This is a genomic window from Achromobacter sp. SIMBA_011 (assembly GCF_046535435.1).
GTDB lineage: Bacteria > Pseudomonadota > Gammaproteobacteria > Burkholderiales > Burkholderiaceae_B > Achromobacter > Achromobacter dolens.
This window is the reverse complement of record NZ_JAWRWN010000006.1, coordinates 56,466-169,152: the sequence shown is the minus strand read 5'-3', so window position 1 is coordinate 169,152 and position 112,687 is coordinate 56,466. Positions and strand designations below refer to the sequence as shown.

General features: G+C 69.3%; 98 protein-coding genes (2 of these 98 only partly in view). 50 read left to right on the top strand and 48 right to left on the bottom strand.

Annotated features, from left to right (window positions below; genetic code table 11):
• From SB816_RS20695 to SB816_RS20680, 4 genes are all read left to right on the top strand, one after another.
• Positions 1-42, top strand: partial view of a hypothetical protein gene (locus tag SB816_RS20695; protein ID WP_006394087.1) — the end only. Its footprint begins 183 nt before the window's first position; only the last 42 of its 225 coding nucleotides appear in the window; its start codon lies beyond the left edge, outside the window; it ends in the stop codon at positions 40-42.
• A 293-nt stretch (positions 43-335) separates the two neighbouring features.
• Positions 336-548, top strand: a complete 213-nt coding sequence (locus SB816_RS20690) for a hypothetical protein (protein ID WP_006218759.1) — start codon at positions 336-338, stop codon at positions 546-548.
• A 148-nt stretch (positions 549-696) separates the two neighbouring features.
• A complete protein-coding gene (locus SB816_RS20685) occupies positions 697-1,803 on the top strand; it encodes an AGE family epimerase/isomerase (protein ID WP_410547454.1) in 1,107 nt (368 codons plus the stop codon).
• A gap of 102 nt (positions 1,804-1,905) precedes the next feature.
• Entirely contained in the window at positions 1,906-2,121 is a 216-nt protein-coding gene (locus SB816_RS20680; RefSeq protein ID WP_006388022.1) for a hypothetical protein, read from the top strand.
• A 95-nt stretch (positions 2,122-2,216) separates the two neighbouring features.
• Here SB816_RS20680 and SB816_RS20675 read toward each other — a convergent pair whose 3' ends face one another.
• Positions 2,217-3,149 (bottom strand): LysR substrate-binding domain-containing protein, encoded by a 933-nt coding sequence (locus SB816_RS20675; protein WP_054503838.1) that lies wholly within the window; start codon positions 3,147-3,149, stop codon positions 2,217-2,219.
• Between the two features lie 148 nt (positions 3,150-3,297).
• Between SB816_RS20675 and SB816_RS20670 the strand changes: the two genes are divergently transcribed.
• From SB816_RS20670 to SB816_RS20635, 8 genes are all read left to right on the top strand, one after another.
• A complete protein-coding gene (locus tag SB816_RS20670) occupies positions 3,298-4,287 on the top strand; it encodes a Bug family tripartite tricarboxylate transporter substrate binding protein (RefSeq protein ID WP_049074970.1) in 990 nt (329 codons plus the stop codon).
• Positions 4,288-4,289: 2 nt separating this feature from the next.
• Positions 4,290-5,168, top strand: a complete 879-nt coding sequence (locus tag SB816_RS20665) for an N-formylglutamate amidohydrolase (protein ID WP_410547453.1) — start codon at positions 4,290-4,292, stop codon at positions 5,166-5,168.
• Positions 5,169-5,312: 144 nt separating this feature from the next.
• The gene (locus SB816_RS20660) at positions 5,313-5,633 is read left to right on the top strand and encodes a hypothetical protein (protein ID WP_054503836.1); all 321 of its coding nucleotides are present in this window, start codon (positions 5,313-5,315) and stop codon (positions 5,631-5,633) included.
• Positions 5,634-5,742: 109 nt separating this feature from the next.
• A complete protein-coding gene (locus SB816_RS20655; RefSeq protein WP_175167683.1) occupies positions 5,743-6,774 on the top strand; it encodes an ABC transporter substrate-binding protein in 1,032 nt (343 codons plus the stop codon).
• Positions 6,761-7,780, top strand: a complete 1,020-nt coding sequence (locus SB816_RS20650) for an ABC transporter permease (RefSeq protein ID WP_410547452.1) — start codon at positions 6,761-6,763, stop codon at positions 7,778-7,780. Before SB816_RS20655 ends, SB816_RS20650 begins: the two co-directional genes overlap by 14 nt.
• Entirely contained in the window at positions 7,774-8,571 is a 798-nt protein-coding gene (locus tag SB816_RS20645) for an ABC transporter ATP-binding protein (RefSeq protein WP_054503833.1), read from the top strand. The genes SB816_RS20650 and SB816_RS20645 overlap by 7 nt, the downstream gene beginning before the upstream one ends.
• Complete coding sequence (locus tag SB816_RS20640; protein WP_302477717.1) at positions 8,565-9,995, top strand: c-type cytochrome; 1,431 nt, start codon at positions 8,565-8,567, stop codon at positions 9,993-9,995. Before SB816_RS20645 ends, SB816_RS20640 begins: the two co-directional genes overlap by 7 nt.
• A 69-nt stretch (positions 9,996-10,064) precedes the next feature.
• Positions 10,065-10,595: an OsmC family protein gene (locus SB816_RS20635; RefSeq protein WP_064528671.1), complete on the top strand. Its 531-nt coding sequence runs from the start codon at positions 10,065-10,067 to the stop codon at positions 10,593-10,595.
• Between the two features lie 72 nt (positions 10,596-10,667).
• Here the strand turns inward: SB816_RS20635 and SB816_RS20630 are convergent, their stop codons facing one another.
• Positions 10,668-11,510, bottom strand: a complete 843-nt coding sequence (locus SB816_RS20630; RefSeq protein ID WP_064528673.1) for a LysR family transcriptional regulator — start codon at positions 11,508-11,510, stop codon at positions 10,668-10,670.
• A gap of 108 nt (positions 11,511-11,618) precedes the next feature.
• Here SB816_RS20630 and SB816_RS20625 point away from each other — a divergent pair, with 108 nt between their 5' ends.
• A complete protein-coding gene (locus tag SB816_RS20625; RefSeq protein WP_063569750.1) occupies positions 11,619-12,605 on the top strand; it encodes a bile acid:sodium symporter family protein in 987 nt (328 codons plus the stop codon).
• A gap of 4 nt (positions 12,606-12,609) precedes the next feature.
• Here the strand turns inward: SB816_RS20625 and SB816_RS20620 are convergent, their stop codons facing one another.
• The gene (locus SB816_RS20620; protein WP_410547451.1) at positions 12,610-12,996 is read right to left on the bottom strand and encodes a Rieske (2Fe-2S) protein; all 387 of its coding nucleotides are present in this window, start codon (positions 12,994-12,996) and stop codon (positions 12,610-12,612) included.
• A 51-nt stretch (positions 12,997-13,047) separates the two neighbouring features.
• Positions 13,048-14,850, bottom strand: a complete 1,803-nt coding sequence (locus SB816_RS20615; RefSeq protein ID WP_410547450.1) for an ABCB family ABC transporter ATP-binding protein/permease — start codon at positions 14,848-14,850, stop codon at positions 13,048-13,050.
• Between the two features lie 292 nt (positions 14,851-15,142).
• Here SB816_RS20615 and SB816_RS20610 point away from each other — a divergent pair, with 292 nt between their 5' ends.
• Positions 15,143-15,970, top strand: coding sequence for an aldo/keto reductase (locus SB816_RS20610; RefSeq protein ID WP_049074951.1), 828 nt, complete (start codon positions 15,143-15,145; stop codon positions 15,968-15,970).
• A gap of 72 nt (positions 15,971-16,042) precedes the next feature.
• On the opposite strand, the gene SB816_RS20605 is transcribed toward SB816_RS20610, so the two are convergent.
• Both SB816_RS20605 and SB816_RS20600 read right to left on the bottom strand, forming a co-directional pair.
• The gene (locus SB816_RS20605) at positions 16,043-16,240 is read right to left on the bottom strand and encodes a hypothetical protein (protein WP_054503827.1); all 198 of its coding nucleotides are present in this window, start codon (positions 16,238-16,240) and stop codon (positions 16,043-16,045) included.
• Positions 16,237-17,412 (bottom strand): PepSY-associated TM helix domain-containing protein, encoded by a 1,176-nt coding sequence (locus SB816_RS20600; RefSeq protein ID WP_054503826.1) that lies wholly within the window; start codon positions 17,410-17,412, stop codon positions 16,237-16,239. Before SB816_RS20600 ends, SB816_RS20605 begins: the two co-directional genes overlap by 4 nt.
• 188 nt (positions 17,413-17,600) lie before the next feature.
• Between SB816_RS20600 and SB816_RS20595 the strand changes: the two genes are divergently transcribed.
• Positions 17,601-18,320: a metallophosphoesterase gene (locus SB816_RS20595; RefSeq protein WP_054503825.1), complete on the top strand. Its 720-nt coding sequence runs from the start codon at positions 17,601-17,603 to the stop codon at positions 18,318-18,320.
• A 31-nt stretch (positions 18,321-18,351) separates the two neighbouring features.
• On the opposite strand, the gene SB816_RS20590 is transcribed toward SB816_RS20595, so the two are convergent.
• From SB816_RS20590 to SB816_RS20565, 6 genes are all read right to left on the bottom strand, one after another.
• Positions 18,352-20,838, bottom strand: a complete 2,487-nt coding sequence (locus SB816_RS20590) for a TonB-dependent siderophore receptor (RefSeq protein ID WP_410547449.1) — start codon at positions 20,836-20,838, stop codon at positions 18,352-18,354.
• Between the two features lie 143 nt (positions 20,839-20,981).
• Positions 20,982-21,980: a FecR domain-containing protein gene (locus SB816_RS20585; protein ID WP_410547448.1), complete on the bottom strand. Its 999-nt coding sequence runs from the start codon at positions 21,978-21,980 to the stop codon at positions 20,982-20,984.
• Entirely contained in the window at positions 21,967-22,482 is a 516-nt protein-coding gene (locus SB816_RS20580; RefSeq protein WP_410547447.1) for a sigma-70 family RNA polymerase sigma factor, read from the bottom strand. Before SB816_RS20580 ends, SB816_RS20585 begins: the two co-directional genes overlap by 14 nt.
• A gap of 119 nt (positions 22,483-22,601) precedes the next feature.
• The gene (locus SB816_RS20575) at positions 22,602-25,289 is read right to left on the bottom strand and encodes a penicillin-binding protein 1A (RefSeq protein WP_410547446.1); all 2,688 of its coding nucleotides are present in this window, start codon (positions 25,287-25,289) and stop codon (positions 22,602-22,604) included.
• Positions 25,290-25,503: 214 nt separating this feature from the next.
• Complete coding sequence (locus SB816_RS20570) at positions 25,504-26,310, bottom strand: AraC family transcriptional regulator (RefSeq protein WP_054503822.1); 807 nt, start codon at positions 26,308-26,310, stop codon at positions 25,504-25,506.
• Between the two features lie 50 nt (positions 26,311-26,360).
• Positions 26,361-26,621 (bottom strand): hypothetical protein, encoded by a 261-nt coding sequence (locus SB816_RS20565; RefSeq protein WP_269873348.1) that lies wholly within the window; start codon positions 26,619-26,621, stop codon positions 26,361-26,363.
• On the opposite strand from SB816_RS20565, the gene SB816_RS20560 reads away from it, so the two are divergent.
• Positions 26,611-27,732 (top strand): MFS transporter, encoded by a 1,122-nt coding sequence (locus tag SB816_RS20560; RefSeq protein ID WP_269873347.1) that lies wholly within the window; start codon positions 26,611-26,613, stop codon positions 27,730-27,732. The genes SB816_RS20565 and SB816_RS20560 overlap by 11 nt on opposite strands.
• A gap of 60 nt (positions 27,733-27,792) precedes the next feature.
• On the opposite strand, the gene pgaD is transcribed toward SB816_RS20560, so the two are convergent.
• The 4 genes from pgaD to pgaA are packed head-to-tail and all read right to left on the bottom strand — an operon-like array spanning position 27,793 to position 34,088.
• Positions 27,793-28,239 (bottom strand): poly-beta-1,6-N-acetyl-D-glucosamine biosynthesis protein PgaD, encoded by a 447-nt coding sequence (gene pgaD / locus SB816_RS20555; RefSeq protein WP_024068435.1) that lies wholly within the window; start codon positions 28,237-28,239, stop codon positions 27,793-27,795.
• Positions 28,236-29,573: a poly-beta-1,6-N-acetyl-D-glucosamine synthase gene (gene pgaC, locus SB816_RS20550; RefSeq protein ID WP_054503820.1), complete on the bottom strand. Its 1,338-nt coding sequence runs from the start codon at positions 29,571-29,573 to the stop codon at positions 28,236-28,238. Before pgaC ends, pgaD begins: the two co-directional genes overlap by 4 nt.
• Positions 29,570-31,603 carry a poly-beta-1,6-N-acetyl-D-glucosamine N-deacetylase PgaB gene (gene pgaB / locus SB816_RS20545; RefSeq protein ID WP_410547445.1) on the bottom strand — a complete coding sequence of 678 codons (2,034 nt, stop codon included), beginning with the start codon at positions 31,601-31,603 and terminating at the stop codon, positions 29,570-29,572. The genes pgaC and pgaB overlap by 4 nt, the downstream gene beginning before the upstream one ends.
• Positions 31,604-31,610: 7 nt before the next feature.
• Positions 31,611-34,088: a poly-beta-1,6 N-acetyl-D-glucosamine export porin PgaA gene (gene pgaA, locus SB816_RS20540; protein ID WP_410547444.1), complete on the bottom strand. Its 2,478-nt coding sequence runs from the start codon at positions 34,086-34,088 to the stop codon at positions 31,611-31,613.
• A gap of 585 nt (positions 34,089-34,673) precedes the next feature.
• Here pgaA and SB816_RS20535 point away from each other — a divergent pair.
• Positions 34,674-35,939: a GGDEF domain-containing protein gene (locus tag SB816_RS20535; protein ID WP_175142959.1), complete on the top strand. Its 1,266-nt coding sequence runs from the start codon at positions 34,674-34,676 to the stop codon at positions 35,937-35,939.
• Here SB816_RS20535 and SB816_RS20530 read toward each other — a convergent pair.
• The gene (locus tag SB816_RS20530; RefSeq protein ID WP_374700857.1) at positions 35,929-37,836 is read right to left on the bottom strand and encodes an alpha/beta hydrolase family protein; all 1,908 of its coding nucleotides are present in this window, start codon (positions 37,834-37,836) and stop codon (positions 35,929-35,931) included. The genes SB816_RS20535 and SB816_RS20530 overlap by 11 nt on opposite strands.
• 163 nt (positions 37,837-37,999) lie before the next feature.
• Between SB816_RS20530 and SB816_RS20525 the strand changes: the two genes are divergently transcribed.
• On the top strand, positions 38,000-38,455 hold the full coding sequence (locus SB816_RS20525) for a BPTD_2524 family lipoprotein (RefSeq protein ID WP_054503816.1): 456 nt from the start codon (positions 38,000-38,002) through the stop codon (positions 38,453-38,455).
• Between the two features lie 62 nt (positions 38,456-38,517).
• On the opposite strand, the gene SB816_RS20520 is transcribed toward SB816_RS20525, so the two are convergent.
• From SB816_RS20520 to SB816_RS20505, 4 genes are all read right to left on the bottom strand, one after another.
• On the bottom strand, positions 38,518-42,417 hold the full coding sequence (locus SB816_RS20520) for a S6 family peptidase (protein WP_410547443.1): 3,900 nt from the start codon (positions 42,415-42,417) through the stop codon (positions 38,518-38,520).
• Between the two features lie 122 nt (positions 42,418-42,539).
• Positions 42,540-47,603: a S6 family peptidase gene (locus tag SB816_RS20515; RefSeq protein WP_410547442.1), complete on the bottom strand. Its 5,064-nt coding sequence runs from the start codon at positions 47,601-47,603 to the stop codon at positions 42,540-42,542.
• A 463-nt stretch (positions 47,604-48,066) separates the two neighbouring features.
• Complete coding sequence (locus SB816_RS20510) at positions 48,067-51,948, bottom strand: S6 family peptidase (RefSeq protein ID WP_410547441.1); 3,882 nt, start codon at positions 51,946-51,948, stop codon at positions 48,067-48,069.
• Positions 51,949-52,056: 108 nt separating this feature from the next.
• Positions 52,057-52,482 carry a PaaI family thioesterase gene (locus tag SB816_RS20505; RefSeq protein ID WP_054503814.1) on the bottom strand — a complete coding sequence of 142 codons (426 nt, stop codon included), beginning with the start codon at positions 52,480-52,482 and terminating at the stop codon, positions 52,057-52,059.
• A gap of 167 nt (positions 52,483-52,649) precedes the next feature.
• On the opposite strand from SB816_RS20505, the gene dinB reads away from it, so the two are divergent.
• Positions 52,650-53,732 carry a DNA polymerase IV gene (gene dinB / locus SB816_RS20500; protein WP_054503813.1) on the top strand — a complete coding sequence of 361 codons (1,083 nt, stop codon included), beginning with the start codon at positions 52,650-52,652 and terminating at the stop codon, positions 53,730-53,732.
• A 24-nt stretch (positions 53,733-53,756) separates the two neighbouring features.
• Here the strand turns inward: dinB and SB816_RS20495 are convergent, their stop codons facing one another.
• Together SB816_RS20495 and SB816_RS20490 are read right to left on the bottom strand one after the other, a co-directional pair.
• Positions 53,757-54,896 (bottom strand): hypothetical protein, encoded by a 1,140-nt coding sequence (locus SB816_RS20495; protein ID WP_410547440.1) that lies wholly within the window; start codon positions 54,894-54,896, stop codon positions 53,757-53,759.
• A gap of 2 nt (positions 54,897-54,898) precedes the next feature.
• Entirely contained in the window at positions 54,899-55,360 is a 462-nt protein-coding gene (locus SB816_RS20490; protein ID WP_054503811.1) for a GatB/YqeY domain-containing protein, read from the bottom strand.
• 168 nt (positions 55,361-55,528) lie between these two features.
• Here SB816_RS20490 and hmpA point away from each other — a divergent pair, with 168 nt between their 5' ends.
• The 7 genes from hmpA (at position 55,529) to SB816_RS20455 (ending at position 62,713) form a co-directional block, all read left to right on the top strand.
• On the top strand, positions 55,529-56,746 hold the full coding sequence (gene hmpA / locus SB816_RS20485; RefSeq protein WP_336235487.1) for an NO-inducible flavohemoprotein: 1,218 nt from the start codon (positions 55,529-55,531) through the stop codon (positions 56,744-56,746).
• Between the two features lie 19 nt (positions 56,747-56,765).
• On the top strand, positions 56,766-57,203 hold the full coding sequence (locus tag SB816_RS20480; protein ID WP_054503809.1) for an Rrf2 family transcriptional regulator: 438 nt from the start codon (positions 56,766-56,768) through the stop codon (positions 57,201-57,203).
• A gap of 173 nt (positions 57,204-57,376) precedes the next feature.
• Entirely contained in the window at positions 57,377-58,624 is a 1,248-nt protein-coding gene (locus SB816_RS20475) for a D-amino acid dehydrogenase (RefSeq protein WP_054503808.1), read from the top strand.
• A 201-nt stretch (positions 58,625-58,825) separates the two neighbouring features.
• A complete protein-coding gene (locus tag SB816_RS20470) occupies positions 58,826-59,740 on the top strand; it encodes a DMT family transporter (protein WP_054416136.1) in 915 nt (304 codons plus the stop codon).
• Positions 59,741-59,820: 80 nt separating this feature from the next.
• Complete coding sequence (locus tag SB816_RS20465) at positions 59,821-60,780, top strand: proline dehydrogenase family protein (RefSeq protein ID WP_064526359.1); 960 nt, start codon at positions 59,821-59,823, stop codon at positions 60,778-60,780.
• 63 nt (positions 60,781-60,843) lie between these two features.
• A complete protein-coding gene (locus SB816_RS20460; RefSeq protein WP_336235488.1) occupies positions 60,844-61,653 on the top strand; it encodes an AraC family transcriptional regulator in 810 nt (269 codons plus the stop codon).
• A gap of 121 nt (positions 61,654-61,774) precedes the next feature.
• Entirely contained in the window at positions 61,775-62,713 is a 939-nt protein-coding gene (locus SB816_RS20455) for an alpha/beta fold hydrolase (RefSeq protein ID WP_054503805.1), read from the top strand.
• On the opposite strand, the gene SB816_RS20450 is transcribed toward SB816_RS20455, so the two are convergent.
• Positions 62,622-63,284, bottom strand: a complete 663-nt coding sequence (locus SB816_RS20450; RefSeq protein ID WP_144655179.1) for a flavodoxin family protein — start codon at positions 63,282-63,284, stop codon at positions 62,622-62,624. The genes SB816_RS20455 and SB816_RS20450 overlap by 92 nt on opposite strands.
• Positions 63,285-63,409: 125 nt before the next feature.
• Here SB816_RS20450 and SB816_RS20445 point away from each other — a divergent pair, with 125 nt between their 5' ends.
• Positions 63,410-64,294 (top strand): LysR substrate-binding domain-containing protein, encoded by an 885-nt coding sequence (locus SB816_RS20445; protein WP_144655178.1) that lies wholly within the window; start codon positions 63,410-63,412, stop codon positions 64,292-64,294.
• A gap of 37 nt (positions 64,295-64,331) precedes the next feature.
• Here SB816_RS20445 and SB816_RS20440 read toward each other — a convergent pair whose 3' ends face one another.
• The gene (locus SB816_RS20440; protein ID WP_054503802.1) at positions 64,332-65,666 is read right to left on the bottom strand and encodes an MFS transporter; all 1,335 of its coding nucleotides are present in this window, start codon (positions 65,664-65,666) and stop codon (positions 64,332-64,334) included.
• Positions 65,667-65,763: 97 nt separating this feature from the next.
• On the opposite strand from SB816_RS20440, the gene SB816_RS20435 reads away from it, so the two are divergent.
• From SB816_RS20435 to SB816_RS20420, 4 genes are all read left to right on the top strand, one after another.
• Positions 65,764-66,714 carry a LysR substrate-binding domain-containing protein gene (locus SB816_RS20435; RefSeq protein ID WP_240806421.1) on the top strand — a complete coding sequence of 317 codons (951 nt, stop codon included), beginning with the start codon at positions 65,764-65,766 and terminating at the stop codon, positions 66,712-66,714.
• A 1-nt stretch (position 66,715) separates the two neighbouring features.
• Complete coding sequence (locus SB816_RS20430; RefSeq protein ID WP_144655177.1) at positions 66,716-67,603, top strand: LysR family transcriptional regulator; 888 nt, start codon at positions 66,716-66,718, stop codon at positions 67,601-67,603.
• A 101-nt stretch (positions 67,604-67,704) separates the two neighbouring features.
• Positions 67,705-68,334 (top strand): glutathione S-transferase family protein, encoded by a 630-nt coding sequence (locus SB816_RS20425; RefSeq protein WP_020927112.1) that lies wholly within the window; start codon positions 67,705-67,707, stop codon positions 68,332-68,334.
• A 30-nt stretch (positions 68,335-68,364) separates the two neighbouring features.
• A complete protein-coding gene (locus SB816_RS20420) occupies positions 68,365-69,408 on the top strand; it encodes a pyridoxamine 5'-phosphate oxidase family protein (RefSeq protein ID WP_410547439.1) in 1,044 nt (347 codons plus the stop codon).
• Positions 69,409-69,476: 68 nt separating this feature from the next.
• Here SB816_RS20420 and SB816_RS20415 read toward each other — a convergent pair whose 3' ends face one another.
• Both SB816_RS20415 and SB816_RS20410 read right to left on the bottom strand, forming a co-directional pair.
• A complete protein-coding gene (locus SB816_RS20415; RefSeq protein WP_054503970.1) occupies positions 69,477-69,935 on the bottom strand; it encodes a winged helix-turn-helix transcriptional regulator in 459 nt (152 codons plus the stop codon).
• A gap of 75 nt (positions 69,936-70,010) precedes the next feature.
• Positions 70,011-70,256 carry a hypothetical protein gene (locus SB816_RS20410; RefSeq protein ID WP_410547549.1) on the bottom strand — a complete coding sequence of 82 codons (246 nt, stop codon included), beginning with the start codon at positions 70,254-70,256 and terminating at the stop codon, positions 70,011-70,013.
• A gap of 16 nt (positions 70,257-70,272) precedes the next feature.
• On the opposite strand from SB816_RS20410, the gene SB816_RS20405 reads away from it, so the two are divergent.
• On the top strand, positions 70,273-71,469 hold the full coding sequence (locus SB816_RS20405; RefSeq protein ID WP_144655264.1) for an MFS transporter: 1,197 nt from the start codon (positions 70,273-70,275) through the stop codon (positions 71,467-71,469).
• 21 nt (positions 71,470-71,490) lie between these two features.
• On the opposite strand, the gene SB816_RS20400 is transcribed toward SB816_RS20405, so the two are convergent.
• From SB816_RS20400 to SB816_RS20375, 6 genes are all read right to left on the bottom strand, one after another.
• Positions 71,491-72,231 (bottom strand): ABC transporter ATP-binding protein, encoded by a 741-nt coding sequence (locus tag SB816_RS20400; RefSeq protein WP_054416132.1) that lies wholly within the window; start codon positions 72,229-72,231, stop codon positions 71,491-71,493.
• On the bottom strand, positions 72,219-73,037 hold the full coding sequence (locus tag SB816_RS20395; RefSeq protein WP_240806404.1) for an ABC transporter permease: 819 nt from the start codon (positions 73,035-73,037) through the stop codon (positions 72,219-72,221). Before SB816_RS20395 ends, SB816_RS20400 begins: the two co-directional genes overlap by 13 nt.
• Positions 73,034-74,047: an ABC transporter substrate-binding protein gene (locus SB816_RS20390; protein WP_410547438.1), complete on the bottom strand. Its 1,014-nt coding sequence runs from the start codon at positions 74,045-74,047 to the stop codon at positions 73,034-73,036. The genes SB816_RS20395 and SB816_RS20390 overlap by 4 nt, the downstream gene beginning before the upstream one ends.
• A gap of 116 nt (positions 74,048-74,163) precedes the next feature.
• A complete protein-coding gene (locus SB816_RS20385) occupies positions 74,164-74,676 on the bottom strand; it encodes a hypothetical protein (protein ID WP_395757596.1) in 513 nt (170 codons plus the stop codon).
• On the bottom strand, positions 74,673-76,442 hold the full coding sequence (locus tag SB816_RS20380) for an acyl-CoA dehydrogenase (protein WP_410547437.1): 1,770 nt from the start codon (positions 76,440-76,442) through the stop codon (positions 74,673-74,675). Before SB816_RS20380 ends, SB816_RS20385 begins: the two co-directional genes overlap by 4 nt.
• A 28-nt stretch (positions 76,443-76,470) precedes the next feature.
• Positions 76,471-78,108, bottom strand: coding sequence for an acyl-CoA synthetase (locus SB816_RS20375; RefSeq protein WP_410547436.1), 1,638 nt, complete (start codon positions 78,106-78,108; stop codon positions 76,471-76,473).
• Positions 78,109-78,303: 195 nt separating this feature from the next.
• Here SB816_RS20375 and SB816_RS20370 point away from each other — a divergent pair, with 195 nt between their 5' ends.
• On the top strand, positions 78,304-79,014 hold the full coding sequence (locus SB816_RS20370; protein WP_410547435.1) for a Crp/Fnr family transcriptional regulator: 711 nt from the start codon (positions 78,304-78,306) through the stop codon (positions 79,012-79,014).
• Positions 79,015-79,054: 40 nt separating this feature from the next.
• On the opposite strand, the gene SB816_RS20365 is transcribed toward SB816_RS20370, so the two are convergent.
• Both SB816_RS20365 and SB816_RS20360 read right to left on the bottom strand, forming a co-directional pair.
• Positions 79,055-79,756, bottom strand: coding sequence for an aspartate/glutamate racemase family protein (locus SB816_RS20365; RefSeq protein ID WP_144655171.1), 702 nt, complete (start codon positions 79,754-79,756; stop codon positions 79,055-79,057).
• A gap of 21 nt (positions 79,757-79,777) precedes the next feature.
• On the bottom strand, positions 79,778-80,233 hold the full coding sequence (locus SB816_RS20360) for a MarR family winged helix-turn-helix transcriptional regulator (RefSeq protein WP_054503794.1): 456 nt from the start codon (positions 80,231-80,233) through the stop codon (positions 79,778-79,780).
• Positions 80,234-80,490: 257 nt separating this feature from the next.
• Between SB816_RS20360 and aceE the strand changes: the two genes are divergently transcribed.
• Positions 80,491-83,148 (top strand): pyruvate dehydrogenase (acetyl-transferring), homodimeric type, encoded by a 2,658-nt coding sequence (gene aceE / locus SB816_RS20355; protein WP_410547434.1) that lies wholly within the window; start codon positions 80,491-80,493, stop codon positions 83,146-83,148.
• Positions 83,149-83,156: 8 nt separating this feature from the next.
• On the opposite strand, the gene SB816_RS20350 is transcribed toward aceE, so the two are convergent.
• Entirely contained in the window at positions 83,157-83,780 is a 624-nt protein-coding gene (locus SB816_RS20350) for a LysE family translocator (protein ID WP_049074834.1), read from the bottom strand.
• 261 nt (positions 83,781-84,041) lie between these two features.
• Here SB816_RS20350 and gorA point away from each other — a divergent pair, with 261 nt between their 5' ends.
• Positions 84,042-85,400, top strand: a complete 1,359-nt coding sequence (gorA, locus tag SB816_RS20345; protein WP_116792059.1) for a glutathione-disulfide reductase — start codon at positions 84,042-84,044, stop codon at positions 85,398-85,400.
• Between the two features lie 63 nt (positions 85,401-85,463).
• Here gorA and SB816_RS20340 read toward each other — a convergent pair whose 3' ends face one another.
• On the bottom strand, positions 85,464-86,294 hold the full coding sequence (locus tag SB816_RS20340) for a DUF72 domain-containing protein (RefSeq protein ID WP_410547433.1): 831 nt from the start codon (positions 86,292-86,294) through the stop codon (positions 85,464-85,466).
• A gap of 306 nt (positions 86,295-86,600) precedes the next feature.
• Here SB816_RS20340 and SB816_RS20335 point away from each other — a divergent pair, with 306 nt between their 5' ends.
• Positions 86,601-87,233 carry a LysE family translocator gene (locus SB816_RS20335; RefSeq protein ID WP_054503790.1) on the top strand — a complete coding sequence of 211 codons (633 nt, stop codon included), beginning with the start codon at positions 86,601-86,603 and terminating at the stop codon, positions 87,231-87,233.
• A 105-nt stretch (positions 87,234-87,338) separates the two neighbouring features.
• On the opposite strand, the gene SB816_RS20330 is transcribed toward SB816_RS20335, so the two are convergent.
• Positions 87,339-88,880, bottom strand: coding sequence for a PLP-dependent aminotransferase family protein (locus SB816_RS20330; RefSeq protein WP_196767542.1), 1,542 nt, complete (start codon positions 88,878-88,880; stop codon positions 87,339-87,341).
• 122 nt (positions 88,881-89,002) lie between these two features.
• Here SB816_RS20330 and SB816_RS20325 point away from each other — a divergent pair, with 122 nt between their 5' ends.
• Both SB816_RS20325 and SB816_RS20320 read left to right on the top strand, forming a co-directional pair.
• Positions 89,003-89,737: a GNAT family N-acetyltransferase gene (locus SB816_RS20325; protein WP_049074824.1), complete on the top strand. Its 735-nt coding sequence runs from the start codon at positions 89,003-89,005 to the stop codon at positions 89,735-89,737.
• Entirely contained in the window at positions 89,728-90,615 is an 888-nt protein-coding gene (locus tag SB816_RS20320) for a DMT family transporter (protein ID WP_054503788.1), read from the top strand. The genes SB816_RS20325 and SB816_RS20320 overlap by 10 nt, the downstream gene beginning before the upstream one ends.
• A 113-nt stretch (positions 90,616-90,728) precedes the next feature.
• Here SB816_RS20320 and SB816_RS20315 read toward each other — a convergent pair whose 3' ends face one another.
• The 4 genes from SB816_RS20315 to SB816_RS20300 form a co-directional block, all read right to left on the bottom strand.
• Entirely contained in the window at positions 90,729-91,616 is an 888-nt protein-coding gene (locus SB816_RS20315) for a DMT family transporter (protein WP_064526372.1), read from the bottom strand.
• Between the two features lie 62 nt (positions 91,617-91,678).
• Positions 91,679-92,014, bottom strand: a complete 336-nt coding sequence (locus tag SB816_RS20310; protein WP_049074821.1) for a thioredoxin family protein — start codon at positions 92,012-92,014, stop codon at positions 91,679-91,681.
• A gap of 17 nt (positions 92,015-92,031) precedes the next feature.
• Positions 92,032-93,303, bottom strand: a complete 1,272-nt coding sequence (locus SB816_RS20305; RefSeq protein ID WP_175142972.1) for a Zn-dependent hydrolase — start codon at positions 93,301-93,303, stop codon at positions 92,032-92,034.
• A 94-nt stretch (positions 93,304-93,397) separates the two neighbouring features.
• Entirely contained in the window at positions 93,398-94,189 is a 792-nt protein-coding gene (locus SB816_RS20300; RefSeq protein WP_144655166.1) for an enoyl-CoA hydratase/isomerase family protein, read from the bottom strand.
• Positions 94,190-94,324: 135 nt separating this feature from the next.
• On the opposite strand from SB816_RS20300, the gene SB816_RS20295 reads away from it, so the two are divergent.
• Entirely contained in the window at positions 94,325-95,236 is a 912-nt protein-coding gene (locus tag SB816_RS20295) for an SDR family oxidoreductase (protein WP_410547432.1), read from the top strand.
• Here SB816_RS20295 and SB816_RS20290 read toward each other — a convergent pair.
• Positions 95,200-95,925 (bottom strand): TetR/AcrR family transcriptional regulator, encoded by a 726-nt coding sequence (locus SB816_RS20290; RefSeq protein WP_175167703.1) that lies wholly within the window; start codon positions 95,923-95,925, stop codon positions 95,200-95,202. The two genes, SB816_RS20295 and SB816_RS20290, sit on opposite strands and share 37 nt — an antisense overlap.
• 132 nt (positions 95,926-96,057) lie before the next feature.
• Between SB816_RS20290 and SB816_RS20285 the strand changes: the two genes are divergently transcribed.
• The 10 genes from SB816_RS20285 (at position 96,058) to SB816_RS20240 (ending at position 107,172) form a co-directional block, all read left to right on the top strand.
• Complete coding sequence (locus SB816_RS20285) at positions 96,058-97,680, top strand: acyl-CoA synthetase (protein WP_410547431.1); 1,623 nt, start codon at positions 96,058-96,060, stop codon at positions 97,678-97,680.
• Positions 97,681-97,853: 173 nt separating this feature from the next.
• Complete coding sequence (locus SB816_RS20280; RefSeq protein WP_116792111.1) at positions 97,854-99,710, top strand: phosphoenolpyruvate carboxykinase (GTP); 1,857 nt, start codon at positions 97,854-97,856, stop codon at positions 99,708-99,710.
• 84 nt (positions 99,711-99,794) lie between these two features.
• Positions 99,795-100,424, top strand: coding sequence for a class I SAM-dependent DNA methyltransferase (locus SB816_RS20275; protein WP_410547430.1), 630 nt, complete (start codon positions 99,795-99,797; stop codon positions 100,422-100,424).
• 648 nt (positions 100,425-101,072) lie between these two features.
• Positions 101,073-101,861 carry an SDR family oxidoreductase gene (locus SB816_RS20270; protein ID WP_269874560.1) on the top strand — a complete coding sequence of 263 codons (789 nt, stop codon included), beginning with the start codon at positions 101,073-101,075 and terminating at the stop codon, positions 101,859-101,861.
• 68 nt (positions 101,862-101,929) lie between these two features.
• A complete protein-coding gene (locus SB816_RS20265; protein WP_410547429.1) occupies positions 101,930-103,171 on the top strand; it encodes a styrene monooxygenase/indole monooxygenase family protein in 1,242 nt (413 codons plus the stop codon).
• A complete protein-coding gene (locus SB816_RS20260) occupies positions 103,171-103,674 on the top strand; it encodes a flavin reductase family protein (RefSeq protein ID WP_054503997.1) in 504 nt (167 codons plus the stop codon). The genes SB816_RS20265 and SB816_RS20260 overlap by 1 nt, the downstream gene beginning before the upstream one ends.
• Entirely contained in the window at positions 103,674-105,302 is a 1,629-nt protein-coding gene (locus tag SB816_RS20255) for a phytoene desaturase family protein (RefSeq protein ID WP_410547545.1), read from the top strand. Before SB816_RS20260 ends, SB816_RS20255 begins: the two co-directional genes overlap by 1 nt.
• On the top strand, positions 105,299-106,192 hold the full coding sequence (locus tag SB816_RS20250) for a transporter (RefSeq protein WP_410547428.1): 894 nt from the start codon (positions 105,299-105,301) through the stop codon (positions 106,190-106,192). Before SB816_RS20255 ends, SB816_RS20250 begins: the two co-directional genes overlap by 4 nt.
• A 170-nt stretch (positions 106,193-106,362) precedes the next feature.
• Positions 106,363-106,737: a glutaredoxin family protein gene (locus SB816_RS20245; RefSeq protein ID WP_049074789.1), complete on the top strand. Its 375-nt coding sequence runs from the start codon at positions 106,363-106,365 to the stop codon at positions 106,735-106,737.
• Positions 106,738-106,749: 12 nt separating this feature from the next.
• Entirely contained in the window at positions 106,750-107,172 is a 423-nt protein-coding gene (locus tag SB816_RS20240; protein WP_054503999.1) for a hypothetical protein, read from the top strand.
• Positions 107,173-107,325: 153 nt separating this feature from the next.
• Here SB816_RS20240 and SB816_RS20235 read toward each other — a convergent pair whose 3' ends face one another.
• The 5 genes from SB816_RS20235 to SB816_RS20215 all read right to left on the bottom strand — a co-directional run bounded on the left by SB816_RS20235 (position 107,326) and on the right by SB816_RS20215 (position 112,495).
• Entirely contained in the window at positions 107,326-108,393 is a 1,068-nt protein-coding gene (locus tag SB816_RS20235) for an AraC family transcriptional regulator (protein ID WP_175168079.1), read from the bottom strand.
• A 300-nt stretch (positions 108,394-108,693) separates the two neighbouring features.
• Positions 108,694-109,683: a tripartite tricarboxylate transporter substrate binding protein gene (locus SB816_RS20230; RefSeq protein ID WP_054504001.1), complete on the bottom strand. Its 990-nt coding sequence runs from the start codon at positions 109,681-109,683 to the stop codon at positions 108,694-108,696.
• 77 nt (positions 109,684-109,760) lie between these two features.
• Entirely contained in the window at positions 109,761-110,804 is a 1,044-nt protein-coding gene (locus tag SB816_RS20225; protein WP_410547427.1) for a hydroxyacid dehydrogenase, read from the bottom strand.
• Entirely contained in the window at positions 110,801-111,469 is a 669-nt protein-coding gene (locus tag SB816_RS20220) for an RraA family protein (RefSeq protein WP_054416106.1), read from the bottom strand. The genes SB816_RS20225 and SB816_RS20220 overlap by 4 nt, the downstream gene beginning before the upstream one ends.
• A gap of 126 nt (positions 111,470-111,595) precedes the next feature.
• A complete protein-coding gene (locus SB816_RS20215; RefSeq protein WP_049074773.1) occupies positions 111,596-112,495 on the bottom strand; it encodes a LysR family transcriptional regulator in 900 nt (299 codons plus the stop codon).
• A gap of 172 nt (positions 112,496-112,667) precedes the next feature.
• Here SB816_RS20215 and SB816_RS20210 point away from each other — a divergent pair, with 172 nt between their 5' ends.
• Positions 112,668-112,687 carry the 5' end (the start) of an alpha-hydroxy acid oxidase gene (locus SB816_RS20210; RefSeq protein ID WP_410547426.1) on the top strand. 1,138 nt of this gene lie beyond the right edge of the window, so 20 of the gene's 1,158 nt are visible here — the first part of the coding sequence; its start codon is at positions 112,668-112,670; its stop codon lies off the right edge, out of view.

Sequence of the window (112,687 nt, the reverse complement as noted above, 5' to 3'; positions counted from 1 at the left end):
GCGCTGCGCATGGAAGAGCCCGGCGCCATCCATCTGCGTTAATCCCGATTTCCACTGCATGTTTGTGACGGCGTTGGCGCGTCACGAATTGGTGCATTTATTGCGAATGTCTGCGCGTTCCAATCGAGCGCGCGGCCGGGCTCATCCAGATGGGCTACGGGAATCTCCTGAGACGGTTTGTTCGATTTGGCAGCGTCCGGACGTATCGCCGCCAGCATGTCGCCGGTAAGATGAACTTGCGTGACGAATTCAGGTCTATTCATTTGCGCGGGAATTCTGCACCCGCTACGTCACGCGTGGTTCACGCGTTTAGGTAACCGACTGGGAGGTAGCACATGCAGCATCGTGACCAGGAAGTACTGATCGACGTTTCCACAGCGGCCATGGATACCGGCGGATATGGCGTATTGCTGACGGTAACGGCTGAGGGCGGCACCGAAGTGGATGCCGCGTTTTCCCACTTGGGTAACTGCGCTTCGTTGGACGAAGCACGCGATCGCGCGGAAATATTCGCGCAGAACTGGGTCGAGGAAAACATCTTCCGATAGGCGCTCCGCGCTTGAAGGAAGCTGAACGGCTGTACCGGTCTGTGTGCGCATGACGCTCAGAATGGCGTTCCAGAGATGGCGGCGGAAATTTCGGTTATCGTCGCTGCTTCAAAACAAATGGCTCTCATCGGGCCTGCGTCATTCCAAGATGACTGCCGCACAGACCAATTCCGCGCTGGCGGAGCACATCAACGCTTTTCACGAGCATTTCGACTCGGTCATCCTGCCCATGTGGATGGGGCGGGGCTTCAATGACGCCTTGGGTCTTCCCTTCGAATCCCTGGATGCCGCCACCGGCGAGCCGCTGCCCGCCGAGCGCTATCGCGCCATGGCCTGCGCGCGTCAGTTGTATGTGTATGCAGGCGCGCCGGGCGCCGCCGCGGGCGCGCATGCCGACCGCTTGTTCGCCTCGATGTGCCGCGTGTTCCGCGATGAGGAGCATGGCGGCTGGCGCTACAGCGTGGATGCGGACGGCCGGCCGCTCGACCCGACGCAGGACCTGTATACCCATGCCTTCATTGTGTTCGCCTGCGCCGCGTATTTCCGCCGTTCGCGCAACGCGCAGGCGCGCAAGCTGCTGCTGGCCACGGCCGAGACCATCGAATCGCGCTTCAGGATGAGCGACGGGCGCTATCAAGCCGCGCTGAGCCATGATTGGGGCGAGGCGTTGCGCGGGCCTGCACAGAATCCCATGATGCACCTGACCGAGGCCTACCTGGCCGCGGCCCAGGTAGCTGAGCCGGCGCTGTTCGCGGCCCGCCTGCGCGGCCTGGCGCAGGTCATGAGCCAGGTGTTCCTGAGCGCGCCGACGCAGTGCATTGCCGAACTGCCGCAGGGCACGCCTGGCAATCGCATCGAGCCGGGCCACCAGTTCGAGTGGCTGTCGCTGGTGCGCGAGTCGGCCGAGGTGTTCGACGCCCTCGATCTGCTGGAGTCGCTGCCGCGCGGCGTGCACTGGGCCCGTGGCCACGGCGTGGACGCGGGGGGCGTGCTGGCCGCACTGGACGAGCGGGGCGCGGTGCTGGACGACACCCGCCGGATCTGGGCGCAGACCGAGTACCTGCGCGTGCTGGCGGTGCTGGGCGACCTGCCGGCGTTGAACCAGGCGCTGGCCGGCTTTCGCGCCCGTTTCCTGCACCCCGGCGGCTGGTACGAATGCCTGGACCGTGAGGGCGCGGTGGCGCGGGCGGATATGCCGTCGACCTCGCCCTACCACCTCGCAACCTGCCTGGCGGCCTTGCCAGCCGTTGTTTAATTGCGCCGTTAACAATTTTTGTCTAACCGGGAATAGGTTTTTATAGAAAAAAATTGGTGAAATCCCTTACAATTTGGTAACCAAGTTATTGGGGAAGCATCAATGAGCGTTATGTGCTTGGCTTGCCAACGCATCAACCCCGGGTTGGCGGGTGTCGCACCGCATTCGCACCTGGGGCATCAGGGATTCACCAACCCGACTCAGAAGGGCCGTGAGGAAAGCCGCGAGGACCATTTTCGCTGCTTGAACTGCGGCGCGAAGTGGCTGCGCGAGACGGACAAGTGGGGCGTGGACCTGGGATTCAAACTGGCGCCCTGACGCGCCGCAACACGCCGGCCGAGAGGCCGCGAATCGCCTGTCATGATCGGGCCCCTGTCGGGGCTCGTTTTGTTTTGTAACGTATCGTCGTAATCTCAGGCCGGCGGCTCGACTGTGGCTTCGGGATCCTGTCCGGCGGTATCGAGAAGCCACTCGCGGAAACAGGCCAGGGCGTAGTGGTCGCGCCGTTGCGGCGGGGCGCACAGGTGATAGCCGCGCGCGATGGCGATGCGCAGATCGGGGAAGGGGGCGGCCACGCGGCCGGCCTGCAGGTCGTCCTGCACCAGGCAGCGTTGCAGCACGGCGATGCCCATGTCGGCCATGACGGCGCGCACCAGGATGCTGACCTGGTCGAAACCGCTGGCAAGCTTGAGCGGGGCGCGGCGCACGCCAGCGGCCTCGAACCAGCGGTCCCAGTTGTCCTGGCCGTTGGCGTGGTACAGCAACGGCTCGCCGAGCAGGCCCGCGGGGCTGTCCCACAGGCCCGCGGCACGACGGGCGGCCAACCGGGCGGGGCTGCAGATGGCGATCATTTCGCGGCCGATCACGTAGTCGGCCTGCCAGCCAGGCCATTGGCCGGCCACGCCCGAGAGGATGCTGGCGTCGGGCGTGGCGCCCGAGAAATCCTCGTTGCGGCGGTAGGCCGCGAAATCCAACTGGATTTCGGGATGACGCCGATGGAAGTCGGGCAGGCGCGGCACCAGCCAGGCGCTGGCCAGGGTCGGCACGCTGGACAGCGTCAGCCGCAGGCGGCGGTCGTCGGCGCGCAGTTCGGCGCTGAGCGCCTCGATGGCCTGCAGCGGCGCCAGGCCGCCTTCGTAGAGCTTGCGGCCGGTTTCGGTCAGGGTCAGCCCATGAGCGTTGCGGCGCATCAGCGGCTGGCCGAAATGTGCTTCGAGCCGCGCGATGGCGCGGCTGACGGCGCCCTGGGTCACGCACAGGGTCTCGGCCGCCTGCGTGAAGCTGCCCAGCCGCGCCGCCGTCATGAAGGCGTGCAGTTCGGACATGGACGGCGAATGCAGGCGCATGGCGCGACGGGTTCCAGCAGGGCGCGAGCGCGGCCCTAGCATGAGCGTTGGTAATGAAGGCGTGCAATATAGTCGTTTGAAAGCGGATCGTAAAGTTCGGACACTGGCGGCCTCGCAGCAAGCCCTGCACCTTTTCCGGAGTCGCTCCATGTCCCGCCGCTTTTTCGGCTGTTCCGCGCGCATCGCGCTTGCCGGCGTCTGCGCCGCGCTGTCTTTCGCTGGTCCGGCGCACGCCGCCGACTATCCTTCCCGCCCCATCAAGCTGGTGGTGCCGTTCGCCGCGGGCGGTTCGACCGACATCGTGGCGCGCCTGGTGGCCGAGTACGCCGGCCGCGACCTGAAGCAGACCATCGTGGTCGAGAACAAGGCTGGCGCGGGCGGTTCGCTCGGCATGGAGCAGGTGGCGCGTTCGACCGCCGACGGCTACACCATCGGCATGGCGACGATGAGCACGCACGGTTCCAATCCGGCGGTCTACCGCAAGATGAACTACGACCCGCTCAAGGACTTCGAGCCGGTGGCCAACGTGCTGGCCGTGCCCAGCATCTTCGCGATCAATCCGCAGGTCCCCGCCAAGAACATGGCCGAGTTCGTCGCCCTGGCCAAGGGACAGGCGGACAAGTACAGCTTCGCCTCGCCGGGCGTGGGATCGCTGGGGCACGTGAACATCGAGAACTTCATGATGCTGGCCGGCATCAAGCTGCTGCACGTGCCGTATCGCGGCGCGGGCCCGGCGCTCAATGACGTGATGGGCGGGCAGGTGGACGCCATCACCGACAACCTGTCCTCGACCTTGCCGCAGGTGCTGGGCGGCAAGCTGCGGCCGCTGGCGGTGTTGGGCGCCGAACGCTCGCCGCTGCTGCCGGACGTGCCGACCTATATTGAACTGGGCTATCCCGACATGGGCACGGGCGGCTGGTTCGGCCTGGTGGCGCCGGCCGGCACGCCGCCGGCGGTGGTCGAGCGCCTGAACCAGGCCGTGCGCGCGGCGATGCAGGATCCGGAGTTCCGCAAGAAGGCCGAGGACGTCGGTGGTACGCTGATGCCGACCACGCCGCAGGAATTCAAGGTCCAGATCGAACAGGCCCTGGCGCGCTACGCCAAAGTCGCCAAGGCCGCCAACATCCAGGCTGACTGACGATGACGAACGCCGACTTCCAAGCCGTTTCCGTGCATGCCCCGACCGCGCCGGCGCTGCCGCTGGTGTGTGATTCGCCGCACAGCGGCGAGCGATATCCCGCCGATTTCGGTGCCGCGGCCAGCCTGGCGCAACTGCGCCAGGGCGAGGACACGCACGTGGACGCCTTGTGGTCGGCGGCGCCGGCATTGGGCGCCACGCTGGTGGCGGCGCACTTTCCGCGCGTCTACATCGATCCCAACCGCACGCTGCGCGATCTGGATCCGGAGCTGCTGGCCGAGCCCTGGCCCGAGCCGCTCGACCCCGGCGAGAAGACCCGCCTGGGCAAGGGCCTGATCTGGCGCCGCATGGACAAGGCCACGCCGATCTACGACCGCAAGCTGTCGCTGGCCGAAGTGCGCCACCGCATCCAGGCGTACTACGAGCCGTATCACGCGGCGCTGGCGCAGGCCATCGAAACCGCGCAACGCGATTTCGGCGCGGTCTGGCACCTGAACCTGCACTCGATGCCGAACGACGCCTACGAACGCCTGGGCCGGGAGAGCGCGCATCCGCTGGCGGACTTCGTGCTGGGCGATCGCGACGGCACCACCTGCGAACCGGAATTCATCGCGCTGATCGAGACGGCGCTGCGCGACCGCGGCTACACGGTGGCGCGCAACGATCCCTACAAGGGCGTGCAGTTGATTGCGCAGATCGGCCAGCCGGCGTTGAACCGCCACAGCCTGCAGATCGAGATCCGGCGTCCGCTGTACATGGACGAGGTTACGCGCGAACGCAATGAGGGCTTCGAGCCGCTGCGCGCGGACCTGTCGCAGGTACTGGCGCAAGTGGCGGAATATGTGCGCTCGCGCATGGTCGCCATATCGTCGACAAAATAGACTCGGTTGAATATTGTGTGGCCGCTCGGCCGCGATTGAGATCAATCAATCGCGGCCGCGCCTCCGCTTAAGTTTCCCGACGCCGGGCCGTTGTCGCTAACAACGAGCTGCGCCGCCGATTGGCGCGGCCTAAAGGAAACCGGTATGGCCGAGAAGATCATCAATGGTTTTTCCGTCGTGGCGTATGCGACACAACCCGAGGGGCGCATCCCGGCGCGCGCCTTCCTGGAAACGCGACGGTTGCCGGCCAAGGGCGATGCCGCGGCCAAGCCTGCGCCGCAAGCGGATCAGGACGAGGACGGCGAGACGCAGGATGACGCGGATGAGCCGGAAAGCCTGGCCTTCGAGATCTTCGTGACGCGCCGTTTTCGCGGGGCGGTCGAAGCGATGTCGGCGGCGCGCAACGCGCTGGATCGCGTCAAGTCCGTGGATGAGCACGGCGTGCCGGATCACCTGCCGGACTGACGCAGCCCATATTGTTATCCCCACTTTGTATTTGTCGAACGCCTGAGCACGGGCCGATGATGCCGCATGGCAAGCATCGCCATTCACAGTCTGCTCAAAAGGAAGGTTGATGAATACGAACGTCCAAGCGCGCGCCAATCCGGCGCGCGGTATTTCGCGCCGCTCGTTGCTGCGCGCGGCGACCGTGGCCGGCCTGGCCGCGCCGCTCGGCATGCTGGGATCGCGGGTGCTGGCGGCCAATGGCGCGCCGCGCACCTATAAGATCGCGTGGAGCCAGACCGCGGTGTGCCAGTCGCCAGTCTCGGTGGCGCTGGAGCGCGGCTTCTTCGACAAGTACAACCTCAAGGTCGAACGCATCAATTTCAGCGGCTCGACCGATCAATTGCTCGAAGCCATCGCCACCGGCCACGCCGACGGCGGCATCGGCATGGCGCTGCGCTGGCTCAAGCCGCTGGAGCAGGGCTTCGACGTCAAGCTGGCGGTGGGCACGCATGGCGGCTGCATGCGCCTGCTGACGGCGGCGGATTCGCCGGTCAAGCGCGTGCAGGACCTGAAGGGCCGCCGCGTCGCGGTGTCGGATCAGGCCAGCCCGGTGAAGAACTTTTTCGCGATCCGCGTGGCGCAACTGGGCATCGATCCGGAATCGGTGGACTGGCGCCAGTATCCGCAGGACCTGTTCGGCGAGGTGCTGAGAAAGGGGGAAGTCGATGCGATCGCGGGCGATGATCCGCTGATCTACACGCTGCGCGAGGACAACAAGCTGCGCGAGATCGCCACCAACATCGAGGGCGACTACGAGAATCGCACCTGCTGCGTGCTGGGCTTGCGCGGCGACCTGGTGCGCAATGATCCCGAGTCGGCGGCGGCCATCACGCGCGCCGTGATCGACGCGCAACGCTGGACCGCGTCCAACCCCGACGAGACCGCGCGCATCTTCGCGCCGTACGTGCCGGGCAAGGTGCCGGCCGAGCGCGTGGCGGCGATTCTGCGCAGCCACAGCCATGGCCATGCGTCGACCGGCGCAGCGCTGCGCGACGAGATCGTGGGTTATGCCAAGGACCTGAAGACGATCAAGGTGCTCAGCGCCAACCTCGACATCAACAAGTACGCGCAAGCGGTGGTGCCCAATGTCCTCGGCTGACGCGCTGGCGGTGGCCGCGTTGCGCGGCGCGCCGGCCGCCGTGCATCCCTGGCGCCTGTGGAAGACTGGCGTGGTCGCGGCGGCGCTGTGGGCCGCGGTGGGCGCGGTGACGTTGCGCTGGCCCAACGTCGAGGTGGGTTTCGTTTCGTGGGGGTATACGCGGGAATTCGGCATCGCGGCGCTGGTGCTGGCGGCATTGCTGCTGCTGGTGGCGGTGGCCGGCGCTGGCCGGCGCCGGCCGGCGCGTGCGCTGCATCGCGGCGGGCCGTGGCTGGTGCTGCTGGCGCTGGCGGTTGGGGCGTGGGAGATCGCGACGGCCAAGCTGGCGTTGCTGCCCAGCCCGTTCTTCGCGCCGCCGCAGTCGCTGATCGAGGTCTACGCGACCGACTACAAGCGGCTGGCGGACAGCCTGGGCAATTCGCTGTGGCTGCTGCTCAATGGCTTCGGCCTGGGCGCGGCGGCGGGCTTCCTGACGGGCGTGGCGATCGGCTGGTCGCGCGGCCTGGGATACTGGGTGCATCCGGTGCTGCGGTTCCTGGGGCCGGTGCCGTCGACGGCGCTGCTGCCGATGGCGTTCTTCTTCTTTCCGTCGGGTTGGTCGGCGGCGGTGTTTCTGATCGCCCTGGCGACGTGGTTTCCGGTCACGGTGTTGACGTGGTCGGGCGTGGCCGGCGTGAACCGCGCCTATTACGACGTGGCGCGCACCATGGGCGCGAGCGAGTGGTTTCTGGTGCTGCGGGTGGCGATTCCAGCGGCGTTGCCGCAGGTGTTCGTCGGACTGTTCATGGGGCTGGGCGCGTCTTTCTCGGTGCTCGTGGCGGCCGAGATGATGGGCGTCAAGTCCGGCTTGGGCTGGTACCTGTCGTGGGCGCAGGGGTGGGCCTCGTACGCCAACATGTACGGCGCGCTGATCGTGATGGCGCTGGTGTTCTCGGGACTGATCACGCTGCTGTTCGCGGGGCGCGACCGCCTGCTGGCCTGGCAGAAGGGAGTGGTGAAATGGTAGTGGCGGCACTGGAAGGCACGGCGGCATCCGCGGCGCGCGGCGCGGCGCTGGCGGTGCGCGGCGTAAACCATCGCTTCGAGCTGGACGGCGCGGCGTTGCCGGTGCTGGACGACATTGACCTGGAGGTGCGGCCCGGCGAATTCGTCGCGCTGCTGGGCCCCAGCGGCTGCGGCAAGTCGACCCTGCTGCGGCTGGTGGCGGGGCTGGAGCCGCCGGCGCAGGGGGATCTGCTGGCCGATGACGAGCCGATAGACGGGCCATCGCCATCGCGCATCGTGGTGTTCCAGGATCCGACGCTGTATCCATGGCGCACGGTCTGGCACAACGTGGCGCTCGGCCTGCAGGCGCGGGGTCTGTTGAAGACGCAGCGCGCCCGCGTCGACGACGCGTTGCAGCGCGTGGGCCTGGCGGCCTTCGGCCAGGCCTATCCGCACCAACTGTCGGGCGGCATGGCGCAGCGCGCGGCATTGGCGCGCGCGCTGGTGAACGATCCGCGCATCCTGATCCTGGACGAGCCGCTGGGCAAGCTCGATTCGCTGACGCGGATCGCGATGCAGTCCGAGCTGGTGGAACTGTGGCAGCGCAGCGGTTTCACCGCCTTGCTGGTAACGCACGACGTGGAAGAGGCGCTGTTCATGGCATCGCGCATCATCGTGCTGAGCGAGCGGCCGGCGCGCATCAAGGACGAGATCGTCAATGACCTGCCGTATCCGCGCCATCGCGGCGATCCGCGCCTAGCCGAGCTGCGGCGCCGCGCGCTGGCGTTGTTGGGACTGGATGCGACGTGGTGAGCAACGCGGGGTTGGCGCTGGCTGTCGCGGTGGCGCCGGCCAGCATGCTGGCGTGCCTGGCCGCCGCCCGCCGACGCGCCGACGGTCAGGCGATCACGGCCGGCCTGCCGTTGCCCGTGCTGGCGGCGCTGGCCCTGGCGGCCGCGATTGGCGTGGTGGCGCTGGGCTGGCAGCGAACGCAGGGGGCGCCCGGGCTGTTGGGGTCTCGGCTCGGACACCTGGCGTTGGCCGCGGCGGCGTTGTTGTTGCTGGCGGGGCTGGCCGCCGCCTGGCTGCATAGCCGCGCGCCGGAACGCGCGGCGCGGGCCGAGTGGCGCCGGGCCGGCGCCACGCTGCTGGGCACGATGGCGCTGCTGGCGGCGTTGCTGGCCGTGGCGATTGCCTGGCAGTCGGATGAAGCGCTGGCGATCGCGCATTGGCCGTTCGCGTGGCGCTACGACGCCGACCTGCCGGTCAGCGGCCACACCTGGCGCCGCCTGTGGCTGGCGCTGGGATTGACGCTGGTGGCGCTGGCGCTGCTGACCGCGGCTTTGTTCGCGCGGCGCGGCAGGCTGGTATTGCTGACGGCCGCCGCGGGATTGTTGGCCAGCGCCAGTTGGCCCGCGCCGCGGCTCTTGTTGACGGAGGCGACGCACACGTCCTATCAGCGTTCGCCGCTGGTGTTTTCGGATGACAACCTGCTGCGGGGCGCGCGCCTGTACCAGGCGCATTGCGCGGCTTGCCATGGGGTCCGGGCGGATGGGCGCGGCGTGCTCGCGGCCGCACTGCCCGCCTGGCCCAGCGTGCTGGGCGCGGCGCTGTTCGACAATCGGCTGGAGGGCGAGTTGCATGCGCGCCTGGCGCGCGAGGGCGCGGCGCACGGCGGCGCGGTGGCGCCAGGGAAGGCGCTGTCGCCGGACCAGGTCTGGCTGGTGCTGGACTATCTTCGCGTGCAGGCCTATGGCGTCAGCGGCGGCGCGGGGATGCCGGCGATTCCGGCGCCGGTGGTGGCGTTGGCCTGCCGCGATGGGCGCGCCGTCACGTTGTCGGAGCTGCGCGGCCTGCCGGTGCGGGTGGCGGCCTTCCGCCCCGGCGCGCCGCCAGAGCCCCTGGATCCGCGCCTGCTCACCGTCGCATTGACGCGCGGCGGCACACCGGCGGCGGACGCCGATTGCGTGGCGGCGAGTGAGGCGGCGTGGGAGGCCTATGCGCTGGCCGCGGGCGTGGCGCCGGCCGACCTGGCGGGCGCGCAGTTCATGGTGGACCGGCGCGGCTGGCTGCGGGCGCGACGGCTGCCGGGCGCGGCGCCGGCCTGGACCAGCGCGGACAACGTCTGCGGTCCGGGCGGGCGCATGGAGAACACCTCGGCCCAGGGACTGGGCGCGCTGTTGCAGGCGATGGATCGTTCCCCCATCGATATTCCGGATACGCGGCGCAGGCATTGACGCGCCATCGCGCGGCGTGGCGGCCGGGCATCTTTTCCTTTCACCCTTTACTACCGCGAGGCAGGCAAGATGAGTACGTTGAACGAATACCTGGGCCAGAAGCGCGAGGCGGTGCTGGCGCGCAATGCGCGTGATCCGGGCACGGTGACGCCGGTGAAGCTGCGCGCGCATGTCAGCGCCGAAGGGCGCAGCGGCGTGCGCCGCATACGCATCCGCGACCATCAGGTGGTGAGCGACAGCCCGGCGGATTTCGCCGGCTACGACCTGGGACCGAGTTCGCCGGAGCTGCTGCTGGGATCGCTGGGCAGTTGCCTGACGCACATCTTCCTGATCAAGGCGGCCGAGCTGGAGTTGCCGCTGGACTCGCTGGAAGTCGAGATCGAAGGCGACCTGGATCCGCGCGGCGGCAAGCCGGGCTATGAGAAGGTGCCGTTCTACCCGCACAACATCCGCTACACGGCGCACATCGTGTCGCCGGCCGATCCGCAGGCGGTGCGGGCGGTGCATGAGGCGGTGGAGCAGTGGTGCCCGATCCTCAACCTGCTCAAGCAACCGCAGCCGCTGCAAGGCAGCGTGCGGCACACCCGGCCGGGGGCTTGAGCGGCGGCCATTCGCGCTGCGCGTGGCGCGCCGGCCGGGCCGGGGCGCCAGGCCAGGCCGATGGAGAAGGGTTCAGGTCAGCGAGCTGCGCATCAGGATCTCGGTCAAGGCCCGGGTGGGCTTGTTGGGCGTGGGCGCCGAGATGACGATGAATTCGACCTGCGGCAGCGCCGGCAGGGCCAGCGCGCCGGCCGGCGCGGCCAGCCCGGCGGTGGAAAGGTGCGAAGGCTGGACGGTGATGCCCAGGCCGGCGCGGGCGGCCGCCTGGCAGCCGGCATAGCTGGTGCTGGTACAGACGATCTGCCAGCCGCGGCCGGCGCGCGCCAGCGCATCCAGCGCCAGGGTGCGGGTGACGCTCGGCTCGCGCAGCAGGATCAGCGGCAGCGGCGCGTCCGACGCCAGGCGCAGCCCTTCCTTGGCGCGCCACAGCAGGGCCTCCTTGTGCAGGGTCTGGCCGCGGCGGTCGCCGCGGCGGCGCTTGCCGATCATCACGTCCAGGCCGTTGTCGTCCAGCAGTCGGTAGAGGTCGCTGGTGACGCCGATGGTGATGTCCAGCTCCACTTCGGGATGCGCCTGTCGGAACGCGGCCAGCACGTCGGGCAGCGGCCCCATCGCCAGGTCGTCGGAGGTGCCGAGCCGTACGCGGCCGCGCAGCCGCGGGGCGTCGAACAGCCGTTCGGCGCGCTCGTGCGCGTCGAGGATGATCTCGGCATGCACCAAGAGGCTGCGGCCGTCGCTGGTCAGGGCCAGCGAGTGGGTGTCGCGCAGGAACAGGCGGCGGTTCAGGGCCAGCTCCAGTTGGCGGATGTGTTCGCTGACGGTGGGCTGGGTCAGGCCGAGGCGGCGCGCCGCCTCGCTGAAGCTGGGCGCGCCCGCGGCGGCGGCGAAGGTCTTGAGCCAGAGCGGATTGAGCATGGCGGCCTGCTTATAGGAAAGTCCGATAGCAGCTAAAGTAACCAGCGGCCTTCACGATAGCAAGCGGCGCGCCTATAGTTTCCGCAACCTTCCCGGAAACCTCCCGCCATGCGCCGCTTCCTGCCTGACCAGTTCACCCTCATCCTGATCGCCACCGTGGCGTTCGCCAGCTTTTTCCCCGCCGTGGGCAAGGGCGCGTCGTTCATGATGGTGGCCAGCAACGTGGCGATTTCGCTGCTGTTCTTCCTGCACGGCGCGCGCCTGTCGACGGACGCGATCGTGGCCGGGGTCAAGGACGTGCGGCTGCATGCGCTGATCCTGGGCTGCACCTTCATCCTGTTCCCGGCGCTGGGGCTGGCGCTGCGGGCCGTGTTTCCCGGGCTGCTGACGCCGTCGCTGTGGCTGGGCGTGATCTTCGTGTGCACGCTGTCCTCCACGGTGCAGTCGTCGATCGCCTTCACGTCGATGGCGCGCGGCAACGTGCCGGGCGCCATTTGCGCGGCCACTGCATCCAACCTGCTGGGCACGGTGCTGACGCCGCTGCTGGTGGCGGTGCTGCTGCATCGCCAGGGCGGCGGCCACGGCCTGGCCGATGCGGGGCGCATCCTGCTGCAGTTGCTGCTGCCGTTCGCGGTGGGCAGCCTGCTGCGGCCGTGGATCGGCGCCTGGGCGCAGCGCAACAGCCGCGTCCTGTCGAAGGTGGATCGCAGTTCGATCCTGCTGGCGGTCTATACCGCGTTCAGCGAAGCGGTGGCGCAGGGCATCTGGCACGCGTTCCCGGCGATAGACCTGGCGACCATGGTGCTGGTCAATGCGTTGCTGCTGGGGGCGGTGCTGCTGATCACGACGTGGGGCAGCCGCAAGCTGGGACTGTCCAAGGAGAACGAGATCACGTTGGTGTTCTGCGGCTCAAAGAAGTCGCTGGCGTCCGGCATTCCGCTGGCCACCGTGCTGTTCGGCACCTCGCAGATGGGCATTGTGGTGCTGCCGCTGATGATCTTCCACCAGATGCAGTTGATGGTCTGCGCGGTGCTGGCGCGCCGCTATGCCGATCGCGCCGAACCGGCGCAGGCGGCCGAACCGGCCCGCGCCTGACGTATCAGGCGTCGCTGGCAAGCGGCTGGATCTTGCCGCTGGGCTGCCAGTAGACGGCGCCGTCGCGCTCCTGAACCGTCAGCACCGTGAGGCGCCCGTTCTTGCAGGGGCCGCCCACGCACAGGCCGGTGTCGGGCTGGTAGGTGGCGCCGTGGCGCGCGCACATGATCAGGTCGCCGGCGCGCGTGAAAAAACTGCCTTCCCAGTCGAGTTCCACGCCCACGTGCGCGCAGCGGTTCAGATAGCCATGGACCCGGTCCTGGTAGCGCACGAAGAACGCCGTGGTCTTCCCGGCGCTGTCGGAGACCGGCAGTTTGACGCCCAGCCCGCCATTGACCAGGTCGGTGGCGGCGCAGACGCGGACTTCGGGAGCGATACGGGAATCCTGCATGGAAGGCCTTGGAATCAAAGGGTGCGATCTTGGGTCAGGGGGCGGGGCTTGTCAATCGGCCGGCGCGGCGGTGTTTTCCTGCTGCCGCGCCCACATCGCGGCATACAGGCCGCCCGCGGCCAGCAAGTACGTGTGGCGGCCGCGTTCGGCGATGCGGCCATCCTCCAGCACGATGATCTCGTCGGCATCGGCCACGGTGGACAGGCGGTGGGCGATGATGAGCGTGCTGCGGCCGCGGCTGACTTCGCGCAGGTTGGCCTGGATCTCCCGTTCGGTGCGGGTGTCGAGCGCGCTGGTGGCTTCGTCGAACAGGAAGATGGCCGGGTCCTTGAGCAGGGTGCGGGCGATGGCCACGCGCTGCTTTTCGCCGCCGGACAGCTTGAGGCCGCGCTCGCCCACCATGGTCTGGTAGCCGTCGGGCATGGCCATGATCAGGTCGTGGATGTGCGCCAGCCGGGCGGCGTGCTCGATCTCGGCGTCAGTGGCGCGGGGACGGCCGTAGCCGATGTTGTAGCGGATGGTGTCGTTGAACAGCACGGTGTCCTGCGGCACCACGCCGATGGCGGCGCGCAGGCTGGACTGGGTGACGTCGCGGATGTCCTGGCCGTCGACCAGGATGGCGCCGGCGTCGGCGTCGTAGAAGCGGAACAGCAGCCGCGCGATGGTGGACTTGCCCGCGCCCGAGGTGCCCACCACGGCCAGGGTCTTGCCGGCCGGCAGGGTGAAGCTCACGCCCTTGAGGATGGGCCGGCGTTCGTCATAGCCAAAGCGCACGTCGCGGAATTCGACCGCGCCGCCTTCCACGCGCAGCGGCTGCGCGTCCGGGCGGTCCGCCACTTCGCGGTCCTGTCCCAGCAGCTCGAACATGCGTTCCATGTCGATCATGGCCTGCTTGATTTCGCGGTAGATGAAGCCGAAGAAACTGAGCGGCGAGTACAACTGCAGCAGGTAGGTGTTGACCAGCACGAAGTCGCCCAGGGTGTAGCGGCCCGCGGCGATGCCGTTGGCGGCCATCCACATCACCAGCGTGAGCCCGGCGGAGATGATGATGGCCTGGCCGACGTTGAGGATCGACAGGCTCACCTGGCTGCGCACCGCGGCGCGCTCGTAGCGGGTGAGCGAGGCGTCGTAGCGGCGCGCTTCGTGTTCCTCGTTGCCGAAGTACTTGACCGTCTCGTAGTTCAGCAGGCTCTCGATGGCCTTGGTGTTGGCCTCGGAGTCGGTTTCGTTCATGAGCCGGCGGAACTTGGCGCGCCATTCGGTGACGGCCAGCGTGTAGGCCATGTACAGGATCACCGTCGCGCCGGTGGCCAGCGCCAGCCAGGCGTCGAACATGCGCCACAGCACGATGCAGACCAGGCCGATCTCGAAGAAGGTCGGCAGGATGTTGAACAGCAGGAACGACAGCAGCGTCTGGATGCCCTTGGTGCCGCGCTCGATGGCGCGGGTCAGGCCGCCGGTCTGGCGTGTCAGGTGGAAACGCAGCGCCAGGCCGTGCAGGTGACGGAAGATGCGCAGGCCGACCGAACGGATGGCGTGCTGGCCGACGCGGGCGAAGAGGGCGTCGCGCAGTTCCGAGAACAGCAGGGACAGGACCCGCGCGCCGCCATAGGCCAGGATCAGGCCCAGCGGCACCGTCACCGCGCCCGGCGCGCCCTGGCCCAGTGCGTCGATGGCGTGCTTGTAGAGCACGGGCACGTACACGGTGGCCGCCTTGGCGGCGAACAGGCAAAGCAGGGCGGCCACCACGCGCGCCTTGAGGCCTGCCTGGCCGGGCGGCCACAGGTACGGAAAGAGGGTGCGCAGGGTGGCGAAGCCACCGCGGCCGGGCGTGCGGGAATCAGGTGCGGTCATGGGGGCGAGAGCTGCTCAGGGCGGGGGCGGGCCAGGGTTCCAGTGGGGGTGACAGGCCCCGAAAAGGCCCATTATCGGGCACCAGCGCTATGATCTAGTTGAAAACCCCTGGGATGGACGTATCACTCCCGGGGGTTTTCCATCCGGTTTTCGCATTGTTTTTCCATACGGGCGCAGCAGGGCGGGCCCGTTATCAACGGTAGGCCAGGGGTACGCCCGGCAACATCCCTGGCTGCGCGACCTGGCGCGATTTCGCCGTGCGAGCGTCGCGTCGCAAGCTTCGGAGGGTGTTATGGCGAAGGTACCCACAGTGAAACTGAACGACGGCGGCAAGATTCCGCAATTGGGCCTGGGTGTGTGGCAGGTGCCCGATGACCAGGCCGCGGCCAGCGTCAAGGAAGCGCTGGCGGCCGGCTACCGTTCGGTGGACACCGCCGCGATCTACGGCAACGAATCCGGCGTGGGCGCCGGGCTGCGCGCGGCGGGCGTGGCGCGCAAGGATCTGTTCATCACCACCAAGCTGTGGAACGACAGGCACGGGTTCGATGCCGCCCACCAGGCGATGGATGAAAGCCTGGAAAAGCTCGGCCTGGCCTATGTGGACCTATATCTGATCCACTGGCCGGTGGCGGGCAGCGACAAGTTCGTGGACGCCTGGCGCGCCATGATCGAGATGAAGGAAGACGGCCGCGCCCGTTCGATCGGCGTGTCCAATTTCACCCAGGCCAACCTGGAACGGCTGATCGATGCCACCGGCGTCACGCCGGCGGTCAACCAGATCGAACTGCATCCGGGCTTCGCGCAGCGCGAGTTGCGGGCCTTTCACGACAGGCATGGCATCGCCACCGAGTCCTGGAGTCCGCTGGCGCAAGGCAAGATCACACAGGACAAGACCATCCTGGAGCTGGCGCGCAAGCATGGCAAGTCGCCGGCCCAGGTGACGCTGCGCTGGCATCTGCAGCACGGCCTGATCGTGATCCCGAAGTCGGTGACGCCGGCGCGCATTCGCGAGAACATCGACGTGTTCGATTTCGAGTTGTCGGGCGCGGAGATGGCGGCGATCGACGCCATCAAGGAAGGGCCCCGCCTGGGACCCGATCCGGAGAAGTTCGGCAAGTAGGACGGACGCGGGCGGCGGGCGCCGCCGGCGTGCCTGGGGCTTGCGCGAGGCGGATTCCCGTATCGACCGGCCCTACGCCTCGGGTTGCCTGGGCGGGAAGAACCAGTAGCGCACGATGACCACCAGCAGGATGGTCAGCGCCGTCCACGAGGCCCAGTGCCAGGCGCCGGTGCCCAGCAGCGCCGCCAGCAGGCCGAAGATGCTGAGCACGCCCAGGAGGATCGGCACGCCCCAGACGAACAGGAAGCCGCGCGGGGATTTCTTGTTCATGCGGGACTCCGTTGCGGGGTGGCGGCGGCCTGGTGCTTGCGCACCAGTTCCGCGATGCGGGCTTCGGTGGCGCGGCGCCGCGCCAGCCACAGGTAGAGGCCGCTGACCAGCACCACGATGGTGATCAGATCGAGCACGGCCCAGATGATCTTCAGGGGCAGGCCGCCGTAGTCGCCGAAGTGCAGCGGACGCGACAATTCCAGCGCGGTCAGGTACCACGGCATTTTCGCGATGGTGGTCAGCTCGCCGCTGCGGCCGTCGATCAGCACGGGCGTGTTCATCTTGGAGGTCAGGGGCGTGGCGCCGCGCATCCAGGTGATGTAGTGGTGCGGACTGCCGAAGGCGTTGCCGGGGAAGGCGATGAACGACACTTCGTTGCCGGGCAGGGCCTTGCGCGCGGTGTCCGCCGCGCTCTGGGCCGACGACAGTTCGGCGGGCACGCCCTGGCCCTTGTAGGGTTCGAGGATGCGCACCAGTTCGGTGGATTGCCACAGGCGGAACAGCGGCGTGGACAGTTCGTTGATGACGCCGGTCAGGCCCACCACGAAGGCCCACACCAGCGTCACGATGCCGAGCAGGTTGTGCAGGTCGAGCCATTTGAGGCGGGTGGAGCGGCCGGCGCGCACGGTGCCGAATTCCAGCTTCTTCATGAAGGGGCCGTACAGCACCACGCCGGAAACGATGGCGATACAGAACAGCAGACCCATGAAGCCCAGGAACAGCTCGCCCGGCAGGCTGGCGAACAGGTCGACGTGCAGGGCCAGCATGATGCCCATGAAAGAGAACTTGTCTTCGGTGTAGAGCGGGCCATCGAGCAGCACGTCGCCGGTGCGGCCGTCCATGCGCACCGCGTGGCCGGAGACCTGGCCGTCGCCAGGCTTCTTGGCCATGCCAACGTAGACCTGGGGCTCGTCGGGATCGAAGAACAGGTAGTCGACCACTTCGCCCGGATACATGGACTTGGCGCGCTCGACCAGGGTGTCCAGATTGGCCGGCGGGGTGGAGGCGGGCACGTCCGACAAGGGCTTGGCATCGTCGAGCCAGTGCTCGATTTCGTGGTGGAACACCAGCGGCAGGCCGGTCAGGCAGATGATGAGCAGGAAGATCGTACAGACCAGACTGGTCCACTTGTGGACCAGGTACCAGGTTTTGATGGTGGAGGCGGCGGTCATGGCGACGGCGGGGCGGCTGGCGCGGCCCCCTTCAGGATGGATTTTGGGAAAGACGGAACATTATCACGAATAATAGCTATTCTCGTAACGCAATTTTGCGAATGCGCGTGTGAAAGCCAGGTGTAATCGGGGACGTATAAAAGCGGGTTAAAAAGAAACATGGGCCCGATTGGGCGGGCTGGATCATCATGCAGCAACGTTTTCTGAAAGTGCCGCGCAACGAGCTGGGCCGTGATTTCGCGGTGGGCGACGTGCATGGTTGTTTTACCCGCCTGCAGGACAGCCTGGGGCGGATGGGGTTCGACGCCAGCCGCGACCGGCTGTTTTCAGTTGGCGACCTGGTCGACCGGGGGCCGGAGAGCGAGGCCGCGCTGGAGTGGCTGGCGCAACCCTGGTTCTACGCGGTGCAGGGCAACCACGAGGACTATGCCGTGCGCCACGTGCGCACCGGGCAGGTGGACGTGGTGAACTGGCGCGGCTACGGCGGTGGCTGGTTCCTGGACCTGCCTGCCGATCGTCAGCAGGTCTATGCGGAAGCCTTCGGGCAGTTGCCCATCGCGATCGAGGTGGACACCTCGGCCGGTCCGGTGGGGCTGCTGCACGCGGACTGTCCGGTGCTGTTCTGGCCACGCCTGGAATCGGCGCTGCAGGACCGCTACAAGCGCACCAGCGCGGCCTGCCAGTGGTCGCGCGAGCGGCTGCGGCAACTGGACCGCACCGGGGTGCGCGGCGTGCGCGCCGTGGTGGCGGGCCACACGCCCGTGGCCGCGCCGCTGGCGCTGGGCAACGTCTATCACATCGATACCGAGGGCTGGAAGGACGGCTACTTCACCTTCCTCGACCTGGCAACGCTGCAGGCCTGGCCGCGCGCGGTGGTGACCGAGCCGGATACGGAAGCGGTCCGCTGACGCGGGCCGCGCGCCCTCGATCCGGCCGCGCCTACCAGCGGTAGGTCGCGGTCGCCAGCACCGTGCGCTGATCGCCATAGCGGCAGGCGCCAGCGCTGCAATTGCTGAGATAGGTCTTGTTGCCCAGGTTGCGCACGTTCAGCGCCAGGTTCCAGCCCTGTACCTGGTAGCCGATCATCGCGTCGAACAGCGTGTAGCCCGGCAGCTTCTGGGCGGCCGACTCCTGGTAGCCCCAGTTCGGTCCGGTGTAGCGCGCGCCCAGGCCGATCTTGATGCCGGATGCGAAGCGGTAGTCGGTCCACAGCGCGATCTGGTTGCGCGACACCGCCTGCATCTGCTTGCCGACTTCGCTGGGCGTGCTGCTGGCCGTGACCTCGGCCTTGGGCGTGTACGTGTAGGCGGCCACCACGTTCATCTGCGGCAGCGGCCGGAACGCGGCTTCCAGCTCCAGGCCACGCACCTGCACCTCGCCGGTCTGCTTGGGCAGGAACTCGGGCGTATAGGTGATGTAGTTGTGGCGCCGCAGGTCGAACACCGCCGCGCTGTAGCGGCTGCGCCCGCCGGGCGGCTCGTAACGGATGCCGAGTTCGTACTGGCGCCCGGTTTCCGGCCGCATCGGGCTGTTGGTCACCGGGTCGATGGTGGCGGTGGGCGAGAACGATTCGGCGTAGCTGAAGTACGGCGCGATGCCGCTCGGATGCAGGTAGACCAGGCCGGCGCGCTTGCTGAAATAGTGCTCGGAGATCTTGGTGCGGGAGCCGTCGATGTTGCTGTCCACGTCCGCGCTGGCCTTGTCGTAGCGGCCGCCGAGCGTGGCCACCCAGTTGCCCCATTTGATCTGGTCCTGCAGGTAGAAGCCGGTCTGGGCCAGCCGGGTGGTGGCGTCGAACCAGGGCGCGGCGGTCTCGACCGGGCTGCCGTAGGACGGCGAATAGCCGTCGATGGGCGCGACCACGCCGTCGTTGTAGGTGCGCTGGTAATTGCGCGAACGCTGGTAGTCCAGTCCGAACAGGAAGGTGTGGGTCCAGTCGCCCAGGGCGACCTTGGCCTGCGCCTGGTTGTCGATGGTGAAGAGCCGCGCGTTTTCCTGGCTGCCGAACGGGAACCGTTCCAGCAGGCGGAAGTTGGCGGGGTCGTCCGGGTTGGCGGGGTTGACCGTGGCGAAGCCGCCGCGCACGTAGACCTGGCGGTAATCGACGCTGGTGTAGCCGTAGCGCGTGTTCTGGCGCACGGTCCAGGTGTCGTTCAGGCGGTGTTCCAGCAGATAGCCGACCATCCACTGCTCCTGGTTGAAGCGGTCGAAGCCCGGTTCGCCCACATAGGTATTGCGCGAGAATTTCCCGTTCGGATTGGGTAGCTGCGTGCCGATCTCGGGAAAGCTGCCGTAGGAACTGCCGTCGCGCACCCGCAGATAGTGCGACAGCAGGGTCAGGGTGGTGTCGCTCGACGGCTTGAGGGTCAGCGCCGGCGCGATGAAGAACCGGTCGTTGGGCAGGCCGCTGGCGGGCAGCTCGGCGTCGCGCGCCAGGCCCGTGATGCGGTAGAGCACCTTGCCGTTGTCATCCAGCGGGCCCGAGAAGTCGCCGGCCACCTGGCGCCGCGAATGGTCGCCGACCTGCGCTTCCAGTTCGTGCAGGGGTTCGTCGGTGGGGCGCTTGCTGACGACGTTGATCATGCCGCCCGCGCCGTTCTGGCCGTACAGCACCGAGGTCGGGCCGCGCAGCACCTCGATGCGCTCGGCGCCGTAGACCTCGGTCTGCCAGACCGCCCAGCTGTTGTTGTTGCGCAGCTGCAGGCCGTCCAGGTAGTAGCCCGGCGTCTGCGCGTCGAAGCCGCGGATGATGGTCCAGTCAAAGCGCGTGTCGGCGCCCCAGGGCAGGGTGTTGATGCCCGGGGTGTAGGCCAGGCTTTCCTTCAGGCGCGAGGCGCCGGTTTCGCGGATGAAATCGGCGGTGACGACGGAGATCGACTGCGGCGTTTCGAGAATGCTGCTGTCGGTCTTGGTGCCGGTGGCGCTGCGGCTGGCCACATAGCCGTCCACCGGGCTCCAGGCCGTTTCGGGGCGGCCGGTGACGGTGACGGCCGGCAGCGTGGCGGGGCTGTCGGCGGTGGGCGCCGGACGCAGCGCATAGGCGCCGTTGGCGCCGCGCACGACGCGCAGGCCCTGGCCCTGCAGCAGGGTGGCGAAGCCGTCCTGCACGGAATAGGCGCCGTTCAGGCCGGGGCTGGTCTTGCCGCGGGTCAGGGCGCCGTCGGCCGACAGCTCGACCTCCGCCTCGCTGGCGTAGCGGGTCAGGGTCTGGTCCAGCGGACCGGATGGGATCTGGTAGGTGCGCACCGGTGTCTGCGCCCCGGCGGGCGCAGGCGCTACCTGGGCTGGCGCCGGCGAGGTGGCCAGGAGGGCGCCGCCCAGCGCCAGGCAGAGCGCGGCGCGGCGCGGGAGCAGGCGGGGGGCGGTGGGCCGCGCGGAGAGGGGCGCGGTGATGCGGAACGGAGAGGAAAGGTGGCGGCTCGCCATCGGGTCGATCCCAGAAAGTACGGAAGAAAGTGTTGCGACTGCTATGTCTTCCGGACGAGCGGGCGATTTCCTCAATGCCGCGCCAACAAAAATTGCAACAGGGGCCAGGGTTTGCGCGGGGCGCTTCTGGCGGTCGATGCGCCCTAGCGTGCCTCCCGGGGGCCGACGGTGACCCAATAGCGGCTGAGCGTGTGGATGTCGACTGGCACGCCCAGCGTCAGGTTGTGCAGGGCGCGGTCGGTGTCGCGCAGGGGGAAGACCCCGGTGACGCGGAGCTCGGCGACGGCCGGGTCGCAGCGCAGGAAGCCGCTGCGGTAGCGGGCCAGCCGCGCGGTGAAGTCCGCCAGCCGCATGTCCTCGGCCAGCAGCACGCCGCGCGTCCAGGCGGCGTCGGCCTCGCGCGCCGCGGCGGGCGGCTCGGCGCGCTGCGGGTCGAAGCGCGTGCGCTCGCCCTCATGCACCCGCAGGACCGCCTGGGTGGCCGCGCCGGGATAGACGTCGACCGCGCCCTGGTAGACCGCCAGGTGCGCCTGTGGGCCGGCGTCGCGCAGGGTGAAGCGGGTGCCCAGCGCCTGCACCATGCCTTGCCGGCTCTGCACGCGCAACGGCCTGCCCTGGGCATCGACAGCGGTCGACACCAGGATTTCCCCGGCCAGCAGCAGGATGCGGCGCTCGTGGCGGTCGAAGCGCACGTCGATGGCCGAGCCGCTGTCGAGCACGACGCGGGAGCCATCGGCCAGGGTGATGTCGCGGATCTCGCCGACGGCGCTGCGGTGGTCGGCGGCCAGCATGCCCCAGCGCCCGCTTTCGCGCCAGAGCAGCGTGGCCCCGGCGGTGGCGGCCGCCGCGATGCCCAGTGTCCGCAGCGCTTTGCGGCGCGCGGCATAGGCCTGCGGACGGGCGTCGAGCAGCACCGTGCGGGAAGCCGGCTCGGAGACCCCGGCCAGCTTGGCGTCCATGACCTGCAGGCGGCGCCAGGCGCGCAGGTGGTCGGGATGGGCGGCCAGCCAGGCGTCACAGGCCGCGCGGTCGGCCGCGCTAGCCTCGCCCGACCACAGCCGCGCCATCCAGGCCGAGGCGCGGCGCACGACCGCGGGATCGATCGCCGGCCCCTGGCCGGCGGCCGCGTCAGTGCACGCCATCGTAGAGGGCCTGGTAGCACGCCAGCAGCGCCGCCGCGACGTACTTCTCGACCGAGGAGACGGACACGTGCAGCCGTTCGGCGATCTCGCGGTAGCTCAGGCCGTCGAGCTTGCACAGCAGCAGCGCCATGCGGGCCTTGGGCGGCAGCTTGTGCAGGATGGTGTCGACTTCGATCAGGGCCTCGACCGCCAGGGCGCGGACTTCCTCGGACGGCGCCAGCGCCACCGGCAGCGCGGCGATGGCCTCGAGGTAGGCGGCTTCGATGCCGCGGCGGCGGTACAGGTCGATCAGCAGGCCGTTGGCGATCTGGGTCAGGTGGCGGCGGGACTGGTCCGGCTGCGGCGTGGCGCCGGAGGCCAGGATGCGGACGTAGGTGTCGTGCGCCAGATCGGCGGCGTCGAAGGCGTTGCCCAGCCGCTTGCGCAACCAGCCGCGCAGCCAGCCGTGGTGGTCACCGTAAAGCACTTCGATGGGCTGGGGGGAGGTCCCGGTCGCGGACATGATGGACTGGCGTGGCGTTGGCGCGGCGCATCCCATGATCCGGAATGCGAATTATTCCGGATCATAGTTGATCCGCGCGCGCGCCGGCAAGCCGGTCATTCCCGGGCGGATCGGGGGGGTTAGAGCGGCCGCGCGGCCAGCGGCCCGGTGCCGTTGACGGCGCTGGCGCGGGCCGGGATGTCGGCGTCGACGCGCGGCACCGGGATCGGCGGGATCGGGGTGTTGCCGCCGTCGCCGCCCGGGTTGCCCCCGGAAGCGCCACCCAAGGCGCCGCCCAGCGTGCCGCTGCCCGCGGCCGGGATCGGAATCGGTTGCGCCACCGGCGCCTGCTGTGCGGGCGTCTGCTGCACGGGCGTCTGCTGCGGCGCGCCCGCCTGGGGCTGAGTCGCCGGCGGCAGTGCCGCGCCCGGCGCGGGCAGGGGCCGCACCGAGTTGTCGACGCCGTCGGTGGAACGGTTGTTGTTGAGGAAGTCGGTCAGCGGGTCGCCGCTGGACAGGTCGAGCGAGGCCACCGCCTGGCCCGGCGGGAATTCGTTGAAATAGTATTCGCCGTTGTCCACCAGCAGGCCGTCGGGACGCGGCGCCGGCTTGGCCTCGGGCACGCCCTTGAGCGCCGGCTGCATGTAGTCGAGCCAGGTGGTCAGGGCCAGGCCGCTGCCGAATTCGTTGGTGCCCAGCGACTTGGGCTGGTCAAAGCCCATCCAGACCGTGGTGGCCAGGGTGGGGGTGAAGCCGGAGAACCAGACGTCGACCGCTTCGTTGGTGGTGCCGGTCTTGCCGCCGATGTCGTTGCGCTTGAGCACCTGGTGCGCGCGCGCCGCGGTGCCGCTGGTGGTGACGCCGCGCAGGATGTCGTCCATGACCCAGGCGGTGCGCGGGTCGATGGCGCGCGCGGCGGCGTCGCCCGCCACCACCGGCTGCGCCTGCATCAGCACATTGCCCGAGCGGTCGGTGACCTTGTCGATCAGGTAGGGCGTGACGCGGTAGCCGCCGTTGGCGAACACGCTGTAGCCGTTGACCACCTGCAGCGGCGTGGCGCCGCCGGCGCCCAGGCCCAGCGGCAGCACCGCCGGCCAGCGCGCCTTGTCGAAGCCGAAACGGGTCAGGTAGTCCTGCGCGTACTGCGGGCCGATGGCCTGCAGGATGCGGATGGTGACCATGTTCTTGGACTTGTACAGGCCCTGCCGCAGCGTCAGCATCGGCTCGTAGCGGTTGCCGTCGTTCTTGGGCTGCCAGTCCTTCGAGCCGGTCTGCGCGGCGGTCAGCATGAAGGGCTGGTCGGAGATCTGCGTGGCGGGCGTCAGGCCGCGCTCCAGGGCGGCGGCGTAGACGAACGGCTTGATGTTCGAGCCCGGCTGGCGCCAGGCCTGCGTGACGCGGTTGAAGGTGCCGCGGTTGTAGTCGAAGCCGCCGATCATGGCGCGGATGGCGCCGTCCTGCGGCACCATCGACACCAGCGCCGCCTGCAGCGCCGGCATGTTGATGATTTCCCAGCCGTTGCCGTTCTTGTGGATGTAGACCACCGAGCCGCGCTGGATGCGCTGGCTGTCGCCGGCCTTGGGGTTGAGGGCGCGCGCCACCACGGCCAGCGCCTTCTTGTCGGAAATGGTGATGATCTCGCGCGCGCTGCGCGCCACGGTCACTTCCTGCGGGCTGGCGGCCAGCACCACGGCGGTGAGCAGGTCTTCGCTGTCGGGCGTCTTGTCCTGCACGCCGTCGAGGATGTCGTCGAATGCCGCGGCATCCTTTTCGACGCCGTCGGGCAGCTCGATCTGGTCTTCCGGCCCGGGGTAGGGCGCGCGGCGGGTGTAGTCCAGCACGCCGTCGCGCACGGCGCGGTAGGCGGCTTCCTGGTCCTTGGAATCGATCGTGGTGTAGACGTCGATGCCCTTGGAGTAGGTCTGCTCCTGGAACACGCCGTACATCAACTGGCGCGCCAGTTCGGCCGGGTATTCGCCGTGGATGGCGAAGCCGCGCAGGCTGGCGCCGTCGGCGCCGCGGATCACCACGTGCTGCTTGAGGGCTTCTTCGGTCTGTTCCGGCGTCAGGTAGCCCAGCGTCTTCATGCGGCCCAGCACGTAGTGCTGGCGGATCTCGGCGCGCGGGAAGTTGGTGATGGGGTTGAAGCGCGAAGGCGCCTTGGGAATGCCGGCCAGCATCGCGGCCTCGGCCGGCGTGACCTCGGACAGCGGCTTGCCGAGGTAGGTGCGCGAGGCGGCGGCGAAGCCGTAGGCGCGGTGGCCCAGGTAGATCTGGTTCATGTAGAGCTCGAGGATCTGGTCCTTGGTGAGCTCGGATTCAATCTTGTAGGTCAGCAGCAGTTCGTAGAACTTGCGCGAATAGGTCTTTTCGGACGACAGGTAGAAGTTGCGCGCCACCTGCATGGTGATCGTGCTGCCGCCCTGGGTCTTGGATTGCTTGACGAGGTTCACGAGCACGGCGCGCACCATGCCCATCCAGTCGACGCCGCCGTGCTGGTAGAAGCGGTCGTCCTCGGCCGCCAGCACGGCCTGGCGCATCACCGCCGGGATTTCGTCGAAGCGCAGCACGTTGCGGTGTTCTTCGCCGTATTCGCCGATCAGGACCTTGTCGGCGGTGTAGATTCGCAGCGGCACCCGCGGCCGGTAGTCGGTCATGGCGTGCAGGTCCGGCAGGCTGGGCCAGGCGATCGCCAGCGCCAGGCCGACCAGCAGCGCCCCGCAGACGCCGAGGCCGGCGACGGCGACGCCGGCCTTGATCAGGAGTCGTTTCCAGGGAAAGCCCGATTTGCCGCCCGGGTTGGCGGAGGATTGCTGGGGGGTGCTCATTGCTGGCGATTCTAGGGCAGAACGCTATAGACCGGCGACGGGGCCGGAAGGTTTCGGTAACCAAACTTGCCCGCGGGGACGGTTCGCGCCACGGGCAAGGCATATGGGGACGGGTTTGAGCATACGCGCCGCGCGGGTTTCGCGCAGCGGCCGGCTGCAAGCGCGCGCTGAAATGTATTGCGCGCCGTGACAAACGGCAAGGCCGGTTGCAGTGTCATGCGACATTCGCCCGCAGATAGCGTTGCGGCGGCGCGCCCAGGGCGCGGTGGAACATGGCGCTGAAGGCGCTGGGGCTGCGATAGCCCAGGTCGGCGGCGATGCGCGCCACGGGTACGCCCAGCGACAGGCGGCAGACGGCGTCGGCCAGGCGGACCTGCTGCACCCATTGCCGATAATTCAGTCCCAATTCAGCCTGGAACAGCCGGATCAGCGTGCGCGCGCTGGCGCCGACCTCGCCGGCCCAGCCCTCGATGCCGCGTTGCAGGCCGGGCCGGTCGAGGATGGCCTCGCAGATCGTCTGCAGGCGGCGGTCGCGCGGCCAGGGGATCTGGATGGGCACCACGCGGGCGGCGGTCAGTTCGGACAGGATCAGCGCGGCCACCTGCCCGGCCCGTCCGCCCAGCGGATAGTCGATGGGCTCGGCGGTCAGCGCCAGGATCAGTTCGCGCAGCAGGCCGCTGACCTCGATCACCTGGCATTGCGGCCAATAGGCCCGCGCGGCGTCGGCATGGATGTACAGCGAGCGCATCGAGACCGCGCCGATCATGTCGACGCCATGCGGCACGCCGGCCGGCACCCACAGCGCGCGCAGCGGCGGCAGGGCCCAGAAGCCGCTTGGCGTGGTGACGCGCATCACGCCTTCGACGGCGTAGATGAGTTGGGCGCGCGGATGGGAGTGGGCGCCGGTGCGGGCGCCGGCGGCGAATTCCTTGGCCATCGCCGTCACGTCGCGGGGGCGGTCCTGGTAGTCCTGGGCGTCGATGCTGCGAGCCGGGTCGAGGCGCGCGGGCCGGGTGGGCATGGTGTCACTTCCGACAAAAGGAGGAAGCCGATTTCATGGTGGGGGAAATGCTATTTTGTCACTTTCTCGACGAAAAATGTCAGACGCTGGAAGCGCGCCGTTCCTACACTGGCCAGGCCCCGGCGTGAGGTCGGACGCATTCCCGTTTTCTTTTTTCGTTCCCTATCCATGAACTCCGCCCAGAATCCCGCCGCCGCGTTGCCGGACCGCACCGCGTCCGCCGCGCCCGCGCCGAGTCCCGCCGTTGCCGATCCTTCCACCGCGTTTGCGGTATTGGGCGCGATCAGCGTGGCGCACCTGATGAACGACATGATCCAGTCGATCCTGTTGGCCATCTATCCCATGCTCAAGGATTCGTTCAGCCTGTCCTTCGCGCAGATCGGCCTGATTACCCTGGTGTACCAGTTGGCGGCCTCGCTGCTGCAGCCGTTCATCGGCTTCTACACCGACCGCAATCCCAAGCCGTATTCGCTGCCGGTGGGCATGGGCTTCACGCTGGCGGGGCTGCTGTTGCTGTCGGTGGCGCCGTCGTTCGGCTGGCTGCTGGTGGCGGCGGTGCTGGTGGGCACGGGCTCGTCGGTGTTCCACCCCGAGTCGTCGCGGGTGGCGCGCATGGCCTCGGGCGGGCGCCACGGGCTGGCGCAGTCGCTGTTCCAGGTGGGCGGCAACGTCGGCTCGGCGCTGGGGCCGCTGCTGGCGGCGCTGTTCATCATTCCGCACGGCCAGCGCAGCGTGGCCTGGTTCTCGCTGGCGGCGCTGTTCGGCATCGTGGTGCTGACCGGCATCGGCCGCTGGTACAGCGCCAACCGCGTGCGCCTGAAGCCGCGCGCCCGGCGCGAGGGCAGCGGCCACGGCCTGACGCGCAACCAGGTGCTGGGCGCGCTGGGCGTGCTGGGCCTGCTGGTGTTCTCGAAGTACTTCTACCTGGCCAGCCTGAACAGCTATTTCACCTTCTACCTGATCGACAAGTTCGCGCTGTCGGTGCGCGAGGCGCAGTTGTACCTGTTCCTGTTCCTGGCCGCGGTGGCGGTGGGCACGGTGGTGGGCGGGCCGGTGGGCGACCGCATCGGCCGCAAGATCGTGATCTGGGTGTCGATCCTGGGCGTGGCGCCGTTCACGCTGCTGTTGCCGCATGCCAACCTGTTCTGGACCGGCGTGCTGGTGGTGATCATCGGCGTGGTGCTGGCGTCGGCCTTTTCGGCCATCGTGGTGTACGCGCAGGAACTGGTGCCGGGCAAGGTCGGCATGATCGCCGGCCTGTTCTTCGGCTTCGCCTTCGGCATGGGCGGGCTGGGCGCGGCGGCGCTGGGCAAGCTGGCCGATGCCACCAGCATCGGCTATGTGTACCAGGTGTGCGCCTATCTGCCGCTGCTGGGCATCGTGGCGGTGCTGCTGCCGGACGTGGAGCGCAAGCGCGCCTGAGGAGCGGGGGCGCGCGACGGCCCGTGACGGCCGCCCGCGCGCTCCGGGCGCTATCCGCCCTCAGGCCGCCGGCACGGCGGCCAGGCGCGGGCGGGCCGCCTCGATGGCCTGGATCTCGCCGTCGCCGCCATGATGGATGACGGCGACGCGGGCGGCGCGCAGTTGGGCGATCTGGCGCGGCGTGACGGCGAAGCTCAGCGCCAGCCGGTGATCGTCCAGCGGCGCGATGGGCTGGCGGCGGTCCTTGCCGCCGAAGCGCAGGTGGTTGTAGGCCGCCCACAGCACCAGCACCGCCGCATTCAGCAGGGCCAGCACGGCGTAGCTGCCGAGCGTCTGCAGCGTCGGCAGGAAGGTCGGCCAGAGCGGCGCCTGCGGCCCGCTGGCCGCGCCACGCAGGATGGCGACGATGCCGGCGCCGAACAGGTAGACGAAGGCGAGCCAGCCGACCGCGGTCAGCAGCAGGTCGAACAGATAGCCCGCGCGCGAGCGTTTGGTCGTGATGATCATGATGCGTCCGGTGATTTGATGCCGCGGTCGGGGCTGGTCCAGCGCGCGCGCTCGGCCTGCTTGCGCAGCATGACTTTGGGGAAACTGACCAGGGTGGTGAGCAGGCTCACCATCCAGTAGGCCAGGGGATACCAGATGACCCAGTAGAGCGCGCGCCACAGGCCCGGCTCGTAGCGGCGGTCGATCAGGATGCTGATGGCGAATTGCAGCAGGCACACCATCGCCAGCATCATGCCGGTGAAGGCGGGCGGCATCAGGCTGGCGATGTGCATGTTGTTGGGCAGGGTCACGATCTGGCTGATGAGCCACAGCAGCACCGAGATGCCGAAGGCGAAGGCCCAGGCGGTCGACAGGCAGAATTCCAGCATCAGCGGCCACAGGCGGCGGTGGCGCCAGCTCCAGATCGAGCGCAGGTTCTTCAGGAACACCTCGGCGCCGCCCTGCGCCCAGCGCAGGCGCTGCTTCCAGATCCCGCGCAGCGTCTCGGGCATCAGGATCCAGCACAGGCCGCGCGGTTCGTAGAAGATCGACCAGTGGTCGCGCTGCAGCTTCCAACTGATGTCGATGTCTTCGGTGATCATGTCCAGGCTCCAGTAACCGACCCGGTCGAGCGCGGCGCGGCGGAAGGCGGCGACCACGCCCGACACGGTGAAGACCTGGCCGTAGACGCGCTGGGTACGCTTGATCAGGCCGATGATGGAGGAGAACTCGCCCACCTGGACGCGGCCGATCAGGGTCGAGCGGGTGCGGATGCGCGGGTTGCCGGTGACGGCGCCCACGCGCGGGTTGTCGATCAGCGGCGCCACCAGGTAGGCGGCGGCGTCCGGATCGAGCACCGCGTCGCCGTCGATGCAGACCAGGTATTCGCTGCGCGCGGCCAGCGCGCCCATGCGCAGCGCCATGGCCTTGCCCTGGTTCTGCGCCAGGTGCACCACGCGCAGGCGGGGGTGCTGTTCAGCCAGACGGTCCAGCATGGCCCCGGTGCCATCGCTGGAACCATCGTTGACGGCGATGACCTCGATGTTCGGATAGCGCTGGTTGAGGGCGGCCAGCAGGGTCTCTTCGCCGTTGTCGGCTTCGTTGTAGCAGGGCACCAGGATCGACACCAGCGGATCGCCGGCCAGCGCCGGCGGCGCCGATCCGGGCCCCCACTGCCAGCGCCGTTCCCAATGCCACCAGAAGTACAGGCCGCCGGCCATCCACATGCCGGACATGAACAGCGGGTAGAAGAAGACGAAGCCCAGCAGCGCCTGGCCGGTCAGCATCATGGTGAAGCCGAACGGCGCGCCCAGCACCGCCAGCAGGATAATCAGGGCAATCAGACGGTCGATCATCGGAGGGGATACCAGGCTTCGGAGATGGCGGGCCGGATGCCTTGCAACCGGGGCTGGTCTTGCGAGAAATCGTCGGGGTAGTAGCCGAAGCTGCGGGCGCCGCGCAGTTGCAGGCGTTGCATCCAGCCGGCCAGCACCGCGGTGTCGACGGGCGTGGCCTCGGGGCGGCCGGGGCCGGTGCGCCAGTCGCGCGCCTGCAACTCGAACACGGTCCGGTCGAGCGCGCCGGGGCGCCGCGCCACGGCGTCGACCAACCGGTCGAGCCAGGCGTTTTCCTGGCCCTTGGGCACGTTCTCCATCAGCGGCATGGCCATGGGCGCGGTCCAGTCGTAGGCGGCCAGGAAGTCGTCCAGGTTCTGCGCGAACCAGGTCTCCGACTGCGGTTCCAGGATCGGCATGGCGAAGATGTTGCGGGCGGTCTTGATCTGCGGGCCGCGCACGGCGCGCACGCGGTCGGTCAGCTCGGCGGTGAAGTCGACCAGGGCGCGGCTCTTGACGCGCGTCCAGCGTTGCAGCGTGTCCGGGTCGGCGCGCAACTGGCCGATGTCGCCGGGCAGGCCGGCGGCGCGGTAGGCCGCCAGCGCGCCGGGGCTTGCGTCCTCGAAGTCGGACAGCACGGCGTCGTCGTGGAACAGGATGCCGTCGAAAATGGCGTGGCGCGCCAGGTCCTCGTACAGGTCGCCGATGCGGGCGCGCGCGGTGGCGTCGAACGGCGACAGGCGGCGGTACTGGTCCGGATCGGGCCGCGCCTCGGCCTGGCCGGGCTGCCAGCGCGTGACGCGCGGGATCGAGGCGTCCAGGTCGTAGGCCAGCACCGGCATCCAGGCGTACACCATGACGTTGGCGCGGTTGTGCAACTGCCAGGCGGCGCGGTTGAACAGGTCGGCGCGCACCGGCAGCCAGCGGTTGGGGAAGTACACCGAGCGCACCAGGCCGTCGCCGGTGGGGTCCGAATACGCCTGCAGGAACACGGTGTTGATCTGCAGGTCGAGGATGCGCTGCACCAGTTCGCCAAGATTGCGGTCGGTCTGCGCCGGATCGGGGTCGTAGACGTAGTCCAGGTCGACGTGGGCGACCCGCATGAAGGGGGTGGCTTCCATGCCGACGATGCTGTTGGCGAACGGCTTGAGCGGCGGGTCGCTGGCCAGCAGCATGCGCGGCGTGGACATCAGGCGGCCGAGGCGGCCGGGGCCGTCTTCCAGCGTCAGCGCCAACTGGTAGCCGTTGTCGGCGGCGATGCGCAGCGTGCTGCCGCCCTCGGCGCCGTAGGGCCAGACCCAGACGCGCGGCTTTTTGCCGGTGACCTGTTCGATCTTGCGGCTGATGGCGCGCACGTCGCCGCCCATGCGGGCCTCGAATTGCGCCTCGGTCTCGTAGCGGCCGGTCTTGGCGTCGTAGGCGCGGATCGCGGCGGCCGGCTCGGTGTTGCCCTGCGGGTTGGCCAGCGCGCCGTAGTGCGAGGCGTCGGTATGGGCGGCGATCTCGACCAGCCCGGACTGCGAGATGGCGCGCACTTCGTCCCAGTTCAGGAAGCGCTGGCGCGGCTCGGGGCTGCCGCCGAAGTCCACGCGCTTGTCCGCGGGAGTATCCATCCAGGTGCCCACCGGCGCCAGCAACGCCGGCCAGCGGTAGGCCTTCAGGATCGGCAGCACGCGGGTGTAGAAGCTGCGGTAGCCGTCGTCGAAGGACAGCAGCACGGCGCGCTCGGGCAGCGGCTTGCCGCCCTGGCGCGCGGCCAGGATCTGGTCGACCGAGACGGCCTGGTAGCCGTTTTCGCGCAGCCAGGCCAGTTGGTCGACCAGGCGGTCGGTGCGCACGCTCAGAAAGCCCTGGTCGGGGTCTTCGTCCTCGACGTCGTGGTAGGCCAGGGCCAGGAAATTTCCCTGGACCCAGGGTTGTTCGGCGGCCGCCACGGTCCGTTCGGACGGCGGCGTGTAGACCGGGATGTCCTTGGCGCAGGCGGTCAGCGCCAGGATGGCCAGCAGCAGCAGGGCCGCCAGCAGGAGTCGGGTGGATAGCTTGAGCAACATGGCGGTCTCAGAAGCGGTAGGCAAGGTCGAACACGATGCGCAGTTCGCGCTCGCGCTGGCCGTCGTACGGGCGGCTGATGCCGGTGACCATCGCGCCCATGTCGAGCACGTCGTTGGCGCGGTAGCGCTGGCCATAGCCGAGGGCGATGACGCCGCCGGTGCCGTGGCCCTGCTGGGTGTAGGTGCCAGCGCCGATGGTGCCGATCTGTTCCCAGGCGGTTTCGTAGCGGCGGTACAGCGTGTGCGTGACGCGCGCGCCGGGCAGCGCCATCAGGTCCGAGCGCGGGTTGTAGTAGGGCGCGTCGTCGCGGCTGTTGCGCTGGGTCGACAGGTCCAGCGTCAGGTCGGCCTTCAGGTGCGGCGCGGTGTAGACGCGCTCGCGCCCGTCCAGTCCCAGTTCCCAGCGCTGGTTGCCGTCGGAAAAACGCGACGGCGACAGCGACAGGGTCCATTCGCGCCGCTCGTTGGCGCGCCAGCGCACGAAGCCGGTCAGGCGGTTGGCGGTGATGTCGTTGGTCAAGGCCCGCAGCGGGGTCTCGCGCGACAGCAGCTCGCCCGAGCCGCCCACCTGCCAGTGGTCGTCGATGTCATAGGCGGCCGACAGGCGCAGGCCCGGTTTGACGCCGTGGCCGTAGCTGTGGGTCGAGACTTCGCCCTCGACCGTCAGGTCGCGGCCGCGCCATTGCACGCCGGTGCGCAACCAGCGGTAGTTGCCGCGTCCTTCCTCGAAGTCGCCGGTGGCGTAGCCGCCGCCGCCGAAGGCGCGCCAGTTGTAGTCGATGGGCGGCGAATACAGCACCGCGTCGATGCCGAAGTCGCCATTGCCGTTGACCGGGCTGTCCGAGGCCAGGCCGCGGTAGCCGCTGATGCGCAGCTCGGCCTTGTTGTGCACTTCCCATTCGCGCGCCAGGCGGCGGCTGGTCAGGTTCTCGGGGGCGCGCGCCAGGGTGTCGGCCGACAACGCCTCGGCCTGGCGCCATTCCTGCAGGTCCATGGCGGTGAAGCCCTGGCCGTTTTCGACCTGCAGCGCGCGCGGCGCCAGGGTTTCGGCCATCTTCAGTTCGCGTTCCGAGGCGCGCGGCAGGTCGCGGCGGCGATACAGCGAGGCCAGGTCGGCGCGCAGCGTCGAGTTGTTGGGCGCGTTCTCGACCATGCCGCGCAGGCGCTGCTCGGCGGCGACCGTGTCGTCGGCCAACTGGCGCGCGGCCGCCACGGTCTGGGCGCTTTCGAGCTTGAGGTCGTTGGGGTTGCGGGTGGCCTGGCCCTTGAAGTACAGCCAGGGCGCGTAGCCGGATTCGATGGCGTCGGTGACGGCATCGGTGCGGTCGAATTCCTCGGCTTCGGCCAGCGCGTAGTACAGGCCGGTCTCGGTGTTGAGTCGGTCTTCGGCATCGTCGTCGCGGCTGGCGCCGTCGGCGCCGACCTGGCGGTAGAGGTCGCGGGCCTTTTCCGGCTGGCGCAGGTACAGGTAGGCCGAGGCGACGTCATTCAGCGCATAGCGTGGCACCGCCACGTCCTGGGCGCGCAGGGCCTCGTATTCCCGCACCACGTCGGCCATGCGGACCCGCGCATGCAGCGCGTGCAGACGGTCGATGCGGGCGCGCAGCACGTCCTGGCGCGCCGGCTCGCCCAGGGCTTGCCAGGCGGGGATCAGCGCGTCGTAGCGGGCCAGCGCGCGGTCGGCGATGGCGAAGCGCTCGGCCTCGGTGCGGGTGGGCATGGCGGCCAGCCGGACCTGCTGGGCCAGCGCGTCACCCTCCATCCGGCGCAACTGCGCGGCGTCGAACAGGTCGGAATGCTGGCGGGCCAGATCCAGCGCCGGCTGCGCCAGGCGGGCGCGGCTGAGGGCGTCGATATATTCGCGCAGCACGTAGGGCGTGCCGGGCGCGATCGACAGCGCCTGGTCGGCCTGGTGCAGGGCCTCATACGGCTGGCGCAGCCGCGCATGGACATAGGCCAACGCCAGGCGCGCGTCGGCGTCGCGCGGCGCGCGCTTGACCCAGGCCTGGCCGGCGGCGAGCGCGGCCTCGGTCTGGTCGGCGTCGGCGAGGGTCATGATCTCGCCGGCGGCGAAGGCGGTCTGGCCGGGATGGCGGCTCAGGCCGGCGCGGTAGGCCGCCAGGGCCTCGGGCCAGCGACGCAGGTCGCGGTAGGCGCGCGCCGCCGCCAACTGGATGTCGGCGGGCACGGCGGCGGCCCGGGGCAGGGATTCGTAGGCGGCGACCGCCTCGCCGGGCCGGCCGGCCCAGCCGGCGATGACGATGTGGTCGTAGATCGCCTGGCGGCCGGCGCCCGCGCCTTGTTGGCGCAGCATGGCCAGCGCCGGCTCGTAGTCGCCGGCGCGGGCGCGCGTGATCAGGGCGTCATAGTCGGCGCCAGGGGCGGCCAGCGCCAGGGCGGGAGCCAGCAGCGCGCCGGCCGTGAAGGCGCGCACGGCCGTGGCGGCGGCGCGCTGTCGCGGGGCCGCCTGCGTGGCGGTCGCCATGTCGGGGCCCGCGTGGCCCCGGGGGGGCATTGTTCCTTTCAGCATCCGTAGTACTTCCGCAGTTGCGACGAGGGTGCTCACGGCTCCGCCGGCCGGACGCGCAGGGCGCGTCGCCGAAGGCGCGGCACGGACGCAAGCAAGGGCGCCGGCGGCGGATGGGAGAGCGTTGGGTAGTGACTGCGCGGCGCCCGCTGCGGGGACCTTCGCACTCGCACGAGGGAGTGCATGGCTAGTACGCGCCACGCCCGTGGGGCGTGGTTGCGACGCTTCTGGCGGCGCCGTCAACAGCCCGAACTTTATGGGTTTTCGGTCAATCCAACTGTCAATTAGTGCAAAGGGCGGCGCCGTTGTTACGAAGCTTGACGTATTCTCTGTCGCATACCGCGCAACCGTCGTGGCGGTATGCCGGTATTGGGGCAACCCGGGCACGGAACGTTGTGCGCGCGACGGAATGGGTTCACATGGTTCGCCCTGAAAGTAACAAAAAACGTCAAAAGTGCAGGTCTGTAACGTGACTACGACACTGCCTCCGGTGCAACACCTAGCGACGGCGAGCGCATGCGAACGCGCGAGCCGGTAAACAACATGACGACTTCCTTATTTTTCCTGGTGTGGGGGCTGGCGACGGCCCTGGCGCTACCCTTGCTGCTGCCGCTGCGGACGCGCGGCGTCGGCGGCGTGCAGGCGTTCACAATCGCCAACGGCCTGGCGGTGCTGTCGATGCTGGCTTACGCGTCGTCCGAAATCATGCCGCCCGGCGCCTATGTGATGGTGTCCAACGCCGCCTGGCTGGCGTCCGTAAGCCTGGTGTACGTGGGCGTGCGGCAGTTCTTCGGCCTGCGGCCGCAGGGCGCGCGCGTGGGCCTGGCGGCGGCGCTGTGTATCGTGGCGATGGCGGCCATGCTGTACCGGCAGGACTACCTGGTGGGCCGCATGGTGGTGTTCTCCACCTTCACCTGTGTGCTGATGCTCGCCACGGGCGGCGTGGTGTATCGCCAGCGCAAGCAGATCCAGACCCCCGGGGTGGTGCTCTACGTGCTGCTGGCGATGACCGGCCTGGCGCTGCTGCATGCCCTGCGCGTGGCGGTGTATGGCAGTGGGTGGGTGCCGGTGTCGTCGCTGCTGGATCCGGCGCCCTGGGGCCTGTTCTTCATCGTCTGTGGGTCGGTGACGGTGCCGGCGCTGTTCCTGGCCTTGCTGTTGCTGATCCAGACCGCGCTGTCGGAAAGAATGCAGGCGGCGCTGACCTTCGACAGCCTGACGGGCGCCTATTCCCGACGCAGCATCCTCGACGAGCTGGAGCATGAGCTGCTGCGTTGCGAGCGCGGCGACGGCCGGCTGGCGGTGCTGGTGCTGGACATCGACCACTTCAAGTCGATCAACGACCGTCACGGCCATGCGACCGGCGACGCCGCCCTGCGGCATTTTGCGCAGGCGGTGCCCAAGGCCGTGCGCGCCAGCGACCGTTTCGGCCGCCTGGGCGGCGAGGAATTCGTGCTGCTGATGTACGGCTGCGACGCCGCCTATGCGCTAGTGCAGGCGCAGCGCGTCTGCGATGCCCTGCGCGATTCGCCGCTGTACCTGCAGGGGCAGGCGTTGCGCATGACCGTCAGCGGCGGCGTGGCGACATTCCAGCCAGGCGACACCGCCGACGGCATTCTGGCCCGCGCCGACCTGGCGTTGTACAAGGCCAAGGAGCTGGGCCGCGATCGCGTCGAGATGGCCTGGAGCGGACGCGCCACGGGCCGCCCGCAGGCGGCCCGGGAGCAGGGGGAGGAAGGCGCCGCGCGGGAAGGCGCGAGCCCCGAGGGGGGCGCGTTGGCCGCGGAGGGCTCCAACCTTACGGCTTGAGGTGCTCGGTGAAGAACTTTTCCATGGCCGCGTAGAACTCGAACTTGTTTTCGTCGTTGTGGAAGCCGTGGCCTTCGTTGTCCTTGACCATGTATTCCACCTCGACGCCGCGGGCCTTCAACGCCTTGACCATCTGGTCGCTCTCGTCCTTGTTGACGCGCGGGTCCTTGGCGCCCTGGGCGATGAACAGCGGCGTCTTGATCTTGTCGGCGTGCAGGGCCGGCGAGGTGGCGGCCAGGCGGTCCTTGTCGCGCACCGGGTCGCCGACCATGTCCTGCATCTTGTCGAGCATCGGCTTCCAGTAGGGCGGAATCGACTTCATGAACGTGAACAGGTTGGACACGCCGACGTAGTCGACGGCGGCCGCGTACAGGTCGGGTGTGAAGGTCACGCCGGCCAGCGTCGCGTAGCCGCCGTAACTGGCGCCGTAGATGCCGATGCGCTTGGGATCGGCGATGCCCTGCTTGACCAGCCATTGGACGCCATCGGTGATGTCGTCCTGCATCTTCAGGCCCCATTGGCCGAAACTGGCTTCCCAGAAGGCGCGGCCATAGCCGGTGGAGCCGCGGAAGTTCATCTGCAGCACGCAGAAACCGCGGTTGGCCAGGAACTGCACCTCGGGGTTGTAGCCCCAGCCGTCGCGCGCCCACGGGCCGCCGTGCGGGTTGACGATGCATGGCAGGTTCTTGGGGTCGCGCCCGGCCGGCAGCGTCAGGTAGCCATGGATGGTGAGGCCGTCGCGGCTCTGGTAGCTGATGGGCTGCACCCGCGACATGTCGGCCTCGGGGATGGCCGGGTTGATGTCGGCCAGCTTGCTGAGGGTGTCGGCGCGGGCGTCGTAGATGTAGCGCGAGCCGGGCGTGCGGTCGTTGTAGGCGGCGACGATGAACTTGTCTTCGTCGCGGTTGGCGCCCTGGATGGCGAACTGGTAGCCCTCGAGCTGGGCTGACAGCTTCTTGAACAGGGTTTCGGTCTCGGCGTCGAAGAACTTGTACTGCGGCTTGTCGGTCTGGTAGGAGGCCACCGTCAGCACGCGGCGCTTGCGCGAGAAACCGGCCGCGTCCAGGTCGACCGTGTCCGGGGTGAAGATCTCGTCTTCCTTGTCGGGGCTGGCCGGGTCGATCACCACCAGCGCGAGCTTGTCGCGGCCGCGGTTGGACAGGGCGTAGAACTTCTTGTCGTCGAAGGTGAAGAAAGCCGGGCTGACGCTGGTGCGGTAGTCGGTGGTGAACAGCGGGCGGAACTCCGAGGCCTCGTTGTCGCGGTAGAGCAGGGTGGTGTTCAGGCCGTCGCTGGTGACGGCCGCGCGCACCTTGCCTGCGTGGTCGGTCTGCCAGCCGACGATATTGCCGGGGTTCTGCGCCACCAGCACGCCGGCGCCGGTGTGCACGTTGACGCGGTAGACGTCGAACACCTGCGGATCACGCTGGTTATGGCTGATGAGGATGTGGTCGGGGTCGTCTTCGAGGTCGTCCTCGATGCTGGCGCGCACGCCGTCGTAGGGGGTCAGGTCGGTGACCTTGCCGGTCTTGGCGTCCACCGCCAGGACGTGGAAGTTCTCGTCGCCGCCGAAGTCCTTCTGGTACAGCACCACGTCGGGGCCTTTCCAGAAGAAGTTGCTGATGTCGCGGGCCGACTCGCTGGTCAACTTGCGCGGTTCGCCCACCGGCTTGCTGCCTTCCAGTGCCTGGACGTAGATGTTCATGCGCGGCGGCTTGCCGTCGACGCTGGTGGGCTGCATGAAGCCCAGGGTCTTGCCGTCGTCGGCCAGACGGAAGAAGCCGCGTTCCGGATTGCGGAAAAAGTCTTTCAGGGGGTAGGCCCGGGGCGGCTGCGCGGCGGCGCTGGCGCCCAGGGAGGCGCCGACGATACCGGCGGCCAGGATGGTGTGTTTCATGAATGAGAGCAAGGCATACCTCCGACGATTCCACCCGGCCGCGGGCGCCGCCGGACTACTGATCGATAATGCCATAGCCTCGGCCGGGGTGTCGAACCGCCCCGGCCACTTATGCCGGTGGCCGGTTTGCGGGATAATCGCGGCTATCAATCTGGAGAAACACATGGTTCGGAATCTGGTCGTGGCGTCGGCGCTGGCCCTGGGGCTGGCGGGCTGCTCGCTGGGCATTTCGCAGGATGGCTCGTCGCCGCACAGCGAGTTCAAGGCGCCCGTTGCCTTCAAGGACGCCTATGCCACCACGGTGCGCCAGGCCAACGCCTGCCTGCGCAGCACCGACAACGCCTATCGCGTGGTCTCGAGCCTGGACGAGGGCGCCCAGTCCGCCGTGGTGCGGGTGCTGGCCCCGTACAGCGACAATGAAATGACGCGGGTCGACCTGAAGGCCGCCGGTCCCAAGACCACCGAAACCCGCATCGTGATGTGGGGCAAGGGCACCTGGGACGCCGCGGCGATGCGCGCCATGCAGGACGCGATCTACTACGGCATGAGCTCGTGCGCCAGCTACATGCCGCTGGATCCGCGGCCGCCAGTCAAGCCGTCGCGCGACCTGCCGAAGTAACGCGGCGGGCGGCGGCCCGATCGCGGCGGCCGCGGTCAGGCCGCCGCCCGGCCTGGCGCCGATCAGAAGGCGTGGCGGATATTCGCGTTGATCGCCTTGTCGGTGTTGTATCTGCCGAAGGCGGAACGTTCCATGCTCAAGCTGAGGCGGGTGCCGCCCCTGATCCTGGCGTTCACTCCCAACTCCATCAACATCCTGCCATCCTTGCCGTGGCTGGCGTGGATCTGCCCCAGATCGTCGCGCAACGACGTCGCGCCGGGGGCGCGCAGGTCAAATTGGTAACTCAGGGCGGCCAGCGAGGTCAGTTGCCACGCCGTGCCCTCGAAGGACTTGCCGGCCGCCAAACCCACGCGCCCGATCAGGGGGGTGAAGCGTCCCTGCCGTACGCTGACGTTGGCGCCGTGGTATTGCCAATCGAACCGATGGCCGGGCACCGTGCCGTACACCAGCTCGACCTGGGGTTCGACGAACGCGCGGTCGACCAGGGTGATGCGCCGTCCGGCTTCCGCGCCCAGATACCAGGAATGCCCGCCGTAATCCTGCGCCGCCAGGCCCATGGCCGGCATCCCATAGTGGTTGCGGTTGAGCACGTATTTGCCGATCACGTCGACATACCATCCGGCATCGAACAGGGCGGAGGCATAAAGACCGCCGCCCGAGGATCGGGTCTTGCCCGAGAAGGCCCGGCCGTTATGGCGGTTGTCGGTGAATGTCATGGTGGCGCCGGCGTAGACGTCGGCCCCGGCAAAAGCGAACTTCCGGTCGGCGCCGAGTTGCAAATGGGTATAGCGGCTCGTGGATCCCCCGCGCGCCGAGCTGCCTGAGCCGTTCATCAGGCGCGCCCAGCCGCCGGCATTGCCCTGGGCGTGACGCAGATCCCCCATGCGCCGGTTGAGGTTGTTCACTTCGGTCAGGAAGTTCTGGCGGCCGACGTCCGTCAGTCCCGTGCCGCCCTGGAGCGCGGCTTCGTCCCGCTTCAGCGCGAAGCCTTGCAACACCCATTGTGTCGCGGTGTCGGTGGCGACGACTGCGACTTGCGGGGTGAGGCGATGAAAGCCGAGTTCGCGCGTGGGCGCGTCCAGGGTGAAAACGTCACCACGGGTGCCGGGCGGGGCTGTCACCAGGGGCGTGGGCGAGGGGGTTAGGCTGGCCAGCGACCGGGCCAGCAGGACGTGCAGCGCATTGTTCCGGCCCGCCAGGGACTGCCTGACCGTGATGCGGTCGGCGGACAGCCCGTCGGTCCGCATGAACACTTGGCTGTCGTCCATGGTCAGGACGTCGACGTCCAGCGATCTGAAGTCGGACGCACCAGCGAGAGCCAGGTCGGCACGATCGAGCCGCAACGATTTCGCCGACGACGTGGACCTCACCTGCCAGGACAGGTCTTGCATGGTCACGTCGGACGCGGGCGCGGCGATGTCGCCGAGGTAAGCGGCGCGCGGCGCGGTCGGGCCGACGGATTCGCCACCGCCAAGGCGGATGTGCGCGGCATCGTCGGACACAATGTTGCCGGCAAGGCGGGTGCCGGCTCCCGCCTCGAGGCTGGCATCCGGACCATTCAGTCTCCAGGATTCGGCCGAGTAGGTCGTTGCGGGAAGGGCGGGGACCGCCGCCGCCCGCATCGACAGGATGGCGCGGGCCCCCACGCGCACTTCGCCATCCGAGGCGAGGCCGGCATGGCTTGTCACCCTGGCGTCCTCGCGCAGGTTCAGCAGCGAGCGGGTGAATACGCTGTGGCGGTCGAGCACCGCGTGGGGGGAAGAGACATGCGTTTCGCTATCGGCGCTGTCGATGCCCCCGTTGAAGCGCTCCGCGATGTGCAGGGTGGAGTGGTTCGCCAGGGTCACCCCTCCCTCGAATCTGCTTGTCCCGGCGTCTGTGCCAGCCCTCGATTCGCCGGCGACCGGCGCCGTATTGATGGCGGTGCCGTCGTTCAGGTCGATGAAGACAGAGGCGCTGCCCAGGGTGACGATGGAATTATCGGCGAGGATATCGGTGGCGAGCGCGGCGTTGCGGCCGAGATGGAGGCGCGCGTTGCGCAGTTGCAGCGAAGCCATGCGGAAGTGGCGCGTTTCCCAGTCGGGCTGAGCGAAGGAGACGGGGCGGGTCCGCAGCGAGTCATCGCCCATGGACTTGAGCTTGTCCGCGACGGCGGCGGTATTGGCGGCGTGGACCAGCGGGTGCCCTTGCAGGTACAGCAGGCCGTTCTGCTGGATGAACGCGCCAGTGCTGTCGATACCTCCGTCGATGGCGAAGCGGCTCTGAGGCGTGGCGGTGTTGGCGATGTCGAGATTGCCGGTGAAATGGCCGTGCCAGAGGGTCGTGGCATTGGCGCCGCCGGGTGGGTCGAAGGCCAGGTTCACCGTGGCGGGGGAACCGCTATTTGTGAGCACGGCGCCGGCGTCGGCGCCGTTCAATCGATGGAAGGTGAGATCGTTGCCGTTGATGTCGAGTTTGCCCCCACGGAATCCCCATTGGATGTTGTCCGGATCCATCTGGCGGCTGTCGGCCAGCACCAGGGTTGGGCGGCCGCTGACGATGCGGACCGCCGCGAAGGCCTGAACCCGGTCGCTGGCATCGGCGCGTTGCGCCAGGATGACGGTGCCATCGCCAATGTTCAACGTGCCCGGGTTGATCCCTGAAGCGCTGATCTTCAGTGTGCCGGCGCCCAGCTTGTGCAGGCTGTCGGCCGCCACGCCGTTGACCTGCCAGTCGACGAACGCTTCCGCGTTCACCGTGATGCCGCCGCCTCGCCAGGTCTGGGTATCCGTGGGCCTGACGGCGTAGCGGCCGTCGAATGTGAGGGCGCCGGCGCCTTGGTCGACCGTGCTTTCCAGCGTGACGATGCCGCCGCCGCGAAAGGCCAGATCCTTGCCGTGATCCAGCGCGGCGGCCTGATTCGCCCCGAACCTGCCATGCATGGTCCAGGCGTTCTCGGCCTGGCTCAATGCGCCGGTTCCGCTGGCCCTGTCGTAGGTCCAATGAATCTCGTCATCGGGCCTTTGGGTGACCACCGGCGCATCGGTCTTGCCGTCGATGACATCCATGACGTCCGGGACCGGAATCACATTGAACGCGCTGAGCGTCGCGGCCTCGCCAGACCAGCCGGTCTGCACCGCTACCAGGGTCCACCGCCCGCGTTGCGCGTCCCAGGCAAACAGTGGAGAGCCGCTGTCACCGGGCCCGCCGTATGAGGCCATTGGACCCTGCTTGGGCGAGTAGGTGGCGCCCGGCAGCGCCCTCAGGAACCAGTAGGAATCCTCGGGCGATCCCACCGTGCCGCCGGTCAGGTAGGCGTAGCCGCCCGCGATGCGTGTGCGCACGCCGGACCGGTCCTGGACCCGCTGCACGCCGGAGCCGACCCGGTAGAACACCGGGAAGCGGGACAGGTCAGTATAGGTTCCGGCGGCATCGCCGGCGTCGGTCATGGCGATGGGCGACACTTCGGTCACGACCTTGTTCAGGCGCGGGGAATGGAAGTCCTCCCAACGGTGGTTGTTGCGGTTGACCAGGGTATAGCGGGTATCACCGCGATAGCCAAAGGCCACGCCGGCGTAGCCGCCGTTGTGTTTGACGCTGACGACGTATTGCGGCGCCACCAGCGTTGCGATGCCCGAGGTGTCGGCCACGCTGAAATCGATCATGGGCGCGCGGTCCAGGATCGCGTAGGGCGCTCCGGCCTTGTCATGCAGCGGGATGCCCTGCGCGCCGGGCCGGAACTCCCCTTTGTTCTCCGCGAAGTCGCGATAGGTCTGGTAAGGCAGATCCGTGCCGACCATGGCGGCCTGCAACGGCGCCGCTGCCAGCAGACCCGCCAGGATCGACAGCCCGTGGCAGATCGGCCGGAGGGTCAGGCGGGGCGCGCCATGGCGGCTCGGCTTGTCGCGTGGATCAGGTCTTGCCGGGCTGGCCGGGAGGGAGGGGAGGGCGTTGCGGCCAGGTGACAGAGATTTCCAGCCCATGCGGCGCTTTCAACACGATAAGCGAAAGCGCCCATTGTCATGGATCAGGGTCCGAACCCAGGTCTGATAATGGGATGCCGCAGGGCCTGCGCCCGCCCGACCGACCGGCCAACCTTTCCGCCTCAAAACTGATAGCGCACGCCGACCTGGCCGCTGTAGTCGTGTTTCAGTTTGCCGGCAAAGCTGCTTTCCACCTGGCTATAGAAACGCCAGTTGGGCGACAGCCTGGCATTGAGCGATACATTGACCAGATAGCGGCTGTCGTCAGCCATCGGTGTGCGCAGCATATCTCCTCGGACGCTGTTGTTCAGGACATCGACGCTGCCGCCGCGCCGCAGATTCTGAAGCCGGAACAGCCCGGCTGAAAGCGTCAGTCCGCGTTGTTCGTCCGACTGGAAATTCAACCCGGCGGCGGCGCCGATCTTGGCATAGACCGGCGCGCTGGCATTGACCCGTACGTCGACGGTGCTCTTGTCGCCATGCAGCGTGTAGCCGCTCGTATAGCCCGTGACCACTTCCACTGACGGTTCAATGAAGGCGCGATCGTTGAACAGGTTCATCCGCCATCCCGCCTGCACGCTGGCCAGCACCGAATTCGAGTGCGCGCCATGCCCTTCGATGCGAAGATTGGCGGGCATGTGGTAGGTATGGTTGGTCCTCAGGTACTTGGCGATGAAGTCGACGAAGGGGCCGTCCTCGTTGATCAAGGCATAGTAGACACCGATGCCGCCGGTGGTGTGCTTTTCCGACAGGCCCGCATCGCCATGCCCCGAGCCTTGGGTATAGCTTCCCATGACGCCGTACAACTGCATGCCATCCTTGCGGTCCACGCCCAACTGCAGCGTATCGTGCTTCAGGCGCACTTGCTGATAATCGGCCTGTCCATGGCTGGTCTTGATCCATAGTCCGGCTGCTTCGTGCAATTGACGCACGTCGCCCAGGCGTTTGTTGAGCTGGTTGGTTTCCAGCACGAACGCGATCTTCGGCAGGCTGGCCAACGCGGCGGTGCGGTTGATTTGCTGGCGTACCGCGTTGATCTGGTTGACGATGTCGTCGTCCGCGGCGATGCCGGCTTGGCGCAAGCGGCCGATGATCTCGTCGCGCGACCGCAGGATGCCCAGTTCGGACAGCCTCAATGAATACGGCGTGAACAGCGACAGTCCCCCGGCGTGTGGCCTGTGGGTTTGGACTGGCGGGTCAGCGGGTTTTTCGACTGGCGGTTCCGCCGGTTTTTCGGCGGGCGGGTCAGCGGGCTTCTCGACTGGCGGCTCCGCCGGCTTTTCGGCGGGCGGGTCCGCGGGCTTTTCGACTGGCGGCTCCGCCGGTTTTTCGGCGGGCGGGTCCGCGGGCTTTTCGACTGGCGGCTCCGCAGGTTTTTCGGCGGGCGGGTCCGCGGGCTTTTCGACTGGCGGCTCCGCAGGTTTTTCGACTGGCGGGTCGACGGGCTTCTCGACTGGCGGCTCCGCCGGTTTTTCGGCGGGCGGGTCGACGGGCTTTTCGACCGGCGGCTCCGCCGGTTTTTCGGCAGAATTGCCCTCGTCAGGCGTGGCCGCATCAGGTGCGTCGTCGGGGGGCGGCGTCTGGTCGGGCGTGACGACCGGTTCGACCGCCCTGTACGTCAATTGCCATCTTTTCTCCGTGTCGGTGCTGACGATCTCAAGGTTGGGCACGTAGAGCGTGAGTCCCTGCGTGACGGGACCCGACTTGAAGTAGCTGTCCAACGTGGCCGCGGGCGCTGTCGCCAACAGCAAGACACCGCTGTCGTCGGCGGGGACCGGATCGTGCACGAGGAGAGTAAGGTCCAGTCGGTTGTCGTCGCCCTGCGCCAGGGAGGCGATATGGATACTGTCGCTTTCGTGGGTCTGCGGCCTGGCGGTCATGGCGAAGCGCACGCCGCTGGCAATCAGCGTGTCGACCCGCAGTGCATGCGGGGTCCATGCCGGTCCGGGTTGCGACAACTCCACCCTTTCCGCCGTCGGCAGGTGCAACAAGTCGAACTCGCGATTCTCCGTCAGCTTCCACGGCGCTTCGTCGCTCATGCTGATGAGCCACCATTGCCGTTGATCGGCCGCATGGCTGACCGCCAGGCCGCTGCGCCAGGGATCGCTTGACGCAGGGGTGTCGGAGGCATCGCTCTTGACGAAGTACTTTTCCGGCGCAAAGCGATCCGCGGGCGTGGCGGCGGGTGCGCTGAACACCAGGGTTTCCCTGGCTTGTGCCGGACCGCTGGCTTGCGCCTGGCCGGAATAGGCGGCCCGCAAGCGGTTGCCGCTGCCCTCGAGCAGCGCGGTGACGGTCATTTCGTCATGGGCGCCGCTGTAGGGATCCACGCGAAAGACAAAGACACTGTCGGATGCGGCAAGCGTGTCGACCGTCAGGGCATGAGGCGGATTCGCGGGCGTGGCCTCGATCAGGCCCATGGCCAACGCCTTGGCGGAATTCGCCTGCGGCGGGAAATCGCGGTCGAGCAGGCGGCTGTCACCGAAACTCAGTAGCGCGTTGCTTGCCTGTAGCCGATTCAAGGCCGAGTCGCCGGTGATGAACCAGTGGCCGTCATCGTGGATCCGCATGCCCGCCTGGTTGGCGCTGACAGCGCCAGCGTAGACCGCGCCAGCGGTGGACTCGGACGTGATGGCGGCATCGCCGCCGCCCAGGTTGATGCTGGCGTCGTCATCCGCGATGATGTCGCCAAACAGGCGGGTGCCCGCGCCGGCGTCGAGGGCGCCATGGGCGCCTTGCAATCGCCAAGCGGCGGCGCTGTAGGTGGTCCACGACGCGGCATCTTGCGGCGCTGCCTGCATTGACAGGAGTGCGTCCGAGCCAACCTGCACGTCGCCGTCGGAATGGAGGGCGGCGCGGCTCGTCAGCCTGGCGTCGTCGGCCAGCGCCAGCAAGGAGCGGGTGAACTCGCTGGGCTGCGTCAGCTCGGCCTGGGTCGAGGCCACGCGGATGGCGCTGTCGACGCTGTCGATGCCGCCAATGAACGAGTGGTTGATGCTGAGCGTGGATCCGTCCGTCAGTTGCACCCTGCCTTCGAAACGGCTTTGGTCAGCCGGAGCGAGCGCCTTCGACTTGCCCAGTACGGGCCGGGTCTGCACGCCGTTGCCGTCTTCGAGATCGATGTAGAGTTCGTCACTGCCCAAGGTCACGTTGGCGTTCTGCGCCAGGATGTTTGCGGCGAGCGTGGCATTTCTCCCAAGGTGCAGCCCCGCGTCCTTCAGGACGAGGGATTCCATCGTGAAATGCCGCGTTTCCCAGTCGTCCTGGTCGAAGGAGACGGGTTGGGTCAACAGTGAGTCGTCCCCCATCTTGCTGAGCTTGGCGACGATCGGCTTCTGGTTGACGGCATGGATGACGGGATGGCCCTGCAGGAAGAGTTGTCCATTGGTCTGATGCAGGGCGCCGGCGATCCGGGTGCCGCCGTCGATCGCGAAATCGTTCTTCGTGCCCGCTTCGACGCGGTTCACCACGTTCAGATTGCCAGTGAAATGGCCGTGCCAGATATTGGCGATGGCAGCGGTGGCCGTTGCCTCCGTATCGGTTGCCGCGGTATCGGTTGCAACGGTATCCGTGCGATTGAAGTCAAGGTTGAGCGTCGCCTGCGCGCCGCGGTTCGTCAGGATCGCGCCCTTGTCGGCGCCGTTGAGACGGTGAGCGGTGATATCGTTGCCGTTGACATCGAGCTGGCCGCCGCGATAGCCCCAGTTGATGTTGTCGGGGTCGACCTGCCCGGCATCGCCAAGAACAACGGTCGGACGGCCGCTGGCGATATGGATTGCATCGAAGGCCTGGACCCGCCCTTCGGCATCGGCGCGTTGCGCCAGAATGACGGTGCCGTCGCCGACGCTCAGTTTCCCGGGATTCATCCCCACGCCATTGATCCGCAGCGTGCCGGTTCCGAGTTTGTGCAGGCTATCGGCGGGCACGCCGTTGATGCCCCAATCGACGACGTGATTGTCGTTGACGAAAATGCCGGCGCCCATCCAGGTCTGGCTATCGACGGGCTTGACGGTGTAGTCGTCATCGAAGGTCAGCGAGCCGGCGCCCTGGTCCACCGAGTTCTGCAGGATCACGGTGCCACCGCCGCTGAAGATCAGGTCCTTGCCGTGGTCGAGCGCCGCCGTGATGGTGGCGCCATGCTTGCCATGCATCGCCCATGCATTGTCTGCCTGCGTCAGGCTGCCGGTGCCCTGGGCGGCGTCATAGGACCAGAGGATGTCGCCCAGGGTGGGTTGGGTGACGACGGGGGCATCGCGGTTCTTTGCCATGACGGCGTTGAACTCGTCGACGAGGATGACTACGAACGAATTGGCGGCTCCCTGCGGCTCGCTGTACGTTCTGGTGACAGCGACCAGCACCCATCTGTTCTCCTTGGCGTCCCAGGCGAATAGCGGGGAACCGCTGTCTCCGGGGGCCCCGTATGACGCCATCGGGCCTTGAGCGGGGTTGTAGGTGTTGCCGGGGCTCGACACAATACTCCAATCGGAAATACTGGGCGAACCAATCGTCCCGCCGGTCCGATACTGGTAGGCGCCCTGGAGATTCGTCAGCGTGCCGTCCCGGTTCTTGACATACTGGTACCCCGTCCCTACCCGGTAGAACACCGGAAAGCGATTCTTGTTCTGGTAGGTGCCCTGCGCGGTGCCGGCGGCTGTCAGGGGCATCGGCGCCACTTCGGTCACGATCTTGACCAGCCGGGGACTGTGGAAATCGCGTGCGTAATCGTCATTATTGCGGTTTGCGAATCGATAGAGCGTATCGTCCGCATAACCGAAGTTGACGCTGCCGTAAGCGGTATTGTGCTTGACGCTGACGATGTACTGCGGCGATGCCAGCGTCGCGATGGCCTTGCGGTCGACGCCGCTGAAATCGATCATGGGCGCGCGATCCAGGACGGCATAAGGAACGCCGGTCTTGTCGTACAGGGTGATATTTGTCGCCCCGGGCTGGAATGCGCCCTTGTTCTCGCTGAAATCGCGATAGGTCTGGTAGGGGAGATCGGTGCCGACGATGGATGCGTGAAGCGGGAGGGGGCCCAACATGCTGGCCAGGATCGACACGCCGCACAGCGCAAGCGCTTTTCGCTGGCGCCTTGAACGACCGGTCTTTTTCACGCCGCGCCGAATCTCGGCGACCGGAACGACTTGTTGCCTGGCGTTTTTCTTCAGTGCGTAGATCTTGTTCATACTGCTTTCCGGTTATTGCGCCTCTCCTGGGCGCGGACGCGAGGAAAAATGGGCGCACGCGCTCGCCCCGGCGCCGTTTAGCGTCGGGAGTGTTGAAGCGGATTGCGGAGGTTGGGGATGCGCGGGCGCCGGCAAGGGCGCAGACGTCAGCCCGGCTTGGCCGGCATCGCTCGGAGTTGCCCTTCGCGCGGGGGCGTCACGGGGCAGGGGCGTGGGCCGCCCGCATGGGACGGGGTGCGCCTACCCGGGGCAGGAGGTGCCGCGGCGGCGGCGAGTGGCGGGTGTGTCCAATCCATGGGACGCTGTCAATGAGGCTTGATGAAGAGTCCTCATTGTCGGGGAATAGCGTCCCACCGCGGGTCTGATAATGTGGCGCGCGAGTCCTATATTGTTGCTGCTCGCTTGCCCGGCCAGTCGCCCGCCCCAGGGGGCGGGGCGAGGGATGATTTTGCATGCCCGCGTCTCAGAAGGCGTAGCGCATGTTCGCGTTGACCGCCTTGTCGACGTTGTACTTTCCGAAGGCGGAGCGTTCGAAGCCCAGGCTGAGCCGGGTGTGTTTCCTGATCTTGGCGTTCACGCCAAGCTCCATCAGCATCCGGCCATCCTTGCCGTGGCTGACGCGGGTTTCGCCGGCATCGTCACGCAGTACCGTCACGCCGGGGGCGCGCAGGTCGTATTGGTAGCTGAGCCCCGCGAACGAGGTCAGTTCCCAGTGCGCGCCCTGGAACGTCTTGCCGGCCGCCACGCCGACGCGCCCGATCAACGGCTTGTCCCGCCCATGCCGCACGCTGACGTTGGACGCGTTGTGCTGCCAGTCGAAGCGGTGGCCGGGCACTGCGCCGTACACCAGTTCGACCTGGGGTTCGACGTACATGCCCTTGGCGACGGCGAGGCGCCATCCGGTTTCGGCGCCGAGATACCAGGAATGCGAGCTGCGCTCCTGACGCGACAGGCCCATCGCCGGCATGGCGTAGCGGTCGAGGTTGCGCAGGTATTTGCCGATCACGTCGATATACAGCCCGGAGCGGAACAGGGTCGAGGCGTAGAGGCCGCCGCCGGTGGATCGGGTCTGGCCGGAGAAGGCGTCGCCGCTGTAGCGGTTGTCGGTGTGGGTCAAGGTGGCGCCGGCGAAGACGCTGGCCCCGCTGAACGTGAATTTGCGGTCGGCGCCGATCTGCAGAAGCGTATAGCGGTTTGAATAGCCGGTCCGGGCCGAACCGGAACCGCTCATCACGCGGGCCCAGCCGCCGGTCTCGCCAGGGGCGTCGCGCAGGTCCCCCATGCGGCGGTTCAGGTGATTCACTTCGGTCAGGAAATTGCGATAGTGGACGTCCATGAAGTTGCGGCCGTTGTCGACGTTTTTTTCGACCCGCCGCCTGTCGACGCCTTGCAGCACCCATTGCGTGGCGGTGTCGGTCTCGACGACGCCCACCAGCGGGATCAGGCGATGGAAGGCGAACTCCCGCTCGGGCGCGCTGATGGTGAAGACGTCGTTGCGGGAGCCCTTGGGCGCGGCGACCAGGACGACGGGCGCGGCGGGATTGGCCGAGGAGCGGGTCAGGGCGGGAGCCAGCGAGGGGGCCAGCCGGACATGCAGCGCGTTGTTCTGGCCGGTCAGGGACTGCGATACCGTGATGCGGTCGGCGGACTGGCCGTCGGTGGCCATGAACACCCGACTGTCGTCCAGGGCAAGCGAATCGACGCTGAGGGACGTGAAGCCAGGTCCGCTGGCCATATCCACCTGGACGCGGTCGAGCTGCGCCGATTTTGCCGACGATGCCGACTTCACCTGCCAGAACAGGTTTCGCATGGCCACGTCGGAGGCCGGCGCCGCGATGTCACCGGCATAGGCCGCGCGCGGCCCGTCCTGGGCGGCGGGTTCGCTGCCGCCCAGGTCGATGTGCGCGGCGTGGCTGGACAGAATGTCGCCGAACAGGCGGGTACGGGACCCGGTATCGAGGCGGCTGTCGTGGCCGGTCAGGGCCCAGGATGCGGCCGAGTAGGTCGTCCAGGGCGCATCGGCGGCGGCCGCGGCCAGCATCGACAGCGCGGCAGCGGTTTCCACTTGCACCACGCCATCGGAAATGATGCCGGCATGGCTGGTCACCCTGGCGTTGTCCTGCAGGCGCACCCGGGAACCGGCGAACCGGCTGGGGCGGTCCAGCACCGTGTGGGCCGAAGCGATGTACGTTTCGCTGTCGCTGCCATCGATGCCGCCGCTGAAGTAATCCGCGATGTGGAGCGTGGAGTGGTTCGCCAGCGTCACCCGCCCCTTGAACCGGCTGCGATCCGCATCGTCGCCGGCCTTCGATTCACCGGCAGTCGGCGTGGTCTTGATGCCATTGCCGTCGTTCAGGTCGATGTACACGAAGCTGCTGCCGAGGGTGACGGAGGAGCGGTCGGCATGGATATCGGTGGCGAGGTCGGCATTCCGGCCAAGATGGAAGTCCGCGTCCCGCAGTTCGAGCGACGCCATGCGGAACCGGCGTGTCTGCCAGTCGGGTTGCGTGAAGGACACGGGTTGGGTCAACACCGAATCATCGCCCGTGGCCTTGAGCTTGTTCGCGATGGCGACCGTGCTGGCGGCATGGGTGACCGGGTGTCCCTGCAGGTAAAGCTGGCCGTTGTGCTGGACGACCGTGCCGGTGGTGTCGATACCGCCATCGATGGCGAAGCTGTCGTGGGCGCTCGCATCGACGGTATTGGCGATGTTGATGTTGCCGGCGAAATGGCCATGCCACATGGTGGCGGCGTTGGTGACGCCGGGCCGGCTGAAGTCCAGGTTCACGGTGGCCGGCGGGCCGCTGTTGGCGAGGATGGCGCCTTCGTCGGCGCCGTTCAATTGATGGAAGACGAGGTCGTTGCCGTTGATGTCGAGCTTGCCCCCGCGGTAACCCCAACTGATGTTGTCGGGATCGATTTGCCGGCCGTCGGTCAGGACCAGGGTGGGGCGACCGCTGACGATGCGGGCGGCGCTGAACGCTTGCTGCGTTCCGGCCGCATCCGCCTGTTGCGCCAGGATGACCGTGCCGTCGCCGACATTCAACCTGCCGGGGTTGGCCCCGGTGGCGGCGACCCTGAGGGTGCCGGCGCCCAGCTTGTGGAGGCTGTCCGCCTCGACGCCGTTGACTTGCCAGTCGACCGTGCTGCCTTCGTTCACGACGATGCCGCCGCCCCGCCAGGTCTGGATATCGGCGGGCTTGACGGTGTAGTCGCCGTCGAAGGTGAGCGCGCCGGCCCCCTGGTCCACCGGCTGCGCCAGGACGATAGTGCCGCCGCCCTGAAACGTCACGTCCTGGCCGTTGTCCAGGGCGTCGGGGCCGGCGGCGTCGAGCCGGCCGCGCACGTCCCACGAGGCCGGGCCCTGGATCAGCGCGCCGGCGCCGGTGGCCTCGTCGTGGGTCCAGAGGAGGTCGCCATCGGCGGGGGCCGTGATGACGGGCGCCGCGGTCCGCTGCTGCATGACGTCGAGGATGTCCTCGAGGGGGATCACCGTATGGTGGGTGGTGATTCCGGTTATCTCGGTATAGCCGCTCAACACGCCCAGCACGACCCATTTGCCATCGCGGGCGTCCCAGGCGAAGAGCGGCGATCCGCTATCGCCGGGCACGCCGTAGGACGCCATCGGTCCCTGGGCCGGGTCGTAGAGGTCGCCGGAATGGGAAAGGAATGTCCAGAACGAAAAAAGGGGGCTTCCGACCGTGCCGCCCGTGCGGTAGAAGTAGGCGCGCTGGAGGTCGGTGATCTTGCCGGTCCGGTCCCGAAGGTATTGGTGGCCGGCCCCCACGCGATAGAAGACGGGAAAGCGGGTCTGGTCGCCATAGACGGGCAATCTGCCGGCGCGGGTCATGTCCAGGGGCGCTGCCTCGGTCACGATCTTGTTAAGCCTGGGCGTATGGAAATCGAGCCGCGCATGTTCGTTGCGGTTGACGATCGTGTAGGTGGTGTCGTCGCGATTGCCAAAGATCACGCGCCGATAGCCGCGGTTGTGCTTGACGCTGATGATGTGGCCGGGCGACACCAGGGTGGCGACGCCGGTCCGGTCCACGGAACCGAAATCGATCATGGGAGCGCGATTCAAGCTGGCATACGGCTTGCCCGCCTTGTCGTACAGCGGGATGTCCTGGGCGCCCGGCTGGAAGGCGCCCTTGTTTTCAGCGAAGTCGCGATAGGTCTGATAGGGGAGGTCGGTGCCGACGACGGAAGCATGGAGCGGCGTGGCGCCCAGCGCCGCCATCACGATCGACGCGCGGCCCAGGAACGGGCCGAGGCTGTCGCGGAAGCGGCCGCCGGGGGCCTTGGCGGTGACGTGGCGGATGCTGGGCGGCTTGTGTTTGCAATCCATGCGGCGCTTTCAATAAGGCATTCGGGAGCGCTCATTGTCATGGATTGGCGTCTCACGGCGAGTCCGATAATGTGGTGTCCGGACCCCGCCGCGGACCGGGCCGCCGCTTCAGTCGCCGCCGGGACGGCGGCGGATGATCTTGAAGGTGGCGGTGGCGCGCGCCACCAGTTCGCCGTCGGCGCGGCGGATGTCGCCCTCACAGAAGGCGATGGATCCGCCGCGGCGCAGGCAGCGCGCCTCGATCACCAGGTCGCCGGTGCCGGGCGACAGGAAGGTGGTGTTCATGTCGATGGTGGCCATGCCCTCGGTGGCATCGGCCGAACCACGCGCGGCCGCGCTCAGGGTGAAGTCCAGCACGCTCATCAGGGTGCCGCCGTGCACGTCGCCGCGGCTGTTGGTCAGGTCCTGGCGCCAGGGCAGCGAGGTGCGGGCGTAGGCCGGCGCGATGCTTTCGGGCACCAGGCCGATGAAGCTCATGAACGGGATGGCCAGGCCGAAATATTCGCCGGTGGCGGGGGTTGCGGTTGCAGTCATGGAGGTGGGCACGCAGGGAAAGGGAACGACGGGAATTTGGCGGTCATAATATCCACTTTTACGCCGCCGGCCCGCCAGGATGCGGCGGCCATGGCCGTTTTTTTCGGTGACCGTACTTTTCGCGCCCGTGTGCGCGCCATGCGGTCGCCGATCCGTTTTCCGCCGACATGAGCGACGTCACCCGCAAGATCGTACATATCGACATGGACGCGTTCTACGCCTCCGTGGAACAGCGCGACAACCCCGAACTGCGCGGCCAGCCGGTGGTGGTGGCGTGGACCGGGCCGCGCTCGGTGGTGTGCGCGGCGTCCTACGAGGCGCGCCGCTTCGGCGTGCATTCGGCCATGTCGGCGGTGCGCGCGCAGCGGCTCTGTCCGCAGGCGGTCTACGTGCCGCCCGACTTCAACCGCTACCGCGAGGTCTCGCGCCAGATCCGCCAGATCTTCGCCCGCCATACCGACCTGATCGAGCCACTGTCGCTGGACGAAGCCTACCTGGACGTCACCGTCAACAAGCTGGGGCTGCCGTCGGCCACCGAGGTGGCGCAGGTGATCCGCCAGCAGATCCGCGCCGAGACCGGCCTGACCGCGTCGGCCGGGGTGGCGCCCAACAAGTTCCTGGCCAAGATCGCATCCGACTGGAACAAGCCGGACGGCCAGTTCGTGATCCGTCCGAACCGGGTGCTGGAATTCCTGCAGCCGCTGCCGGTGCGCAAGGTGCCGGGCGTGGGCAAGGTGACGCAGGCGCGCCTGGAGCAACTGGGCATCCAGACGGTGGGCGACCTCGCCACGCATGGGGTCCAGGAACTGGAACACTACTTTGGCCGCTACGGCCGCCGCCTGTATGAGCTGGCGCGCGGCATCGACGAGCGCGAGGTGCAGACCGACCAGCCGCTGCAGCAGGTGTCGGCCGAGACCACGTTTTCCGAAGACGTGCGGCTGGACGCGATCGGCGAGGCCCTGGACCGCATGGCCGAGAAGGTCTGGAGCCAGGCGCTGAAAAAAGGCGCGCTGGGCCGCACGGTGGTGCTCAAGCTCAAGACCGACCGTTTCCGCATCCTGACGCGCAGCCAGACCAGCCCGCATCCGCCGGCGTCGGCCGCCGAACTGGCGGCGCTGGCGCGGCTGCTGTGCGAGCGTGTCGACCTGCCGGCGCAGACGCTGTACCGGCTGGCCGGCGTGGGCATGAGCAATTTCGCCGATCCGCAGGAGCAGACGCGCCAGCCGGATCTGTTCGGCGGCGCGTTCTGAGGGGCGGGGGCAGCGCGCGCCGTGTCAGGCGGCGTCGAGTTCGCGCTTGATCGAGGCGTTCTTGATGGCCTTGCGGCAGCGGGCGACGTAGGCCGGGTCGTTGGCGCAGGCCAGTCCCAGTTCCAGCAGCAGCCAGTCGCGCAGCCGCGCGTCGCCGTGCTTGAGCCTGGGATCCATGGCATCGACGCGCGCGAACAGGGCGTCGAATTCCTGGCTATCGCGCGAGGCGCCAGCGCCTTTTTCTCGGACGCAGAAGGCGGGCACCAGGACACTCAGGCCGTCGCCGTTGTCGGGCGTGGCCAGATCGGGGTATTGCGCCAGCGCGGCCCGCAGCGCGTCGTAGTCGCCGGCGTCGATGACCGGCTGCAGCGCATATTCGCGGCAGGCCGGGCCGATGCGCTTGTTGGCGCACAGATCGAGCGCGGCCTGCAGGCCGTCGCGGGCGCTGACGGCGGCCACCAGCCGACTCTTGATCGTATCGATCTCGTGGCGCTCGCTGCGCGTGTTGCACTGGGGCAGCAGCTTGAGCGCGGCGGCGGCGTCGCCATGGTCGGCCGCGTCGCGCAGCAGGATGCGGTAGCCCTGGTAGCGGTTGTCTTCCTCGCGGAAGATATGGGTGACGCGCAACTGCTGGATGTAGGGTTCGGCCGCGGCGGCGCGCGCCGCCTGGCTGGCGCCCGAGTGCAGGGCCAGTGCCAGCGCGTCTTCGATGATGTGCAGGGTGATGTGATTGAAGACGATGTCGTCGCGCAGCGGCGCGATGGCCTGCGCCATCGCGGCGGGCGCCAGGCGGGTGGCCTGGAACAGCAGGTACAGGCAGCGGGTGTAATCCAGCGTGCCATCGGCGTCGCCGGGGCGGCCATGGCTGCCGCGCCACAGGCCCAGCGTCACTGGGCGCGGCTCGCGGTAGCCCAGCGCCGAGCCGCCGCCCGCGCCCCAGCCGTGGCCGTTGTCCGGCTCGGCAGCCAGGCGTTCGATCACGGGCGCGATGGCGTCCGACAGGCGGCGCAGGGCCGCCGGGTCGGCCTGCAGCGGATCGGGCTGCGTGGCGTCATAGCGCGACTCGAAATGCTGCCGCGCCAGGTTGATCGCCGCCACGCAGTCGCCGATCGCCCCGCGCAGCGGCGGGGCCAGGGCGTCCAGCGTGTCGGCGGCGCCGGCCATGCTCAGGCGAGCCGGCCCTTGACCTGCTGCGACAGGGCGGTCATGTCGGCGCGGCCGGCCAGCGACTGCTTGAGCAGCGCCATGACCTTGCCCATGGCCGGGGCGCCGGTGACGCCCTGCGCGGCCACTTCGGCCAGCGCGGCGTCGATGGCGGCAGACACTTCCTCGGGCGTGGCGGCCTGCGGCAGGAATTCCTGCAGCACGACCAGTTCGGCCTTTTCCTGCTCGGCGGTCTCGGTGCGGCCGGCCTGCTCGAACGCGGCGATGGATTCGCGGCGCTGCTTGACCTGCTTCTCGATGATGGCGGTGATCTCGGCGTCGGTCAGGTCGCGGCGTTCGTCGACTTCCTTCTGCTTGACGGCGGCCAGCAGGAAACGCAGGGTGGCGAGGCGCTCGGCCGCCTTGGCGCGCATGGCGTCCTTGACGGCGTCGGAGAGGCGGGTCTTGAGCGTAGCGGTGCTCATGGGGGAACCTTTGTGGTGTTGCGTCAAAGACGCAGTGTAACCGTGGGGCGGTGATCCGTGGGGCGGCCCCGGCGGGCGCGGATTTTGCGCCTCCTTTTTAAACATGTATTATTAATGCATCTTTAAAAGGGATGGCCCAGGCGCCGTCCGCAGCGCAAGGAGCAGTCAATGTTGAGCCCGCAGATCCGTGTCCTGGTCAAGGCCACGGCCCCCGTCCTGAAAACCCATGGCGAGGCCCTGACGCGCCATTTCTACGCCCGCATGTTCCAGCACAATCCGGAACTCAAGCACATCTTCAACCAGGGGCACCAGGCGGGCGGCGAGCAGCAGCAGGCGTTGGCCGGCGCGGTCGCGGCCTACGCCGAGCATATCGACGACCCGTCGGTGCTGGCGCCGGTGGTGACGCGCATCGTCCACAAGCACGTCAGCCTGGGCATCCGGCCCGAGCACTACGCCATTGTCGGCAAGCACCTGCTGGCCTCGATCCGCGAAGTGCTGGGCGAGGCCGCCACCGATGAACTGGTCGACGCCTGGGCCGCCGCCTATGGCCAGTTGGCCGACATGCTGATCGCCGCCGAGGCGCGGTTGTACGCCGAGTCGGCCGCCAAACCGGGCGGCTGGACCGGCTGGCGCGCGTTCCGCGTGGTCTGCAAGCAGCCCGAAAGCGCCGAGATCACCTCGTTCTACCTGGCGCCGGCCGATGGCGGCGCGGTGCCGGCCTATCTCCCCGGTCAGTATGTGTCGGTGCGCGTCTACGTGCCGGAGCTGGGATTGATGCAGCCGCGTCAGTACAGCCTGTCGGACGCGCCGGGCCAGGACCGCCTGCGGATCTCGGTCAAGCGCGAAGCGGGCGGCGCGCACGGTCCGGCCGGACGCGTGTCCAATGCGCTGCACGACCGCCTGGAGGAAGGCGGCGTGCTGGACGTGGCGCCGCCGCAGGGCGACTTCCACCTGCGCGAGGACGGCGACGCGCCGGTGGTGCTGCTGAGCGGCGGGGTCGGGCTGACGCCCATGGTGTCGATCCTGAACCACTTGGTGGCCAACGGCGATGCGCGCCAGATCCGCTTCGTGCACGGCTGTCGCAATGCCGCGGCGCACGCCATGAAGGATCATGTCAACGACATCGCCGCGCGCCGCGGCAACGTGCGCAAGGCGGTGTTCTACGAGCAAGTCGGCGACGCCGACCGCCCGGGCCGCGACTACGACCATCATGGCCGGGTCGACCTGCGCGCCATCCGCGACGAGGCCATCGTGCCGGATGCCGATTACTACCTGTGCGGCCCGTCCGGTTTCATGCGGGCGCAGCGCGAAACGCTGCTGGCGCTGGGCGTGGCGCCGGGCCGCATCCACGCCGAGGCCTTCGGCAGCGGCGGCGCGCCGGCCTGAGCGGTGTATCCTGGCGTCCATGCAACTGACCCGATTCACCGACTTCGGCCTGCGCGTGCTGATGTATCTGACGCAGTGCCGCGACCGGCCCGCGGCGGTCACCATTCCGGAGATCGCCACGCGCTTCGACCTGTCGCGCAACCACCTGGTCAAGGTGGTGCATTTCATGTCGCAGCGCGGCTGGGTCAGCACGGCGCGCGGCAAGGGGGGCGGCCTGGCGCTGGCGCGCCCGGCCGGCGAGTACCGGCTGGGCGACCTGGTGCGCGAACTGGAACAGCAGGGCCCGCTGATCGACTGCCGCGAGCCGCCCTGTGCGCTGGACGGCGCCTGCCGCCTGGCGGGGGTGCTGGCGCAGACCCTGCAGGCGTTCTACGACGCGCTCAATGGCTATACCCTGGCGGACCTGGTGCGCGATCCGACCGCCGCGGCCATCATCAGGCTGCATCGCGCCGCCTGACGGCGGCGCCGGCGGCTCGCCGGGGGCCGTGGGCGTGACGTTTGGCGGCGAGGCCGGGCCATGAGCGCCGTCCATGAGCCGCGGTTATGGGTGCTGGGGCTTTGGTGATTTGCGGTCATCCGTCCCCCGCTTCAGAATAAGACCGTCGCCATTTTCTTATCGGGATGCAGGCTATGCGGGTATGCGTGATCGGCGCCGGGGTCGTGGGCGTGACCTCGGCTTATTTCCTTGCGCGTCAGGGCCACGAGGTCGTGCTGGTCGACAGCCACGCCCATCCGGCCGAGGTTTCCAGCTACGCCAACGGCGGCCAGCTCAGCTACAGCTACGTCGCGCCGCTGGCCGGGCCGGGCGTGTTGCCGAGCGTGCCGGGCTGGCTGCTGCGCGAGGATTCGCCGCTGCGTTTCCGGCCGCGGCTGGACCCGCATCAGTGGCGCTGGTGCCTGCGCTTCGCGCTGGCCTGTCGCGCCTCGGTGGCGCGCGAGTCCACCGCGCAATTGCAGGCGCTGTCCTTTCTCAGCCGCGACGCCATGCATGCCTTGCTGGAACAGGAAAACCTGGAATTCGGCCATCTGCGCAACGGCAAGCTGATCGCCTACCGCAGCGCGGCCCTGCTGGACAAGGCGCGCGCGCTGGTCGCCTACCAGGCGGCCCACGGCGCCGAGCAGCAGGTGCTGGACGCCGCCCAGACGTTGCAGCGCGAGCCGGCGCTGGCCGGCATGGGCGCCAGCCTGGCCGGCGCCATCTACACCCCGAGCGAAGAGGCGGGCGACTGCCGCCAATTCACGCAGGCGCTGTTCGAGCGGCTGCAAGCGCTGCCCAACGTGCATTGCGCCATGTCCAATCCCGTCGCCGGCCTGCAGCGCGAGGGCAGGCGCATCGTCGCGGTGCACGCCCAGGACGGCGACATCGGCGCCGACGCGGTGGTGCTGGCCACGGGCATCGGCACGCGCGCCTTGCTGCGACCGCTGGGCCACGATGTGCCGCTGTATCCGCTCAAGGGCTACAGCCTGACCGTGCCGCTGGCGGACGACGATACCGTGGCGCCGCGCATCAGCGTCACCGACTACGAGCGCCGCATCGTCTATGCGCGGGTCGGCGGGGTGCTGCGGATCGCGGCCATGGTGGACATCGGCAGCGCCAATGCCGACATCGATCCGGCCCGCATCGCGCTGCTCAAGCGCCAGGTGCGCGAGGCGTTTCCGGCGCTCGACCTGGCGCAGGCGATTCCCTGGGCCGGGCTGCGCCCGGCCACGCCCACCGGCAAACCGCTGATCGGACGCAGTTCCGCCGCCGACAACCTGTGGCTGAACATCGGCCAGGGCGCGCTTGGCTTCACCCTGGCCTGCGGCAGCGCGGCGCTGCTGACGGCGCAGATGGCGGGGCTGGATACGCCGCTGGATCCGCTGCCGTTCAGACCGTGAGGGTGGGGCCGCGCCCCTGCATTCCCCGCCCACGACGGCCTGGGATATGGCGGCCTCGGGAATGTCCATTTCAAGATAGTCCCTGCCTGTTCATCGGCAGACGGGCGCTCGCGCGCTCAATAGGATACCGGTCATCCGCCACCTGCGCGGCGCCGCGCGCCGCGGCGGAGAGCCGATTTCCCTTCCGCGAGTGAACCCATCATGTCCTACCTGTTTCCATTGTTCGCCATCCTGTTCTGGGCGGGCAATGTCATCGTCTCCAAGATGGCGGCCAGCGCCATTTCGCCCACCGCCATTACGTTCTACCGGCTGATCCTGGCGCTGGCGATCATGGGCCTGTTCACGGCCGTGCCGGCCTGGCGCAACCGCCATGTGATCCTGCGCCACTGGCCCAAGCTGGCGCTGTACGGCGGACTGTCGTCGGCGCTGTTCCAGGCGCTGTCGTACCGCGCCGCCGAGACCACCACCGCCACCAACATGGCAATCCTGACCGCGTTGATCCCGCTGCTGAGCATGCTGCTGAGCGTGGTCATCCTGCGCGATCCGCTGACCCTGGGCATGGCGGTCGGCGGCGCGCTGTCATTCCTGGGCCTGCTGTACCTGGTGGGGCAGGGCGAGATGCTGAGCGTGTTCCAGCACGGCATCCACGTGGGCGACGGCCTGATGCTGATGGCGGCGTTTTCCTACGCGCTGTACGGCGTGCTGCTGCGCCACTGGAAAGTGCCGCTGCCGGCGTGGCAGTCGACCTTCGTGCAGTCGATTTTCGCGCTGCTGTACATGCTGCCGCTGTACCTGCGGGTGCCGGCCGCGCAGGCGGCGCTGGACATGAAGACGATTCCGCTGATCCTGTATGCCGGCATTTTCTCTTCGGTGCTGCTGTCGTTCCTGTGGATCGAGGGCGTGCACCGCCTGGGGCCGAACCGCTGCAGCATCTTCATCAACCTGCTGCCGTTGTTCACCGCGCTGGCCGCGTTCGTGTTGCTGCGCGAGCAACTGCATTCCTACCACCTGCTGGGCGGCGCGGTGACCTTGCTGGGCGTGCTGCTGGCGCAGACGGTGCAGCGGCCGCTGTTCGGCCGCGCCCGGGCCGCCGCGCTGGCTGCCGGCAAGGCGTGACGGGCGCCGGCGCGGTTCACTCCCGTTCAAGACGGGACGGGGCCGGCGCCGCATAGTGGCTCTCTTTGAACGGAGAGCCCATGAGCCTTTTCCAGAAAACCGCCATCGCCCTGGCGCGCAGCCCGGGCGCCGGACGCGCCATGCGCGCATTGGCCGCGCGCACCCCGCTGGCGCGCCGCTTCGTCGGCGGCGCCGATGTCGAGGCGGCGGTGCGCACCGCCGCGCGGCTGCGCGAGGCGCACGGCATCCGCGCTTCGCTGTTCTACCTGGGCGAATACGTGGCCGACCCGGCGGCGATCGAACACAACACGCAGCAGGCCATGCAGGCCTGCGCCGCGCTGGGCCGGGCGGGGCTGGACGTGCACGTATCGATCGATCCCACCGCCATTGGCTACATGCGCGACGATGCGCTGGGGCGCGGCAACGCCCGGCGCATCGCGGTGGCGGCGCGCCAGGCCGCGGGTGGCGGGCGCGACTGGGTGGTGCTGGACATGGAGGACTCGGGCCTGCGCGAACGCACCTGCGCCTTGCACGCGGAACTGCTGGGCGCCGGCCTGCCGGCCGGCCTGACGCTGCAGGCGCGCCGGCGCCGCACGCCGGTCGACCTGGCCTGGGCCATCGGCCAGCGCACCTCGCTGCGGCTGGTCAAGGGGGCGTTCCCGGAACGCGCGCTGGATCATGCCGGCCGCGCCCATATCGACCAGGCCTATCTGGACGCGGCCGCCATCATGCTGTCGCCCCAGGCGCGCGCGGCCGGCTTCCTTCCGGTCTTCGGCACCCATGACGACCGCCTGGCCGGCGCCATCATGGCCTTGGCGCGCGAGCGGGGGTGGGGGGCGGACGAGTTCGAGTTCGAGATGCTCTATGGCGTGCGGCCCGACTGGCAACTGGCGCTGCGGCGCCTGGGCTACGCCGTCCGGGTGTACCTGCCATTCGGGGCGGACTGGTGGCCCTATGCGGTCCGGCGGGTGGGCGAGCATCCGCGCAATGCATGGCTGCTGGCGCGGTCGTTGGCCGCGGAAGGGGACTATTTCGGGTAGCCTGTCGCCAGTGGCCGGGCTTGCCGAGGCCGCGCCCGAGCGTTTTTCACTGGCGGTTTTCCGATGGCGGTTTCCCAACATATCTGGCATTGCGGCGCCGGCCTGCCCGGCGATGTGCTGATCGCCGACCTGCGCGCCTACCGGTACGACGCGCATTTCCACGACGCCTGGTCGATCGGCGCCATCGCGCGCGGGCGCTGCGCCTTCACGGTGCACGGCCGCCCCTTCGAGGCGGGCGAGGGCGATCTGGTGGTGATCGCGCCGGGCCAGGTGCATACCGGCGGCACGTCGGCCGGCCTGCTCGCCTACCGCATGGCGTACATCGAGCCGGCCTGGTTCCAGCAGCACGCCCTGGCGCTGCGCGAGGGCGGACTGGACCTGCCCGGGCCGGTGATCCGCGACGCGCCCCTGTGCGCGCAATGGCTGGCCGCGCTGGCGCCTGACCATACCGATGACGCGGCGCGCCGCGGCGACCTGTCGGCGGCGCTGTTCCGGCTGTTGGCGGCGCATGGGCGGGCGCCCGCCGAGGCGGCGCGAGATGGCGCCGACGTGTGCGAACTGCTGTGGCAAAGGATGCGCGCCGATCCTGCCTGCGCGCCCGACCTGGAGGCGCTGGCGCGGGCCGATGGCCGCCACCGCAGCACCCTGGTCAAGCAGTTCGCGCGCCGCTACGGTCTGCCGCCGCAGGCCTGGCTGCGCAATTGGCGGGTGGCGCGCGCCCGCGCGCTGCTGCGCGGCGGGCTGCCGCTGGCCGAGGCGGCGCTGGCGGTGGGCTTTGCCGACCAGGCGCACCTGACGCGGGTGTTCAAGCAGGTCTATGGCAGTCCGCCCGGCGTGCTGCGTCGATCGGCGGCCCGCAAAGCCGCCGAATGACATTCCCATGGCTCATGTAATGAGCGATGAATGATCGGTTGAATCAGGGGTTTTTACCGGATTTAATCGCATCATATGGCGTCCGTCGACGCCGTATTGATTGATTCAAGGGAATGTGAAGATGGACTCGCAACGCATCACGCTGCGCGCCGCGGACGGCGTGCCGCTGGGAGGCTACGTGTGGCGTCACGCCGACCCCGATCCGGCCGGCCCGCGTCCGGTGGTGGTCATCAATGCCGCCACCTCGGTGCGCTGCCGCTATTACGCGCGCTTCGCGGCCTACCTGCACCAACACGGTTTCGATGTGCTGACCTACGACTATCGCGGCATCGGCGAGTCGCGTCCGGCGTCGCTGCGCGGTTTCCGGGCGTCCTGGATGGATTGGGGCGAGAAGGATTTCGAGGCGGTGCTGGGGTATGTGCGCCACCATTTTCCGGGCCAGCCGGTGGACGTGGTGGCGCACAGCATCGGCGGCTTCGTCACCGGGCTGGCGCCGTCGGCCAGCGGGCTGCGGCGCATTTTCACCATGGGGGCGCAATACGCCTACTGGCGCGATTACGCCGCCGGCCAGCGCCTGCGCATGCTGGCCAAGTGGCATGTGGCGATGCCGCTGCTGGCCGCCTGCCTGGGTTACTTCCCCGGGCGTCGGCTGGGCTGGCTGGAGGACACGCCGCGCGGCGTGGTGCGTGACTGGAGTTTCATGGGCGCACGCTTCGAGGGGCGTGGCGGGCCGGATCGCCGCGTCGCCGCGATGGCGGCGGTGACCGCCCCGATCCTGGCGCTCAGCGTCACTGATGACGAATTCGGCACCGAAGCCGCCATCGCCCGGCTGCTGGCGTATTTCACCGGCAGCGCCCGCACCCACCTGCGCCTGGCGCCGGCCTCGCTGGGGTTGGACGCGATCGGCCATTTCGCCTTTTTCCATGACCGCTTTCGCGACACGCTGTGGCCGATCGCCCTGGGCTGGCTCAGCCGCGGGGAGCGGCGGCTGGCGGGGGCGACGCCCATACGTTGTGACTGCGTGGCGTCTCTAGCCGATAGTCCGAGTATTTCCGCGTGAAGAACTCCGCGCCCAGCGTTTCGGCCGCCAGCAACGGATTGCGGGGATCCGCCGCGATCTCGCCGCGGCTGTTGCCGGCGCCGTGGACCACCCCGACGAAATCGGCGTGGGTGTAGCGCGCGAATTCCTGCACCTGGTGCACCACGCCCAGGATCGCGCCGGGATAGGTTTCCTCGGACGCCACCGCCAGGGCCAGGCGCTTGCCGGCCATGCGCGCCTTGACCGCCTCGGGTTCGGGGCCGGTGCCGGCGTAATGCGTGAACGAGCGGTCGAAGAATGCCTTGGTCTGCGCCGACATGCCGTACCAGTAGAGCGGGGTGCAGAACAGCACGCCGTCGGCGGGCAGAAAGTGTTCCAGGAACAGCTCGGCGTAGCGGTCGTCCGGCGCCGAGGCATGGCGCAGGTCTGGCAGGAAGCCTTTGATGTAGTCGTCCAGGAACAGCAGGCTGGCATGGATGCCGGCGGCCTGCGCGCCGCGTTGCGCCGCGGCGCCGAGCGCGGCGCTGTTGCCGTCGCGGCGAGGGCTGCCGGCCAGGATCAGCAGGCGCTTTGATTGATGAGCTGGATTCATGTTTGGATGCCTCGATTAGTGAAACAAAAAGGGAAGATGCGAGGCAAAATTTACGCAGCGGCGTGCATCAGGACAAACGAGGATTTCTTGGCTAAGATGAGTTGAATTCATCTGAATGGCACGCCATGTTTGCTTCCCTGCCCGTCACCGCCCTGCGCGCCTTCGAGGCCGCCGCGCGCTTGCGCAGCTTCAAGGCGGCCGCGGCCGAGCTGGCCGTGACGCCCACGGCGGTTTCGCATCAGATCAAGGCGCTGGAGCGCCACGCCGGCGTGGCCTTGTTCGACCGGGTGCCGCAGGGCGTGCGCCTGACCGACGCCGGCGCGCGGCTGTTCGCCAGCGCGCACGGCGCTTTGTTGGACATCGCCCAGACGCTGGATACGCTGCGGCCGGCCAGCGCGGCCGGCGCGCTGACGTTGTCCACCACGCATTCGTTCGCGGCTTTGTGGCTGGTGCCGCGGCTGGGCCGCTTCTACCAGGCCTATCCGCAGTACCAGTTGCGCCTGCAGGCGCAGGCCGAGACGATCGACCTGCTGCAGGACGCCAGCGTCGACGTGGCGATCCGCTACAGCCGCCAGCGCTATCCCCTGCTGCACGCGGCGTGCACGCTGCAGGAGCGGTTCGGGGTCTACGGCGCGCCCGCGGTGGTGGCGCAGGCGCGGCGGGCGCGCCCCGCGCTGGTGACCGTGCGCTGGCGCGATTCGGCGCTGTATGACGAGGGCTGGCTGCAGTGGTGCGAGGCGGCCGGGCTGCCGGCCTGGCGCAAACCGGCGGCGCTGCACGCCTATGCGGAAGAGCACTACGCGTTGCAGGCGGCCATCGCGGGGCAGGGACTGGTGCTGGCCAGTTCGGTCATGGTTTCGGATAGTGTCGCGGCCGGCACGCTGGTGCCGCTGCGTCCCGAGGTCAGCGTGGCCGGCGCGGCCTACACCGCGCTGTGCGCGCCGGGGCGCGAGCGCCATCCGCCGGTCAAGGCGTTCCTGGCGTGGCTGCGGCAGGAATTCAAGGACTAGCGGCGGCGTTGGTCGATGCGTGCCGGTCGACGCGCATTCACGGCCGTGCCGGTCGCGGCAACAGCGGCAAGATTGCCAGCATGGCGCCGCCGGCGGCCAGCCAGGCCAGCGGCCAGGACGCGGCCGCCACCAGCCGCGGCAGCGCCAGCGGCGTCAGGAACAATCCCAGGTAGCCGCAGGTGTTGGCCAGCCCCAGCGCGGTGCCGGCGCGGGCGGCGCCGGCCAGCGTGACCAATTCGGTGTAGGCCACGCCGTGCCAGGCCGAGGCGCAGATGCCGGCGGCGGCCAGCAGCACCGGCACGGCCAGCAGCGCCGCGCGGTTGCCGGGAACCGCGCCCTGGAGCCAGGCCGCGGCCGCCAGCGCCACGAACAACACACAGCCCAGCCAGACGCAGCCGCGCAGGTAGGCGCGGCGATTGCCGTGGCGGTCGGTCCAGCGGCCGCCGGCGATGCGCGCCACCATGGCGCCCAGTTGCACCGCCACCATCACGGCGGTCAGCGTGGCGATGCCGGCGCCGCTGAAGTCATGCAGAAATACGGTGGCGAACGTCAGCACCGCGAATTGCGGGCAGCAGAGCAGGCCGATCGCCACCGCCGCGCGCCATACCCTGGCGTCGCGCAGGGGGCTCGACGCGGCGGCGATCGGCGTGTGGGTTGCGGCTCGGGAGCGCGGGGAGGTTGTCGGGGTGTTGTCGCCGGCGTGGGAGGCTGCGGTGGAGCCGGCCGCCGTGGCGGGGTGCGCCCGATCCGGCTCGCGCAGCCATCCCAGCGTCAGCAGCGCGGCGCCCGCGCACAGGCCGGCCAGCAGGCCGAAGACCGCGCCGAAACCGGCCCGCGACGCCAGCCAGGGCAGCACCAGCGCGCCCAGTCCGCCGCCCAGCGGCACGGCGGTCTGGCGGATGCTCATCGCCAGGCCGCGCTCGCCTTCGTCGAACCACGCCATCACCGCGCGACCGCTGGCGCCGTTGACGCTGCCGCCCATCACGCCCACCAGCAGCAGGCCCAGCGCCAGCAGCCACAAGGCGGGCGCGACGCCGTGGGCCGGCGCGGCGAACAGACTCATCCAGGCCAGCGCCGCGGCCGTCGCGCCCAGGCCGCCCAGCAGCACCGGCCGGTCGCCCCAGCGGTCGGCCAGCAGGCCCCAGGGCAGCTCGAACAACGCCACGCCCAGGCCGAGCACGCCGAGCGCCAGGCCCAGTGCGTCGTTGTCCAGTTGATAGTCCGCGCGCAGGAAGACGGCGGTGGCGGGCAGCCCGGCCGCCGCTGCGGAGAAGGCAGCATTGGCGGCCACCCCCACCGCCAGCACCTTCCAGCGGTGGGTGGGGCGCGCGGCAGGGGTTGGGGCGGAGAGCGCGGAGGCGGGCAGGGACATGACGGTTCCAGATGGGATTGACGCGGCAAAGTCTGCGCCCGTAACATCATTCTGAAAATCGGGAAATTTTTAACTAAAGGTTTTGAAAAACAGGATGATCAGGCCTGTCACCTTTGACCTGGACGTGCTGCGCAGCTTCGTCGCGGGGGTGGAGCTGGGCAGCTTCGGCCGCGCGGCCGACCGCCTCGGGCGCTCGACTTCGGCCGTCAGCGCGCAGTTGAAAAAACTCGAGGAACAGGCCGGCGTGCCGCTGCTGCGCAAGGCCGGTCGCGGCCTGGCGCTGACCGACGCGGGCGAGACCATGCTGGCGTACGCGCGCCGGCTGCTAGATCTGAACGATCAGGCTTCGGTGGCGGTGCGCGGCACGCGCTTGCAGGGGCGGGTGCGCCTGGGGCTGCAGGAGGATTTCGGCGAGATCCTGCTGCCGCGCGTGCTGGGCCAGTTCGCCCGCGCCCATCCGCAGGTGCGGATCGAAGCCCGGGTGGCGCGCAATGCCGAGCTGCTCGAACGCGTCGCGGCGGGCGAGCTGGACCTGGCGCTGGCCTGGGACCATGACGCGGCGCGGCCGCATGGCCAGCGGCTGGCTGAACTGCCGCTGTGCTGGATCGGTCCGGCCGCGACGGGCCCGGCGCGCGATGCCGACGGCGCCTGGCCGCTGGTGGCGTTCGAGGCGCCCTGCCTGTTCCGCAGCCGCGCCACCGATGCCCTGGACCGCGCCGGCATCGCCTGGACCTCGGCTTTCATCAGCCCCAGCCTGGCGGGCCTGTGGGCGGCGGTCAGCGCGGGGCTGGGGCTGATGGTGCGCACGCCGCTGGGGCTGCCCGCCGGGTTGCGGGTAATGGCGCCGGGCGAGCAGGGCCTGCCGTCGTTGCCGCCGTTGTCGCTGTCGCTGTATCACGCGCAAGGCCGGCCCGGCCCGGTGGCCGCGGCCCTGGCCGATATCGTGCGGCGCTGCGTGCGCGACAGCGTCGCGGCGCTGCCGGCCATGCCGGGCCTGCCGGCGTGCATCCCTTCCGAGGAGGCCGAGCGCCTTGAACCGATTCCATGAAATGACTGTCTTCCTGGCGGTGGCCGAGGCCCAGAGCTTTGCCGCCGCCGCGCGCCGGCTGGCGATGTCGGCGCCGAGCGTGACGCGCAGCGTCGCGGCGCTGGAGCGCCGGCTGGGCACGCTGCTGCTGGTGCGCACCACCCGCAGCCTGCGCCTGACCGAAGCCGGCCAGCGCTACGCGGCCGATTGCCGCGCCATTCTTGAAGCCGTGGAGCAGGCCGACGACGCCGCCGCCGGGGCGATGGCGGCGCCGCGCGGATCGCTGCGCATCACCGCGCCGGCGCGCTTCGGTGAACTGCACGTGATGCCGGCGGTGCTGGGCTACCTGCGCCAGCACCGCGAGGTGTCGGTGAACGCCCTGCTGGTGGACCGCGTGGTGAATCTGCTGGACGAGGGCGTGGACGTGGCGGTGCGCATCGGCGCCTTGCCCGACTCCACCCTGACGGCGGTGCCGGTGGGGCAGGTGCGGCGGGTGGTGTGCGCCTCGCCCGACTTCCTGCAGCGCCACGGCACGCCCGACAGTCCCGACGCGCTGGCGCGCTTTTGCACCATCACGGCCGCGATGGAAGGGCGCGGCGCGCAATGGCGTTTCCTGCAGGACGGCCAGCCGCGGCGCCTGCCGCTGGCATCGCAGTTGACGGTGACTTCGTTCCAGGCCGCGGTGGCGGCGGCCTGCGAGGGCTGGGGGCTGACCCAGGTGGTGTCCTACCAGGTGGCGCGCGACCTGGCCAGCGGCGCTTTGCAGGTGGTGCTGCGCGACTACGAAATGGCGCCGCTGCCGGTGCACGTGGTGTATCCGGAAGGGCGCAAGAGTTCGGCCAAGGTGCGCAGCTTCGTCGACTTCTGCGTCGACGCGCTGCGCCGCGACCTGGCCGCCCTTCCGGCTTGATCCTTTCACTGGCGGCAATGGTGTCTTGCGCGCCGTGGCCGTTCCCCGGCGGGCGCGGGCGGTTCAAGATGGAGGCCTGTTTCCTCTATCCGAGATACCCCATGTCCGCCGCTCCCCTGACGTTCTACAGTTTTCCCCTGTCCGGCCATTCGCACCGCGTGGCCCTGATGCTGTCGCTGCTGGATGTGCCGCACCGCAATGTCGAAGTCGATCTGCGCAGCGGCGCGCAGAAGCGGCCCGAGTTCCTGGCGCTGAACGCGTTCGGCCAGGTGCCGGTGATCGACGACAACGGCGTGGTGGTGGCCGATTCCACCGCGATCCTGGTGTACCTGTGCAAGCGCTACAACGGCCAAGCCTGGCTGCCCGAGGACGCGGTGGGCGCGGCGGCGGTGCAGCGCTGGCTGTCGGCCGCCTCCGGCCCGCTGGCGGCCGGCCCGGCCGCGGCGCGGCTGGTGACGGTGTTCGGCGCCCCGTATGACGTGCCGGCCACGCTGGCGCGCGCGCATGCCTTGCTGGCGGTGATGGAGCGGGAGCTCGCGGCCACCGGCTACCTGGCCGGCGCCGCGCCGACGCTGGCCGACGTGGCCTGCTACACCTACGTGGCGCATGCGCCGGAAGGCAACGTGTCGCTGGCGGATTATCCGCGGGTGCGCGACTGGCTGGCGCGGATCGAGGCGCTGCCGCGCTTCGTGCCGATGGTGGCGTCTCCCGTGGGATTGCGGGCGGCGTGAACGCAAGCGCCCGCGCGCAAGGAGCCTGACATGAATACGACCACGACGAGTCCGCTTGGCGCCGCGCCGGCCGGCGGTTCGACGGCCGCCACGACGGCGACCGGCCAGCCGGCCGCGGCCGCGCCCGCGACGCCCTGGCACGCGGGCGAACTGCGGTTGCAGGCGCATATCGGCATGGCCGAGCGCATGGCGCAGGTGGGCGCGAAAGTGATCCGCCCGTACATGCCGGACCAGCACCGCGCCTTCTTCGCGCAACTGCCGTTCCTGGTGGCGGGCGCGGTCGATGGCCAGGGCGATCCCTGGGCCGGCGTGCTGGAGGGCGAGCCAGGCTTCGCCGTGTCGCCGGACCCGCAGACCCTGCAGGTGGCCGCGCTGCCGGATGCCGATGATCCGCTGCGCGCCGGCCTGGGGCCGGACCAGCCGGTGGGCCTGCTGGGCATCGAACTGCACACGCGCCGCCGCAACCGCATGAACGGCCGCATCACCGCCTGGGACGGCAGGCGTTTCGCGGTCACGGTGGCCGAGTCGTTCGGCAACTGCCCGCAGTACATCCAGGCACGCGATTTCCATTTCTCGCGCTCGCCGGCCTTGCATTTTCCGGGGGCGGCGCGCGAGCGGGCGGGGCTGGCCGAGGCCGACCGGGCGCTGATCGCGCGCGCCGACACGCTGTTCGTGGCGACCTATGCCGACACCGACGAGGCCGGCCGCCGGATCGACGTCTCGCACCGTGGCGGCATGCCGGGGTTCGTGCGCGTCGACGGCGACACGCTGACGATCCCGGATTTCTCCGGCAACCGCTTTTTCAATACGCTGGGCAACATGCTGCTCAATCCGCGCGCCGGGCTGCTGTTCATCGATTTCGAGCGCGGCGACGTGTTGCAGGTGTCGGGGCGCGCCGAGGTGATCCTGGACAGTCCGGAGATCGCCACCTTCGCGGGGGCCGAGCGGTTGTGGCGCGTCCACGTGCGGCGGGTGCGGGCCAGGCCGGGCGCGCTGGCGCTGCGTTGGCGCTTTGGCGGCTATTCGCCGACCGCGTTGGCCACGGGGCAGTGGCCGCAGGCCGCCACGGCCTGACGCGGGACCGCTCGCCGGGCGCCGCGCGCGGCGACTGCCTGAGCGGCCAATGGCAGGGGGCGCCAGGGTCAGGCGCGGTCGGCGCCGACCTTGCGCACCACGGTGTCGTCCGGCGCCAGCGCGCGGCCGTCCTGGGCGCGGATCTCCAGGCGCCGCACCGGCTGGCCGCGCTTGCGGTCGATGAGTGTGGAGTGCGGCTCGGCGGGGCCGTAGTAATGGTCTTCGCCCCATTGGCGCAGGCCGACGATGACGGGAAACAGCGCCTGGCCTTTTTCCGTCAGTACGTATTCCTGGTAGGCGCTGCCGTCGGACGCCGGCACGGCCGCCAGGATGTCGTGCGCGACCAGGGTGCGCAGGCGGTCGCTGAGGATGTTCTTGGCCACGCCGAGGCTTTTCTGGAATTCACCGAAGCGGCGCACGCCGTCGAAGGCGTCGCGCACGATCAATAGCGACCACCAGTCGCCGATGGCGTCCAGCGCGCGCGCCACCGGGCAGGCGGCGCCTTCGAGACTGGTGCGTTTGACCATGTCGTCCTGACCTTTGCCGCGCATCGCGGCGGGGAAAGATGTCGAATGTTTGGTTGCATTATAAAACCTCAAGGTCTAGCATTCTGGTTTTGTAATGAAACCACTTGAGGCCATCATGCCAGACCAGACCGATCCTGCCCCTGCTGCTCCGCCATCTCCTTCATCGCCTTCATCTACTTCATCGTCTTCATCGCCTTCGTCGCCGGCGTCCAAGGAATCCACAGCATCCGCGGCATTCGCGGCCTCTGCGGCACCCAGGGCCTCTGCGGCATCCACGGCATCCGCTGCATCCACGGCATCTGCCGCATCTGCGCCCGCCACGCCATCCGCCGATCGCCTGCCCGCCGCCCTGGTGCTGCTGCTGGCCGTGGCCTGCGCCTTGAGCGTGGCCAACGTCTACTACGCGCAACCGCTACTGGACGCCATGGGCCGCGAGTTCCGCCTGGACGAGGGCGCGGTGGGCATCGTCGTCACCGCGACGCAACTGGGCTGCGCGCTGGCGCTGGTGCTGGTGGTGCCGCTGGGCGACCTGCTCGACCGGCGCCGCCTGATGCTGGCGCAACTTGGGCTGCTGGTGCTGGCGCTGGCCGCGGTGGCGCTGGCGTCCGCCGCGCCGTGGCTGCTGGCCGGGATGCTGGCGCTGGGCCTGCTCGGCACCGCGATGACCCAGGGCTTGCTGGCGCTGTCGGCGGCGCTGGCCGCGCCGCACGAGCGCGGGCGGGTCGTCGGCGCGGTGCAGGGCGGAGTGGTGATCGGCCTGCTGCTGGCGCGGACTCTGGCGGGCGCCGTGGCCGACCTGTGGGGATGGCGCGCGGTCTACCTGGTGTCCGCCAGCCTGGCCGCGTTGCTGGCGCTGGCGCTGGCCCGCTGGCTGCCGCGCCGCGCCTTGCCGGCCGCGGGACTGGGCTACGGCGCGCTGCTGCGCTCGATGTTCACGCTGCTGGCGCACGAGCGGGTGCTGCGGGTGCGCGGCATGATCGCGCTGTTGATGTTCGCCGTCTTCAGCGCGTTCTGGACGGCGCTGGTGCTGCCGCTGAGCGCGCCGCCGTATTCACTGACGCACGCCGCGGTGGGCGCGTTCGGGCTGGTGGGCGTGGCCGGGGTGCTGGTGGCGGCGCGGGCGGGGCGGCTGGCCGATCGCGGCCATGCGCAACTGACCACCGGCGCGGGCCTGGCGCTGCTGTGCCTGGCGTGGGTGCCGATCGCCTTCCTGGACCGCAGCCTGTGGGCGCTGGCGCTGGGCGTGCTGGTGCTGGACATCGCGGCGCAGGCGCTGCACGTGACCAACCAGGCCATGATCTTTTCCATCAGCGCGCAGGCGCACAGCCGGCTGGTCGGCGGCTACATGATGTTTTATGCGGTGGGTAGCGGACTCGGGTCGATCGCCTCGACCTTCGTCTATGCGCGCGCGGGCTGGCTGGGCGTGTGCGCGCTGGGCCTGGGACTGAGCCTGGCGGCGACGCTGTTCTGGGCGCTGACGCAGCCGCGCAAGGCGGCGCCGGCGCCCGGCTGCGCGGTTGCGCCGCGGGCGTGACGGAACGCCGGCGCGGTCCACTCAGTGATGTTCGAGCGTGTGGGCGATGGCCGCCACCTGCCGCGCGAACGCCGGATCGGCGCGGTCGCGCGGCCGCGGCAGGTCGATGTCGTAGTGGCCTGCGATGTTGGCCGGGCGGCCGCCCAGCACCACCACCTTGTCGGCCAGGAACACCGCTTCCTCGATGTCGTGGGTGACGAACAGCACCGCCGCGCCGGAGGCCTGCCACACGCGGATCAGCTCCTGCTGCAGGTTGCGGCGGGTGATGGCGTCGACCGCGCTGAAGGGTTCGTCCATCAGCAGCAGGTCGGGCTTGACGGCCAAGGCGCGGGCGATGCCGACGCGCTGCGCCTGGCCGCCGGACAACTGGTGCGGCCAGCGGCGGCCGTAGTCGCCCAGGCCGGTCAGTTGCAGCGCGGCATCGATGCGCTGTTGGCGTTCCTGGCGGTCCAGCCCCAATCCTTCCAGGCCATAGCCGACGTTGCCGCCGACCGTGCGCCACGGCATCAGGCGGCTGTCCTGAAACACCACGGCGCGGCTGCGGCGCCCGGGGCGCGCGGGCGCCTGGAAGCGCACTTCGCCGCTGGCGGGGTCGGCCAGGCCGGCCGCCGCGCGCAGCAGCGTGGATTTGCCCACGCCCGAGCCGCCCACCACGGCCACGAAACTGCCCGCCTCGATCGCCAGCGACAGGCCCTGGATCACGGGCGCGTCGGCGCCCGGATGTTGGTATGAGAGTTTCGAGAATTCGATCACGGACGCCATTGCAGCACCTTGCTTTCGACCATCGAGAACGCCAGGTCGCACAGCGTGTAGACCAGCGAGATGATCAGCATGTAGACCACCACCGCGTCGTAGGCGCCGACGCCGGCGGCGGCATTCATTTCCTGGCCCATGCCGGGCACGCCCAGCAGTTCGGCGGCGATCAGCGTCATCCAGGCCTGGCCGATGCCGGTGCGCACGCCCGACAGCGCGCCGGGCGCGATGGCCGGCAGCGTCACGCCCAGCGCGCGCGCCAGGTAGCCGCCGTGGCCGAAGGCGCGCGCCAGTTCGTAATAGCGCGGATCGACGTTGCGCACCGCGCTGTAAGTGGCGAAGTAGTTGACCCAGAACACGCCGATGGCGATGACGAAGGCGGCGCCGGCATGGCTGACCTTGAACCAGGCGATGGCGAACACCACCCAGGCCAGCGGCGGGATCGGCCGCAGGATGCGCGCCAGATAGGCTTGCGCCAGGTCGAAGCGCGGCAGCGTCGCGGCCGCCAGGCCCACGCCGAAGCCCAGCGCGGTGCCCGCGGCCAGGCCCCAGAAGTAATGCACCAGGCTGGAGCCGATGGCCGGCAGCAGCCGGCCCGACTGCCATTCCTGGACCAGCGTGGCGGGCAGCGCGAAGGGATCGGGCAGGGTGCCCGCGGGCGCCCATTGCCAGATCAGCGCGGTCTTCCAGATGGCGATGAAGAGGGCCAGTCCGCCGATGCCGTAAGCCGCGCGGCGCGCGGCGGCGAACCCCGGTGGCGCGCTCTTGCGGGCCTGCGGCGCGGGCGCGGCCAGGGCGGGGGCGGTCTGGCTCATGGCTTCCCGGCCTTGTCGTAGAAGCGGGTGTCGAACAACTGCTTGACGCCGACCTTGGCGGCCTCGACCGTGCCCAGGCTGGCCTGGAAGGTCTGCAACTCGGCGGTGGCGTCGACGATGGCGTGCGGATCGGCCACGAACTGGTCATGCGAATTGCGGATGGCCTTTTCGACCAGCGCACGATCCAGGCGGCCGCCGCCAACGTACTTCTGCACGTGGCCCGCGGCGCGGGCCGGATCGTTCTTGAGTAGGGCGGTGGCGGCGAGCTGGGCGTCGACCAGTTGCTGCACGGCCTCGGGGTGCTCGGCGATCAGCTTGTCGCGCACCAGCAGTACGGCGCCGGGCTGGTTCGGGAATAGTTGCGAGCCGCGCGCCACCACGCGCGAATCGGGCGCGCGGGTCAGCACGGTGGTGACGGTGGGTTCGAGGATGGCGGCGCCGTCGATGGCGCCGGTCAGCAGCGACTGCTGGATCTGCGCCTCGCCCTGGTAGATCAGTTCCAGGCTGGCCGGGTCGGCCTTGAGGCGGTTGCGCAGCCAGTATTGCAGCGCGGCCTCGGGCACGGCGCCCTTGGGGTAGCTGGCGATGACGGGCTTTCTGCTCTTGTCCTTGGCAAAGCGGGCGAACGCGGTGGCCGGATCGCCCGAGGCGAAATACGGCGCCAGCGCGCCCAGCGCGACCACGTTGACCTGCTCGACGATGTTGGAGGCCACCACCTTGATGCCGGCGCCCTTGGCGCTGGCCACCAGCGCCGGGCCGATGCCGACGTAGGCCACATCCAACTGGCCGGCCAGCAGCGCCTGCGTCAGCGCGGGGCCGCTCTGGAACTGCACCAGCTTGGGCGCGGGCGCGCCCTTGGCCTGCAAGGTGCCTTCTTCCAGCGCCACGAACAATTGCGCGTCCGGCAGGATCGGCAGGTAGCCGATTTCCAGCGCGGGCGGCGCGGCGTGGGCGGGGCCAACGGCGAAAGCGGTGGCGATGAGCGCGGCGGAAAGCAGCTTGCGAAGCATGGGGGAAGGGTCCTGAACTACGCCTTGGTACGGCTGGCGTCTTGCCTGCGGGCAGGATTTCCGGTGTCCGCTTAATAATTTTAGATATGTTTATTTCTTTTGTTTATTCTTTTTGGTTATATGTTTAACCGCGCGCGCCGGTCGATGCTGGCGATTGTCCGCGTCAGCCAATCCCGATGCGTCGGGACGTGGCCCGGCGGGTCTTCGAATGCCTCGCGCGCGGCCAGGTAGGCCTCGACGTGGCGGAATTGCACCGCGCCGGCGGCGGCCCGCAAGTCGTCCAGCGGCGCATCGGTTTCATAGAGGAAGTCGAAGCGGTGCGCCCAGAATCCCTGTTCCGTCAGGGCCAGCACGTCGACGGATTGCGGGGCTTCGATACTGAACCGGATGAACTCGCGGCCGGTCGCCGTGCCTCGCAGGGCGTAGACCTGGTCGCCATCGTCCCACAGCGGCGCCAGCGGCGCCCCTTGCGGCGCGCGGGCGCCGTGATAGGAGTGGAACGGCGGACCCAGGCACGCGCCGCGCAGCAACGGATGCACGCAGTCGCCGCTGGCCAGCCGGACCAGCGGCGCCGACGCGCCCAGCGCCACCAGCGCGTCGATGCGCGATCCGGCGTCGACCACGCTCATGGCTGCACGGCGTACTCGTTCGATCCCGCCACCACCGCCGCCAGGCCGGGAGCCTGGGTCAGCTTGTGCAGCGCGTAGGTCTGGGCCGTGGCGATCTTGGCCTGGTGGAAGGCCGGGTCCTCGTCCAGGTGGTCCAGCGATGCGAGCAGCGCGCGCGCCATCTGCCAGCCGGCCAGCACCGTGCCGGCCAGCAACAGGTAGGGCACGGCCGAACCGAACACCGCGTTGGGATGGGCGGCGGCGTTGGCCACCACGAAGTCGACCGTGTTGGCCAGCGCCAGGCGGCCCTGGCGCAGCGGCGTCAGCACCAGCCGGGCGGCCGGTTCGCTGTGCGCTTGCAGCGCTTCTTCCGTCTTGCGGATCTCTTCGATCAGGGCCTGCGCCACCGCGCCGCCGTCGCGCAGCGTCTTGCGGCCGACCAGGTCGTTGGCCTGGATGGCGGTGGTGCCTTCGTAGATGGTCAGGATGCGGGCGTCGCGGTAATACTGCGCGGCGCCGGTCTCTTCAATGAAGCCCATGCCGCCGTGCACCTGCACGCCCAGGCTGGCGACGTCGATGGACGCCTCGGTGCACCAGCCCTTGACGATCGGCACCAGGAATTCCTGCACCGCCAGGTGGCGGGCGCGGGCGGCCGGGTCGGCACTGGCGTGGGCCAGGTCGGCGTGGCCGGCGGTGTAGTAGGCCAGCGCACGGCCGGCCTCGGTCAGGGCGCGCATGGTGCCCAGCATGCGGCGCACGTCCGGGTGCTGAATGATCGGCACGGCGTCGCGCGAGGAGCCGTCCACCGGGCGGCTCTGCACGCGTTCGGCGGCGTAGGCCAGCGCGTGCTGGTAGGCGCGGTCGGCCACCGCGATGCCCTGCACGCCGACGGCGAAGCGGGCCGCGTTCATCATGATGAACATGGCGTCCAGGCCGCGGTTTTCCTGGCCCACCAGGTAGCCGATGGCGCCGCCCGCGTCGCCGAACTGCAGCGTGGCGGTGGGGCTGGCCTTGATGCCCAGCTTGTGCTCGATCGACACGCAGGTAACGTCGTTGCGCGCGCCCAGCGAGCCGTCGTCGTTGACTAGGAACTTGGGCACCAGGAACAGCGAGATGCCCTTCACGCCCTCGGGCGCGTCCGGCAGGCGCGCCAGCACCAGGTGGACGATGTTCTCGGCCAGGTCGTGCTCGCCGTAGGTGATGAAGATCTTGGTGCCGGAGATGCGGTAGGTGCCGTCGCCGACCGGCTGCGCGCGGGTGCGCAGCAGCGCCAGGTCGGAGCCGGCCTGCGGCTCGGTCAGGTTCATGGTGCCGGTCCACCGGCCCGACAGCATCGGGCCGATGAAGCGCTCGCGCAGTTCGGGCGAGCCGGCCGTCAGCAGCGCCTCGACCGCGCCGTTGGTCAAGAGCGGACACAGGGCGAACGACAGGTTGGCGGCGTTGAGCATTTCGGAGCAGGGCGCGCCCAGCAGGCCGGGCAGGCCCTGGCCGCCGTATTCGACCGGGTGCGTCATGCCCTGCCAGCCGGCTTCGGCATATTGGCGGAAGGCCTGCTTGAAGCCGGGCGAGGTGGTGACCGCGCCGTCGCGCCAGGCGCTGGGCTCGCGGTCGGCGGGGTGGTTCAGCGGCGCCAGCACGTCGCCGGCGAAGGTGGCGGCTTCCTCCAGCACGGCCTGGGCGGTGTCGGGCGTGGCTTCGGCATATTGCGGCAGCGCCGCCACCTGCGGCAGGCCGGCCAGGTGGTTCAGCACGAACAGCATGTCTTTCACGGGGGCTTGGTACGTCATGGCGTCGGAGCTCCGGGTAGGAAGGGAATCAGGTGGCGTCGATGGCGCGGGTGGAACCCACCGCGGCGCGCAGTTCGAATTTCTGGATCTTGCCGGTCGAGGTCTTGGGCAGTTCGCCGAAGCGCACCGCGCGCGGCACCTTGAAGCCGGGCAGCAGCAGCTTGCAGTGCGCGATGATCTCTTCGGCGGTGGCGCTGTGGCCGGGCTTGAGCTCGACGAAGGCGCAGGGCGTTTCGCCCCATTTCGGGTCGGGCATGGCCACTACCGCCACGGCGGCCACGGCCGGATGGCGATAGAGGGCGTCCTCGACCTCGATGCTGGAGATGTTCTCGCCGCCCGAGATGATGATGTCCTTGCTGCGGTCCTTGATGCGGATGTAGCCGTCGGGCGTCATCACGCCCAGGTCGCCGGTGTGGAACCAGCCGCCGCCGAAGGCCTCGTCAGTGGCGCGTTCGTTCTTCAGGTAGCCCTTCATGCAGATGTTGCCGCGGAACATGATCTCGCCCACGGTCTGCTCGTCGGCCGGCACTTCCTCCATGGTGTCGGGGTTGCGCACCGAGACGCCGGCCTGCAGGTGGTAGCGCACGCCCTGGCGCGCGGTCAGCAGGGCGCGCTGCTCGTCCTCCAGGTCATTCCAGGCTTCCTGCGGGGCGCACACGGCGGCCGGGCCGTAGACCTCGGTCAGGCCGTAGACGTGGGTCAGCTCGAAGCCGATTTCCTTCATCTTGGCGATCACCGCCGGCGCGGGCGCGGCGCCGGCCACCATGGTGCGCACGGTGTGGCGGATGCCGGCGCGCAGCTCGGCCGGCGCGTTGGCCAGCGCGCTTTGCACGATGGGCGCGCCGCAGTAGTGGGTCACGCCCTCGGCGCGGATCAGGTCGAACACGGTCTTGGGGTCGAACTTGCGCAGGCAGACGTTGACGCCGGCGCGCGCCGCCACGGTCCAGGCGAAGCACCAGCCGTTGCAGTGGAACAGCGGCAGCGTCCACAGGTAGACCGGATGCTTGGGCATGTCCCATTCGAGGATGTTGCTGACGGCGTTCAGATACGCGCCGCGGTAGTGGTAGACCACGCCCTTGGGATCGCCGGTGGTGCCGGAGGTGTAGTTCAGCGCGATCGCGTCCCATTCGTCGGCCGGCGGGCGCCAGTCGAACGTGGCGGGGGCGGCGGCCAGGAAGGCCTCGTAGTCGGTGGCGCCGGGCAGGGCGGCCGGGGTGCCGTCCAGATCGTGCACCGAAATCACTTTCAGGTGCGGGAATTCGGCGCGGGCGCGCTGCGCCAGCTCGGCGTATTCGGTGTCGACGATCAGCGCGCGGGCCTCGCCGTGGCCCAGCATGAACAGCACGCTGGGCGTATCCAGGCGCGTGTTGAGCGTATTGAGCACGGCGCCCAGCATCGGCACGCCGAAGTGCGCCTCGACCATGGCGGGGATGTTCGGCAGCATCACCGCCACCGTGTCGCCGCGCTGGACGCCGGCGGCGGCCAGCGCGCCGGCCAGGCGTTGCGCGCGTTCGTAGGTCTGGGCCCAGGTGCGGCGCACGGCGCCATGCACCACGGCCAGGCGGTTGCCATAGACCTGCGCGGCGCGGGCGATGAAGTCGACCGGGGTGAGGGGCTCGTAGTTGGCGTCACGGCGTGCCAGGCCGTGGTCGAACAGGCTGCTCATGCTTGTCTCCTGTGGGGCGCGGGGGCGCCCGGATATGCTTTTATGCGGGAAACTTGATCTGGATCGCCGGGGTTGATCTGTAGCCGGAATCCCGCTGCTTGTTAGAGCTTATCGGCCGCCGGAAAATGGTGTCTGTCGCCTGCATGACAGACCTTTTTCCAGGCGCCCAACCCGCAGTTTTACACGGTTCTTTCCATGTCCGATGTTTCAAACATTGTTTCCCAGACCGAGCTGGCCGCGCTGCTGCGCGGCTGCACCTGGTTCACCGCGCTGGACGCGCCGCACCAGGATTTGGTGCTGGCCACGGCGCGCGCCGAACACGTGGCCAGCGGCGCCTGGATCGCGCGCCGCAATGCGCCGTCGGATTACTGGCTGGGGGTGCACAGCGGCTTGCTGAAGCTGGCGATCTACAACGAGTCGGGACGCAGTTGCACGTTCTCGGGAGTGCCGCCGGGCGGCTGGTTCGGCGAGGGCAGCGTCATCAAGCGCGAGCTGCGCAAGTACGACGTGGTGGCGATCCAGCCGTCGCTGGTGCTACTGGTGCCGGCCGCCACCTTCCATGCGCTGCTGGCGGCCAGCCTGCCGTTCTCGCATTTCGTCATCGGCCAGTTGAACGACCGCATGGGCGAGTTCATCGCCTCGATCCAGAACCATCGACTGCTGGACGCCGATGCGCGCGTGGCGCAGTCGCTGGCGCAATTGTTCAATCCACAACTTTATCCGTCCACCGACCTGACGCTGGCGATTTCACAGGAAGAACTGGGCTACCTGACCGGCCTGTCGCGCCAGCGCGTCAACCAGGCGCTGCAGACGCTGGCGGACCAAGGGGTGCTGGCGCTGTCGTACAACCAGATCAAGGTGCTGGACCTGGATCGCCTGCGCCAGTACGGGCTGGACCAGCTCTGACCGCGGGCGGGGCCCAGGGGGCGGGACGCCAGTTCAGGCGTCAGGCCAGCGCGCGGTCCAGGGCGGCGCGCGCCAGGATGCGGGTCGAGTCCAGCGTCGGCAAGACGCAGTTGGCGTCGTTCAGCACGAGCGGCAGTTCGGTGCAGCCCAGCACCACCGCGTCGCAGCCGGCATCGCGCAGCCGCGCCACCACGCCTTGCAGCAACGAGACCGATTCGGGCTTGAAGACGCCGTAGACCAGTTCGTCCATGATGACGCGCGCCAGCAGATCGCGGTCGGCCGGCGCGGGACGCACGTAGTCCAGGCCGCGCGCCTGCAGTTTGTCGGGGTAGACCGGACTGTCGACCAGCCAGCGCGTCCCCAGGATGCCGATGCGGCGCCGCCCGCGCGCGGCGGCCTGGGCGGCGACTTCCTCGGCGATGTGCAGCCACGGCAGCGGCGATTGCGGCAGCACGTGGCCCAGGGCCTGGTGGATGGTGTTGTCGGGGCAGATCAGGAAATCCGCGCCGGCGCGCGCCAGCCGGTCGGCGGAGGTCCGCATCAGCGCGCCGACGCCGGCCAGGTCGTTGCGCTCCAGGCAGGCCACGTAGTCCGCCAGCGACAGGCTGTGCAGCGACACCTCGGGGTGCGCGTGCGGCCCCAGGCGCTGCGCGCCTTCGGCGCAGATCGTGCGGTAGCAGAGCGCCGCGCCCTCGGCCGAGCAGGCGACGATGCCGATGTGCAGGGGCGGACGGACGGGCATGCGGACTCCGTGGCGGTCAGGTCAAGCCGGGGTTCTGGACAAGGCCCGCACATGGCGGGCGATCTGGCGGAACTGCTCGGCCATGGCGTCCTGCTGCGCCGGCGGCAGTTGCGACAGGAACAGTTCGTCGATGGCCGGGCCATACACCTTCCACATCCTGCGCCGCAGCGCCAGGCCTTCAGGCGTGATGCGGGCATAGGTGGCGCGGCGGTCCTCGTCGGAACGGAAGCGCTCGACCAGCCCGGCGGCCTCGATGCGGTCCATCAGGCGCGTCAGGTTGTAGCGCGCGATGACCATGCGCTCGGCCATCTCGAACATGCGCGCGGTGCCGTCGGGCGCGCGTTCCAGCGCCCACAGCGCGTCGTACCACGCCAGCGGCGGCAGGCCGGCGGCGGACAGTCGTTTTTCGATCTCTTCCACCACCAGCGCATGCGCGGTGAGAAAGAGGCTCCACGCGTCGGGCTTGCCCGTGGCCATGCGGTCGCTTCCTTTTCCAGGGATTTCGTTGTCCGGGATTGTAGAGGCCCTGCGGCCGTGGCGCGCGGCGGGCGGGCCGTCACGCGCATTCATGCCGCGCGCAAGCCGCCATTTTCCTTAATAGTTGCACTTGCAATTGTTCGAAAACCTCCCTACGATTGCAATTGCACATTATGCAAATGCAATTCACGATGTGAAATGATGGCGCCGGCCTTTCCGTGTCCAGGCGCCGCTTGCGCACCACAAGGAGGATGCCCATGGAACCCGAGATCGACTGCGTCGACATCGACCCCGAAGAAACCAGCGAGTGGCTGGACGCGATGCAGGCGGTGCTGGCGCACGAAGGCCTGCCGCGCACGCACTACCTGCTGGACCGCCTGATCGAGCAGGACCGCGCCCGCAGCGGCGGCTATGCCGCGGCCGGCGTCACGCCCTACGTCAACACCATCGGCCTGCCGGCCCAGGCGCCGTTCCCCGGCGACACCCGCATCGAGGCGCGGCTGGATGCCTACCTGCGCTGGAACGCCATGGCCATGGTGCTGCGCGCCGGCAAGCATTCGGGCGTGGGCGGGCACATCGCCACCTACGCCTCGGCCACCACGCTGTACGAAACCGGCTACCGCCATTTCTTCCGCGCCGCCACGCCGGACTACCTGGGCGACATGCTCTACATCCAGGGCCATTCGGCGCCCGGCATCTACGCCCGCGCCTATCTGGAAGGGCGCCTGTCCGAGGCCGAGCTGGACCGCTTCCGCCGCGAGATCGGCGGCGGGCTGGCGTCGTATCCGCACCCGCGCACCATGCCCGGCTTCTGGCAGTTCCCGACCGTGTCGATGGGCCTGGGCCCGCTGATGGCGGCCTACCAGGCGCGCTACATGCGCTACCTGGAAGACCGCGGCCTGATCGCGGCGCAGGACCGGCGCGTGTGGGGCTTCCTGGGCGACGGCGAGCAGGACCAGCCCGAGACGCTGGCGGCCGTCGCCATGGCCGGCCGCGAAAAGCTCGACAACCTGATCTTCGTGGTCAACTGCAACCTGCAGCGCCTGGACGGCCCGGTGCGCGGCAACGCCAAGATCATCCAGGAGCTGGAAAGCGTCTATCGCGGCGCCGGCTGGAACGTCATCAAGGTGATCTGGGGCGGCGGCTGGGACGCGCTGCTGGCGCAGGACCACGACGGCCGCCTGCGGCGCCGCATGATGGAATGCGTGGACGGCGAATACCAGGTCTTCAAGGCGCGCGGCGGCGCCTATGTGCGCGAACACTTCTTCGGCGCCGACCCGGTGCTGCTGGAACGCGTGGCGCACCTGAGCGACGAGGAGATCGGCGCGCTCAATCGCGGCGGCCACGATCCGGTCAAGATGCACGCCGCCTACGCCGCGGCGCTGGCGCATCGCGGCCAGCCCACGGTGATCCTGGCCAAGACGGTCAAGGGCTACGGCATGGGCGCGGCCGGCGAGGCCGCCAACACCAACCACCAGCAGAAGAAGATGGCCGACCCGGCGGTGCGCGCTTACCGCGACCGCTTCGATCTGCCGGTGCCGGACGAGCGCCTGGAGGAGATCCCGTACATCAAGCCGGAACCCGGCAGCCCCGAACAGGCCTACCTGGAAGCCGCCGTCCGCCGCGCCGGCGGCCACCTGCCGCTGCGTCCGGCCGGCCCCGGCCCGCAGGCCACGCCGGGCCTGGAAGCCTTTGCCACGCACCTGAAGGGCAGCGACGGCCGCGAATTCTCCACCACCATGGCGTTCGTGCGCATCCTGGCGCAACTGCTCAAGGACCCGCAGATCGGCGCGCGCGTGGTGCCCATCGTGCCGGATGAATCGCGCACCTTCGGCATGGACGGCATGTTCCGCCAGGTCGGCATCTATTCGCACGTGGGCCAACTGTACACGCCGCAGGACGCCGACCAGCTCAGCGTCTACCGCGAGGACCGGCGCGGCCAGATCCTGCAGGAAGGCATCAACGAGTCGGGCGCCATGGCCTCGTGGATCGCCGCCGCCACCGCCTACAGCACCCACGGCGTGGCGACGATTCCGTTCTACATTTTCTATTCGATGTTCGGCTTCCAGCGCGTTGGCGACCTGGCCTGGGCGGCCGGCGACATCCGCGCGCGCGGGTTCCTGCTGGGCGCGACCTCGGGCCGCACCACACTGGAAGGCGAGGGCCTGCAGCACGACGACGGCCACAGCCACGTGCTGGCCTCGGTGATCCCGTCGTGCATCGCCTACGACCCGGCCTATGCCTACGAGATCGCCGTGATCGTGCAGGACGGCATGCGCCGCATGTACCAGGAGGAAGAGGACGTCTTCTACTACCTGACGCTGATCAACGAGAAGACCGCCCATCCGCCGATGCCGGAAGGCGCCGAGGCCGGCATCCTCAAGGGTATGTACCGCCTGCGCGAGGGCGCGCCGGGCGAGGTCCGCGCGCAACTGCTGGGCAGCGGCGCCATCCTGGGCGAGACCCTGGCCGCCGCCGACCTGCTGCAACAGGACTTCGGCGTGGCGGCCGACGTCTGGAGCGTCACCAGCTATTCCGAGCTGCGCCGCGATGGCCAGGAGACCGAGCGCTGGAATCGCCTGCATCCGCTGGACGCGGCGCGCCAGGGCTTCGTCCAGACGAGCCTGGCCGATACGCGGGGGCCGGTGATCGCGGCCACCGACTACATGAAGACGGTGGCCGAGCAGATCCGGCCTTTCGTGGGGCGCCGTTATGTGACGCTGGGCACCGACGGCTTCGGCCGCTCGGACACGCGCCAGGCGCTGCGGGCGTTCTTCGAGGTGGACCGGCACCATATCGTGTTGGCCACGCTCAAGGCGCTGGCGGACGAGGGCGCATTGCCGGCCGAGCGGGCGGCCGAGGCGATCCGGCGCTACGGGCTGGATCCCGAAGCGGCGTCGGCGGCCTTGCCTTGAAGCAGGTGTCAGGCGCGACGCGCCAGCAATGCCCAGACCCCGGCGGCCGACAACAGCGCGCCGCCGCCCAGGTTGAAGCCGCGCTGCGCGCGCGGCGATGCCAGCAGACGGCGCGCCGAGCCGGCGAACAGCGCGTAGGCGGTGGCGTTGATGCCGGCGCAGGTCACGAAGGTGGCCGACAGCATCCATAGCTGGCGCGTGACGTCGCCGGCCGGGTCGATGAACTGCGGCAGGAAGGCCACGAAGAAGATGATGCCCTTGGGGTTCAGCGCCGTCACCAGGTAGGTGTTGGCGAACAGCTTCCAGCGCGATCCGGCCGCGCCGGCCTGCGGCAGCGTGGCGGGCGAAACGCCGGCGCGCAGCAGCTTGAAGCCCAGGTACAGCAGGTAAAGGCCGCCCACGGTCTTGACCACGGTGAACCAGAAGGCCGACGCCGACAGCAGCGCGCCCAGGCCCAGCAGCGACAGCGCCAGGGCGGTGGAGTCGCCCAGCGCCACCGCCAGCACCAACGGCAGGCGGGCGCGCTTGCCATGGGTCAGGGAATAGCTGATGACGGTCAGGATGGTGGGGCCGGGCAGCATCAGCAGCAGGGCGGATGCGCCAAGGAAGGCCAGCCAGGTTTCAAGCGACATCGGGACGACTCCAGGCAGAGGGAGGGGCGGCGACCGCGCCCCGGACGATTACTGTAGCCCAAGGTGGCGCGCGCCAGGGAGGATTGCGGCGGCCGAGCGGGCGCGTCTGCGCAACGCGGGCCCGCTTCCGGCGCTGCCCCACCGGCCGGCGACCGCCGGTTGACCGTGGGGGCAAGCCGGCGGTCGCCGGCGCACTGGTGCAAAATAGCGCTTCTCCCGACAGTGAACGCGTCCCGGCAGCGGGACGGCGAAGGAAACACCATGGCATTCGATTTCGACCTGTTTGTGATCGGCGCGGGCTCCGGCGGCGTGCGCGCGGCCCGCTTCGCGGCCGGCTTCGGCGCGCGCGTGGCGGTGGCCGAAAGCCGCTACCTGGGCGGCACCTGCGTCAACGTGGGCTGCGTGCCCAAGAAGCTGCTGGTCTACGGCGCGCACTACAGCGAAGACTTCGAGCAGGCCCACGGCTTCGGCTGGAGCGTGGACGAACCCCGCTTCGACTGGCCCACGCTGATCGCCAACAAGAACCGCGAGATCGAGCGTCTTAACGGCATTTACCGCAACTTGCTGGTCAATAGCGGCGTGACGCTGCTGGAAGCCCACGCCCGCATCAAGGATCCGCACACGGTGGAGGTGGACGGCAAGTCCTACACCGCCGCGCATATCCTGGTGGCCACCGGCGGCTGGCCGCAGGTGCCGGACATCCCCGGCAAGGAACACGCCATCACCTCGAACGAGGCCTTCTTCCTGAAGGCGCTGCCGCGCCGCGTGCTGGTGGTGGGCGGCGGCTACATCGCGGTCGAATTCGCCTCCATCTTCAACGGCATGGGCGCGCAGACCACCCAGGTCTACCGCGGCCCGCTGTTCCTGCGCGGTTTCGACCAGGCGGTGCGCGAGCACCTGCGCGATGAACTGGTCAAGAAGGGCATCGACCTGAAGTTCGACGCCGACGTGGCGCGCATCGACAAGCGCGCCGACGGCACCCTGGCCGCCACCCTCAAGGATGGCAGCGTGGTCGAGACCGATTGCGTGTTCTACGCCACCGGCCGCCGGCCGATGCTGGACAACCTGGGCCTGGAGAACACCGGCGTCAAGCTTGACGGCAAGGGTTTTGTCGCGGTGGACGACGAATACCGCACCAGCGAACCGTCGATCCTGGCCATTGGCGACGTCATCGGCCGCGTGCCGCTGACGCCGGTGGCGCTGGCCGAGGGCATGGCGGTGGCGCGCCGCCTGTTCCGTCCCGAGGAATACCGCAAGGTCGACTACAAGCTGATCCCGACCGCCGTGTTCAGCCTGCCCAACATCGGCACCGTCGGCATGACGACCGAAGAGGCGCGCGCCGCCGGCCACAACATCAAACTGTTCGAAAGCCGCTTCCGCCCCATGAAGCTGACGCTGACCGAATCGCAGGAAAAGACCCTGATGAAGCTGATCGTCGACGCCGACACCGACAAAGTGCTGGGCGTGCACATGGTCGGCCCCGAGGCCGGCGAGATCGTGCAGGGCATCGCCATCGCGCTCAAGGCCGGCGCCACCAAGCGCGTGTTCGACGACACCATCGGCATCCATCCGACCGCCGCCGAAGAGTTCGTGACGCTGCGCACGCCGGTCGCCGATTGAGGCGGTTGCCGGCCTTCTCCCGGGGGCCGGCCTTGCCGCCAGGAGGCCGGCGCGGCGCGTCGGCTACAGCCGCTCGATCATGGCGCGCGCCGCCGCCGGCGCGCGCTCCTTGGCGCCATTGATGAAGAACGCGAACACGTCGCGCGCATGCGCCACGCCGGGCGGCTGGCGCGGGTCCACCCGCGGCAGGTCGGCCGGATCGCCGCCGCTTGCCCAGGTGCGCAGGCGGTCCGCCCACGCGTCCAACGCCTTGGGCGCGTAGCCGGCCTTGAAGGCGGTGCTGGCGCGCATCAGCCGGGCGTAGACGAAATCGGCGGTGCGGTCGGCCAGCGAGGGATAGTCCTCGCTGTCGGTGTAGACCGTGGCCACGCCGTGGCGCCGCGCCAGGTCCAGGTAGGCCTGGCAGGCGAAACTGGCGTGACGCACGTCGATCACGTGGCGCAGCGGCAGGCCGTCGACCTGGTCGGGCAGCAGCGCCAGGAAGGCGCCGAAATCCTCGGCGTCGAACGCCTTGGTGGGCGCGAACTGCCACACGATCGGCCCCAGCTTGGGACCGAGCTCGGCGATGCCGCCGTGCACGAAGCGATGGACAGACTCGCCGGCGCCGGCAAGTTCGCGGCGGTTGGTGGCGTAGCGCGAGGCCTTGAGCGAGAACACGAAATCATCGGGCGTCTCGTCGCGCCATTTGGCGAAGGTGGCCGGCTTCTGGCTGCTGTAATAGGTGCCGTTGATCTCGATGGCGGTGAGCTGCCGGCTGGCGTATTCAAGCTCGCGCGCGTGCGGCAGGCCTTCCGGGTAAAAGGGGCCGCGCCACGGCGCGTAGGTCCAGCCGCCGATGCCGACGCGGATGGCGCCGGCGCGGGCGGCGGACGAAGACGATGATCGTGGCGGCATGGGCGGATCCTCCCTGGATCGTGTCGACATTCAACGGCGCCGCCCGCGCGTCCTGCGGGCGGGGCGATCCGACCACTGTATCCCGGTCCAGCCGCCGCTCCCATCCGGCCACATTTAAAAGTGGCGTGGTTGTTGTATCCCGGCGGCGTGGTCGTTGAACGCGGTCGTCGCCGCCGGCGCGCCCAGGCCTGCGGCGGGCGCGCAACACGCGCGCCGCGGGCGCAAAAAACCCCGCTGTTCCGATACAGATTTCAGATAATGTGATGCATCATCCTGCCACTACCGACCGGCCCGCGCCGGCGCATCATGCCTGACATCGCCAATCTCCTGACGTTCGCCCTGGTCGCCCTGGGCATGGTGCTCACGCCCGGGCCCAACATGATCTACCTGGTGTCGCGCTCGATTTCGCAGGGCCCCAAGGCCGGCCTGATTTCGCTGTCCGGGGTGGCGGTGGGTTTCATCTTCTACGTGCTGTGCGCGGCCTTCGGCCTGACCGTGCTGCTGATGTCGGTGCCCTATGCCTACGACGCGCTGCGCTTCGGCGGCGCGCTCTACCTGCTGTACCTGGCCTGGCAGGCGGTGCGCCCGGGCGGGCGCTCGCCGTTCCAGGTGCGCGAGCTGCCGGCGAGCAGCCCGCGCACGCTGTTCACGATGGGGCTGGTGACCAACCTGCTCAATCCCAAGATCGCCGTGCTGTACGTGTCGCTGCTGCCGCAATTCATCCAGCCCGACCATGGCAGCGTGTTCACCCAGTCGATCGCGCTGGGGCTGACGCAGGTGGCCATCAGCCTGTCGGTCAACGCGGTCATCGCCATCATGGCCGGGTCCATTGCCGGTTTCCTGGCCGGCCGGCCGCTGTGGATGGTGATCCAGCGCTGGCTGATGGGCACGGTGCTGGCCGGCCTGGCCGTGCGCATGGCGCTCGATTCGCGGCGCTGATGCGGGGCGCCGCGGCGCCACGCCTGGCCGCGCCCGGTCGACGGACCGGGGCAGGATGCGCGCCGCCGGCCGGAAGGCGAATCCTGCAACGCCGCCGGCCGCGATTCAGGTCCGCAACGTCGCGGCCAGCTTGCCCAGTTGCCGGACCAGCGCCGGGAAGCGGTCGGCGCTGGTGTTGCCGTAGCCGATCACCAGGCCGTTGTCCTGCGGCCGCGGGTTGATGGCGAAGGTCGATAGCGCGTTGGGGTTCATGCCCAGCCGGCGCGCCTGTTCGACGATGGCGCGGTCGGGCACGTCCGGCGGCAGCCGCACCGTCAGATGCAGGCCGCTGTGGCCGCCCAGCACCTCGTGATCGATGCCCAGGTGCCGCGCCAGCGCGTCGCGCAGGGCGGCCTGGCGGTCGCGGTACAGCCGCCGCATGCGGCCCAGGTGGCGCGAGAATTGGCCATTGTCGATGAAGGCGGCCATGGTCAGTTGTTCCAGCCGGTGCCCGCCGCGCAGCATTTCCGTGATCGACGGCATCGCGGGCCCGGCGATGGACTGCGGCAGCACCAGGAAGCCCAGCCGCAGCGCGGGGAACATGGTCTTGCTGAAGGTCCCCACGTACAGCACCGGCGCGTCCGGCAGCAGGCCCTGCATGGCGGCGATCGGCTCGCCCTGGTGGCGGAATTCGCTGTCGTAGTCGTCCTCGATGATCCAGGCGCCGGCGCGGCGCGCCCGCTCCAGTAGGTCGAGGCGGCGCGCCAGCGACAGCACGGCGCCGGTGGGGTATTGGTGCGTCGGCGTGGTCTGGATCAGGCGCGGCGGCCGGGTGCGCCAGTCTTCGTCGGTGATGGCGACGCCGTCGGCGTCGACCCGCATCGCCACCACATTCAGGTCGCCCGCGTGGAAGGCCGACTTGGCGCCCCGGTAGCCGGGTTCCTCCAGCCAGGCGGTGTCGCCGGGATTGGTCAGCAGTTGCACGCACAGCGCCAGCGCGCCCTGCGCGCCTTCCGTGATGACGATGCGCGAGGCGTCGCAGTGAACCCCGCGCGACACCCGCAGATATTGGGCGATGGCTTCGCGCAGCGCCGGTTCCCCCACCGGGGGGCCGTAGCCCAGCGTGGCGGCGGGAGCGGCCTGCAGCGCCCGGTCCTGGGCCCGGCGCCAGGCATTGATGGGAAACTGGGTCAGCGCCGGCGTGCCGGGCGTGAGCGGCAGCGAGCCGTCATTGGGCGCGCGCGTCGAGACGATGCGCGACAGCCGCGCGGCGGTGCGCAAGGCCGGCGCGTCGGCGGCGCCGGACTGTCCGGCCGCTTGCGCGGCGGCTTGTCGCACGGCCTGCCGGGCGGCGCTGGCGGCGGCGGTCGACAACGGCGCCACGCGGGTGCCCTGGCGGTCGGCGATGACGTAGCCTTCGGCGGTCAACTGTTCGTAGGCGATCAGCACCGTGTTGCGCGAGATGTCCAGCTCGTCGGCCAGCACGCGCGAGGCCGGCAGCTTGCCGCCAGCGGGCAACTGGCCCGCCAGGATGGCCTGCTTGAGCCGCTGGATCAACTGGCGCTGACGCGGCGGGGCGCCCGGCCCACGCGCCAGGGGACTGGAGAGCAGGGCGGCTCGGTCGGTCATGGCTCTATTAAATTCAGGAATCGTGGTGCTTTTTATCATGCCACGGTTTGGCTATCGTGGGAGCATGCCAGGGCCTGTCACGACGAAAAACCCTGGCGCGCGTCGGCCCTGGCGGCGGCGCTTTCCCCAACCCGCTTCCAACCAGGATGAGGCCTCGCAGCATGCAACCCCGCGTCAACGCATTCGAACAACCCATCGGCGCCGACCTGTCCGGCTGGACACCGCGTCCGCGACCGCCGCTGGCCCCCGCGCAGGGCCGCTACTGCCGCCTCGAACCGCTATCGGCCGAGCGCCACGCGGCGGACCTGTACGCCGCCTTCAGCCAGGCGCCCGACGGCCGCGACTGGACCTACATGAGCGTCGGCCCCTTTGCCGACGCCGCCGCCTACCGCCAGTTCGCCGAGCAGGCGCAGGCCCATGCCGCCAGCGACCCGATGCATCATGCCGTCATCGACCTGGCCAGCGGCCGCGCGATCGGCTCGCTGTCGCTGATGCGCATTGACCCGGCCAGCGGCGTGATCGAAGTCGGCTTCGTGGCATTTTCGCCGTTGCTCAAGCGCACCCGCATCGCCACCGAGGCGCAGTTCCTGTTGATGCGCCGCGCCTTCGACGAGCTGGGCTACCGCCGCTACGAATGGAAATGCGACAGCCTGAACGCGCCGTCGCGCGCCGCCGCCGCGCGGCTGGGTTTCCAGTTTGAAGGCATCTTCCGCCAGGCCACGGTCTACAAGGGCCGCAGCCGCGACACCGCCTGGTTCTCGATCATCGACAGTGAATGGCCGGCGTTGCGCGCCGCCTACGAAAGCTGGCTCGATCCCGCCAACTTCGACGCCGAAGGCCGTCAGCGCCAGGGCCTGGCGGACCTGATCGCCCGGGAAAAGGCCGCGTGCGCCTGATCCCGGTTGCGCTGGCGCTGTTCTGGGGCCTGAACTGGCCGGCGGTCAAGATCGTGCTGTCGATCTGCCCGCCGTTCACCCTGCGGCTGCTGGGACTGGGCAGCGGCGCCGCGCTGCTGCTGATCCTGGCGCGCGCCAAGGGATTGGCGCTGTTGCCGCCGCGCGCCTCGTGGCGGGGCATCGTCATCGGCGGCATCCTGGCCGTGGCGGTGTTCAACCTGGCGGTGGCCTGGGCCCAGCTCAGCACCAGCACCTCGCGCGCCGCGGTGCTGACCTTCACCATGCCGATGATGTCGGCGCTGCTGGCCTGGGCCGTGCTGGGCGAACGGCTGGACCGCCGCCGCGGCCTGGCGCTGCTGCTGGGCGGGCTGGGCGTGGCGGTGCTGGCCTGGCCGGTGCTGCGCGCCATCTTCGCCGATCACGACCTGGCCGCCGCGCGCGGCCTGGCGTTTCCGCTCACCGCCGCCTTCGGGTGGGCCGCCGGCACGGTCTACCTGAAGCGCTGGCCGGTGACGGGGCACCGCATCGTGGTGACGGCATGGCAACTGGCGGTGGGCGCGGCCTGCGCGCTGGCCGGCATGCTGCTGGCGGGCGAGACCTTTCCAACGCAGGGCTGGAGCCCCCGGGTGGCAGCGGCGCTGACGTTCCACATCGTGCTGGGCACGGCGGTGGCGTATTGGTTGTGGTTCGTGCTGAGCGAACGGGTCAGCGCCACGGTGGCGGCCCTGACCACGCTGATGGTGCCGGTGGTCGGCGTGCTGGGCGCGATGGCGCTGGTGGGCGATCGCCCCGCCGTGGCCGACTGGTGGGGCTTCGCGCTGGTGCTGGCGGGCGCGGCGCTGATCGTCTTGAACCTGGGCGGCCCGCGCCGGGCCTGAAGGGCCGGCGCCCCGAACGCGCGCCGGTCATGGCAATGGCCGGCGCGCCAGGCGCCGGGTCAGCCCGCGACCCGGCCCACGCCTGTCACTCCACTACGGCCACCCAGCGCCGTTCAGGGGCGCCGGCCGCGCCGCAGCTTCTCGCGCAGCAGGCCGGCGCCGCTCACCAGCGAGATGCCGGCCAGCACCATCAGCGCGCCGATGACGAAGGCGCCGTCCAGCGGTTCGTCCAGGATCAGCACGCCGAACGACACCCCGAACAGCGGCGTCATGAACGACAGGATCGACAGGCGCGAGGCCAGGTAGCGCCGCAGCAGCCAGAACCAGGCCAGGTAGCTCGACAACGCCACCACTACCGACTGGAACGCCACGCTCAGCACGGCCGAGGGCGTGTAGCGGATGCCGGCGTTGCCGGTGGCCGCGGCATAGACCAGCAGCACCAGCGCGGCGATCGCCATTTGGTAGAACAGCGTCTTGGACGGCGCCGCTTCCGACAGCGCGGTGCGGCGGATCGCCACCGTGGTGGCGCCCCACAGCAGCCCGCCCAGCAGCCCGAGGCTGTCGCCCAGCAGCATGTTGCTGGCAGCCGCGGCCTGCGGCTGTCCGTTGCCCAGGAAGGCCACGGCGATGCCGCCGAAGGCCACCGCCACGCCCAGCCATTGCAGCGGCGCCATGCGTTCTTCCGGCACGCGCCAGTGCAGGCCCAGCGCGGTGAAGATCGGCGCGGTGTACAGGAACACCGACATGTGCGAGGCCGTGGTGTAGACCAGCCCCTGCGCGATCGCCAGGAACTCGAAGCCGAACAGCAGGCCCACCAGCACGCCCGCGCCCAGCGTGCCATCGCGCAGCGCGCGCGAGCCTTCGGCGCGCCACACCACCGCGCCCAGCACCAGCGCCGCGAAGGTCGAGCGCAGGCCGACCTGCATGATGGGCGAGATGTCGGCGGCCACCAGCTTGATGGCGATCTGTTGGAAGCCCCAGCAGACGCACAGCAGCAGCATCACGCCGGTGGCCAGCGAGTCCAGCGGACGGCGGGTAGGGGCCGCGAGGGCGGCGACGGCGCTCACGGCAGTTCGGCCGGATAGCTGTCCAGCGCCAGTCCGATCTGCTGGCGCAGATCCCATTCGGCCAGGCTGGCCTGCACCGGGCCGAAGAAGGCGCCGTCGCGCGTGACGAACATGGCCGGCAGGTGGAAGACCTCGTAGCGCTCCACCAGGCCGCCGTTCTCGCCCGCATCGACCCAGCACACGCGTTCCACCGGCAGGTCCAGCTTGGGCAACTGTTCGCGCGCGATGCGGCAGGTGCCGCAGGTGCGGCTGTGGAACACCAGCAGCGTCAGACCGGGGGTGTCCAGCAGGTAGCGGTCGGCGGTGCTGTCGTTCAGTTCTATCTGTTCCATGGCGGCATCAGGGTGGGTTATCGGGACAGCCGGCGATCCAGCTCCAGCACGGTCTGATACAGCACGCGGGTGCCGTCCAGCAGTTGCGCCGGCTCGATCCATTCCTCGGGGCAGTGGCTGCGTCCGTTCAGGCAGGGGATGAAGATCATGCCGATGGGGCCGGTGGGCGCCATGTAGACGGCGTCGTGGCCGGCGCCGCTGGGCAGGCGCATGCTGGCGTAGCCGAGCTGGTCGGCGGCGACCTGCACCGCGTCCATCACCAGCGGGGTGCAGTCGGTGGGCTGGGCCCGGCTCAACTGCACGAAGCCGGCGGTCAGGCGGAGGGCCTTCAGGTCGGCGGCCACGCCGGCCATCAGGGTTTCGGGGAAGGCGTCCAGCACCGCGTTGCTGTCGCTGCGCATTTCCAGCGTCAGCTCGACGCGGCCCGGCACGGCGTTGGCGGCGTTGGGCGTCATGGCGAGCTTGCCGACGGTGGCGACCACGTAGTGCGGATGGCCGCTGGCGGCGCTGGCCTGGCGGCTGGCGGCGTCGATGATGCGGGCCGCGCCGACCAGCGCGTCGCGGCGGATGTCCATGGGCGTGGTGCCGGCGTGGTCGGGCTGGCCTTCGACCGTGATCAGCACGCGGCGGATGCCGACGATGTTGCTGACCACGCCGATGGGCAACTGGCGGCTTTCCAGCACGGGACCTTGTTCGATGTGCAGTTCGACGAAGGCGGCGGTGCCGTCCGGGCCGCGCAGGGGCGCGGTCAGCGCGCTGGGGTCGCCGCCGATGCGGGCGATGCCCTGCGCCAGCGTCTCGCCGTCGGCGTTGCGGGCAGCCAGCATGTCGGCGCTGAGTTGGCCACTCAGGGCGCGGCTGCCGACGCAGGAGATGCCGTAGTCGCTGGGTTCTTCCGACAGGAAGTCGATGACCTCGAACGGGTGTTCCAGTTCGATGCCGTGTTCCCGCATCGTGTGGGCGACCTCGATGCCGGCCAGCACGCCGATGATGCCGTCGAAGCGGCCGCCGCTCATCACGGTGTCGCAGTGCGAGCCGGTGGCGATGGGCTTGCGGTGCGCGTTGCGGCCGGCGCGCGTGCCGATGAGGTTGCCGCCGGCGTCCAGGCGGGTGGCCAGGCCGGCGGCCTCGAACTCGCCGCGCAGCCACTCGCGCGCTTGCAGGAACAGCGGCGAAAAGGCGCGGCGGGTCCAGGGTTGGTCGGGCAGGGTGTAGCGCGACAGGGTCTCGACGCGCGACCACAGGCGCTCGGCATTCAATGGGGGGAAAACGGGTAAGGCGGTGGGCATGGAGATTCCAGGATTTGCATCGGCGATTATGGCATGTGGGATACGGCCGCCATGTTCGCCGCGGCGCGGACGCGCCGCGCCGCCTCGCCTTGCCTCAGGACGCGCGCCAGGCCGGCGGGCGCTTTTCCAGGAACGCGCTGACGCCTTCCCGCGCTTCATCCGACGCACGCACCGCGGCGATGCGTTCGACCGAATCGGCCACCAGCGCGTCATCCAGCGGCCGCCCGGCAAAGTCGCGCACCAGCCGCTTGCTGGCCTGCACTGCCTGCGGGCCGTTGTCGCACAGCGCGCGGCAGACGGCGTCGGCTTCGTCCTGCAGCCGCGCCAGCGGCACGATGCCATGCAGCAGCCCCATGCGGTACGCGGCGGCGGCGTCGAAGCGTTCGGCGGTCAGGAAGTAACGATTGGCGGCGCGTTCGCCCATGGCGCGGATCACGTAGGGGCTGATGGTGGCCGGCAGCAGCCCCAGGCGCGTTTCCGACAGGCAGAACTGCGCGTGATCGGCGGCGATGGCGACGTCGCAGGCCGCCACCAGGCCCATGCCGCCTGCGTAGGCATCGCCGTTGACCGCCGCCACCACGGGTTTGGGGCAGGACCAGATGGCGCGCAGCATCCGCGCCAGGCGGTCGGCGTCGGCGCGATTGTCGGCGTCGGTCAGCGTGGCCATCCTGCGCATCCAGTTCAGGTCGCCGCCCGCGCAGAACGCCTTGCCCGCGCCGGTCAGCAGCAGCACCCGCACGGCCGGGTCGTCCGCCGCCTCGCGCACCGCCGTGGTCAGCGCCGCGATCAGCGTTTCGTCGAAGGCATTGCGCATGTCCGGGCGGTTCAGCGTCAGGCGGGCGACGGGGCCGTCGCGGTCCACCAGCAGCGGGGTTGGCGTGCTCATGCGGGTCTCCGAATTATTGATAAAGGCTCAACTAATAGCCTGAATCGATGCATTGTTTCCATAGGGTAATACGCCTAAATGATGAACTTATTGTCAGGTTATTGAGTTATCCTCAAAAAAATAATGGAGCGAGACATGAACCCATCCCCCGACGGCGCCGCCGCGGCGTCGCGCTACGCGTCGGTCTTCCGGCCGGGCCTGTTCGACGGCAAGACCGTCATGGTCACGGGCGGCGGCAGCGGCCTGGGGCGCTGCACCGCGCACGAGCTGGCTTCGCTGGGCGCGCGCCTGGCGCTGGTGGGCCGCAAGCCGGAAAAGCTGGAGGCCGCGCGCGATGAACTGGCGCGCATCTATCCCGAGGCCGCGGGCCGCATCACGCTGCACGCCTGCGACATCCGCGGCGAAACCGGCGTGCGGGGTGCGGTGGCCGACGCGCTGGCCGCGCATGGCGCCATCGACGGCCTGTTCAATTGCGCCGGGGGCCAGTTCCCCGCGCCGCTGGACCAGATCAGCTTCAACGGCTGGAACGCGGTGGTGCAGAACAACCTGCATGGCACGTTCCTGATGGCGCGCGAGGTCTATACCCAGCACATGCGCCAGCACGGCGGCGCCATCGTCAACATGCTGGCCGACATCTGGGGCGGCATGCCCGGCATGGGGCATTCCGGCGCGGCCCGCGCCGGCGTCTGGAACCTGACCGAAACGGCGGCCTGCGAATGGGCCCACGCCGGGGTGCGCGTGAACGCGGTGGCGCCGGGCTGGATCGCCTCCAGCGGCATGGACAGCTACGACGAGGACTACCGCGCGGTGTTGCGCGGGCTGGCCGCCAAGGTGCCGTTGCAGCGCTTCGGCACCGAGGCCGAGCTGGCGGCGGCGGTGGTGTTCCTGCTGTCGCCGGGGGCGGCCTTCATCAACGGCAGCGTCATCCGCGTGGATGGCGGCGTGCCCAACGCGCGCCATTCCTGGACGCTGGCGCCGGCCGCGCGCGGCGAGACCTACGACGGCTTTCCTCAGTACGCGCCGCCGTCCTTGTTCTCGGCGGACTGAAGCCGATGCAGGGCGTCTTGCACCTCGCCCCGGAATCGCGCCAGCGCCAGCGCGTCGCGGCGCGGCGGCTGCAGCGCCTGCCACAGGAAGTCGACCAGTTGGTCGGCGGTGGCCGCCACGTCGACCCGCGTTCCGCGCAGGATGGCGTCCCACAGCACGTGTTCCATCGGGCCATAGATGGCCGAGCGCAGCAGGCGCAGCGGCATGTCCTCGCGGATGTGGCCGTCGGCCTGGCCTTGCGCCAGGATGCGCATCAGCGGCGCGGTGTAGCGCCGCTGCAGGCCGGCGTAGATCTCGCCGAAATCGTCGTTGCGGGCCCGGCCTTCGGACAGGATGAAGGCGCACAGCCCGGTGCCCTCGGCCAGCAGGTGGCGCAGGTGCGCATGCACCAGGTAGTGCAGTTGGGCCCGCGCGCCCTGCACGTGCGGCAGGTAGTCCTCGACCTTGGCGATGATCTCGTCGTACCAGTCGCTGATGACGCGCACGCACAGCTCGCGCTTGCCGCCGAAGTAGGTGAACACCGTGCCTTCGGACACGCCCAGCCGCTGCGCGATCTCGGTGGTGGTGGCGGCCTGGAAGCCGGCCTCGGAAAACACCTGCCGCGCGACCCGCAGGATGTCCCGTATCCGTTGCTCGGACTTGGCGCTGGCCGGCGGGCGGCGCATCGGGACGGCGGCGGTTTTTTCCATGGGGGCGGCGGGGCGATGGGATGTGGCCAGGGCTTACTATCATAACGACCCGCGGCGCCGCGCCTCAAAGCCCCCGCCACGAATACAAAAGAACGGCGAACACAAGAACCGCGACACGGAGACCCGAGCATCATGCTGTCCAGAACCGAAACCTACGCGCAGTTGGCGTCTTCCTTCCAATGGCGCGTGCCGGCGGCCTACAACATCGGCGTGGACGCCTGCGACAAGTGGGCCGACGGCAGCGGCCGGCTGGCGCTGATCCACGAGAAAAGCGACGGCAGCCAGACGCGCTACAGCTTCGACGACATCAAGGCGCGCGCCAATCAGTTGGCCAACGCGCTGCGGCGCCAGGGCGTGCGGCGCGGCGACCGGGTGGCGGTGTACCTGCCGCAGGCGCCCGAGACTGCCGTGACCCACATCGCCGTGTACAAGCTGGGCGCGGTGGCGGTGCCGCTGTTCACCTTGTTCGGCGTCGACGCGATCCAGTACCGGCTGGCCGACAGCGGCGCCGCCGCGCTGGTCACCGACGCCGAGGGCTGCCGCCGCCTGCGCGAGATCCGCGCCACGCTGCCGGCCCTGCGGACGGTCTATTGCATCGACGGTCCGGGCGAGGGCGGGGCGCTGCCGTTTCACGCCTCGCTCGACGCTGAATCCGCGCAGTTCGAAGCCGAGCCCACCGCGGCCGACGACCCGGCCGTCATCATCTACACGTCGGGCACCACCGGCAAGCCCAAGGGTGCGCTGCACGCCCACCGCGTGCTGCTCGGCCACCTGCCGGGCGTGGAGATGTCGCACGAATTCTTTCCCGAGCACGCCACGCTGATGTGGACGCCGGCCGACTGGGCCTGGATCGGCGGCCTGCTGGACGTGCTGCTGCCGGCCTGGCACCACGGCGTGCCGGTGCTGGCGCGGCGCTTCGAGAAATTCGACGGCGCCGCGGCCTTCGACCTGATGGCGCGCCATGGCGTCACCCACACCTTCCTGCCGCCCACCGCGCTCAAGATGATGCGCGGCGTGGCCCATCCGCCCGCGCCCGGCGCGCTGGCGCTGCGCTCGGTGGCCAGCGGCGGCGAATCGCTCGGCGCCGAGCTGATCGACTGGGGCCGCCGGGTGCTGGGCGTGACCATCAACGAGTTCTACGGCCAGACCGAATGCAACATGCTGGTGTCATCGTGCTCATCCCTGTTCGAGCCGCGCATCGGCAGCATCGGCCGCGCCGCGCCCGGCCACCGGGTCGCCATCGTGGACGGGCAGGGCGCCGAAATGGCCGATGGGCAGGAAGGCAATATCGGCGTATTGCGGCCCGATCCGGTGATGTTCCTGGGCTACTGGAACAACCCGCAGGCCACCGCCGAGAAATTCGCCGGCGATTACCTGCTGACCGGCGACATGGGCGTGCGCGACGCCGACGGCTTCATCCGCTTCGTCGGCCGCAACGACGACGTCATCACCAGCGCCGGCTACCGCATCGGCCCCGGGCCGATCGAGGACTGCCTGCTGGGCCACCCCGCGGTGCGCATGGCCGCCGTGGTGGGCGTGCCCGACGCCGAGCGCACCGAGGTGGTGATGGCCTACGTGGTGCTGCACGACGGCGTGGCCGGCGACGAGGCGCTGGTCAAGGCCTTGCAGGCGCACGTGCGCAACCGCCTGGCAGCCCATGAATACCCGCGCCGCATCCGCTTTGTAACGAGTTTGCCGACCACCGCCACCGGCAAGATCATCCGCCGCTCGCTGCGCGACGGCAGCTATGCATGAGGGCGGCGAACGCGACAAGCGCCCATGAAACAGTGACAAACCCGGTGACAAACTCGTCCGTTTGGTCGGGTTGACGGGCTGCCCGGCGCTGCAAGTATGATGGCGCAAACATGTATACGGCCCCAGTCAAACGGGGCCGTATCGCCATTAGCCTTAGTATGGAGATAACCCTGATGAATAAACCCTTGGACGGGGGCCTGGCGGCCTTGAACGTACCCGCGTACGTCAAGCATCGCGGCCTGATCGACTGGGTCGCCAGCGTCGTGGCGCTGGCCAAGCCGGACCGCGTCGAATGGTGCGATGGTTCGCAGGAAGAATACGATCGCCTGTGCGAACAGATGGTCCAGGCCGGCACCATGCGCCGCCTCAATCCGGCCAAGCGGCCCAATTCCTTCCTGGCCTGTTCCGACCCGTCGGACGTGGCGCGCGTCGAAGACCGCACCTTCATCTGCTCCGACCGTCCCGAGGACGCCGGCCCGACCAACAACTGGGCCGACCCGGCCGAGATGCGCGCCACGCTCAACGGCCTGTTCGACGGCGCCATGCGCGGCCGCACGCTGTACGTAGTGCCGTTCTCGATGGGTCCGCTGGGTTCGGACATCGCCCACATCGGCGTCGAACTGTCCGACAGCCCATATGTCGTGGTCAACATGCGCATCATGACGCGCATGGGCAAGCAGGTCTATGACGTGCTCGGCACCGACGGCGACTTCGTGCCGTGCGTGCACTCGGTCGGCAAGCCGCTGGCCGCCGGCGAGGCCGACGTGGCCTGGCCCTGCAACGCCACCAAGTACATCGTTCACTTCCCCAAGAGCCGCGAGATCTGGAGCTTCGGCTCGGGCTACGGCGGCAATGCGCTGCTGGGCAAGAAGTGCTTCGCGCTGCGCATCGCCTCCACCATGGGCCGCGACCAGGGCTGGCTGGCCGAACACATGCTGATCCTGGGCGTGACCTCGCCCAAGGGCCGCAAGTACCACGTCGCCGCCGCGTTCCCGTCGGCCTGCGGCAAGACCAACTTCGCCATGCTGATCCCGCCGCAGGGCATGGACGGCTGGAAGGTCACCACCATCGGCGACGACATCGCCTGGATCAAGCCGGGCGCCGACGGCCGCCTGCACGCCATCAACCCCGAGGCCGGCTATTTCGGCGTGGCCCCGGGCACCAGCGAGCAGACCAACTTCAACGCCATGGCCACGCTCAAGGCCAACGTCATCTTCACCAACGTCGCGCTGACCGACGACGGCGACGTCTGGTGGGAAGGCATGACCGACACGCCGCCGGCGCACCTGATCGACTGGCAGGGCCAGGACTGGACGCCCGCCATCGCCCGCGAAACCGGCCGCAAGGCCGCCCACCCCAACGCGCGCTTCACCGCCCCGGCGGCGCAGTGCCCGTCGATCGACCCCGAATGGGAAAACCCGCAGGGCGTGGTGATCGACGCCTTCATCTTCGGCGGCCGCCGCTCCACCACCGTGCCGCTGGTGACCGAGGCGCGCAACTGGGTCGAAGGCGTCTACATGGCCGCCACCATGGGCTCGGAAACCACCGCCGCCGCCGTCGGCCAGCAGGGCGTGGTGCGGCGCGATCCGTTCGCCATGCTGCCGTTCTGCGGCTACAACATGAGCGACTACTTCACGCACTGGCTCAAGCTGGGCAAGCAGCTCGAAGCCGCCGGCGCCACGCTGCCGCGCATCTACTGCGTCAACTGGTTCCGCAAGGGTCCCGACGGCAAGTTCGTCTGGCCCGGCTTCGGCGAGAACATGCGCGTGCTGCGCTGGATGCTGGGCCGCATCGACGGCCAGGCCGGCGGCGTCGACCAGGTGTTCGGCATCTCGCCCAGCTACCAGGACATCGACTGGACCGGCCTGGAATTCAGCCCCGACAAGTTCGAACAGGTCATGTCGGTCGACGACGGCGCCTGGCGCGACGAACTGGCGCTGCACGACGAGCTGTTCGGCCAACTGGCCCAGGGCCTGCCCGAGGACCTGCCCGCCGCCAAGGCCCGGATCGAAGGCCGTCTGGCCGCCTGAGCCTGCCGCGCCTGAGCCGGCCACGCCCGACCCCAAACCCGCGCAGGGTAACGTGCGCGGGTTTTTTTACGGCACAATCGTTCCATGAACCTCGACGCCGAAGACCTCGCCAAGATCACCGAACTGACCCTGGCCCACTACGAAGAAAGCGCCCAGTCCTTCGAGGCCGGCACGCGCGACCACGACGTCAGCCAGAACATCGCCGCGCTGCTGCGCCATATCGACGGCGAGCCGCCCTACGACATCCTCGACCTCGGCTGCGGCCCCGGCCGCGACCTCAAGACCTTCGCCGCCCTTGGCCACCGCCCCGTCGGCCTGGACGGCACCCCCAGCTTCGTCGCCATGGCCCGCGCCGCCAGCGGCCGCGAAGTCTGGCACCAGGACTTCCTACGCCTGCAACTGCCCGCCGCCCGCTTCGACGGCATCTTCGCCAACGCCGTTCTGTTCCACGTCCCCTCCCAGGAACTGCCCCGCGTCCTGCGCGACCTGCGCGCCACCCTCAAACCCGGCGGCGTCCTCTTCAGCTCCAACCCCCGCGGCGGCAACCAGGAAGGCTGGAACCGCGGCCGCTACGGCGCCTACCACGACCTGGCCGGCTGGCGCACCCTGCTGCAAGCCGCGGGCTTCGAAGAGCTCGAACACTACTACCGCCCCGACGGCCTCCCTCGCGAACAACAACCCTGGCTCGCCAGTGTATGGAGAAGGGCGGACTGACCGCACGACGCGATACACGCGTCACCTTCCGCTCCCCGCATCGGTGAAATGGCCAACCTCTCTCTATCTCCCAGCAAGTTGCGGAAGATGGATATGCATCGATCACCGGCGCGCAGCGCATTCGCCACCCCTTCAAATACCTGGACGCCAATCTTGGCCGCCCGCGCGGCCAGGATTGGCAGCCCTGAAAATTCCCTTCCCTGACCACAGGTCCTGCAGCGCGACAGACCAAGACGCACGTAGCCCCTCGGGCGGGCGCAGTCGGTGGCGGGCAACCTCGATGCGCCCGAGGGAATCTGAAGGCAGTCGCCGCAGGCGACAACGAAGATGACAACGGGGCAGTCCGGAGCGAACGCTCCGGACCGCAATCGTGGGCGCCCGCCACCGACTGCGCCCGCCCGAGGGGCAGCCTACGAAGCAGAGCCGGCCTACCAAGCCCATCACCCTGACCACCCCCTTCCCAGGCGAACAAAGCAAAGCACAAACCGGATACCCACCGCAGCCACCGGCCATCCCCCCCTGACGGCCATCAACCCCCCCCACAATACCCGCACTCCCCGGATACCCACCGCCAAATCCGGCTACCCCCCAGCAAGCGCCCAGCCGCAACATCCGCCTCACGATCTCAGCAATCCAGGAGGCAAGCAAATGAAGGGACTGGCCCACAAAACCGCCATCGTCACCGGCGGCGCCACGCTGATCGGCGCCGGCGTCGTCGCCGCGCTGCGCGCCAACGGCGTGCGCGTCGCCATCTTCGACATCGACGCCGACGGCGCCGCCCGCGTCGCCGCCACCGACCCCGACGGCATCCGCGCCTGGCCGCTCGACATCACCGACGACGCGCAACTGGCCCGCGCCGTCGCCGAGGTCGCCGCCCACTTCGGCCGCATCGATTACCTGGTAAACCTCGCCGCCACCTACCTCGACGACGGCGCCGCCTCCGGCCGCGCCGACTGGCTGCGCGCCCTGGACATCAACGTCGTCAGCGCCGTCATGGCCGCCCGCGCCGTGCATCCGCACCTGGTGGCCGCCGGCGGCGGCGCCATCGTCAACTTCACCAGCATCTCGTCGCGCGTGGCGCAGACCGGCCGCTGGCTCTACCCGGTCTCCAAGGCCGCGCTGCTGCAGGTCACCCGCAGCCTGGCGATGGACTACGCCGGCGACCGCATCCGCGTCAATTCCGTGTCGCCCGGCTGGACCTGGTCGCGGGTCATGGACGAACTGACCCAGGGCGACCGCGCCAAGACCGACCGCGTCGCCGCCGACTTCCACCTGCTGGGCCGCGCCGGCGATCCGGCCGAAGTGGCCGAGGTGGTCGCCTTCCTGCTGTCGGACCACGCCAGCTTCGTCACCGGCGCCGACTACGCCGTCGACGGCGGCTACTCCGCCATGGGCCCCGAACAGGCCCGTCCCGCCATCCCGCGCCTGGCCGAATAAGGCCGGCCTCACCGCTCATCGGCCCGCCAGGATCCCGGCGGACCCGCACACCAAAAAGGAGAAGCATCATGCGTCGAATCGCGATCGTCGGAGGCGGGCAGGCCGGCCTGCCGTTGGCCCTGGGCCTGCTGGACAAGGGCTACGAGGTGACCGTGGTCACCAACCGCGAGCCGGATGACATCCGCCGCGGCAAGGTCATGTCCAGCCAATGCATGTTCGATGCCTCGCTGCAGATCGAGCGCGACCTGGGCCTGAACCAGTGGGAAGCCGACTGTCCGCCGGTCGAAGGCATCGGCCTGGCCGTGCCGCACCCCGAGCTCCCCGGCCACAAGCTGATCGACTGGGCCGCGCGCCTGGACCGCCCGGCGCAGGCGGTGGACCAGCGCATCAAGATGCCGGCCTGGATGGAATTGTTCGCCGCCCGCGGCGGCCGCCTGCTGATCCAGGATGGCGGCGTGGCCGAGCTGGAGCTGCTGGCCGCCTCGCATGACCTGGTGCTGCTGGCCGCCGGCAAGGGCGACGTGGTCAGGCTGTTCGAGCGCGACACCGCGCGCTCGCGCTTCGACCAGCCGCAGCGCGCGCTGGCGTTGACGTACGTGCGCGGCATGCGCCCGGCGCCGGTGTTCTCGCGGGTCGCCTTCAACCTGATTCCCGGCGTTGGCGAGTACTTCGTGTTTCCTGCGCTGACCCTGAGCGGCCCCTGCGAAATCATGGTGTTCGAAGGCGTGCCGGGCGGCCCGATGGACTGCTGGCGCGATATCAAGACGCCGCAGGACCATCTGGCCAGGAGCCTGGACATCCTGCGCACCTTCCTGCCCTGGGAGGCCGAGCGCTGCGCATCGGTCGAACTGACCGACGCCAACGGCATCCTGGCCGGCAGCTTCGCGCCCACGGTGCGCAAGCCGGTCATGACCCTGCCGTCCGGCCGCCTGGTGTTCGGCCTGGGCGACGCCGTTGTCACCAACGACCCCATCACCGGCCAGGGCTCGAACAACGCCACCAAGGCCTGCGCCGTCTACCTGGAGGCGATCCTGGCGCGCGGCGACCAGCCCTTCACCGCCGACTGGATGCGGCAGACCTTCGAGCGCTTTTGGGACTACGCCAGCGCCGTGGTCGACTGGACCAACTCGATGCTGCTGCCGCCGCCGCCGCATCTGCTGCGCCTGCTGCAGGCCGCCGGCGACGCGCCCGCGCTGGCCAGCGCCATCGCCAACGGCTTCAACCATCCGCCCAACTTCTTCCCGTGGTGGACCGACGCCACCGCCTGCGAGGCCTTCATCGCCGAAAAATCCACCCGGGCGGCGGCGTGATGGCGGCCCTGGACTGGGGCAGCACCGACCTGCACCCCAAGGTCCTGCGCGGCGTGCTGGGCAGCTATCCGACGGGCGTGGCCATCGTCGCCACGCGCTGTCCGGACGGCCGCAAGGTCGGGCTGACCATCAACTCCTTCGCCTCGCTGTCGCTCGATCCGCCGCTGGTGCTGTGGAGCCTGGTGAACCGCTCGCCCAACCTGGCGGCGTTCCGCGACTGCGACCACTTCACCATCAGCGTGCTGGCCCGCGGCCAGGAGGCGCTGGCGCGCCGCTTCGCCGATCCGGCGGTGCCCGACAAGTTCGAAGGCGCCGAGCTGCACGAGGTGCCCGAGGGCGTGCCCGCCATCGCCGGCGCAGTGGCCACGCTGGTCTGCGCCAACGACCAGCAGAGTCCGGCGGGCGACCACCTGCTGCTGTTCGGCCGGGTGCTGCGCGTGGCCAGCCTGGAGGCCACGCCGCTGGTGTTCCATGCGGGGCGCTTCACGGCGCTGACCCTATGATGCCCTTATCTTCCGCCTCCGACGCCCAGATCATCGTGGTGGGCAGCGGCATGAATTCGCTGGTGTGCGCCGCGCTGCTGGCGCAGCGCGGCAAATCGGTGCTGGTGCTGGAGCGCAACGACCGCCTGGGCGGCTGCATCCGCACCGAGGAACTGTTTCCCGGCTACCGCCACGACGTGCTGTCGAGCTGGTATCCGCTGTTCGTCGGCGGTCCGGCCTACGCCGCCCTCAAGCCGGCCCTGCAGGCGGCCGGCCTGGAATTCGTCCAGTGCGACTACACCACCGGCCTGGCGCTGCCCGACGGCAGCGGCATCGCCCTCAAGCAGGACATCGCGGACAGCGCGCGGCGCCTGGACGCGTGGGCGCCCGGCGACGGCGCCGCGTTCGGCGCCATGGCGCAACGCCTGTTCGGCGAAGACGCCGCGCTGACCTTCGGCCTGCTGGGCCAGAACCCCTATGGCGCCGGCATGCTCAAGCTGCTGTTCGGCGAGTGGCGCCGGCGCGGCCTGGACGGGCTGATGGCGTTCGCCGCCGATTCGCTGGAGAGCTTTCGCCGCTGGTCGGACCGTGAACTGCAATCCGACGCGGCGCGCGCGCTGATCGCGCCCTGGGTGCTGCACACCGGCCTGGGACCGGACGACGCCTGTTCGGCGCTGATCGGCAAGCTGACCTTCGCCGCGGTGGTGGCCGGCGGCATGCCGGTGGTCAAGGGCGGCAGCCAGGGCGTGGTGGACGCCCTGGCCAAGGTCATCGAGCACCACGGCGGCCGGTTGCGGACCGGCGCCGCCGTCGAACGCATCCTGACGCATGGCGAAGGCCGCCGCCGCCGCGCCGTCGGCGTCGTGGCCGCCGGCCGCGAGTACCGCGCCGGCGAGGCCGTGGTCTGCAACGTCACGCCCGGCCAGTTGTACGGCACGCTGCTGCCCGACGCGCCCGAGCCGGTGCGGCGCCGCGCCGCCGGCTACCGCCATGGCCGCGGCGGCATGCAGATCCATTTCGCGCTCGACGCGCCGCCCGACTGGCGCACGCCCGAACTGCGCCACGTGCCGCTGGTGCACCTGACCGAGAGCATGGAGCAGGTCTGCGCGTCGGTCACCGAGGCCAACAACGGCCTGTTGCCGGCGCGGCCCACGCTGGCCATCGGCCAGCCGGTCGCCGTCGATCCGTCGCGCGCGCCGGCCGGCGGCTGGATCCTGTGGGTGCAGATGCAGGAGCTGCCGGTGCGCGTCAAGGGCGATGCCGCCGGCCTGATCGACACGCCCGCCGACGGCCGCTGGACCGAGGCCCTGCGCGAGGCCGTCGCCGATCGCGTGCAGGCGCGGCTGGAGCCGGTCATGCCCGGCCTGGCGCAACGCATCGTTGGCCGCCGCAGCTACTCGCCGGCCGACCTGGAGGCGCTGAACTGCAACCTGGTGGGCGGCGATCCTTACGCGGGCATTTGTTCGCCCGACCAGTTCTTCTGGCTGCGCCCGTTCGCCGGCAGCCAGGGCGCGCGTGGCCACCGCACGCCGCTGCGCAACCTTTTCCACATCGGCGCCGCCACCCACCCGGGTCCCGGACTGGGCGGCGGTTCCGGCTATCTCGTCGCACAACATCTCGCGCCCCGCGGGGGCAGGAGCGGAACATGAAGAGACACCTGACACGCCGGCTGGCTTGCGCCGCGGCATTGGCGCTGGCCGGCGGCGTGGCGCAAGCCACCGAAGGCGGCGGCCTGGGCATCTATCCGGACGGCCTGGAGAACTTCATGTCGGGCGCGCTGCCGCCGCCCGGGGTGCACATGCTGGTCTACGGCGGCGGCGCGCGCTACGACAAGCTGCGCGGCAACGACGGCGAGCGCCTGCCGGTGCCCGACTTCAAGGTCGACGTCAACGTGCTGGCCCCGCGCCTGATCTGGGTCACGCCGCAGCAGGTGCTGGGCGGCCAACTGGCCTTCCATGCCATCGCGCCGCTGCTGGACGTGACCTTCAAGGCCGGCGGCCAGCGTTACCGCAGTACCGGCCTGGGCGACATGACGCTGGGCGTGGCGCTGGGCTATCACCTGTCCGAATCGCTGCACTACGTGGTCGGCCTGGACATGTACGCGCCCACCGGCGAATACGACCGCAAAGACCCGTCCAGCCTCGGCAAGAACTACTGGACCGCCCAGCCCGTGTTCGCGCTCAGCCGCTTCAGCCCGGACGGCTTCAATGCCGATCTGAAGCTGATGTACGACTTCAACTTCCGCAACACCGCCACCGACACCCGCTCGGGCCAGGCCATCCACGCCGACTACGCGGTGGGTTGGGGCGTGGGCAAGGGCTGGGTGCTGGGCGTGGGCGGGCATGCCTTCCAGCAGGTCACCGACGACAACGGCCCCAACAGCGCTGCCGGCCGCGCCCGCGCCTTCGGCGTGGGGCCGTCGGTGCGCTACATGAACGACCGCGGCTGGCTGTTCACCGCCAAGTGGCAGCAGGAATTCCAGGTCAAGAACCGGCCGGAGGGCGCGCAGTTGTACGTCAAACTGGCCATTCCGTTCTAGGGCCCGCGCCCGGCTCCTTTCAGGATAGACAGGCCCTGGGGCTGCGTGCGGCGGGCCGGCCCGGCAGCGGGCCCGCCGCGGGGAAAGGGGGCGATGGCAAGGCGGGCGCCGGCCGCCCGCCGCCGCGAATGGGCTAGACTCAAGGCTCTCTTCGTTTCAAGCAGCCATCCATGATTGTCAAAGCCTTGCGTGCCGGTGTGGGTCAACTGATTGTCCTGGGCGATGCGCTGACGCGCCCGCGCCCGCGGCAACGCTCGGCCCAAGGCCAGGCCGCCGTCGACCGCGAGGCGGCCGCGCTGTCGCTCTACCAGTTCCATGCCTGCCCGTTCTGCGTCAAGACGCGGCGCGCCATTCACCGCCTGAACGTGCCCGTGGCGCTGCGCGATGCCAAAGGGGATCCCCAGGCGCGCGCCGAATTGCAGGCCGGCGGCGGCAAGGTCAAGGTGCCGTGCCTGCGCATCGAGGAAGCGGGCGGCACGCGCTGGATGTACGAGTCCAGCGACATCATCGCCTACCTTGAACAACGCTACGCGAACGTGGCCTGACGCGGCGGCTCCATGACACGCCCCGCCCGCCTGGCTCTTCTCGTCCTGTGCGCGTCGGTGGCGCTGGCGGGTTGCGACTCGTCGCTGCCGCCGCCGCCCGCCGGGTCCAGGCTCACGGCGGAAACCCTGGCCACCCAGGAAACGCCGCCCGAACGCCAGTTCAAGGGGACCTTGGCGGGCAAGCCCATCCACCTGCTCATGCATGAATGCAAGGTCTACAAGGTGGAACCGGCGGAAGGCGATAACGTCGCCTGGACGCAGGTGCTTGAAGGCGATTTCTCCCTGTTGCCCACACTCTGCGTGCGCCAGGAACTGACGGCGGGCAAGGGCTTCGTGCAGGCCTTCATCGGCCGCCAGGCGTTCGGCGCCGGCGGCTGCTGCGCCGGCACCCCGGAATACCGCTCGACCGACGGGCTGACCTGGAAGCCGCGCTGAACGCCACGCTGAACGTCGCACTGAACGCCACGTTGAATGCCGAACGGAATGCCGCAATGAACGCCATCAGCGTGAGCGGACGATCGTTTGCGATTGGCCATCCCCAGGGTTGTTTGAACGCAAGGTCTGGCCAGTCCTGACAGAGTTGCCGCTTCAGCCGTGCCGGCGCACGCTCTGGCTGGGGCTTTCGCCGTAACGCGCCTTGTAGCCGGCGCTGAAACGTCCCAGGTGCGCAAAACCCCAGCGCAACGCCACGCCCGCGACGTTCTGGCATTCGCCTGACAGCAGTTCGGCGCGCGCCCGCTCCATGCGCAGATCGCGCAGATAGTGCATGGGGCTGATGCCCAGGAATTCCTTGAAGCCGGCATACAGGCTGCGCACGCTGACTCCCGCGATGCGCGCCAACTGCTCGGCGCTGACCGGCTCGTGCGCATGCGCCTGCAAGTAATCCTGCACGCAGCGCACGTGGCGCGGCAGCACCGCGCCGCGGCGGCCCGCCGGCGTGGCGCTGTAGTTGTGGGGCAGGGCGGACAGCAGCGTCGCCGCCACCAGTTGTTCCATCTGGTGCACGATCAGCTTGTGCTCGGCCAGGTCGGCGTGCTGCGAGGAACAGTCCAGCAGATACGCCATCAGGCAGCGCCAGGCCGGACACTCGCGCCAGCGGAACCCCAGTTGGAAGCGCAGCGGCCGATCCAGCGTACAGCCCAGGTGGCCCACCAGGGTGCGTTCCAGCAGCGAGCGGCCCACCCGCAACATGAACTGGTCGTTGTCGTCGGCCCAATGCATCGCCAGGTCGTCATCCGGGCTCACCACCGATGCCACGTCCGGGGTCGAATCCACCCGCTGCGGCCCGCTCTCGATCAGCGCGGCGCCCGACAGCGGCATCTGCACCAGGAAGAAGTCCTCCAGCGGCCCCGGCCGGATCTCGACGTTCGCGCCGTAGCGCAGCCGGTTCAGCGATACTTCGCCCAGCGGCTGGTGATGCATGCGCGCATTCAGGCGCTGCGTCGATCCGACCACGCCCAGGTGGTGCGGCCGCATCACGCGGCCCACCATGGCGCGCGCTTCGTCCAGGTCGCCCGAGGCGAACAGTTGCTGCGCGGGTGTCGCCAGGATGGTGTCGATGCGCCACCCCGCGGCGCCGGCCATGGCCCCGGCGGCCGCGCGCGGCCCGGCGGCTTGCCATGATGTCTCGGCATCGGACTGCGTCGTGTTCAGCATGGCCGGGATTCCTTGCTCAGGTCCTGATGTCCGGCGGGCAGCGGCCGCCGGTTCCCCTGGCGGCCACGTCTGTGGCGCGCCTTTATGATGGTCCTCATAGTAAAACGCCGCGCCCCGGGCGGGACTGCTGGAAAACCCGTCCCGCCGGGCATGGGGCTATCCGTTTTTGGCGCTGGCTGTCCAGGGCGTGCGGGAAAACGTCCGGCGCCGGCCGGCCGTCAACGCTCGAGGCAGATGGACACCGGTTCGGTCAGCCGGCGGGCTGGCGCGGGAACCCGCCCGCGCCAGCCCTCGAACCGCCTACTTATCGAGCCAGGGCGCTTCCTTCCAGAGCGCCTGGAATTCCGCTTCGCCGGCCGCCAGTTCCTTGGCGTACTCCGGGGGCGCCAGATAACGCAGCGGCGCGAACATGTCCCTGGCCTTGGCCTGGAACTCCGGATCGTCCACCGTGCGTTTCACGGCGGCGACGAGCTTGGCGCGCACGTCGTCGGGCAAGCCCTTGGGCGCGGCCAGTCCTCGCAGCGACGCCAGTTCGAAATCGAAGCCCTGTTCCTTGAAGGTAGGCACGTCCGGCAGCGCCGCCGAACGCGTCTTGCCCATCTGCCCCAGCATGCGCAATGGGGTGCCGCCTTTCTGGTACTGCAGCGCTTCGCCCACGTTGATGGCGCCGATCGTGATCTCGCCGCTGGCCAGCGCGCCCCGCACCTCGCCCGCGCCCTTGTAGGGGATGTGGCTGAGCTTGCTGCCGGACACGCGTTCGAAGCGCAGCATGGCCAGGTGGTCGTCGGAGCCCGTGCCGGTGGTGCCCACCGTGACCTTGCCCGGGTTCTTCTTGGCGTAGGCGGACAGGTCGGCCAGGGTCTTGATCGGGTTGTCGTTCAGCACCGAAAACGCGCCGGGATCGTCGATCAGGTTGCCCAGCAGATCGAAGCTGCGCCAGGTGAAGCTGGTCTTGCGTTCGATGGGAATCGTCAACAGGTTCGGCGTGTTGATGAAGCCGATGGTGTAGCCGTCGGGCTGGGCTCGCGCCAGCTCCGAGAAACCAATCGCGCCGCCCGCGCCGGGGCGGTTCAGCACGACGATGCGGGCATCGCCGCCCAGGTATTTCTGCAGATAGGGCGCCATCATGCGGGCCACCAGGTCGGTGCCGCCGCCCGGCCCGTAAGACACGATCAGGTTGATCGGATGTTCGGGGTAGCCGGCCGCTTGCGCGCCGCCGCTGAACAGGGCGGCGCCCGCCAGCAAGGCTGCCAGCGCGCGCAGCGTCCCGCGTTTATTGTGTTTTTGCATGGTTTGTCTCCTTGGTATGTGGCCGGGGCCTGCCTGCATCGTGCGTTGCGATGCCGGCGACGGCTCAAGCCGTGTAGTCATGCCAGATTTGCGATGCGTTCGGCCGCCAGCGGCCAGACCTCCGGATTGACGAGTTGCGGTGGGCGTTCGCCGCGCAGCATCGCAACGAGCTGCGTGGCCGATGAACGGGCGACGTTGCGCCGGGCTTCGTGGGTGACGCCGGCGGTGTGGAAGGTGGCGACGACGTTGGGCAGGCCCAGCAGCGGGGCGTCGCGTTCGGGCGGCTCCTGTTCCCAGACGTCCAGCCCGGCGCCGCGCAGATGCCCGGCGCGCAGGGCGTCGTGCAGTGCCGCTTCGTCGTGGATGCCGCCGCGCGCGGTCGAGAGGAACACCGCATCGCGTTTCATGGCCGCGAAGGCCTTGGCGCCGAACAGGCCGCGCGTGGAGGCGTCCAGGGGGCAATGCAGCGACACCACGTCGGACCGCGCCAGCAACTCGTCCAGCGACACCGGCTCGGCGCCGCGGTCGCGGATGGCGTCGGCGGACAGCAGCGGATCGTGCGCGATCACGCGCAGGCCGAAGCCGCGCGCAATGCGGGCGACGCTGGTACCGATCTTGCCGATGCCGACCAGGCCGAGGACGAGGCCATGGATTTCATGGCCCATGAGGTCCTCGCGCGTGAAGCCGGCATCGTGGCGCAGGCGTTGGTGCGATTCCACCACGCGCCGCTGCACGGCGAGCAGCAGCGCGTAGGTGTGCTCGGCCACGGATTCCGCGTTGCCGCCCGCCTGGTTGACCACGGCGATGCCCGCCGCGGTGCAGGCCGCCACGTCGATGGTGTCGTAGCCCGCGCCACCGGACGAGACGCACACCAGGTCCGGGCATTGCGCGATCAGGTCGGCATTGACGAACCATTGCCGCGGCAGTTCGTCCTTGGCCGCGGATACGTGATACGCATGGGCCGACTTCAGGCCGGCCAGCGTGCGCGCATCGTCGCCCCTTGCCGGCAGCACCGACAGCGAGACGCCGGGCGTGGCGCCGATGATCTCGTCGAACACCGGATTGAGCCAGAGGTCCAGGCGGCAGAGCCGGGCGGTCTGGGTGGAAGACGCCGCGCTCACAGCACGCCCCGCGCCTTGAGCGTGGCGTCGACCCAGGCGCGGTCCAGCGCGCCGCGCGCGATGTCCTCCAGCACGCGGGCTTCCGCCGCGGCGATCGCGCGCACGCGCTCCGCGATGGCGGGGGCCTCGTCGGGACGGATGGCCAGCAATCCGTCGGCATCGCCCACCAGCAGGTCGCCGGGCAGGACCACCATGCCGTCGATCGCGATCGGCACGTTGATGGCGCCGGGGCCATCCTTGTAGGGGCCGCGATGCGCGACCCCGCGCGCATAGACGGGAAAATCGCCCGCGCCGATCGTTTCGCTGTCGCGGATGGCGCCGTCGATCACGAAGCCGGCCAGCCCGCGTCGGGCGGCCCAGCCAACCATGATCTCGCCGATGATGGCGTTGTTCATGTCGCCGCCGGCATCGACCACGATCACGTCGCCCGGCTCGGCGGAATCGATCGCCTTGTGCACCATCAGGTTGTCGCCCGGCCGCGTGCGCACGGTGTAGGCGCGGCCGAGGATGCGGCGCGAGCGATGCATCGGGCGCAGGGCCGAGGTGCCGGTCGCGCGGCTCATCGCGTCGCTGATGTTGGCCACGGCCAACGCCTGATAGGCCGCGAGCGTTTCGCGGCTGGGGCCGGCGGGGCATGCCTGCAGGGTGAATCCGAACTCCGACATGGCGCTTTGTCTCCTTGGATGTTTGTCCGGGGGGACTCTACGCCGGGCTCATGGCGGTTTAAAGCGAATAATTTGATGTCGAAAACAACGCTTTTTGGAAAGTGTCGCGTGCGGCTCGCGCCCGGGCTAGAGCATTCCGGCAGGGGCGTGAAAGTCCAGGCAGGCCTGCGCGTGCGTGCGCAGGCTTTCCAGCATGGGCCGGGTGTCGTCGCGGCGCCACTGGAAGGTATAGGCCAGGGGGCGCAAGGGCGGAAAGCGCGACAGCGGCTGCAAGTCGCCGCGCTGGATCAACACCTGGGCCCAGGCGGCAGGCAGGAAGCCCAGCCCCAGCCCTTGCCGCAGCATGGCGGCGATGCCCGGCCAGCTATTGCAGCATTGATTGCGGCCGGGCGACACGCGCTGCTCGGTCAGCCAGTCGTCGAGAATGCGGATCGCGCCCGAGCTTTGCGGCAGGGTGATGAGCGTCAGGCCCGGCAGATCGGCCGGTTCAAGCGAGGCCGCGTCGGGCACGGCCCGGGCCGATACCACCCATTCGAAATGGGCGCTGCCGATCACGCGCGAGGCGAGCGACGCTCGGGACGACGGGCCCGCGATCACCGCGAAGTCGAGCTCGCCTTCCTCCAGCCCGCGCTCGACCAGTTCGCCCACGCCCACGAAGGGCTCGACCAGCAGGTTGGGGTGGGCCTGCTGGATGACGGCGATCAGTCCGGCCATCCACGTCATGGCGGTCAGCTCGCCGGCGCCGAAGCGGCAACGGCCGGAGTAGCTGAGGTTGTTGCTGGCCTGCTGCATGAACTGGTCCGCGTTGCGCAGCAGGTCCTTGGCATGGGGCACCAGTTGCTCGCCCAGCGCGGTCAGGGTGGCGCTGCGGGCGCTGCGGCTGAACAGCGCGGCGCCGATCGAGGATTCCAGCTCGCCGATCCGCTTGGACAACGACGACACCGAAATATTCAGGCGATTCGCGGCGATGGCAAAGTTCTTGCAGGTGGCGGCCCAGTAAAAGGCCTCGAGTTGCTTGAGCGTCATGGGAAGTGAAGGGTCGGGGCGACTGCAAGGCGATTGAGGGCGAGGAAAAGTGTAATAACGAACATCAATAAAGTCACTTTATTCAAACCTCGGGCCGGCCTATATTCGTTCGCCGTTACCCATGACCCTTGCGCGGCGGATGGTCCGCCGGGCCCCGCCAGGAACCCCCGCCATGCCAGACCCGCTGCGCCG

Excerpts from the sequence above, each read along its gene's own strand:
- SB816_RS20580 (WP_410547447.1), bottom strand. The coding sequence starts at position 22,482 with ATGTCCGCGACCGGGACCTCCCCCCAGCCCATCGAAGTGCTTTACGGT.
- SB816_RS20325 (WP_049074824.1), top strand. The coding sequence starts at position 89,003 with ATGCAACCCCGCGTCAACGCATTCGAACAACCCATCGGCGCCGACCTG.
- SB816_RS20520 (WP_410547443.1), bottom strand. The coding sequence starts at position 42,417 with ATGGGCTGGAAATCTCTGTCACCTGGCCGCAACGCCCTCCCCTCCCTC.
- pgaD (WP_024068435.1), bottom strand. The coding sequence starts at position 28,239 with ATGATCATCACGACCAAACGCTCGCGCGCGGGCTATCTGTTCGACCTG.
- SB816_RS20595 (WP_054503825.1), top strand. The coding sequence starts at position 17,601 with ATGCAGCAACGTTTTCTGAAAGTGCCGCGCAACGAGCTGGGCCGTGAT.
- SB816_RS20445 (WP_144655178.1), top strand. The coding sequence starts at position 63,410 with ATGTTTGCTTCCCTGCCCGTCACCGCCCTGCGCGCCTTCGAGGCCGCC.
- SB816_RS20625 (WP_063569750.1), top strand. The coding sequence starts at position 11,619 with ATGCGCCGCTTCCTGCCTGACCAGTTCACCCTCATCCTGATCGCCACC.
- SB816_RS20495 (WP_410547440.1), bottom strand. The coding sequence starts at position 54,896 with ATGGCCGGCGCCGCCGACACGCTGGACGCCCTGGCCCCGCCGCTGCGC.
- hmpA (WP_336235487.1), top strand. The coding sequence starts at position 55,529 with ATGTTGAGCCCGCAGATCCGTGTCCTGGTCAAGGCCACGGCCCCCGTC.
- SB816_RS20300 (WP_144655166.1), bottom strand. The coding sequence starts at position 94,189 with ATGAGCACGCCAACCCCGCTGCTGGTGGACCGCGACGGCCCCGTCGCC.
- SB816_RS20600 (WP_054503826.1), bottom strand. The coding sequence starts at position 17,412 with ATGACCGCCGCCTCCACCATCAAAACCTGGTACCTGGTCCACAAGTGG.
- SB816_RS20420 (WP_410547439.1), top strand. The coding sequence starts at position 68,365 with ATGAATACGACCACGACGAGTCCGCTTGGCGCCGCGCCGGCCGGCGGT.
- SB816_RS20330 (WP_196767542.1), bottom strand. The coding sequence starts at position 88,880 with ATGATAAAAAGCACCACGATTCCTGAATTTAATAGAGCCATGACCGAC.
- SB816_RS20270 (WP_269874560.1), top strand. The coding sequence starts at position 101,073 with ATGAAGGGACTGGCCCACAAAACCGCCATCGTCACCGGCGGCGCCACG.
- SB816_RS20390 (WP_410547438.1), bottom strand. The coding sequence starts at position 74,047 with ATGCTTCGCAAGCTGCTTTCCGCCGCGCTCATCGCCACCGCTTTCGCC.
- SB816_RS20450 (WP_144655179.1), bottom strand. The coding sequence starts at position 63,284 with ATGAATCCAGCTCATCAATCAAAGCGCCTGCTGATCCTGGCCGGCAGC.
- SB816_RS20250 (WP_410547428.1), top strand. The coding sequence starts at position 105,299 with ATGAAGAGACACCTGACACGCCGGCTGGCTTGCGCCGCGGCATTGGCG.
- SB816_RS20295 (WP_410547432.1), top strand. The coding sequence starts at position 94,325 with ATGAACCCATCCCCCGACGGCGCCGCCGCGGCGTCGCGCTACGCGTCG.
- aceE (WP_410547434.1), top strand. The coding sequence starts at position 80,491 with ATGGAACCCGAGATCGACTGCGTCGACATCGACCCCGAAGAAACCAGC.
- SB816_RS20370 (WP_410547435.1), top strand. The coding sequence starts at position 78,304 with ATGTCCGATGTTTCAAACATTGTTTCCCAGACCGAGCTGGCCGCGCTG.
- SB816_RS20615 (WP_410547450.1), bottom strand. The coding sequence starts at position 14,850 with ATGACCGCACCTGATTCCCGCACGCCCGGCCGCGGTGGCTTCGCCACC.
- SB816_RS20395 (WP_240806404.1), bottom strand. The coding sequence starts at position 73,037 with ATGAGCCAGACCGCCCCCGCCCTGGCCGCGCCCGCGCCGCAGGCCCGC.
- SB816_RS20665 (WP_410547453.1), top strand. The coding sequence starts at position 4,290 with ATGACGAACGCCGACTTCCAAGCCGTTTCCGTGCATGCCCCGACCGCG.
- SB816_RS20245 (WP_049074789.1), top strand. The coding sequence starts at position 106,363 with ATGATTGTCAAAGCCTTGCGTGCCGGTGTGGGTCAACTGATTGTCCTG.
- SB816_RS20235 (WP_175168079.1), bottom strand. The coding sequence starts at position 108,393 with ATGCTGAACACGACGCAGTCCGATGCCGAGACATCATGGCAAGCCGCC.
- SB816_RS20685 (WP_410547454.1), top strand. The coding sequence starts at position 697 with ATGACTGCCGCACAGACCAATTCCGCGCTGGCGGAGCACATCAACGCT.
- SB816_RS20670 (WP_049074970.1), top strand. The coding sequence starts at position 3,298 with ATGTCCCGCCGCTTTTTCGGCTGTTCCGCGCGCATCGCGCTTGCCGGC.
- SB816_RS20565 (WP_269873348.1), bottom strand. The coding sequence starts at position 26,621 with ATGTCGTTCATCAGGTGCGCCACGCTGATCGCGCCCAATACCGCAAAC.
- SB816_RS20590 (WP_410547449.1), bottom strand. The coding sequence starts at position 20,838 with ATGGCGAGCCGCCACCTTTCCTCTCCGTTCCGCATCACCGCGCCCCTC.
- SB816_RS20650 (WP_410547452.1), top strand. The coding sequence starts at position 6,761 with ATGTCCTCGGCTGACGCGCTGGCGGTGGCCGCGTTGCGCGGCGCGCCG.
- SB816_RS20680 (WP_006388022.1), top strand. The coding sequence starts at position 1,906 with ATGAGCGTTATGTGCTTGGCTTGCCAACGCATCAACCCCGGGTTGGCG.
- pgaB (WP_410547445.1), bottom strand. The coding sequence starts at position 31,603 with ATGTTGCTCAAGCTATCCACCCGACTCCTGCTGGCGGCCCTGCTGCTG.
- SB816_RS20515 (WP_410547442.1), bottom strand. The coding sequence starts at position 47,603 with ATGAACAAGATCTACGCACTGAAGAAAAACGCCAGGCAACAAGTCGTT.
- SB816_RS20305 (WP_175142972.1), bottom strand. The coding sequence starts at position 93,303 with ATGCCCACCGCCTTACCCGTTTTCCCCCCATTGAATGCCGAGCGCCTG.
- SB816_RS20630 (WP_064528673.1), bottom strand. The coding sequence starts at position 11,510 with ATGCTCAATCCGCTCTGGCTCAAGACCTTCGCCGCCGCCGCGGGCGCG.
- SB816_RS20645 (WP_054503833.1), top strand. The coding sequence starts at position 7,774 with ATGGTAGTGGCGGCACTGGAAGGCACGGCGGCATCCGCGGCGCGCGGC.
- SB816_RS20385 (WP_395757596.1), bottom strand. The coding sequence starts at position 74,676 with ATGAGCGTGGTCGACGCCGGATCGCGCATCGACGCGCTGGTGGCGCTG.
- SB816_RS20275 (WP_410547430.1), top strand. The coding sequence starts at position 99,795 with ATGAACCTCGACGCCGAAGACCTCGCCAAGATCACCGAACTGACCCTG.
- SB816_RS20560 (WP_269873347.1), top strand. The coding sequence starts at position 26,611 with ATGAACGACATGATCCAGTCGATCCTGTTGGCCATCTATCCCATGCTC.
- SB816_RS20285 (WP_410547431.1), top strand. The coding sequence starts at position 96,058 with ATGCTGTCCAGAACCGAAACCTACGCGCAGTTGGCGTCTTCCTTCCAA.
- SB816_RS20375 (WP_410547436.1), bottom strand. The coding sequence starts at position 78,108 with ATGAGCAGCCTGTTCGACCACGGCCTGGCACGCCGTGACGCCAACTAC.
- SB816_RS20490 (WP_054503811.1), bottom strand. The coding sequence starts at position 55,360 with ATGAGCACCGCTACGCTCAAGACCCGCCTCTCCGACGCCGTCAAGGAC.
- SB816_RS20290 (WP_175167703.1), bottom strand. The coding sequence starts at position 95,925 with ATGGAAAAAACCGCCGCCGTCCCGATGCGCCGCCCGCCGGCCAGCGCC.
- SB816_RS20570 (WP_054503822.1), bottom strand. The coding sequence starts at position 26,310 with ATGCCCACCCGGCCCGCGCGCCTCGACCCGGCTCGCAGCATCGACGCC.
- SB816_RS20280 (WP_116792111.1), top strand. The coding sequence starts at position 97,854 with ATGAATAAACCCTTGGACGGGGGCCTGGCGGCCTTGAACGTACCCGCG.
- SB816_RS20335 (WP_054503790.1), top strand. The coding sequence starts at position 86,601 with ATGCCTGACATCGCCAATCTCCTGACGTTCGCCCTGGTCGCCCTGGGC.
- SB816_RS20230 (WP_054504001.1), bottom strand. The coding sequence starts at position 109,683 with ATGCAAAAACACAATAAACGCGGGACGCTGCGCGCGCTGGCAGCCTTG.
- SB816_RS20525 (WP_054503816.1), top strand. The coding sequence starts at position 38,000 with ATGGTTCGGAATCTGGTCGTGGCGTCGGCGCTGGCCCTGGGGCTGGCG.
- SB816_RS20400 (WP_054416132.1), bottom strand. The coding sequence starts at position 72,231 with ATGGCGTCCGTGATCGAATTCTCGAAACTCTCATACCAACATCCGGGC.
- dinB (WP_054503813.1), top strand. The coding sequence starts at position 52,650 with ATGAGCGACGTCACCCGCAAGATCGTACATATCGACATGGACGCGTTC.
- SB816_RS20690 (WP_006218759.1), top strand. The coding sequence starts at position 336 with ATGCAGCATCGTGACCAGGAAGTACTGATCGACGTTTCCACAGCGGCC.
- SB816_RS20350 (WP_049074834.1), bottom strand. The coding sequence starts at position 83,780 with ATGTCGCTTGAAACCTGGCTGGCCTTCCTTGGCGCATCCGCCCTGCTG.
- SB816_RS20340 (WP_410547433.1), bottom strand. The coding sequence starts at position 86,294 with ATGCCGCCACGATCATCGTCTTCGTCCGCCGCCCGCGCCGGCGCCATC.
- SB816_RS20475 (WP_054503808.1), top strand. The coding sequence starts at position 57,377 with ATGCGGGTATGCGTGATCGGCGCCGGGGTCGTGGGCGTGACCTCGGCT.
- gorA (WP_116792059.1), top strand. The coding sequence starts at position 84,042 with ATGGCATTCGATTTCGACCTGTTTGTGATCGGCGCGGGCTCCGGCGGC.
- pgaC (WP_054503820.1), bottom strand. The coding sequence starts at position 29,573 with ATGATCGACCGTCTGATTGCCCTGATTATCCTGCTGGCGGTGCTGGGC.
- SB816_RS20635 (WP_064528671.1), top strand. The coding sequence starts at position 10,065 with ATGAGTACGTTGAACGAATACCTGGGCCAGAAGCGCGAGGCGGTGCTG.
- SB816_RS20315 (WP_064526372.1), bottom strand. The coding sequence starts at position 91,616 with ATGCTGCTGCTGTGCGTCTGCTGGGGCTTCCAACAGATCGCCATCAAG.
- SB816_RS20610 (WP_049074951.1), top strand. The coding sequence starts at position 15,143 with ATGGCGAAGGTACCCACAGTGAAACTGAACGACGGCGGCAAGATTCCG.
- SB816_RS20365 (WP_144655171.1), bottom strand. The coding sequence starts at position 79,756 with ATGCCCGTCCGTCCGCCCCTGCACATCGGCATCGTCGCCTGCTCGGCC.
- SB816_RS20660 (WP_054503836.1), top strand. The coding sequence starts at position 5,313 with ATGGCCGAGAAGATCATCAATGGTTTTTCCGTCGTGGCGTATGCGACA.
- SB816_RS20470 (WP_054416136.1), top strand. The coding sequence starts at position 58,826 with ATGTCCTACCTGTTTCCATTGTTCGCCATCCTGTTCTGGGCGGGCAAT.
- SB816_RS20265 (WP_410547429.1), top strand. The coding sequence starts at position 101,930 with ATGCGTCGAATCGCGATCGTCGGAGGCGGGCAGGCCGGCCTGCCGTTG.
- SB816_RS20655 (WP_175167683.1), top strand. The coding sequence starts at position 5,743 with ATGAATACGAACGTCCAAGCGCGCGCCAATCCGGCGCGCGGTATTTCG.
- SB816_RS20360 (WP_054503794.1), bottom strand. The coding sequence starts at position 80,233 with ATGGCCACGGGCAAGCCCGACGCGTGGAGCCTCTTTCTCACCGCGCAT.
- SB816_RS20480 (WP_054503809.1), top strand. The coding sequence starts at position 56,766 with ATGCAACTGACCCGATTCACCGACTTCGGCCTGCGCGTGCTGATGTAT.
- SB816_RS20255 (WP_410547545.1), top strand. The coding sequence starts at position 103,674 with ATGCCCTTATCTTCCGCCTCCGACGCCCAGATCATCGTGGTGGGCAGC.
- SB816_RS20510 (WP_410547441.1), bottom strand. The coding sequence starts at position 51,948 with ATGGATTGCAAACACAAGCCGCCCAGCATCCGCCACGTCACCGCCAAG.
- SB816_RS20620 (WP_410547451.1), bottom strand. The coding sequence starts at position 12,996 with ATGCAGGATTCCCGTATCGCTCCCGAAGTCCGCGTCTGCGCCGCCACC.
- SB816_RS20430 (WP_144655177.1), top strand. The coding sequence starts at position 66,716 with ATGACTGTCTTCCTGGCGGTGGCCGAGGCCCAGAGCTTTGCCGCCGCC.
- SB816_RS20440 (WP_054503802.1), bottom strand. The coding sequence starts at position 65,666 with ATGTCCCTGCCCGCCTCCGCGCTCTCCGCCCCAACCCCTGCCGCGCGC.
- SB816_RS20585 (WP_410547448.1), bottom strand. The coding sequence starts at position 21,980 with ATGGCGTGCACTGACGCGGCCGCCGGCCAGGGGCCGGCGATCGATCCC.
- SB816_RS20460 (WP_336235488.1), top strand. The coding sequence starts at position 60,844 with ATGGCGGTTTCCCAACATATCTGGCATTGCGGCGCCGGCCTGCCCGGC.
- SB816_RS20215 (WP_049074773.1), bottom strand. The coding sequence starts at position 112,495 with ATGACGCTCAAGCAACTCGAGGCCTTTTACTGGGCCGCCACCTGCAAG.
- SB816_RS20220 (WP_054416106.1), bottom strand. The coding sequence starts at position 111,469 with ATGTCGGAGTTCGGATTCACCCTGCAGGCATGCCCCGCCGGCCCCAGC.
- SB816_RS20260 (WP_054503997.1), top strand. The coding sequence starts at position 103,171 with ATGGCGGCCCTGGACTGGGGCAGCACCGACCTGCACCCCAAGGTCCTG.
- SB816_RS20455 (WP_054503805.1), top strand. The coding sequence starts at position 61,775 with ATGGACTCGCAACGCATCACGCTGCGCGCCGCGGACGGCGTGCCGCTG.
- SB816_RS20505 (WP_054503814.1), bottom strand. The coding sequence starts at position 52,482 with ATGACTGCAACCGCAACCCCCGCCACCGGCGAATATTTCGGCCTGGCC.
- pgaA (WP_410547444.1), bottom strand. The coding sequence starts at position 34,088 with ATGGCGACCGCCACGCAGGCGGCCCCGCGACAGCGCGCCGCCGCCACG.
- SB816_RS20530 (WP_374700857.1), bottom strand. The coding sequence starts at position 37,836 with ATGAAACACACCATCCTGGCCGCCGGTATCGTCGGCGCCTCCCTGGGC.
- SB816_RS20605 (WP_054503827.1), bottom strand. The coding sequence starts at position 16,240 with ATGAACAAGAAATCCCCGCGCGGCTTCCTGTTCGTCTGGGGCGTGCCG.
- SB816_RS20675 (WP_054503838.1), bottom strand. The coding sequence starts at position 3,149 with ATGCGCCTGCATTCGCCGTCCATGTCCGAACTGCACGCCTTCATGACG.
- SB816_RS20310 (WP_049074821.1), bottom strand. The coding sequence starts at position 92,014 with ATGGAACAGATAGAACTGAACGACAGCACCGCCGACCGCTACCTGCTG.
- SB816_RS20465 (WP_064526359.1), top strand. The coding sequence starts at position 59,821 with ATGAGCCTTTTCCAGAAAACCGCCATCGCCCTGGCGCGCAGCCCGGGC.
- SB816_RS20380 (WP_410547437.1), bottom strand. The coding sequence starts at position 76,442 with ATGACGTACCAAGCCCCCGTGAAAGACATGCTGTTCGTGCTGAACCAC.
- SB816_RS20425 (WP_020927112.1), top strand. The coding sequence starts at position 67,705 with ATGTCCGCCGCTCCCCTGACGTTCTACAGTTTTCCCCTGTCCGGCCAT.
- SB816_RS20535 (WP_175142959.1), top strand. The coding sequence starts at position 34,674 with ATGACGACTTCCTTATTTTTCCTGGTGTGGGGGCTGGCGACGGCCCTG.
- SB816_RS20575 (WP_410547446.1), bottom strand. The coding sequence starts at position 25,289 with ATGAGCACCCCCCAGCAATCCTCCGCCAACCCGGGCGGCAAATCGGGC.
- SB816_RS20415 (WP_054503970.1), bottom strand. The coding sequence starts at position 69,935 with ATGGTCAAACGCACCAGTCTCGAAGGCGCCGCCTGCCCGGTGGCGCGC.
- SB816_RS20240 (WP_054503999.1), top strand. The coding sequence starts at position 106,750 with ATGACACGCCCCGCCCGCCTGGCTCTTCTCGTCCTGTGCGCGTCGGTG.